Source organism: Listeria sp. MAN/IMW/UF555 (assembly GCF_058684075.1).
This window is the reverse complement of sequence record NZ_JBZWZS010000002.1, coordinates 288,358-403,700: the sequence shown is the minus strand read 5'-3', so window position 1 is coordinate 403,700 and position 115,343 is coordinate 288,358. Positions and strand designations below refer to the sequence as shown.

The following is a 115,343-nucleotide window of genomic DNA, read 5'->3' as shown; positions in this document are numbered from 1 at the left end:
CTGAATTTGTTGATACAAAAGGAAATGTATTAGCAGAACAAGAGATTCATACAGGTTTAGTCGGGGAGAAATATATAACTAAAGCGAAATCTATCGCGGGTTATAAACTAACGAAAGACCCTACGAATAAAGTTGGCCTATACAAAGAAACAGATCAAAAAGTAACCTTTGTATATGATAAAAATAAATCACCACTCGTTGTCGACCCTACCAAACCAATTAATCCTTCTAAACCAACAAAACCAGCAAAACCAGCAAAACCATCAGTAAGCCCTTCAAAACCAGCTACAGTGAAAAAAGCACAAAGTCTCCCTTCAACAGGAGATAATTCACTAGCTAATCTAATCATTACAGGATTATTCGCTAGTGCACTTGGACTTTTCTTACTAAGAAAATCAAAAAAAGTAAATGATTAATAATTGTAGTCGCTATTCTTAACAGGATAGCGACTTTTTTATCTATTATATATAGAAAAAAATTCCATCTTATAATGCAGAAAAAGAGGGTTTAGTATTGAAAAAGTATATTTTTAATAAAAAGTATACTATTTTTGTTCACCAAAAAGACATAATAAATTTACTTTTTCGTTCTTTAAGAACATTTTCGACTCCTCGTCTTTTGTTATAATTCAACGAGTCATAGGTCTTATACAACAGACGTAGCTTGCATAGGAGGAAAACAGCTTAATGAAATATATGGTAAAATGGAGAAATTTTTTTATCGCTGCAATTATTGGTTTACTCGTTTTTCAAAATGTTTCGCCAGTATTAGCAGCCATTGTTGATGAAAAAACAAAAGTGAAAACGCTTAAAATAATTAAAGAAGATAAAGATACAAAAGAAAAAATCAATGGTTCTTCTTTTGAAATTAAAAATAAAAAAACTGGAGAAACAAAAGAAGTTTCTATAACAGATTACGGGACAATTGTAGATAATTCACTTTCAGAAGGAGAATATATTGTTAAGGAAAAGAAGGCAGCCCCTGGGTATACTTTAGACGAACAAACTTATAACGTCACCTTAGCTGATAAAGAAGAGGTTATAACTTCTATTTCAAGCAAAAACGAAGCAGAAAAAATTCCATCTGTTACAGAACAGCCCTCTAAAAAAGGGAATCTGAAAGCAGTTATAACAGATAATATTTTTACTGCAGTAAAGGTAGAAAATGGAACTGGAAATGAACTTAGTGCGACTACCCGTATAAAAAATGGTGGAGCAGTAGTCCTGAAAATGAATTTTACTTTCTCAGGGAAAAACTACAAAGCTGGAGATACATTTAAAACGGTTTTACCAGATACATTCAACTTTGGAACGACTAATTTAACAGGAGATTTCTTGCCTTCAACTGAAGCGAAATGGGATTTGAATGCAAGCACTCGGGAATTAACTATTACTTTTTTGAAAGATGGTGTGCAAGAAGGTAATTATGATATTGAGCTTAGTACGGCGCTAAAAAGTTTCTCTGAGACAGATAAAACAAGTCAGGAAGCAGTGTTTAATACGGCGGGTGGTAATACAAATTATCAGTTAGAAATTATTCCTGAAGTAGACAAGGCTACACAGGTAATACTCGAAGCAACGCCGAGTAAACTTAATCCGGATAAAGCTACTGTGGACGCAAGATTTAATTTAACAAAAGAAACTAATGAGTTAGGGGAACTTAGACTATCGGACACTGCTTATGGGGGTTCAACTATTATTAATAGAAGTAGTATTAAGGTTTACTCAACAGATATTAGTGCTAAAGGAACTTTCATTGGCTCAAAGCAATTACTTACCGAGGGTACAGATTATGAATTGATTTATGCACCTTCAGGATTAACAATTAAATTAAAAGAAGGTCTAAAAGCAAAAGGATATCAAGTTACCTATGAGCGTTCCATTGATAAGACAAATACGTCTTTGACTACTTTAGGGACTTCAGCAACAACAGTTGGAAGCTCTGGCATGTTATCAAATGGAAGTATGACCATTTCAGTAACAATAAAAGCATATGATCATTTAACTAAAAAAGCAGTTTATAACCCTGTAACTCAATGTATTGATTGGACAATTAATGTTAATTATGATTTAGCAAATTTGACACCTGATACGGTTTTAAAAGATGTATTAACAGACGATAATGTTAGTTATGTCGCAGATTCTTTGAAAATCAAGCAAGTCACTTTTAATGAAGAATCAGGAGAAGTAGTAATAGGCGAGGATGCGTCTAATGATTGGACTGTTTCGACTATATCAGATAACGGTAGTTTTAATATGAACTACAAGAAAACAGATAAAAAAGCGTATCAAGTAACGTATTCTACAAAACTAACCGATTTTAGTCCACGAAAAATTAAAAATGAAGTAACGGATGAAAAAGGTGTTAAAGCAACAGAAAACTTTGATTTCAAGCCAGACTTACTAAAAAAAGAAGCTGGAGAGATTGATTATTATAATAATACAATGGATTGGACTATTACAGTTAATTCGGAAGGTATTAATATGCAAAATATTAATATCGTTGACGAGTTTTCTACAGGTGTAAAAAGTTTAATCAGCTACAGTGTGTACGCTTATCCTTCTGATTCAGGCTATAACATATTAACTGAAGGTAGAGACTTCACCATCCAAAAAGACGTCACGCCAGATGGTTTTAAAATTAAACTTATCGGTAACTATGCGACAACAGATAATAAAATTGTTGTGAAAATGAAAACAAAAATTGATTTAACTGATGGAGCAAACACGCTAAATAATAAAGCCTCGTTTTCATATTTTGACGGTAGTTTAACCCAGTATTCAGAAACAATAAAGGCAGAAGCAACACCGGAAACTAGTATTTTAGCTAACGGTGGGAAGGTCGGCAAATGGAACCCGGCAACTGGTGAAATAAATTGGATTGTATCTGTCAATGCAATGGGGAAAAAATATAATAAATTAGTTTTAGATGATGAATTTCTGGATGGTACAACCTTTGTAGAGGGATCTTTACAGTATCGTAATGTAGTTAATTCATCCGAGCTGACCGACTTGAGTATTCCTCTAGAGATAAAAGGGACTTTAGCACAAGTTGGGGATGCTAATTATCCAACCAAAATAGACACATCAGCCAATAAAATACATTTAGAATTTGGTAATTTAGATACTAATCGTGTATTTGTTAAATATAAAACAAAACCAAAAGATAATTGGTTTTTCTCACAGTGGGTAAACAATAAAGCTATCGTTTCAGATAATGGAGCAGATGAACAAATATACGAAACGAAAGAGTTTGCTTTTTTGCAAAATGAAGTTATTAAGGTAGCTGGAAACATAGATAGTACATTTGGAAATAAAGTGAATTGGAATATGGAACTTTTGAATATTACTCCAGAAAGAACACTGTCTAATCCAGTTATTACCAATCGATTGGAACAAGGAAATACGGGTGCTCAGTTTATTAAAAATAGTTTTCAAGTAATTAATACAAAAACGAACGAACCGATAAACGAAGAAAATTATGATATTACTTTTGAAGGAAATACCTTTACCATTCAATTTAAAAACTATACTGCAATGGCGCCAATCAAAGTAAACTACAGCACAATAAGTTTACTTTCAGGACCAATTTCTAACGAAACTACGGTAGAAGCAGAAGATTTTAGTAATGTCCCAATGTTTTTTAAAAAGAGAAATGTGGCAGTATCACCAGTCTTTACTGTGGGAACTGGATCAGGTATTGCAACGATTGGTACGATTAAAATCACAAAAGTGGATGAAGACGATACTACGAAGAAATTAGAAGGCGCAAAATTTCAGCTTTACACACTAGATGGTGAAAAATCTGGACAAGAAATAACAACTAATTCAGAAGGTGAAATTTTACTAGATGGTATTCAATCTGGAAAGTATAAATTAGTTGAAACCAAAGCACCAGAAGGTTACAACATTAGCGATGAATACAAAGAAGGAAAAGAAATTACTGTAAGTTCATCTGGTGAGGAACTTCTTTTAACCATCAAGAATGCAATGAAAAAAGGCAATGTTATTTTAACGAAAAAGGACAGTGCATCACATGAAGTATTAGCAGATGCCGAGTTTGAATTACAAAACGCCACTGGGTCAAAACTAAAAGAAAAACTAACAACAGATGCGAGCGGTAATATAGAAATAACCGATTTAGCACCCGGTGACTATAAGCTAATTGAAACTAAAGCACCAACCGGTTACCAATTAGACGCGACACCCGTTAATTTCACAATTGATTTTAACCAGTCAGAAGCAGCGAAAGTAAGCAAAACAAATACACCAAAAACAGGCACGGTAGTGCTAATGAAAAAAGATAGCGCAACAAATACCGAGCTAGCAGACGCAACATTTGAGTTGCGAAACGAGGACGAAACGCTAGTCCGTGAGAATCTCGTAACAGACGACAACGGAGAAATTAGTGTAGCTGATTTAGCACCCGGTGACTATAAGTTAATTGAAACCAAAGCGCCAACTGGTTACCAATTAGACGCGACACCAGTTAATTTCACGATTGATTTTAACCAGTCAGAAGCAGCGAAAGTAAGCAAAACAAATACACCAAAAACAGGCACGGTAGTGCTAACGAAAAAAGATAGTGCAACAAATGCCAAGCTAGCTGACGCCACATTTGAGTTGCGAAACGAGGACGAAACGCTAGTCCGTGAGAATCTCGTAACAGACGATAATGGAGAAATTAGTGTAGCTGATTTAGCACCCGGTGACTATAAGCTAATTGAAACTAAAGCACCAACCGGTTACCAATTAGACGCGACACCCGTTAATTTCACAATTGATTTTAACCAATCAGAAGTAGAGAAAGTAAGCAAAACCAACAAGAAAAAAATTGGTACAATTATAGTTAACTTTATAGATGTAGACGGCAATCAATTAAATGACAAGGAAGTGCATACTGGAAATGTTGGTGAAGAATACAGTGTGAAAGCTAAAGAAATCGTTGGCCATACATTGGTTAAAGATCCCGCTAACAAAAAAGGTATGTATAAAGAAACTTCACAAGAAATAACCTTTGTCTATGAGAAAAAGGCAATGCCGATTACTGTGGAACCTACTGAACCATCAAAACCAACAGAACAGCTAACAGAATCAGCTACAGTAGCAGAGCCAAAACCTATAAAACAAAACATTAAAACAACCAACAAATCACCAAATAATAAGAGAAAACTTCCTTCTACAGGAGATGAGTTCCCTTATACAATGCTATTCACTGGATTGTTTGTTAGTGTTGCTGGAGTATTCTTCTTAAGAAAACCTAAACAAATAAAATAGCAAAAAAAGCTATCCTAAGAAATTTAGGATAGCTTTTTCATTTAAATCCAAGCATCTTCTTCATTTTTTGTTAAAAGCATTTGAATACCTCGAACAATATTAAAGATAAACAGTCCAACAATAGCTATTAGTGTAAATATAAATAAGCTACCAGTAACGAAAAATGATACATTTGCGAGTAAGCCGCCATTTGTCAAAGCTGTAACGAAAACACTGGAGAAACATAGAACACCAGCGATAGTCGGAATAATGTGAGTTAGTAATGCAACTTTAGCATGATGAGTAACATCCTCTGATTTAGCAAAAATCCAAATCAATACGGGCACAATAACTGGTGCAAAGAGGATACTAAAATAACTTAAAGCATTTAAAATACGATGATCATTCATAATCAACACACCTTTCTAAGATGTCTTTATTATAGCAAGGCTAGGATTATGAAGCCCTCGTTTCAAGTTACAAAGAAGGAAAATAATATAACAAATATGTAAGAATTATACGACTTTGTTTTTAGCCTGAATAATATGAAGAAGTTGCTCTGACATAAACGCCGGCGAATGAGCAAAATTTTCTTCGGCCCAAAAAACAATCATGCCGAAAATCGCATGTGCTTGATAAGACGCAAGTAACATGGGCTCTATACTCGAACTGTCAACTGAGTAGTCAAAGTCATTTAAAATCAGTTCCCGAATAACGTCACAAACTTGATTTTGAAAACTGGGACGGATTGTCGATTTTATAACTTGTGTATAAAAAGCTTGATGACCATAAACATGATCAAAAATTTTTATCATGGAAGGCGTAAGTGTTTGAATGGAAAAAGGCGTCTTATGTGTATAAGGGTCTTGATACGCCTTTTGTAAATCAGCCAGCACTTCATCAATGATGCTATCTAAAAGTTCTTCTTTGTCACGGTAATGTTTATAGAACGTGCCTCGGTTAACATCTGCTACTGTAACAATATCCGTAATCGTAATCTGTTGAAAAGGTTTTTCATCAAGAAGAGTAAATAAAGCTTGGTTTAAGGCTTGCTTTGTTTTTTTAATCCTTCTATCCATCATTTGAAACTCCCATCCGAGAAAAATTTCCTATTACTATACATATAACGCAAAAGTGTTGCTTAATCAACAAAACAGGCTTTCTTTACATATTGAAAGCGCTTTATATCGGAGCTATAATTGAAATAAGAAGGAGTGAAATTTTATCCTTTTTAGCGTATCAAAAGTGAAGGAGGAAGTAATAATGGGGAAATTAGCTGGAAAAGTAGCAGTTGTAACAGGGGCAGCTTCTGGAATGGGGCAACAAATTGCGGTTCTTTTTGCGAAAGAAGGGGCGAAGGTTGTTGTTGCGGATTTAAATTTAGAAGCGGCACAAAAAACAGTCGCATTAATTGAAGACGAACAAGGGACAGCACTTGCGGTTGTTGCGAATGTCACGAAACAAGATGATATTGAAAGCATGATTAACAAAGCTACTGAGACATACGGAACGTTAGATATTTTAGTAAACAATGCGGGCATCATGGATAATTTTGTCCCAGCCGGTGAATTAACAGATGAGCTTTGGGATAAAGTGTTTGCGATAAATACAACTGGAGTAATGCGAGCAACTAGAAAAGCACTTCATATCTTTGAAGAAAAAGGACAGGGAGTTATCGTTAATATCGCATCTGCTGGAGGATTGTTTGGTTCAAGAGCAGGGGCAGCTTATACAGCTTCTAAGCATGCTGTCGTTGGTTTTACAAAAAATGTTGGATTCCAGTATGCTAATAAAAATATTCGCTGTAATGCTATAGCACCTGGAGCTGTAAATACAAATATTGGTACTACTATTTATGCTCCAGATCAATTTGGGCAAGAACGAGCTATGATTGGAATGGGAACAAATCCACGAGCTGGTGATGCTTCTGAAATCGCCAAAGTAGCTTTATTTTTAGCTTCGGATGATGCTAGTTTTGTAAACGGAACGGTAATTACAGCAGACGCTGGTTGGACAGCTTACTAAAAAATAACAAATCCGCATGAGAGAATTATTTTCTTTTGCGGATTTTTTATGAGAAAATAGAAAGATGGATATTTTTTAACAACTTCGCGTTTAGAGGTTGTTTCTTTGTGTAGAGAGCATGAATGAATAGTTGTGAGCATAATGGGGTATTAAATAACAAAGTGAAAGGCGGGGATGCTTTTTGGTTGAACAGTTGGTAAGTAATGCAGCGATATTACTCGCAGGATTTTATATTATTTCTTTAGTCTATAAAGAGCCAATTACGAAAGAATTATCGATAAATAGAAAAATGGTGATAGGTGTATGGGCAGGGCTGCTAGGATTTGCGCTAATGATTTTTGGGATACCGATTTCAAATAATGTAATTGTTGATTTGCGTCATATTCCTATTATTATGGTGGGCTTTTACGGCGGGCCCATTCCGGCAATTGTTTCGGCGGTCATTATTACAGCTTCACGCTTTTTAATTTCAGTGAATTCTGCAGCAGTGATGGCTGGTGTAATCATGATGTTGATTGGCATTATAACAGCTCTTTTTAGCAAACGCTTAGAAAAATATAATATTTGGGGCGTTTTTATTTTGAATATTATTGCGTGCGGTTTTGTAGTCATTAACTTACATTTGATTTTAGCAAAAGAGCCCGACTTCTGGGTTAATATGTTTACATTTGTATCGATTGCGCTTGTAATTGGCGCTGTTTCCGCAGGTTTAATGAAGAATATGATTAAATCAAAGCAATTGTTTCAAAAATACGAACAAGACTCTACACTCGATTATCTGACGAGGTTATCGAATGTAAGGCAATTTGATGAAAAAATCAACCATGTGATGGACGCCGGAAGTAGACAAGTGACATTAATGTTAATTGATATAGATTACTTTAAAAATATTAACGATACATACGGCCATGACGCTGGTGATGCCATTTTGAAACAATTAGCTATTATTTTAAAACGAAACACATCAGATGGTTCTGAGGCATTTAGAAATGGCGGGGAAGAATTTTCCATTGTCTTATTAGATTGTCCGATTGAAAAAGGTAATTTTTTTGCTGAACAAGTGCGAAAAGAAACGGAAGAGCACGATTTTATGATACCGAGTGGAAAACTAGTGAAAATTACGATTTCAGTTGGGGTTAGCAGTAGTAAAGATGGTGCTAATACAAGTGAAGGTTTGTTTAAATCTGCCGATGAAGCCCTGTATAAAGCAAAATTAACCGGACGAAATCGTGTTTGTATTGCAGATGGAAATTAGCTTGTCGCAAAAAAACGAGTACTTCTAGCAGACGTCTTATGTTATAATAGATTGTGTAATGATGAGCAAATAACTAGGAAACTAGTCCAAAAGGATGAGCTTTTAATGTTTGACTTAATGGATAACTTGCTGGGAGTACAGTCATTTGGTGAATTAAATAAGGACATGCCGACGACGCTTTTTGTCACAGATGCAGACGGTAATATTTTAATTTCTAATAAATTCACTGCGCTTACGGTCGGAATGTCGCTTGAAGAATTACTTCGTTGTAATGTAAGGGACTTAGTGGAAGACGGTGTGTACAATGATTCTGTCACGCTAGAAGCAATCCGAACCAAACAAAAGAAAACAAAAGTTATCAATACGAAGAAAGGTTTTAGTATTCGTTCGACTTCTACGCCAATTCTCTATCCAGATGGCACCGTGCATTTAGTTGTTACGATGTCAGATGAAACGCAACCAGATAGTTTTAAAACATGGCGTGGTGAGGCAATTTCGGGCAATAAAGAGTCACTTCTTCTTGAAGATTATAAAGAAAATGATGGCACCGTGATAGTAGCGGAGAGCGTCGCGATGAAACAGATAGTTCGAGTATGCAATCAAATAGCCCCGTTTGACAGTAAAGTCTTATTATACGGGGAGTCTGGTACTGGTAAAGAAGTCTTATCGCGCTATATTCATGAAAAAAGTGAACAAGCTGCTGGACCATTTATCTCGATTAACTGTGCGGCAATCCCAAAAGCATTATTTGAATCTGAGCTTTTCGGACATGAAAAAGGTTCATTTACCGGTGCGGATATTGAAAAACCTGGAATGCTTGAACTAGCTGATGGCGGCACATTATTTTTAGATGAAATTTCTGAAATGCCACTAGAGCTTCAAGCAAAAATGCTCCGAGTGCTTGAAACTGGTGAAGTAAGAAGACTGGGCTCAACAACTGAGACGAAACGGCGCTTTAGACTTATTTCAGCGACAAATCGAAACCTTGGTGAAATGGTTGAAAAAGGAACGTTTAGGCGTGATTTATATTATCGTATTAATGTAGTGCCTGTTCACATTCCAGCACTCAGAGAGCGACCGCAAGATATTATTGGCCTTGCACGTCAGTTCATTCAAAAATTTAATCAAAAGTATCAAAAAGATTTTCAGTTAAGCGGCGATAAAACGAAAGAATTACTTTCTCATAACTGGCCAGGAAATGTACGTGAACTTAGAAATCAGATTGAACGCTTAGTTGTTATGTCTGGTAATAAAGCAGTGACAGTTTCTGAAACAGATGATTTTGCGCTAGACTTACATTTTAAAGAGCAAACGAAAAAAGAATCACTTCATTTAAAAGATTATTTACAAGACGTAGAAAAACACTTTATATTGCGAGTGCTCGAAGAAAGTGATGGAAACGTGACAAAAGCGGCTAGTGTGCTTGGGATTCATCGCTCTGTTTTATATCGAAAACTAAAAACACTTCATTAATTTAGAAAACCTAATCAGATATGTCGATTAGGTTTTTTTGTTGCGTTTTCGCGACTGTTATTTGTAACAGTGCTAATTTTTATGTCGCTTTTTTGCGACGATTAATAATGCTTAAATTTATAAAGGTTGATATAAAGCCATTTTAAATGTTGGCATGAAAGTTGCTTTATAAGTAAGTGCGTATCATTACAAATATATGTGAATAATTGAACAATAAGGAGTGAGGAATTTGTCAAAAGTAATAAAAGCAAGTGAAGCAGCAAAATTAATAAAAGATGGCGATACTGTAGCTTTTAGTGGTTTCGGTTTAGCTTGTGTTAATGAAGAAATGGCTATCGCGGTTGAAAAGCGTTTTTTAGAAGAAGGGGCTCCGCGTAATCTAACCGTTATGCATGCTAGTGCGCTTGGTGATCGCAGGGAAAAAGGAATGAGTCATTGGGGACATGAAGGATTAATTAAACGCTGGATTGGCGGAATTGCGATTGCTTCTCCTAAAATGGCGAAACTAATTGAAGAAGACAAATGTGAAGCATACAATTTACCACAAGGTGTAATTACGCAACTTTACCGGGAAATCGCAGCTAAGCGACCAGGCGTTATTACAAAAATTGGTATGGGAACATTTGTAGACCCGCGTATTGAAGGGGCAAAAATGTCCGCGAGTTCTAAAGATAACTTAGTAGAGCTATTGACGATTCACGACGAAGAATGGCTATTTTATCCAAGTTTCCCAATTCAAGTTGCACTCATTCGCGGAACTGTGGCAGATGAATTTGGGAACTTAACTTTAGAAAAAGAAGGCTTACATATGGAAGTCTTGCCAATTGCGCAGGCAGTTCGAAATTCAGGTGGAATTGTTATCGCTCAAGTAGAATCTGTTGCGAAAAAAGGATCGCTTAACCCTAAAGATGTAAGAGTTCCAGGAATTTTAGTTGATCATATTGTTATTTCAGAACCAGAAAATCATTTCCAAACTGAAAATACACAGTATAATCCAGCTTTCTCTGGACACATTCAAGTTCCTCTTGGCGATATTGAGCCACTTGCGTTAGATGACCGTAAAGTGATTGCGCGTCGTTCTGCAGCAGAACTAGAACCACAAACCATTCTAAATTTAGGTGTAGGAATTCCAGTAAATGTTTCTACTGTTGCAGCGGAAGAAGGCGTGAGTGACCAATTAATACTAACAACCGAAGCAGGATCTGTTGGCGGTGTTCCAGCTGGTTTAGCAGATTTCGGTCATGCGTATAACAGTGAAGCTATTGTTGATCATCATTCGCAGTTCGATTTTTACGATGGTGGTGGACTTGATTTATCCGTACTTGGTTTGGCGCAAACCGACGAATCTGGTAATGTGAATGTCAGCAAATTTGGCTCAAGAGTTGCTGGCTGTGGTGGATTTATTAACATCTCCCAATCAGCGAAAAAATTAATTTTTGCTGGAACTTTTACTGCAGGTGGATTAAAGACGCGTGTAGCTGACGGCAAACTAGAGATTTTACAAGAAGGAAAAGCTAAAAAGTTTATCAAACAAGTTCAACAAATCACATTTAGTGGTGAATATGCTTCAACGACCGACCAAATAATTCTCTATGTGACAGAGCGAGCTGTATTCCGTTTAGAAAATGGCAAAATGGTTCTAACAGAAATCGCACCAGGTGTTGATTTAGAAAAAGATATTCTTGGACAAATGGAATTCGAACCCGTTATTGCAAGTGATTTAAAAGTAATGGATAGCGGTATGTTTAGCGAACAATGGGGTGGCTTAAAAGCTATTATTGAAAAACAAACAAGAGAGGGAGTATCTATATGACAAAAGAAATAAACCGTTGGGGAGTCTTGATTGGCTCTGTTGGTGTTCTGCTTTGTACCGGTGCGGTATATGCATTTAGTGTTTTTGCTGGACCGCTTAGTGCTGCTCATGGTTGGACAATTCCACAGGTTATGATGGCATTTACAATTAATGCGGCGATTGGGCCGATTCCAACTATTTTAGGTGGAATTTTAACGGATAAAGGGAAAGCAAAATGGGCCATTTTAATTGGGGGAATCCTCTTTGGACTTGGTTTTGCACTGACAGGTTTTGCTACTTCAACGACGATGCTTTACTTGTCTTATGGTGTTCTTGCTGGGCTTGGACAAGGTTTTGCGTATTCAGGATGTCTTAGTAACACGATTCGTCTTTTCCCAGATAAACGTGGTCTTGCTTCTGGACTTATTACTGCAGGAATGGGTGGAGCGACAATTATTGCTGCACCGATTGCGAACCACTTAATTGAAACATATAACGTAATGACAGCATTTAAAATTATGGGAGCTGTTTATATCGCAGTTGTCATTGGATGTAGTTTCCTTATTCGCGTCGCACCAGCTGGTTATGCACCAAAAGGTTGGACACCACCTGCTGGAAATGCAGCTGGTATGGTAAATGTACCTTGGACTGGAATGGTTCGAACAGTTACTTTTTATCTGATTCTTTTAATGCTAGGTATTGGCGCATTCTCAGGTTTGATGATTGCTTCTAATGCATCTTTAATTGGTCAAAATATGTTTGGCTTAACGGCTGCATCGGCTGCTGCTTACGTTAGTATTTATTCACTAAGCAACTGTTTAGGCCGAGTAGTTTGGGGCGCTGTATCTGACCGTCTAGGTAGATCTAATACATTAATGATTATCTATACAGTTATTGCTTTATCTTTACTAGCACTTGCAACGCTTCAATCGGTTGTTGGGTTTGTTATCGGGATTATTGGACTTGGACTTTGCTTTGGTGGAACAATGGGCGTTTTCCCATCCATCGTTATGGAAAATTATGGTCCGAAAAATCAAGGTGTCAACTACGGAATCGTCTTCATTGGTTATTCCACAGCAGCCTTCTTTGCACCAAAAATGGCAGCTCAAATCGCCGGTCAAAACGGTGGCGACTTCACACAAGCTTTCTATATAGCTATCGCACTTGCTGCTGTAGGACTTTGTATTAATATTGTTTATAAATTACGTGAGAAAAAACAACCAACGAAAGAATTAGCGTAAAAATAGAGAGGAGAAAAGAAAATGAGTTTAACTGAAATGCTACAAATCAAATATCCAATTTTACAAGGGGCAATGGCACAAATTGCCACATATGAATTAGCTTCCGCGGTATCAAATGCAGGTGGGCTAGGAATTATCGCATCTGGTGGAATGTCAGCAGATACATTACGAGAACAAATTCGCCTTTGTAAAGAAAAAACAACGAAACCGTTCGCTGTAAATATCATGCTGATGATGCCAAATTGTCCAGAACTTGTCGATGTCATTATTGAAGAAGATGTGCGAGTTGTTACAACTGGGGCAGGAACACCTAAACCATTTATGGAAAAATTTAAAGCAGCTGGAATTAAAGTTATCGCCGTTATCCCATCTGTAAAAATTGCACAAAAAATGGAAGAAATCGGTGTCGATGCAGTTGTTGCAGAGGGTACAGAAGCAGGAGGACATGTTGGAGAAACAACAACGATGGCGCTAGTTCGTCAAGTCGTTTCAGCAGTAAATATCCCCGTCATTGCGGCAGGCGGTATTGCAGATGGCCACGGGATGGCAGCTGTTTATGCGTTAGGCGCAAGCGGTGTCCAAATCGGCACACTTTTCCTTGTTGCTGAGGAATGTCCTGTTCCTGCTAGCTTCAAACAAGCTGTACTTGATGCCACTGATACGAGCACAACTGTAACAGGCCGCCGAAATGGTGCGCCAGTTAGAAGTATTAAAAACCCAATGATTAAGAAATATGTAGAACTAGAAAACGAAAATGCTTCTAGAGATAAATTAGAAGAATTAACACTTGGCTCTCTTAGAAAAGCAGTCCATGAAGGTGACGTTGAAAATGGTTCCGTTATGGCTGGACAAATTTGTGGAATGTTAACTGAAATTCGTTCCACAAGTGATATTATCGAAAACCTGATGAAAGAGTCAAAACAAGTCGCAAGTAACCTAGTCATTCAATAATAAAAAAGAGCCAGCAAAATCTATTAGATTTTGCTGGCTCTTTTTCATTTGCGTCGATACATTTTGGTTAAATCTACCATTAAATAAACGAGCAATACTGCTGTAATGATAACAGCGATAAGATTAGCTACATCATTATGGAATAGAAAACTAATCCCATTTATGGCTAATGCAATTAAAATAATTATGAAATATTTTATCATTAGAAGTCTCCAGTTCTCTTCCTAATTATAAAGCGCCATCTTGAATGATTTCTGTTTTATAACCATCTGGATCTGTTAAGAAGTAATAGAATGGATCTTCACCTGGAAGTCCTTTTAAGTCTGTGACAGTGTAGCCAGCTTCTCTATGTTCCTCAAGTAAAGCACGTACATCAGGAACACCAACAGCTAAATGACCATAGCCGTTTCCTAAATCGTAAGCTTCTTTTTGATCATAGTTGTAAGTTAATTCTAGTTCAAAACCGCCTTCTTCAAACGCCATATAAACTAAAGTAAATTCGAAATCAGGGAAATCTTTACGACGAACTTCTTTTAACCCTAATGCTTTTTCATAAAAAGCAATGGATTCAGTCAGATTTTTTACGCGGATACACGTATGTAACATTTTTGCAGTCATTTTTTCTTCCTCCTTTTAAACTTCTTTCTTCATTGTAGTATATCTCGGAAGTGAATACAAACAAGGAATATTGATGGAAGTAAAGCCAGTTTTTCGGTATAATGATGAATGTGAAGAAAGGCGGAAGTGAAATGACAAAAATCAAACGAATTATGACAGGAATAATCCAAGAAAATTGTTATATCATTTATCAAGATAATTTAGCTTTAATTGTTGATCCGGGCGATGAAGCTAATAAAATTGAAGCGGAAATTGCTAGTTTAGGAGTGAAACCAATTGCTGTTTTACTGACGCATTGTCATTATGATCATATTGGCGCTTTAGAAGAAATTCGCTCGACTTATCAAATTCCGGTATATGTTAGCCCATTAGAACAAGAATGGCTTTCAAATCCAGATTTAAACCTATCTGCGCATATCGCGGGAAAAGCAATTGTTGCACAACCTGCTGAATACGAATTTACATTAGGTGACTATAATATAGAAGGTTTTCGTTTTAAAGTGGTGCCAACACCGGGACATTCTATCGGTAGCGTAAGTTTTATTTTCGATGATTTTGCAGTGGTTGGGGACGCGCTCTTCAAAGGAAGCATTGGCCGAACTGACTTATATACAGGTGACTTTGACACGTTAATCAATAGTATTAAAACAGAGTTATTTGTACTGCCAGACGATTTGCCAGCGTATTCAGGACACGGAGATGCAACTACAATCGGTCATGAAAAGAAAACAAACCCATATTTCAACTAAAAAGAACTTGCAGAAGCACCTAGTCTGCAGTTTTTTTGTAATTTAATAGAGAGGATGTTAGAACATGCATTCAGATGAAGAAATTTTCAAAGATACAACAACTAAAGCCCTACTCCAATTACTAAAAAAAGATATAGACTTTCATGAATATTGCTACCAAGAAATTTTCCCAAGAGGCAAAGAAATCAAAATGAACGACAACAAAAACTTCAAGATTTACTTAGTTGAAAGTGGATATTTTGCCTATTGTCTCAAAAATGAATATGGCGACTTTGGCATTATTAGTTTTGTTGGTGGTGAGATTGCCATCAATTTAATTCCGCTAATCAAAGAGGAACCGGAAGACGCTTTTTTACGGTGTTTAACGCAAGTTCGTTGCTGGGTGCTTGATCCTGATTTTGTAGGACGAGTGTTAGACGAAAATAATCAAAAAGCTAAATTTTTATTATCGAATTTACTTTATACAAGAAAAGTTTATTTTAAAGCGAGCAAACGTACTTTTATGAAAAAAGAACTTCGCATTAGAGCTTGTCTGAAAGAAATTGGTTTGTACATGGGACGAGTAACAAAAGATAAAGATTTTATTTTGCCAGATGAAATTAATAATTCTATTTTGGCTCAATACGCAAATACGACAAGAGAGTACACGAATATTATCGTACTCAAACTAAGAAAAGAAGGAATTTTAGACGATAGCCATAAACCGTGGGTAATAAAAAAAATCGATGAACTATAATTTATAAAACTTAATATTTATTGATTTTCTGTGCATAAAAGGTGGAAAATTTAAAAAAACATCTAAAAAAACGTGAGAAAAACTGTCACAAAAAGTACTTATTTGGCTGTTTTTCGCCTAAAAAATGTTTATTTTTAATGCGTAATAGTAAAAAAAATCTTGTTTTTTGATAATAACGTTATTTTATTTGGTTTAAGCCTTCTCTAGGGTGTTTTCATTCTGTGATATTATACTTTAGAGGAGGAATTTGCAATGAACACATTAGAAAAAAGACAACATGAAATCTTGACCAATCCGCTTCATTTTTGTAAGAAGTCTGGAGATTTTGCTAAACATAGTATGAGTATTAAGCTTTCTAAAAACGAGCTGTTTGATGTTGATTTTGTAACAGGGATCTATTTTGTTGAAAAAGGGATTGTTATGAAAGGAACACAAATAGATGATTATATAGGATACGATCAATTACTGAAACATGGTGATGTATGCAATTTTTCATCTTTTATGTCCTCAGATTTAAAACGTAATATTAGCGCAAAATTATTATCGCCTAGTTCTAGTGTGATTACTGCAGTTGATAGAGATTTTTTTATTTTTATGGTGGAAAAACATGTGAGCATTGAAGAATTTATGCTTTTTCAATCTAAAAAAGAAATTATGATCCTGCAACGTCGCTGTTTACTTAACACACTCAAAGTAAAAGATCGCGTCAAGCACGTGATTGCTGCGATTGGCTATGAATATGGCATTTCAAACGGTGACAATATTCAAATACCACAAGAATTATCAACTACATTTTTATCTAAATTTATGGGAATCACAAGAGAATATCTTAGTCTAACTCTTAGCGAACTCAAAAAAGAAGGATATTTATTAAATACTAAAATTCCTGTAATTATCAATGTAGAAAAACTATTCAATGAAATTCCATATGAATCTTTAATTTTATAAATAAAAGAAGATAGTCTACCGGCTGTCTTCTTTTTTATGCTAAAATGAAAGAAAAAAGGAGTTCCGCAATGAGTGAATACTTGGAAATTCCAGAATTAAATAAAGCATTTCCGTTTCGATCTTTTGTTAATGAAGGAGAAGTTCTTGTTTATCCTCATTGGCATAAAGAAATTGAGATTATTTATGCACTAAAAGGCAGCCTAAACCTTGGAGTAAATGATATGCCCATCCAACTTAATGAGGGTGAAATACAAATCATTAACGGCGGAGATGTACATTATTTTTTAGCTTCACCAAATAGTGAGCGTATTGTTATTCAATTTGATTTAAGCCTATTTCAAGAAGAAATGCAAATGGACGGACAAAATGGCACCCTTCGAGAAATGCTCACGGAGATGGCTCATTTAAGCCGAGAATGGCCAGAAGAAACGACGGCGAAGGTCCAATCGCTTATTAGAAATATCCATTTAGAATCGAGTAATGATTCCCCGGGCAAACATTATATACTTAAAGCCGATCTGCTAGCGATTATTGGTTTAATTTACCGCGAAATACCACAGAAAAAAACGCAACCTGATAGCGTCATTTCCGAACAAGCTGTACTTAAATCAAAAGAAACACTGCAAAAGCTAGATCAGATTTTTTCATATGTAGAAAAACATTATCAAGAACCAGTTAGCTTACAAGAAGTTGCGGATTATACTGGATTTAGTACGTATTATTTCACGAAATTTTTCAAGCGAAATACTGGTATGACGTTTGTGACTTTTTTAAATGATTACCGTTTAAATAAAGCGAAATGGATGTTGTTAAATGAAGCGTTCCCTGTAACCGAAGTAGCTGAACTTGCTGGGTTTAGTAGCGTTAAAACATTCCACCATGCTTTCAAAAGAGCGATGGGGGTAGCGCCTCTTAAATACAGGAAGACAATATACGGGAATAATTAAGCAATAAAATAGGAAGAATTACCTTCAGTAGTTTTGTATGATGTAACTATCAAAACTATTGGAGGTTTTTTATTATGACATTAAAAGTTGGAATTATTGGTTGTGGAGGCATTGCAAACGGGAAGCATATGCCAAGTTTATTAAAAGCTGAGAAAGCAGAAATGGTTGCTTTTTGTGATATTGTTCTAGAAAAAGCGGAAGCGGCAGCAAAAGAATTTGGTAGCGAAAATGCAAGCGTATACACAAACTATGTAGAATTACTCCAAGATAAATCCATTGATGTCATCCATGTTTGTACACCAAATATTTCTCATGCAGAAATTTCTATTGCGGCTATGGAAGCTGGAAAACATGTTATGTGTGAGAAACCAATGGCAAAAACAACAGCAGAAGCGAAAAGCATGATTGAAGCTGCTAATCGAACAGGAAAAAAACTAACAATTGGTTACCAAAATAGATTCCGTAAAGACTCTGATTACTTGCACCAAGTTTGCGAAAATGGTGAATTAGGCGATATTTATTATGCAAAAGCTAAAGCGATTCGTCGCCGGGCAGTACCAACTTGGGGCGTGTTCTTGGACGAAGAAGCTCAAGGTGGCGGACCACTTATTGATATTGGCACACACGCACTTGATTTAACACTTTGGATGATGGACAACTATAAACCAAAATATGTCGTAGGAAATAGCTACCATAAACTTGCGAAAAAAGAAAATGCAGCAAATGCGTGGGGTTCATGGGATCCAAGTAAATTTACAGTAGAAGATTCTGCATTTGGTTTTATCACTATGGAAAATGGCGCAACGATTGTTTTAGAAGCTAGCTGGGCGCTAAACACATTAGATGTTGGTGAAGCGAGAACATCGCTTTCGGGAACAGAAGGTGGCGCTGATATGGAAGATGGATTACGAATTAACGGTGAGGCACACAGCCAAATGTATGAAAAGAAAATCCAATTAGAAGCAGGCGGCGTTGATTTTTACGATGGAACAGGTGATGATCCAGCATTAATCGAAGCAGAACAATGGTTAGAGGCAATTTTAAATGATACTGATCCAGTTGTAAAACCTGAGCAAGCTCTTGTCGTAACACAAATTTTAGAAGCTATCTATGAATCCTCAAAAACAGGACAACCAGTTTATTTTAATTAAGGAGGAAGTGCTTTTATGAAAGCAAAAATAGCTTTGCAGTTATGGAGTGTTAAGGAAGCTTGTGAAGACGATTTCTTTCGGACTTTAGAAAAAGTGGCGGAAATGGGTTATGACGGCGTGGAATTTGCTGGCTATTATGGTAAATCCGCGAGTGAAATCAAAGCGAAATTAGCCGAACTTGGACTAGAAGTAGCGGGATCACATATTAGTAAAGAAGAGCTTCAAGCCAATTTAGAAAACGTCATTCTTTTCGAACGGGATTTAGGTAATAAATACATTATTTGTCCATATGCCGATTTTGACTCGAAAGAAGGATGGCTTGAATTCAGCGTAGAGCTAAGTAACATCGGAAAAGCAATCCGACAATCCGGAATGGCGTTTGGCTATCATAATCACGCTCACGAATTAGAAAAATTAGATGGCAAAATCATTTTGGACAATTTGCTTGAGAATGTTCCTGAAATGGTTGCAGAATTAGATACTTACTGGATAGAGTACGCTGGTGTAGGAGTCATTCCTTTTATCGAAAAATATCGTAATCGAGTACCGTTAATCCATATTAAAGATAAAGCGAAAACGAATAAAGAAAGCACCATTATCGGCGAAGGAATTCTCGATGTTCCAGGATACGTGAAAACAGCGCTTAATGCAGGAACAGAATGGCTAGTTATTGAGCAAGAAGCATTTGTTGAAGATCCGTTAACAAGTGTTGCAAAAGGTTATACGTATTTAGCGAATGTATTGGAGGAGAAATAATATGACGCGTGTGACAGTGTGGAACGAATTTTTACACGAAAAAGAAGATGATGCTGTGCTTGCAATTTATCCAGATGGAATTCATGGACAAATTGCTAGTTTCCTAGAAAAAGCAGGAATTGATACGAAAACAGCTACGTTGGAAGAACCGGAACATGGGCTTACAGAAGAAGTTTTAGCGAATACAGATGTCCTAATCTGGTGGGGACATATGGGGCACGACCGCGTAGAAGATAAAATTGTCGATCGTGTACAAAAACGTGTTTTAGAAGGTATGGGGCTTATCGTACTTCATTCTGGGCATATGTCAAAAATCTTTATGCATTTAATGGGTACGAGTTGTGATTTAAAATGGCGTGAAGCAAATGAAAGGGAGCTTCTTTGGGTAGTTGATCCGACGCATCCAATCGCAAAAGGTATTGGTGAATTTATTGAATTAGATGAAGAAGAAATGTACGGCGAGCATTTTGATATACCAGCACCTGATGAACTCATTTTCTTAGGCTGGTTTGAAGGCGGAGAAGTTTTCCGAAGCGGTATCACATACAAAAGAGGCAATGGGCGGATTTTCTACTTCCAACCAGGTCATGAATCTTATCCAACGTATCATCACCCGGATATTCAACAAGTAATTATTAACGGCGTTCACTGGTGTGCAGAAGGTCGAAAAACATATCCAAAATATGGAAATCATCAACCACTTGAAAAAATAGGGAGGAAATAAACATGAAATTAGGCGTATTTACACCATTATTTGCAAATTTATCATTAGATGAAATGTTAGATAAAGTAAAAGCGGCAGGACTTGATGCTGTCGAAATCGGGACTGGCGGGAACCCTGGAAATCATCACTGTCCAACCGATGAACTTTTAGCGAGTGAAGCAGCTCGTAAGGAATATTTAGAAAAATTTACTAGTCGAGGATTAACAATTAGTGCTTTTAGCTGCCACGATAACCCGATTTCTCCCAATAAAGAAGAAGCGGCTGCATCTGATGAAATTTTGCGCAAATCAATCAAACTAGCTTCTTTAATGAATGTTCCGGTTGTTAATACATTTTCTGGAACAGCGGGAGATAGTGACGATGCCAAAGCGCCGAACTGGCCGGTAATTCCTTGGCCGACTGTTTATAGCGATATTAAAACATGGCAATGGGAAACTAAGCTAATTCCTTATTGGAAAGAAATTGGCGAACTTGCAGCGGCTTCTGGTGTTAAAATTGGTATCGAATTGCACGGTGGTTTCTTATGTCATACTCCATATACCATTTTAAAACTGCGTGAAGAAACAAATGATGCAATCGGTGTTAATTTAGATCCAAGTCATTTATGGTGGCAAGGAATTGACCCAGTTGGCGCTATCAAAATCTTAGGGAAAGCTGGAGCAATCCATCATTTCCATGCCAAAGATACGTATTTAGATCAAGATAATATCAATATGTACGGTTTGACTGATATGCAACCATATGGCGACGTTCAAACAAGAAGTTGGACATTCCGTTCGGTTGGTTGTGGTCATAGTTTGACAGAATGGTCGGATATTATGAGCGCGCTTCGAACATATGGTTATGATTATGTAGTCAGTATCGAACACGAAGACCCATTAATGTCGATTGACGAAGGCTTCGACCGTGCTGTTACAAACTTACAATCGATCTTAATTAAAGACAAACCACTGGATATGTGGTGGGCGTAACAATAAGAAAGGATGTCTTGGAATGAAAAAATATCAATTAGTAATTGTTGGTTACGGCGGAATGGGAAGCTATCATGTAACGCTTGCATCGGCTGCTGATAATTTAGAAGTTCATGGCGTATTCGACATTCTAGCAGAAAAACGCGAAGCCGCCGCTCAAAAAGGCTTGAAAATCTATGAAAGTTATGAAGCTGTTTTAGCAGACGAAAAAGTAGATGCTGTTCTCATTGCAACGCCAAACGATAGCCATAAAGAGCTTGCAATTAGCGCACTTGAAGCAGGGAAACACGTTGTTTGTGAAAAGCCAGTAACAATGACAAGTGAAGATTTACTAGCAATTATGGACGTGGCTAAAAGAGTAAATAAACATTTTATGGTTCATCAAAATAGACGTTGGGACGAAGATTTCCTTATTATTAAAGAAATGTTCGAACAAAAAACGATTGGTGAAATGTTCCACCTAGAATCACGTGTCCACGGAGCAAATGGTATTCCTGGAGATTGGCGTCATTTGAAAGCACACGGTGGCGGGATGGTACTTGATTGGGGTGTACATTTACTTGACCAATTGTTATTCCTAGTGGATAGCAATGTGAAGTCCGTATCTGCTAATCTAAGTTTTGCGCTTGGGGATGAAGTCGATGATGGCTTCGTAACGTTCATTACTTTTGAAAATGGTATTACTGCTCAAATCGAAGTAGGCACAACGAACTTCATTAAACTACCTCGCTGGTATGTCAAAGGCACAGAAGGAACCGGAATTATCCACGATTGGGATCTAAGCGGAGAAATCGTCAAACCAACCGCACTCGCTAAAACTTCAGAGCCAACGCCAATTAAGGCAGGGCAAGGACTGACAAAAACAATGGCACCACCAAGCGAAGAAGCAACCAATACATTATCACTTCCGGCACCTGCCAAATTAGCTCCATCTTTCTATAATAACTTTGTCGATGTTTTAAATAATACGAGTGAACCAATCGTTCAAAACGAAGAAGTTTATCAAGTTTTAAAATTGATTGAAGCCATATTTGAAGCGGCTGAGACCAATCGAACCGTTCATTCTATTTAAAAAAGATGTTTTAGCTTTCTATAATGTGGAAAACACTACTATGGAGATAAAGATTCTTCATTAGAAAATAAATTCTAATTAGGAGGCAATATCAATGAGCGAAGATAAAGGTATGAAAGACAAAGCAAAAGGACTTAAAGACAAAGTAGTAGGTGACGCAAAAGACAAGTTCGGTAAAGCAACAGATGATAAAGGCAAACAAGTAGAAGGTAAAGCTCAAAAAGCTAAAGGTGAAGTAGAAGATAAAACGGGCGACGCTAAAAAGAAATTATCCGAATAAGTTAAAAAACAGGCTTGAAATTTTCAAGCCTGTTTTTTTGTCAATTAATGGCAAAAGGTTTTGTTCCAAACGAGATAGGTTTACGCGGAGTCGGATTCAGCCTTCAATAAAAAAACACTTTGTTTAGCCTGTTAATTAGGCTAGAACAAAGTGTTTTTATTTTTCAGCTAGGTATTTAATTTTATCAGGGACGTTTTTGATTTTTTTATAGTTAACAACCATTTTGTTTTCGCCGATTAATACTTTAAACTGGTCATCTTTAGCTAATTTCTTTTCAGAATAGAATGTAATGTTTTTTTGTTTTCCTTTATCATCATAGACTTTGGAAACATATTTATAACCTTTAAATTGATTTTTTGTTACAGCTTTACCAGTTTCTTCTACTTTAAGGTAATAGGATTTGACTGCGGCATCGGTTGGCATCGCATACTCCCAAATAGCACAGACAGCTAGAAGAACTGCCGCTAACACCATCAAAACTCTTTTTTTAGTAAACATTTCTCCCTCATCCTTCCTTTGCTTTATTACATTAAGTTTACAATGAATACAGAATAATATCCTGTTTGTTAACTAACAATATCCTCATGTAACCTTACAATTTTGTCAGAATGGTGACGAAATCGAATCATAAGTTTGTGAAGTTATAAAAAACAGTTTTTTTACCTACTAAATGTAGAAATGAAGAAAAAAATAGACACTATAAGTAGTGGCTTTTTAAGAGAATAAATGTGCAAGAAAACACATGAATTCACTCGAAAAATTTTTTTATTTGCTAAAAACCTTGTTGTAATCGTCGTTTTGGAGATTTCACAGATAAAATCAAAGCACTATATCTTGCATTCACAATGAAAAAGTTATACTATATATAGTATCGAAAGCGAAATATTGCTTCATCGCCTTTTAACTTTTATTGAGGGGAATTTGCTCCTTTAAAAGTTAATTTTTTTGCTCCATGGAACGACCATAAATAGTTCAGCGGACGAATGAAAAAGCGCAAAATGAATCAGATATTTTTACAACGAGGAAAAAAGGATGAAATGGGGATTGCAAATGACAACTTACATAGTAAAAGACGGGGGAAACAGAAAGCTACCTTTTGACAAAAGCCGATTGGATGGATATTTAGAGAAAATCCATGAAGAATTTCCAAAACTTGATTTAGAAGATTACAAACGTAAGGTTTTTAATTTTGTTGAGAAGAAGGAAGATTATGCGGCTGACGAATTAGTTGATTATCTAATTAGGGAAGCAGAAGCTCGTACAGATATTCATATTCCTGAATGGGAACATTTCGCGGCACGTCTTTATTTAAATAAATTATATAAAAAAGCGAGTAAAAATCGTTTTTATAATGACGATGATAAATATGGTTCATACGTTGGACTTCAAGAAAGTTTAGGCGAGCGTGGTATTTATTCTGGTAATATCCTAAAAAATTATTCTAAAGAAGATTTAATTGCTGCAGGGAAATTAATTGACCCTGAAAAAGATAAATTATTTACTTATAATGGTTTGTATTTACTTGCGACACGTTATTTGGCAACTGACTCCGAACGTAATGTGTATGAGTTGCCACAAGAACGCTGGTTAACTATCGCACTTTATTTAATGCAAAACGAACCAAAAGAAAAGCGTATGAAGTTAGTTGAAGAAGCTTACTGGGCGCTAAGTAATCTATATATGACAGTTGCGACTCCGACACTTGCAAACGCTGGAAAAGTTGGCGGACAATTGTCTAGTTGCTTCATTGATACAGTAGATGATAGCTTACAAGGGATTTACGATAGTAATACAGACGTTGCTCGCGTTTCTAAGCACGGCGGTGGTGTTGGAGCATATCTTGGTTATGTTCGTTCAACAGGAGCTGCTATCCGCGGCGTAAAAGGCGCAAGTGGTGGCGTTATTCCTTGGATTAAACAATTAAACAATACCGCAGTTAGCGTAGATCAATTAGGTCAACGTAAAGGCGCGATTGCAGTTTATTTAGATGTTTTCCATAAAGACATTGAATCTTTCCTTGATTTGCGATTAAACAATGGTGACCAACGTTTGCGCGCACATGATGTGTTCACTGCGGTTTGTATTCCTGATATTTTCATGGAAGCTGTAGAACGTCGCGGCGAATGGTATTTATTCGATCCACATGAAGTAAAAGCGAAAAAAGGCTGGTACCTACAAGATTTCTACGATGAATCAAAAGGCGAAGGTACTTTCCGTGAAAAATACGACGAATTAGTAGCTGATGAAACAATCAGTAAAAAAATCGTTAAAGCAATTGATATCATGAAACGTGTCATGATGAGTCAATTAGAAACAGGGAATCCATTCATGTTTTACCGTGATGAAGTAAATAGAATGAATCCTAACAAACATGAAGGCATGGTATATTCTAGTAACTTGTGTACTGAAATCATGCAAAATATGAGCCCAACAAAAATGATTCAAGAAATTATTTCTGGAGATCAAATCGTCATTACAAAACAAGCGGGAGATTTTGTTGTATGTAACTTATCTTCTGTTAACCTAGGTCGTGCGGTTGTTGCTGAAGAAGGTACTTTAGAACGTTTAATCGAAGTAGAAGTACGCATGCTAGATAACGTTATCGATTTAAACGAACTACCAGTACCGCAAGCTACTATTACAAACCAAAAATACCGTTCTATCGGACTTGGAACATTTGGTTGGCATCACTTACTTGCTCTTAAAAATATCGCTTGGGACTCCGAAGAAGCTGAGAAATATGCCGATGAATTATATGAACAAATTAACTATTTAGCTATTCGCGCTAGTAACAAATTAGCTCAAGAAAAAGGTGCTTATAAAGTCTTCAAAGGCAGCGACTGGAACACTGGAGAATATTTCGCACGTCGTAACTATAACTCACCTGAATGGCAAGAATTAGCGAAAGAAGTAGCAGAAAAAGGCTTGCGTAATGCTTACCTTGTAGCTGTTGCGCCAAATATGAGTACTGCGCAAATTGCTGGTTCAACTGCTTCGATTGATCCAATTTACAGCGCATTCTATTATGAAGAGAAAAAAGACTACCGTCGTCCAGTAATTGCACCGGACTTAAACCTAAGCACATACCCATACTACGAAAAAGGTGCTTACAAAGTTGACCAATTCGCAAGTGTACGTCAAAATGGTCGTCGTCAACGTCACGTAGACCAATCACTAAGCTTTAACTTCTATGTACCAAGTGGTATTAAAGCAAGTAAACTACTTGAACTACACATGACTGCTTGGAATGAAGGACTGAAAACAACTTACTATGTTCGCTCTAACGATATTGATGTTGAAGAGTGTGAATGGTGCTCAAGCTGATACATCTCTAAAATACTTTACACTTAGTACAAAATGAAAGGGAGGGCTTGCCTAGATGGCTAACCAAAAAGAACAACTGACACGTATTAAAATTTTAGAACCTTTATTTCCTAATCGTTCTACTTCAATCATAAACGGAGAAACTAGCGGGATTTTGAATTGGAATGACATCCCGTATCCATCTTTCTACCGTGCTTATAAAGAACTTTCTACTAACTACTGGATTCCAGATGAAGTAGATATGAAAAGCGATGCAAAACAATATCCCGCTCTTTCAGAACAAGAAAAATATGCTTTTGATGCAATCATTGGTTTGCTAGCAACACTTGATTCGCCGCAAACACGTTTTATTTATAATATTGCGGAATACATTACAGATCCAGCAGTTCATGCGAATGCAGCGATTATCGCGCAACAAGAAGTTATCCATAATGAAAGTTATTCTTATGTACTTGCTTCTATTACAAATTTACAAGAACAAAATCGTGTTTTTGAACTTGCGAGAACACATCCAACCATTATTAAACGTAACGAGCCAATCATGGACGCATATGATGATTTCATGAATAATAAAACCGGCGAAACACTTGTAAAAGCTTTAATTCAATCGTCTATTTTAGAAGGAATTAATTTCTACAGTGGTTTTGCTTACTTCTACAATCTTGTTCGTCAAAATAAAATGACAGGAACAGGGAAAATCATTAGCTTTATTAATCGTGATGAACTAGCTCACTCGAAGTTCATTTCAGAAGTAATCCGGGCAATCCTTGGTGAAAACCCAGAATTACAAACAGAAGAGCTAGTAGAATATACGCATGATGCTTTCCGCCACGCTGTTGAACTTGAAACAGAATGGTCTGAAGAAGTGTTACAAGGTATTGAAGGTATTGATGTGGAAGAAATGGTTGACTACGTGAAATATCGTGCCAACAAAATGCTAGGAATGCTTGGTATTCCAGAACTTTATCCAGGACATAGTGATAATACAATGACATGGATTAAAGCTTACGCAGATAACTTTACAGAAACAAAAACCGACTTTTTCGAAATGCGCAATTCAAGCTATAAAAAAACGAATATGGATAACGGATTCGACGATTTATGAGAATTTTGTTAGCCTATGATTCTCTAAGCGGCAATACGAAAATGGTGGCTGACGAAATTGAAGAGATTTTACAAAGCGAAGGACATGAAGTTGTGTCCTTTCGCGTATCTCCTCTAGCCGAGTATCCGCTTGATGAGGATTTTGACTTGTACGTGTTGGGGGCATGGACAGTCGACTACGGAAGAACGCCGCCGGATATGAAAGATTTTATCGCGGAACTAGCCGTTAAGCCCAAGAATGTAGCCATTTTTGGCACTGGGGAAACACAATGGGGTATGGAGTTTTATTGCGGAGCTGTTGACCGAATGGCAAAATACTTCGGCACAAGCTACCCAACTTTAAAAATAGAACAAATGCCGCACACAGAACAAGATGTGGCTGATATAGACAATTGGGTCAAGAAAATTTTAGCGTTAAGGAGTGGAATCAAATGACAAGTATTGAAATTAAATCACCTGAAGAGTTCCAAGCTCATATTAATGGGGAAGAATTAGTATATGTAGATTATTGGAAAGATAATTGTCCTAATTGTAAAATGCTTGATCTTTCGTTTGCTGAATTCAAAAACTCTGAAATCGCAAGCAAAGTGAAAGTATTAAAAGTAAAATTAGAAGAAATGGGCGAAAACTTCTTTTTTGATCGTGATGTACAACAAACGCCAACACTTGTACTATACAAAGGCGGCGAAGAAATCCACCGTTTAAACGGATTTATCCCACCAAACAAAATTGAAGAAGCAGTTTCATTAAACGCATAATTTAATGAGTAGCAAGTCTCCTTATAAATAGGCGGCTTGGTGCTCATTTTTTTTATAAGAGTTTGCAATATTTTTCACAAATAAATTCTTCTAAAGGAGCTAAACTAGTGAGACAACTACAAGATGAAATTACTGCTTTTCTAAAAGAACGTGATTGGCTAGATCAATACAATCATCCAAAAGATTTAGCAATTTCGTTGTCACTTGAAGCAGCAGAATTACTTGAATGCTTTCAGTGGAAAACAGATGAAATAGCGCTAAAAGAAAATCGTGAAGAACTTTTAAAAGAAGTAGCTGATGTGCTTATCTATGCTCTTCAAATTGCAGAGAGTATGGGAGCGGACGGCGAGGAACTTGTTCGAATGAAGTTAGCAGAAAATCGTATGAGAACTTGGCCGAAAAAATAGAAAAAAAGCTGCTTTACCAAATAATGATAAAGCAGCTTTTTATTTTAATAGGAATAAGAACGTTTACGGCGTTTTTTGGAACGAATCATTGTAAAAATTCCTGCTATAACTAAGATAATAGAAATGATACATACACCAAAACCGATAAGTCCGGTAATGCTAAACGAAAAGCCAAAACCAATCAAACCAATCAGAAGTAATACTAAGCCAGCTAGTTTCATTTGAAAACTCCTTTCAGAAATCTTATCTCTATTATATAGGAATTATCTGAAAAAAATAAGACTTTAAAGATAAAAAATTTTTAAAGATGAAATGCATTGATAGAGCACCAGTTCGCATAAGTTGGAAATAGTCAAGACTGCAAAGGAAAAAATTTATCTGTTATAGTAAGAAAGTGAGAGAAGCAAGGAGGAAAACATATGGATTTTAAAGAGTATCAAATTTTAGCAAATAGAACTGCTGCAACACACGAACAGGCACTAACAAATTACGGACTTGGTATTACTGGAGAGGCCGGTGAAGTTGCCGATTTGATTAAGAAATATGCTTTTCATGGACATGATTTAGATAAGGAGTCTCTAACAAAAGAGCTAGGAGATGTACTTTGGTACGTATCGCAAATTGCTAAATGGGCAGATATAAGCATGGAAACAGTAGCAGAATTAAATATCGAGAAACTAAAGCGTCGTTATCCTCAAGGTTTTTCAAAAGAGCGAAGTAAGCTCCATATCGATTAAAAAAACGTTTGTATTTAAGAAAATTAATTTTCCTAAAATACAAACGTTTTTAGTTTTTTAGTGAGCTAGAAAACCTGCTAAATAGCGTATAAATTACATATTGGATAATCGAAAAGTAAAAGACAAAATTCCAAAATGGCCAGTGAAAAACACTTAACATAATTTGCAATGAATCAATTGGCTGCGTAAGTAAATGGATGGAATGTAAACGAGAGAACCGTCCAATGTATATCGCATAACTAGATAATAAAATTAACCCAATCAAAAGTAATTGATAACTTAGTAAACTAGTCCAATTAAATCGTCTTCTTATTTCAGCAAGCATTTTTGCGAAAGACCAGAATCCAATAAATAATCCAAAGAACACACCGACGATAATATAAGTGAAATGTCGCCATAACCAAGGTGCTGTTGAAAGTATTCCTTCTGCCCCGTAAATTTCTAAACGTTGTAAATGAAGTAAATCAGTTAAAAGATACGGTGCATTTGGGAAAAATACTAGCCAAACAACTCCTAGTGGCCAAAAAATCCACCAGACGCGAGGTTTTTTTGTGAGAAATACAGCTATTTCGAAAGGTATATAAGCAAGCCCGACATTTAAAATTAGAAAAGTGTAAGTATCTGCAGTGAAATGCAGCACAAGAAAGTATCCGAGTAAGAACGCTCGGCAAGTCCAAATTGCTTTCGTCATGAAATAGTCACCTCGTGTTTGCTATTGTATCACAAATCGAGGTGACGAGGACATCTTAACCTGCTAAATGAAACAAAAGTACTAAAGCTAGACCAAATGCTGAAAGGAAAACAGAACCGATTAACGCCGCAGCAAAAGGTTTTCCACCCATTTTTCCGAACGATGGCAAGTGGACATTTAAACCAAGTCCGCCCATTGACATAGCAATGAGGAAATATGCACAGATGACAAGAAAATCGGTTACAGATGTTGGAATAATTCCAAAGCTATTAATTGCACTAGTTGCTAAAAAGCCGAAAATAAACCATGGTACAGGAAGTTCAGCCCATGAAAAGCGATTTTTAGTCCCAGCATTAACCATTTTTGCGACAACAAAGCAGACTGGAACAAGTAAGGCTACACGTGTTAATTTAACGATAACCGCCATATCGACAGCAGATGAGCCGCCTGGATCTGCAGCTGCAATAACGTGGGCAATTTCATGAAGTGTAGCACCTGCAAAAATCCCATAACCATCTGGTCCAAGTGGCAGAATTGGATAAATCAACGTATAGATAACGGTGAAAATAGTTCCAAGTAATGCAATAATCGTAGCAGCGACAGCCGTTTGGTTGTTATCAGCTTTTACTTGTGGAGAAATCGCAACTACTGCAGCCGCACCACAAATCCCCGTACCACAAGCGACCAAAATAGCTAGTTTTTTATCCACTCCAAAAAGTTTAGCTAAGAAATAAACAATAGTAATACCAAAGCTTAGGCATAAGGCAGCAATTAGAAACACGCGCCAGCCAGCATGATAAATATCAACTAAGTTCAAGCGAAAACCAAGTAAAATAATCCCGGCACGAAGAATGACCTTGTTGGAAAACTGAATACCAGTAAACCATTTTTCCGGAACTGGGAAAAGTGCACGAATGATAATACCAATTAAAATAGCAGTTACAAGTTGTCCGAGAATCATTAAAAATGGCAACTTCGCTAAAAAATAAGATAAGGTAGCAATACAGAAAGTAAGCGCAATACCATACCAAAAAGTCTTCGTTTTAAATAAAATTTGACTCATATTCATCCCCCTTTCGTTTATACTTTTACTTTACCATTCTTGATTTTATTAGTAAAATTTATATTAATTATATTATTGATAAGTTATTTTTATGGAGGTGTTACGATGGATGAGGCATTAAGAACATATATCCGAGTAGTAGAATTGCAAAGTTTTACAAAAGCAGCTGAAGAATTACACATTTCGCAACCTGCAGTATCGTTGCAATTAAAGAAATTGGAAGAGCTTTACGAAACAGAACTTATTTACAGACAGGCTAAAAAGTTTATTTTAACAGCAACAGGAGAAATTTTATACCACCGTGCCAAGCAATTAGAAGGACTATATAAACAAGTGGAAGATGAAATAAGTTTATATCACCATCATTTAAAAGGTCGACTTCGAATTGGTGCTAGTTTTACGATAGGAGAGTATTATCTGCCAGAAGTGATTGCGAAATTTCATGCCCTTTATCCGGATATTACCATAGAACTTATCATTGAAAATACGGCGAAAATTGCTGACAAAGTGGAACTTCTTCAAGTGGACACAGGGCTGATTGAAGGCCAGGTTAGTAAGAAAGATTTAGAGATAAGTGCTTTTTCGGATGATGAGATGTGTATTGTTGGTCGAGCAGACGGTTCGCTTACAGAAATCGAGCAAGGGGCGACTTGGATTGCACGAGAAGAAGGTTCAGGAACGCGTGAATATTTGGATCATGTATTAAGTACCAATGGCTGGAATGTTGCTGAAAAGGTTGTTGCCTGGAGTAATATGGCGGTCAAACAAATGGTTCTTGAAGGGATGGGCTACACCGTTATTTCTAAGTGTGTTGTTCAAGCAGAAATTACAGCAGGAAAACTGCAAACGTTTAATGAGGCTGGGAGCTTAATGCGGAAGTTTTCGGTACTAAAAAACAGACAAAGACTTGAAAATCGAATTGCTGAAACTTTTTTAACATTTTTAAAGGAAAATCGGTAAATAAAACTAGCTTTTTAATTAACTTGTGATTACAATGAGAAAGAATACATTTTAGAAAGGGAGAAGCAATGAAAGAATATTTTATAGATCGTTCCTATAAGGCTTCTATGGGAATTGCGAATGCGGTTCTTGTAACGCTTGGAATTGGACTTCTTTTGCAGACAATTGGGCAGATGACAGGAATTTCGTTTCTTGTAACGGTTGGCGCAATTGGTAAAACGATGTTAATTCCAGGAATTGGTGTTGGTATTGCGATGTGCTTGCACGCAAATACGCTTGTGACGATAAGTGCGGCAGCCTCTGCTGTTATTGGCGGCGGGGCAGTGGCGACGTTAGCTGGTGGCGGAGTTGCTATTACTAGCGGAGAACCAGTCGGAGCTATTTTAGCTGTTATTGTTGCAGTTTGGACTGGGAAAAGAGTAACTGGGAAAACAAAATTTGATATGATTTTAATTCCTGGTGTTTCACTTCTCGCGGGCGGACTAAGCGGTATTTTATTTGCAAAGATTATGGCGCCGATTTTGGCTTCTGTAAGTCTTGGAATTAGCTCATTAATTGGTGGCTCACCGCTGATTTCATCAATGGCTATCGCTTTTGTGTTTGGATTACTTATTCTTAGTCCGGCTTCCTCTGCTGCGCTCGCGATTGCGCTTCAACTGGATCCAACAGCAAGTGCTGCGGCGTTAATTGGTTGTTCGGTTCAATTCGTGTCATTTGCGGTATTAAGTTACCGAGATAATAACTGGGGTGCATTTTTTGCCCAACTTATCTGTACACCAAAATTACAAACACCCAATATCATTAGAAAACCTAGCCTCATGTTAGTACCACTCTTAACAACTCTGATTGCTGGACCTCTTGGCGTGATGGTGTTCCATATCCAAGCCGCAAGTGAAGTCGCTGGTCTCGGATTATGTGCCTTTGTTGCACCACTTTATTTAATAGCAAATTACGGATTCAGCACACTGGCTGCTTTTATTTTGGTAGCAGTTGTCTTGCCAGGTGTTATTGCACTTATTGTCAGACCGTTTCTTATTAAAAAGGAACGCTTGAAAACAGGTGATTTAACGATTGAATTGCAGTAAATTCAGGTAAAAAGTAGGGCTGTATAGTCCTACTTTTTATGTTGCAAAGATAACTATACATATTGTCGTTATTTTTTCAACATGTCAGCTAATTTCTTCTGTTACAACTATCTTTCTTGTAACAGAATGTACACATTTTTTTCGGAAAAATCATATCTAAATGGAATTTTTTCGTGTAAAATATAACATTGTAAGCAATCAAAATTAAAGAGGTTCAAATTATGGAAAAAAGTGGATTTGTTGCAGATCCTATATACGCAGAAATCAAGAATGAGATTATGACTAACACTTTGGAAAATGGCGATAAAGTGGACATAGAAGACATCATGAAACGATTTCAAGTCAGCAAACGAGTAGCTTTTGGTGCACTCCAATGTTTACATAAAAGTGGTATTATTTGCAAAAACTCTGGAGAAAAAGGTTTTTCAGTGGCAATTCATAGTGAAGCTGAGCATCGCGAAAAATCTCGTTTAAAGTTAGCTTTTTTTCATCTCAATTATGCGGTACAAAAACTTCAAGAAAAAAACGCAGAAGTATGCGCAACGTGTCTTCGTAACGAGTTAGTTTATATTAAGTTAGCTGCTAGGGAGCAAGATATAAGTGTATTTAGTAATCACGTGAAAAACTTTTATGGTTGTATGATTCACTATACTGGAATGCCAGCACTTGAAAAAAATATCGATATTCTTAACCAGACAATTTTAAATATGAAGGATAACAATGAAAAATTGTGTTTTGAAGCTTTTATGATAGATTTAGCAGACTCACTAGAACAGTTAGTGCTCTCTTTAGAAGCGAAAGATTTTGAAAAATGCCACTTAGTCATTCAAAAATTCTACGATAAAAATATCTCAATCTTATTTTCCTAATCGAAAAACCCCGTATGGCAAATTCGCCACACGGGGTTTTTCTTTTCGGATGAGCTTGTCTTGCCACTCATCTGATGGGCCGGACCATGTCTGGATGTTTCTGAATAAACATACAACATTCGGAAAACGGTGAGGCATTTTCAAACAAGTAGGCGAATTCTTTGTCTTGCTACTTACTTCTCAAGATATTCTAACTTACGAATAAATGAGCGCCCGTAACTTGCTTAAATAGTGGCCATGAATGATACGATACTTTATTCGCTTATTTACCAATGTAGTGAGGATAAAAAATATTGATAAACGAGCGACGTAACGAAATTCCGTCTTCCTACAACTAAGTTAGCGTAAAGTCCTTGACGCGGCGTATACTCCTCGCCTTCCTCCTGTAAACTAACCGTAGTTGCTTGACACTAAAATCCTTCACCAGACGTTTTGCCGGCATATGACAAAGCTGAGAAAAAAATCAGCTTGTACACCAAGTTTTTGTCATTCGCATCACCTTTTTTTGTTCGTTGTACTCTATATATAACCGTTCTAAAAAAATGTAAACGCTTTAATCTAAAAATGATTATAAAGTCATAGTTGTAGTCTTAAATAGGGTCTTTTGTCAGAGGAAATAAGCCATTAAAATATCGTCTACATATTTATCTTGAATAATAAACTCTTTTTCGAGTCGACCTTCTTGTTTAAAACCATTTTTTTCATAAAAACGAATCGCCTTTTGGTTAATTGACAGCACCCGTAGCGAGATTTTTATAAAACCTTTTTCGCGTGCGACTTCTTTCATTTTGTCCATTAAAAGTTGACCGATGCCTTCGCGTTGATAATCTGGGTGAACGGCAATATCTATCTCTACTACATGTTTATTGGAGGGCAGTGGGATAGGCGATTTATAGCCGAGAATGCCAATTATTTTCTCATCTTTTTCAACGACTATTTTGGAGCCAGGTGGATTCTTTAATAAAAATTCAGCTTCACTATCGAAATGGACATCACCAGGCGTCGTCCCGGGCGTCCAAACTAAATGTTCTAATTCAATCATTGAAGCCGAGTCTTTTCTTTTAGATAGTCTGATTTGCATAATTTACCAACTCTCTTTATTTTCTTTTCGCGTAGGAAAGGGAGGTTTTCCAAGTTTTCCATAGGCCGTCATTACTGTAAAGCAGCACATTTCCTTGATAAAGACGAACAGTTAAGAAAAATGCCCCAACGACACTTGCGACTAAAATTGCTAATGAACTAAAAATACCTATCGTTGAAACAGATAATAAGTCCATCCGCGCTAACATCATCATCGGTGAAAAAGTTGGAATATACGAGCCGATAATAACAAGTAAATTATCCGGCGCATTAGCAGCTGCAATGGAACCCCAGTAACCAATAATAGCGAGAATTGTCATTGGATAAATAAATTGAGCTACTGTTTCTACATTTGGCACCATCGATCCGATCATTGCTGCGAGTAAAATGTATAACAGTAAACCTAAAATAACAAATACTAAGTTTAAAACAAGATAGTAAGCTGGAAAAACAGCAATTTGATCTAAAACATTTTGGACCATATCCGTATTTCGTCCAGCAATAAGAACGACAGCTCCGCAAACGACATAAAAGCCAATTTGGGTAAGAAGCATAAAGATAATGGCTGTTAGTTTAGCAAATAAGTGCGTTCTAGCAGATACACTTGATAAAATAACTTCCATTATTCGTGTGCCTTTCTCTGTCGCGATTTCAGAAGCAACAATATTTGCATAACTCATAACGAAAATAAAAATAACAAGTGTTAAAATCAATACTGCTGCGCTCATAACGTCTTTTTCATGGTTAGTCAATTGATTATTTGATTCTAAATCATTTGTCACAGAAACAGGAGAAGTAATTGATTGTAATTGCTCATTGGTGATTTTATAGGCGGCCGCTTTTTCAGCAATCTTTGTTGCGGTGAGGTCTTCTGTTAAACGGGTTAAAACATCTTGGCCTGCTGTTTCTTGCGTGGTATAAACTGCGCTAACCGTGTCATTTTTTTGTGTAATAGAGACGAATCCGTCAATTTTACCGTTTTTTAGAGCGGACTGGGCGGATTTTTTGTCTTTAATGTCAGTATTTACTTTAAAATGGCTCTTGTCTTTAGCGAGCGACTGGGCGAAAACCGGATCATCAGAGAGTACAGCAATTTTTGTAATAGTTTTAGTAGAGTCGAAATAGTCTACCATTTTTGGAATACCAGCAATTAATGCGGCGATTAAAACAGGAAACAAAAGTGAAATTAAAAATGATTTGGTTTTGACACGTCTTTTGTAAACTTGCTTTGTTATCACCCAAAATTTACTCATTAGATTCCCCCGCTTTCCATTTGAAAATTTCTTCAAGCGTTGGAGCTTGGAGGCTGAAAGTTTGGATGAAGCCATCCTTTGTCACATATTCAAAAATCTTTTCTGCATCTGTTTCGTTAGCAATTTCAAGTTGGAGAACGCCGTCACGATGCTGTTGGACATTTAGCACACCAGGCAAAATAGCTAGTTCTTCTGCCGTATGAGTAGATTCAATTAAAATACGTTTGCGACCAAAAACAGATTTCACGGATTCAGTCGTACCTTGAAGCACCGTACTTCCTTTTTTCAGCATTAAAAGAGAATCACAAAGTTCTTCCACATTTTCCATCCGATGACTCGAGAATATAATGGCTGCTCCGGATGCGCGCAGGTCGAATACAAACTTTTTCAAAATCTCTGCATTAACAGGATCCAGCCCGCTGAATGGTTCATCTAAAATAACTAGTTTAGGTTGATGAATGATCGTGCTTAGAAGTTGTATTTTTTGTTGATTTCCTTTGGACAATGTTTTAATTAAATCCGTTTTTTTACCAACAATTTCTGCACGTTCCAACCAGTTATCGATTTCTGCTTTTATTTTTTGCTTCGGATAACCTTTTAGTTCAGCAAAAAAGATTAGTTGTTCTTCAATCGTAACGTTAGGATATAAACCACGTTCTTCTGGTAAGTAGCCGATGATATTTGGATCAATTCTGCTTACTTCCTTACCATCCCAAGTGATTTTTCCTGAAGTTGCTTCTAAAAAATGTAAAATTAGCCGGAAAGTAGTTGTTTTTCCAGCACCATTTTGACCAATTATTCCGAGTATTTTCCCTGGTTCTACCCGAAACGATAAATCATTAACTGCGATTTTTTCCCCAAACTTCTTCGTAACATTATGTAGTTCAAGTGTCACAAAAGCACCCCTTTCTGAGTCTTCTCAAATTTCATTATACGGTTTTACTAGAAGATTGTCTTCTTAAAAGGGAAGTTTATTTCTAAAGCTACATTCACAATCTTTGTCAAAAAATTGTCTAGTGTAGTGGACATAACTTGTTGTAACCGTTTTCTTTTATTTGTGTATAATAGACCGTAGAGGGAGGTGATGAAATGCTTCTAACCAAAACGGAGCGTGCATTAATTAACTTATTTTTAACGAAAAATGATTTTTTAACAGCGAATCAACTTGCTCTAATGCTCGAAGTTTCCTCTAAAACTATTTACCGTAAAATTAAAAATATCAATAGTGCCACTGATGAAAAAGAGATTATTATTTCGGAAAAAGGCCGTGGTTACAAACTGAATTATAAAGCATATATTCAGGCGAAATTAGAAACAACCAGTGATATTTTCGGTTATACACCATCCGAGCGTCGTGAAAAGATTTTACTTCAAGTATTGTTTAAATCACCTAAGTACTTAAATATTGCCAAACTATATGAAGGTTATTACGTTGGTTATAATTCGATAAAAAATGATTTTGCGCTATTAAATCAATCTATCGAGAAATACCATTTAGCTCTTGAAAAAAAGCAAAAAGAGATCCGCGTTGTTGGTACAGAAGAAAACATTCGTATCGCAATCAATGAAGTCATCAACAACTTAGACTTATCTAGTTACGACGATTTAAAGACAGAATACAGTAATCTCAATAATGCCGATGTACAGTTTATCGTTAGGCAAATGGAAATTATTGAAAATAAGTTAATGATTAGCATTCCGTATCCGTATGATATTAATATTTTTTCCCATTTGTACATTCTAATTAATCGTTTTCGCCAAGGAGAAGTGGAAGATTTTGACGAAACAAACGAGATTTACTTAGTGACAAATGAAAAACTGCATACTATTGCTGTAGAAGCCATTGAATCAATCGAACAATACTTAAAAATGAAATTACCGAAACGCGAAACATTCAACTTTTTACAATACTTAATTTCTTCTCGGTTTAATCATGAAATTGAATTAATCTCGAGTAATGTTTTACCAATCGTGGAGGAAATGACTGATTTTTATATTAATCAAGTTGCCGCGAAAATCGATATGCCTATTAATAAAAAGCAATTAAAAATCGAATTACTTAGTCATATGAAGCCAATGGTGAACCGAATGAATCATCAAATAAACATAAAAAACAACTTATTAAGCGATATTAAATTAGAGTACGGACAGCTGTTTGACATTATTAAAGAAACCGCTCGGGATGTGGCGGAGACCTTTAAGTTAAATACCATATCAGATGATGAAGTCGGTTATATAACGATCTATTTCGCCAAACACATAGAAGAGTCACCTCTTGTAAAACGAATTATTATTATGTGTTCAAGCGGTATCGGAACGTCAGAACTTTTAAAAGTAAAGGTCCAAAAAGCTTTTCCAGATGTCGAAATAGTAGACGTTTTATCATCTACTAGATTCAAAAATAGCTTGCAAGACTATCAGAATATTGACTTTATTCTAACAACAATCAACGCAGAAAGTACAAAAGAAATCCCTTCATTACTTGTAAGCGCGATGTTTACAGAAAAAGATAAAATGATGGTGAAAAAATTGATGGAAAGTTTATAGGAGGCGAATCGATGGATATTCAAGAATTAGATATAAGCAAAGTAATAAGTCCAGCACTTGTAAATTTAGAGTTACAAGCAACGACAAAATTAGAAGTAATTGAAGAATTAACAGATTTACTTGTCGAAACAGGTGCAGTAGTGGACAAAAAAGCTTTTATAGCGGATGTGTTGTACCGCGAAGAAGAAGGTAAAACGGGGCTCGGGGAAGGAGTAGCAATTCCACACGGGAAATCAGCAAGCGTCATAAATACGTCCATTGCTGTCGGTAGAACAAAAACCCCGGTAGAGTGGGAGTCGCTTGATGATAAACCAGTCAATATTATTATCCTTTTCGCTGTGAAAAATTCAGATGCTACGACAACACACATTAAGCTGCTTCAAAAAGTAGCGATTTTACTCGCAGATGATGAGGTGATAAGCCAGTTTCAAACTGTCCCAACAAAAGAAGCTTTTATTAAATTGTTAGCAAAAAACCAAGATTAGGAGGAGTCTGACATGAATATTATTGGAATTGCTGCTTGTACATCAGGAATTGCGCATACGTATATCGCAAAAGAAAAACTAACGAAAGCTGGTATTGCACTTGGACATACTATTCATATTGAAACACAAGGAACAATTGGGATTGAAGACGAACTTTCAGCAGAACAAGTGAAAAATGCGGATGTCGTTATTATCGCAGCTGACATTAAAATTAACGGCAAAGATCGTTTTAAAGGGAAGCGTATTGTTGAAATACCCACAGACTTAGCGATTAAAGCACCAAAACAAATTATTAACAAAATAGACAACGAAATAAATAACTAGGGAGTGAACTGGCATGATGAAAAAACTGCAAATCAAAAAACATGCACTTACAGCGATTTCGTATATGTTACCGTTAGTTGTTGCCTCGGGGTTACTTATTGCCATTGGAAATTTAACAAATGGGCAAGTGATTGAAAACTATAAAGCACCGTATTCTATTCCTGATGCACTCGTTTCTCTCGGGGTTCTAGGTATGGGTTTACTTGCGCCAGTTATTGCAGGGGCGATCGCCTATTCGATAGCAGATAGGCCAGGGATTGCTCCTGGATTGTTAATGGGACTTATCGCCAACTCAATTGGTGCAGGGTTCTTGGGTGGAATGCTCGGCGGGTACTTAGTAGGTTATTTTGTACTAATACTAGTGAAATATTTAAAAGTACCAAAGTGGGCACAAGGTTTAATGCCAATGATGATTATTCCGCTTATTAGTAGTTTAGTTATCGGGTTGCTAATGTATTTTGTTGTAGGTGTACCAATCGTTTGGGCCACGGAGGCGATGACAAGCTTCTTACAAGGAATGCAAGGAAGCATGCGATTTGTTTTCGGAGCAGTGCTCGGTGCTATGGCGGCATTTGATTTTGGTGGACCGGTAAATAAAGTAGCTTCTTTATTCGCGGATGGATTACTGCTGGAGGGAGTCAAAGAACCAGAAGCCGTAAAAATTCTAGCTTCGATGGTACCGCCATTTGGAGTAACTCTATCTTGGGTAATCTCGAAATTAATTAAAAAGAGAAAATATACAAAATCAGAAGAAGACAATATCAAAATCGCTTTTCCAATGGGAATTTGTATGATTACAGAAGGAGTTATCCCAATTGCTGCCGTTGATCCGATACGCGTTATTATTTCTTGTACGCTTGGGGCTGCAGTTGGTGGAGGTCTTAGTATGACATGGGGTATTGGCTCACCAGTACCATCAGGCGGAATGTTCATCGTCCCGGCAATGAACGAACCAATTTTATTCTGTTTGGCACTATTGATTGGAACTTGTGTGACCGCAGCAATGCTACTAATCTTAAAACGAGAACCAACAAAAGAAGAAGAGTTAATTGCAGATCAAGCTATAGAAGAGGAAGAAGTCGATTTGTCTGGAATTAAAATTTCATAAGGCGAGGAGATATAAAAATGTATGTTTCGATGAAAGGGATTTTAAAGCGTGCAAACGAAGGGCGTTACGCTGTCATGGCAATTAATTGTTTTAATTTAGAAACAGCGCGTGCGGTCATTGATGCCGCTCAAGAACTCCGTGCACCAATTATTATTGACTTGCTCCAAGATCATTTAACAAGCCACTTAGGAAGCCGTTTTTTAACGAGACCTATTATAAAAATGGCAGAAGAAGCAAGTGTAGAAGTAGCGATTAACTTAGATCACGGGCAGGATGTTGCCATCGTAAAGCAATGTTTAGAAGATGGTTTTTCAAGCGTGATGATGGATGCTTCCAGTTATCCTTATGAAGAAAACGTTGCAATTACGAAAAAAATGGTCGAATTTGCAGAAACTTATAACGCTAGTGTTGAAGCCGAAGTTGGAAATATTGGCGCGGTGACAGGAGAAAATTATACAAATCAAGCTATGTATACGGATCCTAAAATAGCTATCGATTTTGCTAACCAGACTGGAATTGATGCGCTCGCAATTTCTTATGGCTCTTCGCACGGTGATTATCCAGAAGGGTTTACGCCCGCTTTTCAGTTTGACATTGTTCGAGAAATTAAAGCCGCGACTAATATGCCACTTGTTTTACACGGAGGTTCTGGTTGTGGTGAGGAAAACATTTTGGAATCCATTCGGCTTGGTATTAATAAAATCAACGTTGGCTCAGACTTCATGAAGGCTCAAGTCGATAAAATAAAAACTAATTTAGAAGAAACGCCAACGATTAATTATGTCGACTTAATTAGCGATACGATTACAGCTGGCAAAGAAGTTGTGCAATATTATATTCAATTATCCGGTTCTACTGGAAAATCACTTTAAAAGGAGAAATGAAACCATGTTAGTAAATATGAAGCAATTATTAGAAGTAGCCAAAGAAAATAAATTCGCGGTAGGAGCATTTAATGTAGCCGATAGTAATTTTTTACGCGTAGTGGTAGAAGAAGCTGAAAAAAACAATGCTCCAGCGATTATCGCCGTGCACCCAACAGAACTTGATTTTACAAAAGATGATTTTTTCCAGTATGTTTTAGCACGAATTAAAAATAGCCCTGTACCATTTGTCCTTCATTTGGATCACGGTGATAATATGAGTGATGTGATGCGAGCTGTTCGCTGTGGTTTTAGTTCTGTCATGATTGATGGCTCACTATTACCATTTGAAGAAAATATTCGCGTAACAAAAGAAGTCGTGGATGTTTGCCACCGTTTAGGCGTTTCCGTAGAAGGAGAGCTTGGAACTATTGGGAAAACTGGTAATAGTATTGAAGGTGGCGTTAGTGAAATTATTTATACGAAACCGGAAGAAGCGGAAGAATATATTTCGCGAACAGGTGTCGATACGCTCGCTGTAGCTATTGGAACGGCTCATGGGATTTATCCAAAAGACAAAGAGCCTAAATTACGCCTCGATATTTTACAAGAAATCAAAGACCTAGTTAATATACCGCTCGTGCTCCATGGTGGCTCGGCAAATCCTGATGCTGAAATTGCTGCAGCAGTTAAAATTGGAATTCAAAAAGTCAACATTTCCAGTGACTATAAATATGCTTTCTATAAAAAATGTCGCGAAATTTTAAGTACAACGGAATTATGGGATGCTAACGCGATTTATCCAGACTGTATTGATGCTGCAAAAGCAGTGGTAAAATATAAAATGGAACTATTCCAGTCTGTTAATCAAGTGCAAAAGTACCAATTAGCAGGTACAGAAGCTTGGCGGAGTGACGAAATCTAAACAGAAAAAAACTAAGAGTAGCTACTACTCTTAGTTTTTTTCTATAATATTGCGAGTAAAGCTTCTGCATCAATCAATTCTTGTAGCTTTTGGACATCATTAATGCGCCAAGGCTTTTTTTGTGATTCTAAAATCCCTTTTTCACGTAGATTACTAAGCACTTTGGATGTGTAACTTTTTGAAGTGTTCGAGTTGTCAGCAAGGATTTGATAGGTTAAAAATTTAGGCAACTCGACTGCTTTTTCAGAAACACGTAAGCCGTAATCAATCATCGTATTTAAAGAAAAATAAATACTTTCGCGGGAACTTAATTTTTCTTGGACAGCAATGATATAAAGCCTTCTTCGCGTTTCAGCAAGTTGATGTAGCATTATGTAATTTCTAGGGTCTTCTAATTCCATCATTTCCTTGAAAAATTGAAATTCGATTTTCCACCAAACTACATCTGTTAGCGCTATTAGCATCATGTGTTTAGGAATATCCTCGGTATATACAGGGAGATGGGGAAAGGCTCCTTTTTGTAAGATATAAGAGAAGTTATGTTTATTCGTCCCTTCAAAAACAAGTTTCATAAAGCCATCTTCTATTATGTAGATATATTTTCTTCTTTTGTCAGATGTAATAACGGTTTCTTTCGGGAGGCGTTCTTGGATACAATATTTATTAAAGCCAGGACTTTTTTTTAGTAATTTAAGTATATTATTAATAGAAGTAAATTGATCCAACGTTTCTTTCAAATACATATGACTTCCCCCTTTTTACCTTAAATTCCCTTATTATTCTACAGTAAACGTAATCACAAATATTCTTGTAGGAGCATATTTTCCACAGAATAACCTTCATAAAAGAACAATTAGGCTAGCTACAAATATTCATAAAAGGTTCATAATTAGCTGGAAAAACAGGTGAAAACTACAATATTAGTCAAAAATAGTATTCAGTTAAATACTATTTTTGGCTTAAATATCAAAGTAATAATTTTGAACAAATTTAGGCGTTATCTAACAAGGAATATAATATAAATATCAAGAAAAACAGAGAAAATAATTTACTTAGTGAATAAGTTTTAAATGTGACGAAAAAGTCAAAAATAGTTGCTAAAAGGTGGAAGTTTGGTTTTGTTGTTGGGTTTCTTTTAAAAGTGTTTGGTAGTATCATCACTTGTAAGAAGCCACTCATCGCATTGTAAAACTATTTGCTTAAGACACAAAATAGAAATGAGATGACAAGACATGCAATCGCTATTTGAAGATTTATATAGTAAAAAAGTATTAGAAGAAGAATTTGGTTATAAACGATTTTTACAAACTTTAATTGATAACAGGATCCCGTATAAAAAAACAAAAATTTCAACCAATACAATTTTATTAACAGAAGATATTATAAATACAAAGGTTTACTTTATTGAAAAAGGGATTGTTTCATTAGAAAAGGAGAAAAATATAGTAAGCTTTCTAGGCTCCAACCAAATTGCTGGGTTAAATGACTATTTTATGGCGGAAGCTAATGTCTATACAGCAAAAGTCATCGAAACGGTTACAGCGTATGAATTCGATAAGGAGGATATCTTTTGTTCGATTATTGGGATGCAAGAGGGGTGGCTCTATTTATATCTTAATAATCGTAATCATGAAAATGTTTTAATCGCGAAATGCAACTTAATGCGTGGGAATGGAGAAAGTCGATTAAGGGAGTCTTTAGAACAATTAGGGAGTTTTTTTGGAACAGAAAAAGAAGGCGTGGTTCGTATTCCAAAGTGTTTTACAAGGAAGTTAATTGCTAATTACGCCAACCTTTCAGTACGCTCGGTTACACATTTGTGTGGAAAACTGATAGAAACTGGTTTTTTAGCAGAAAATTCGAAGTCTTTTATTTTGTTAAAAAATTACGAAGGCAGCTGCAGTAGAATTCGAACTAAAGCAACATCTACGTAGTGAAACGAAAAAGTCATTTAGCATTGTTTAAATGCTAAATGATTTTTTTGTATAAAAAAACAAGAAAAGAATTCTTTTCTTGTTCATTAAGGATGAGCCGTGCTGGGTTCGAACCAGCGACCCTCTGATTAAAAGTCAGATGCTCTACCAACTGAGCTAACGGCTCTAAATATGACTGGGCTAGCTGGATTCGAACCAGCGCATGACGGAATCAAAATCCGTTGCCTTACCGCTTGGCTATAGCCCAATAATAGAAAATGGTGGAGGGGAGTGGATTCGAACCACCGAACCCGAAGGAGCGGATTTACAGTCCGCCGCGTTTAGCCACTTCGCTACCCCTCCGCTATAAAATGCCGACTGCAGGAATTGAACCCGCAACCTACTGATTACGATTCAGTTGCTCTACCAGATTGAGCTAAGTCGGCGAAGAATCGCTCTCTACTGGCAAATCGAAATCTCTTGCATAATTAATTCTTTAAAACAGATACTAATACATGATATAACATTTTTAGTATTTTTACCAGCTTTTTTTTCAAAAAAATGAAATTTATTTTTCAAGCTGCTTTTTTTAATTAAAAGTGACCCGTACGGGATTCGAACCCGTGTTACCGCCGTGAAAGGGCGGTGTCTTAACCGCTTGACCAACGGGCCATTTAAATAAAAGTTTTTTACCGCTAGAAACTATTATATAAAAAAAGGTTATCATTTGTAAATACCCAAATTAAATTCTTTTTTTTCTGAAAATAAAAGTATGAATTACGGGTTATTTATCTTATTAATGGGTATGTATATTGAAAGGCATATGAAAAAAATATTTAGCTGGAATAAACGAAAAAGGAAGCTCTATGAACGACTATTCGAGTAGGGAATGATTAGGTGTATAAAATAATACAAATTAGTATTACAATCTAAAATCAGCTGTGCTATAATGTGTCTGGTCAACTTGGAGTTAGCTAAAAAATCACATAAAAAAGGTAGGGAATATAATGGCATCGCCGCTAAAAAGATTATTAATCGGCCGCCCTCTGAAAACATCAGAAGCTGGAGACCAAAAATTGGGGAAATTAAAAGCTTTAGCCGTTCTGTCGTCAGATGCACTTTCTTCTATTGCATATGGTACGGAACAGATTTTGTTGGTACTTGTGACTGTGAGTGCTGCAGCTATGTGGTATTCATTACCAATCGCACTTTGTGTCCTTGTTCTTTTGTTTGCACTGAATTTATCTTATAAACAAATTATTTACTCTTATCCGCATGGTGGTGGAGCCTATATTGTTTCAAGAGAAAATTTAGGAAATAACGCTGGATTAATTGCCGGAGGATCTTTACTAGTAGATTATATGCTTACAGTTGCTGTAAGTGTATCTTCAGGTACAGATGCAATTGTCTCAGCAGTGCCATCATTATATCCTTTTGCAGTACCGATAGCCGTATTACTTGTTGTTGGTGTAACAATCATTAATCTTAGAGGAATCACTGAATCAGCTAGTTTGCTTGCCATTCCAGTCTATTTATTCGTTTTTTCTATTATCGCTCTTATTTTTACAGGTTTATTTAAAGTATTAACTGGTATGGATGCAAGTCATGAAACAGCCGCAGTAGGAACTCACGTACAAGGTGTAACAATCTTTCTACTATTAAGAGCATTTGCTTCCGGATCGGCTTCTTTGACTGGTATTGAAGCTATTTCAAATGCTGTGCCTTTGTTTAAAGAACCGCGACCTAAAAATGCGGCTAAGACATTAACCTTAATGGCCGGACTACTAGGTTTCTTCTTTGTAGGGATTACGGTTTTAGCCTTTGTTTATGGAACTGTACCCGAATTGAAAGTAACGGTGCTATCACAAATTGCTGAAAATGTATTCGGCAGAAACTTTATGTTTTATTTCATTCAAGCTACAACGGCACTTATCTTAGTTTTAGCAGCTAATACAGGATTTTCAGCATTCCCAATGTTAGCTTTTAACTTAGCTAAAGATAAATTTATGCCGAGAATGTATTTAGCTAGAGGGGATCGGTTAGGCTATTCCAATGGAATTATTACTCTAGCAGTGGGATCTATCTTGCTAATTATATTATTTAAAGGGAAAACAGAGTTACTAATTCCGTTATATTCTGTAGGGGTTTTCATACCATTCACTCTGTCGCAAACAGGCATGATTGTAAAATGGTGGAAACAGCGCCCGAAAGGCTGGAAGAAGTCTTTATCAGCTAACTTACTTGGTGCGTCTATTTCATTTACCGTGCTTCTAGTATTATTCTTAACGAGAATTGAATCTGTATGGCCTGTATTTGTATTTATGCCGATTATGATTTATGTTTTCCATCGTACTAGACACCACTATCGTAAAGTAGGACCACAACTTAGAATTGACGAAACAATGGACTTGCCTGACTTCAAAGGAAATGCCGTTATCATTTGTGTGTCGGATACCACCAAAGTTGTAGAAGGAGCATTACAGTATGCTAAGTCTATTGGTGATACAGTCATTGCTGTTCATATTTCTATTGATAAAAAGCAGGAAAAAGAATTTGTTGAGAGATGGAATAGAGTTCATCCGGAAGTGCGTATGGCTAATCTTTATTCTCCGTATCGATCGATTTCAGATCCATTAATGAAATTTATTGATACAGCAAAACAAAAAGCAGATCAAGACAACTACTCACTTACGGTGTTAATTCCACAATTTATCCCTAGAAAAGGTTGGCAAAATGTCCTTCATAATCAAACAAGCCTACTGATTCGTACAAGGCTTCTAATGAAAAGAGATGTCGTTGTTTCGACATATCCATATCATTTAAAAGAATAACAAGAGAAAAACGGAAGAGACCTTCGGGGGAAGAGGGGGGATGCTCTTCCGTTTTTATAATGGAACAATATAAGCATAGCCGTATGAAATGGATTTGTAAAAAGTGGAAAATAAGATTTTAAGAGCACAAAAAGAAAGAAAATACTTTTTTTCCTAAACAAAAATCTTCTTTTGCCAGTAGAAAACGAAAATAAATTCCATTTTAAGCCATAAAAAGATTTTTTCATGAAAAACAAAAAAAGTTACTCGCTGTAAAAGAGGGGGACTTTTTTTGTATATATTATAAAAAATACGAAGCTATAAATGAATCTATCATTAAATAAAAAGTAATACTTATATATAAAAATGAATAAATATTAGCTGTATGCAAAATAAGTAAAAGGGCTTAATTAATGTTACAAAGTGGTAACAAATTTTTCTTTTTGATGAATTCAGATTGAGTGGATTTTTAGTGGGTAGTAAAAGCCCTACATAGAGCCATTCTCACTTTTTTGAGCTAACTTTGAAATTCCTTCCAAGCCTTGAAAAAAGCCGGTTTTCGCGTTATAATTTCAGTAGTTGATAGGAGTCATTAATTTAGTAAAGGAGCGCTTGGGATGCAGGAACAGGACATTAGGTATTATGTACTACCTACTATTATCGTTTTTATATTGGGAATCGCTGCTATGAATACATCTAGTTTTCCATTTATTAGTTTTCTGACAACTACGCTCGTGGCTATCGCTATTGGAGTTTTAATCGGCGGAGCACATCAATTATGTCGCGTTATTATTAAAGCTTATCAACAAACAAAGGAACGCAGAGTTTCTCAAAAAAAGTGGCAAACACTTTAAAATGAGTCATTACATAATTATAATAAACCAAGCATTTTCGCGTTTTTGGGGAGAATGCTTTTTTTGTGGGTTAATTCTTATTTTTTTTTGTGTAAAAGATGGTACAATAAGGAAGATTATGAATGGAGGAGGTTGGAGATGGCGACTTTAGCAGATGTTGCGAAACGGGCAAATGTCTCCAAAATGACAGTTTCACGAGTTATTAATCATCCAGATCAAGTCTCAGATGAACTGAAAATGCTTGTTTATAGTGCAATGGAAGCTCTAGAGTATGTACCAAACTATGCTGCTAGGGCGCTTGTTCAAAATAGGACACAAGTTATTAAATTTTTGATTTTAGAAGAAATTGATACAGTTGAACCTTATTATATGAATTTATTAACAGGAATTAGTCGAGAGTTAGATAAGTATTATTATTCGCTTCAACTCGTTACACAAAGATCCAGGAATATTGGAGCTTATGACGGGCTTATTGTCACGGGAATACGTGATAAAGATTATGAATTAGGACTTTTAGATATTGATAAACCAGTTATTTTTTATGGTGAGAATAAACGCGGCTATGATTCTATAGATGTAGATAATAAAAAAGGAACGGCGCTTGCAACGGAACACGTGGTAGAAATTGGCTTTTCGCGCATTGTTTTTTTAGGGATTGATTTACTTGATGAACAATTTATGAAATCACGTTTAGAAGGTTACGAAGAAGTGGTGCGAAAACATGGACTTGAGCCGGAAAGTTATTTTATTGCAAATAGCTCGAGTGTTGCCGAAGAAAAAGCATTTGAATTATTACGTTATAACTCAGAAAAAATTGCGATTGTGTGCGCATCGGATCGAATCGCGATAGGTGTTGTTCGTGCAGCAGCAGCTTTTGGTCGTCGCTTTGGTGAAAATATTGCTGTAACAGGCTTTGATGGTGTTTTCTTAGACCGAATTTCTTCGCCAAAAATCACTACCGTTCGATCACCCGTTGTTGAAATGGGGGAAGAGCTTGCAAAGATGTTACTTGCTAAAATTAATGATCACGGAAAACCTCAAGGAAACCTATTATTTACTCCAGAATTACTGATACGAGCTTCTACAACTGGAAAAGAAGAGTAATAAAAACGCTAGGAATCTTTATTCCTAGCGTCTTTTTTATTTGAGTAAAACTGGTAGAAATGCAATGAAATCAAAAATGAAATGCACGATGAAAGTAACCCAAATGGAGTTGGTTTTTTTGAATAGGTAGTTCAAAATGAGTCTAGCAGGTGCTAATGTAATGATGCATTGTAGGAAATTAAAATCATAAGAAGTTAAGTGCCAGGTTGCAAAAAGCAAGGCACATAATAAGGAAGCTTGCCAAAATTTCCAATTCCATTTTTTCCAAGCGGCGTAGAGTAAACTAATCGATAGCAATTCTTCGCCAAGCAACATGAACGGAATACTTGTAAAAACATAAGACCATGTAAGCACACTGTTGATACCATTTTCAGTAGTACTTCCTGCAAAGTAAGCCCAGGCAATGTTGAAAATAGAGCTGATAATAATTAATGCTGGAGCACCAATAATTATCCATTTGAAACTAAAATGTTTAAACCAATCGAGAAATTCTGCTTTAAGTATGATAAAAGCAATAATTCCCATGCATAGTGCATTGAAAAACGCGCCTATGAATTCTAACACTCCAATATTGGAAATGATGTGTGGCAAAAGAAGAAAAAGAACACCAATAATGATTGCGCTGGAAAATAACCAATACCCTTGTTTTTTAAAGCTTAGAGTATTTTCCATTTTATCCTCCTTTTAGACCTTAATAATGACTCTCATTAGTCCATGAGTTATTATAGCTCTTTACTTTAAATCAGTAAAGTTACTAATTTGTCACTTTAAAGGAGGAGAGAGAATTGGCTTTCTTCTATAATATGTTAGAGTACCGAAAAATCTTGTTACCGTTAACGAGCGAGAAAAGGTTGCAAACGCTTTAATGGAAATGCTAATTTGAAATAGAACGATAGGTGATATAGGAGGAGAAAAAATGGAAAAAGCAGGGATTTATCATCAACCAGCGAGTAGCTATGCTTATAGTTATGACGCTAAAACACTACATATTAGAATTAGAACGAAACGCTTAGATATTAGCAAAGTTACTTTAATTGCTGCCGACCCTTACTTATGGAAAAACGAAAAATGGCAAAGTGAATCCTATTCGATGCGCAAAATTGCAGAGACCGAAGAGCATGATTATTGGTTTTTCGCGATAACACCAGAACATAGACGCCTTCAATACGGCTTTTTACTAACAGATACAGAAGGAGAAACAACATTTTACGGCGGACGTGGTTTTTTTGAGCCGACTGAAGCGAATTTAGCTACGATGGATTATTACTTTAAATTTCCGTTTATCCATGCAGTAGATACTTTTGAAGCGCCTGAATGGGTTGGAAATACCATTTGGTACCAGATTTTCCCAGAACGTTTTGCAAATGGTAACCCGGCTATTTCCCCTGAAAATGCCTTGCCGTGGGGAAGTAAAGATCCGAATACAACAGACTTTTTCGGTGGAGATCTTGAAGGAATCATTCAGCACTTAGATTATTTAGCAGAGCTTGGCATCAATGGGGTATATTTAACGCCTGTTTTTGAAGCACCGACCAACCATAAATACGACACAATTGATTATAAAAAGATTGATCCGCATTTTGGTGATAAAGAAACCTTTAGAAAATTAGTTCAAGAAGCGCATAAACGCGGTATTCGTATTATGCTTGATGCGGTGTTCAATCATATTGGGGACACTTCTCTAGAGTGGCAAGATGTTGTCGAGAAAGAAGAAAAATCCGCATATCGCGACTGGTTCCATATTCATAGTTTCCCAGTTCGTCAAAATGAAAATGGGAATATCGAAGGACAACCAACGCTTTCCTACGATACATTTGCATTCACGACACATATGCCAAAATTAAATACTGCCAACCCGGAAGTTCAAAAGTATCTTCTTGATATTGCAACTTACTGGATTCGCGAATTTGATATTGATGGCTGGCGTTTAGATGTTGCTAATGAAGTAGATCATGCTTTCTGGAAAGAATTCAAAAAGGCTGTCCAAGCGGAAAAAGAAGATATTTACATTCTTGGTGAAATTTGGCATGATTCCTGGATTTGGTTGCTAGGAGATGAATTCCACGCGGTTATGAACTATCCATTTACACAAACGATTATCGAAAACTTTATTGAAGAAAAAATCACGCCGGAGCAAATGGTTTCTGGTATTAATGAACAATATATGCGCTATCCTAATCAAGTGAATGAAGTAATGTTCAATATGCTTGATAGCCATGATACAGCGCGCATTTTAACACGTGCTAATAATGATGAGGATAAGGTGAAACAAGCGCTTGCCTTCATGTTCGCGCACACTGGTTCGCCGTGTATTTATTACGGAACTGAAATCGGCATGGACGGCGGAAATGACCCAGGTTGTCGTAAATGTATGGAATGGGACGAAGCAAAACAAAACCAAGATATGTTAGCATTTACGAAAAAATTAATTGCGCTTAGAAAAGATAACCAAGCGATTATTACATCCGGCGAATTAACTTGGCTAGGTGCAAGTAGCGAAACGGGCATTACAGCATTTTCTAAAGAATTAAATGGTGAAAAACTGCATTTCCTTTTCAACCAAGCAAAAGAAGATAAGGATTTCACAATTTCATTTAAAAATACAGCGACAGATATTTGGAACAACCGAGCTGTAACAGAAAATCTTGTCGTCCCAGCAAAAGGATTTCTTGTTATTAAAGAAAACAGCTAAATCAATGGCGTAAAGGAATTTTTCACATGTTTACCGAAAAAATGTTGTTATCGGTAACATGTGAAATCTCCTTGTAAACGCTTTCGGAATCAGCATATAATAAATGCATAGGTTAACCTAATTCACAAACTTTAAAAAAGAATTGAAAAAAGATGGGGACTTAGAAATCAGACATTAAAGAGCGGCTTTTTTCATAAAGAGGAGGAAAAGTAAATGAAGCGTTTCAAAAAAGTGGGAATAGTTTCGGCGGTTTTAGTAATGGCTTTAAGCTTAGCAGCATGTGGTGGTGGAAAAGACACTAGTAAATCGGGCTCATCTGATGAAAAAACATTAACCGTTTCCGTTGACGCAGGCTACAAAGACTACGTGAACAAAATAAAAGGTGATTTTGAAAAAGACAATGACGTGAAAGTAAAAGTAGTCGAAAAAGACATGTTCGAAACATTAGAAGCTCTTCCACTTGATGGACCTGCTGGAACTGCTCCAGACGTAATGATGTCCGCATTTGATAGAATTGGAAGCTTAGGCCAACAAGGACATTTAGCTGAAGTAAAACTTGGTAATAAAGACGATTACGATGAAAAAGACCAAAAACAAGTAACAATTGACGATAAAATTTACGGCGCTCCAGCAATTATTGAAACACTAGTACTTTACTACAATAAAGATTTACTCGACAAAGCTCCAGCAACATTTAAAGATTTAGAAACACTTTCAAAAGATTCTCGTTTTGCCTTCACTTCTGAAAAAGGAAAAAATACTGGTTTCTTAGCAAAATGGACTGATTTCTACTTCTCTTACGGACTACTTGCAGGATACGGCGGTTATGTATTCGGCGATGAAGGTACAAATCCAAAAGACATCGGTTTAAACAATAAAGGTTCTGTTGAAGGAATTACTTACGCAACAAAATGGTTCCAAGATGTATGGCCAAAAGGTATGCAAGACAATAAGAGTGCAGATGACTTTATCCAAGATCAATTTGTTAAAGGTAAAGCAGCAGCAATTCTAGGCGGCCCTTGGTCAGCAGCAAACTACAAAGAAGCAAAAATTAATTACGGCGTAGCAAAAATCCCAACACTAAACAATGGTAAAGAGTATTCTCCATTTGCAGGTGGTAAAGGTTGGGTTGTAAGTAACTATTCTAAAAACAAAGATGTAGCTCAAAAATGGTTGGATTATGTGACTAACCAAAAAAATCAAGAAACTTTATATGATATGACAAATGAAGTACCAGCTAACTTAAAAGCACGTGATACAGCGAAATCGAAAAATGACGAATTAACTAATGCCGTTATTGAACAATACAAAAATGCGCAACCAATGCCAAATATTCCAGAAATGTCGGAAGTTTGGACTGGTGCTGAAAACTTAATGTTTGATGCAGCTTCTGGTTCGAAAACTCCGCAACAATCAGCTGACGATGCAGTAAAAGTAATTGAAGATAACGTAACGCAAAAATATACTAAATAATAATGATTTGGCGGGGCAAAGATAGCGCGCTCCGCCATTTTTTTCAACTTAGCTAGTGAATCTATATCTAGAATTGAGGGTAACAAAATGAAACTAGAACAAAAACAAATTAAAAATGTTCGTCAAGCGACTTTGTTATCAATCATTCCGGGACTTGGTCAATTTTATAATAAGCAAAATTTTAAAGGGATTGTCTTTTTCGCACTATTTGCTTTGTTTATCATAGAATTTTTTGCAGTTGGGCTGAATGCACTGATTGGCCTTGTAACACTTGGATCTGTACCAGGTGTAGACCATTCCTTATTTTTAATGATTGAAGGTACTTTACAATTAATTGTGACATTACTATTTATAGGCTTTTGGTTTATAAATATTTTCGATGCAAGACGCGTGGCTATGCAGTGGAACCTAGGTGAAACTGTTAACCGTTCCGCTCTTGCTATTATAAAAAATATGCTCGACAAAGGTTTCCCGTACTTACTTACATTACCTGCATACTTAGTCATGACTTTTGTTATTATTTTCCCAGTTCTTGTTACTCTTTTCATGGCATTTACCAACTACGATTTTTACCATATTCCGCCAGCGAACTTAATTGACTGGGTTGGATTTAAGAACTTCTTTAATATTTTCTTCCTAAGTTCGTATCGCGACACGTTCCTAAGTGTATTTTCTTGGACACTTGTTTGGACGATTTGTGCGACATCCTTGCAAATTGTTGTCGGGGTGTTCACAGCGATTGTTGCGAACCAAAGCTTTATTAAAGGGAAACGTCTTTTCGGAGTAGTTTTCTTACTTCCTTGGGCGGTTCCAGCTTTTATTACAATTATGAGTTTTTCCAATATGTTTAACGACAGTATTGGTGCAATCAACTCACAAGTCATTCCGTTACTGAATCATCTTCCATTTGTTGATATCAATGCGATTGCTTGGAAAACAGATCCTTTCTGGACAAAAGTGGCGCTAATTAGCATTCAAGGTTGGCTTGGTTTCCCGTATATTTATGTCATGGTAACAGGTGTTCTTCAAGCGATTCCAGGCGAACTTTACGAAGCAGCTAGAATCGACGGAGCGAGCGCAATACAACGTTTCCGTAAAATTACGTTACCGATGATTTTATTTGTAACAGCTCCGGTATTTATTACACAATATACGTTTAACTTTAATAACTTTTCGATTATTTACTTATTCAATGAAGGTGGTCCCGGAAGTGTCGGAGCAGGCGCTGGATCGACCGATATTTTAATTTCATGGATTTATAAACTAACAACTGGTACTTCGCCGCAATACGCTGTAGCCGCTGCTGTGACGTTACTTATCTCAATTATCGTTATCACGGTTTCGATGATTGCCTTTAAGAAAACGAATGCCTTTGGGAACGAGGAGATGATGTAAATGAGAGACTTTATGAAAGATCAGCGGACAACAAAGTTTTTAACACAGTTTTTCACGTATTTATTTTTAACCGTGCTAACGATTATTATTTTGTATCCGATTCTAATCACAGCATCTTCTGCCTTCAAACCAGGGAATATCGCAGCATTTACGCTTGAGTGGTCGGATAGCTGGACGCTGAATAACTTTACTAGACTATTTAATGAAACATTGTATCTTGATTGGTATAAAAATACACTGATTATCGCGGTTGTAACGATGATTATGCAAGTAACGATTGTGACGCTTGCTGGTTATACATATAGCCGTTACCGTTTTAAAGGACGTAAAAATAGTTTGGTGTTTTTCTTGATTATCCAAATGGTGCCAACAATGGCGGCTTTAACAGCTTTCTACGTGTTAGCAATGCTACTTGGCGCACTTGATCAATATTGGTTCTTAACATTGATTTACATCGGCGGTGGTATCCCGATGAACACGTGGCTGATGAAGGGATATTTCGATACAGTACCACGGGATTTAGATGAATCAGCAAAACTTGATGGTGCAGGGCATTTCCGGATTTTTGCTCAAATCATCTTGCCACTCGTAAGACCGATGATTGCGGTTCAAGCTCTTTGGGCATTTATGGGACCATTCGGAGATTTCTTACTTGCTAAATTCCTACTAAGAACTCCAGAAAACTTGACGATAGCTGTTGGACTTCAAACATTTATCGCTAACCCGCAACAACAAAAAGTAGCATTATTCGCAGCAGGAGCAATCTTAGCCGCGCTACCAATTTGTTTACTGTTCTTCTTCTTACAAAAGAATTTTGTTTCTGGCTTAACTGCTGGTGGAACAAAAGGATAATTGATTTTTAAAAAGGCTGTGATACCAATGAAAAAAGTTCCGTTTATCATTCAATATGTAAAAAGTACACTTGGACCAAATGCGATTTTTGAAGGTCGGAAAGTACTGAAGTTCTGGCAAATGGTTATCGTGTTTATTTTCTTAAATGCGCTCCTATTACTACCTGTATCAGCACATTTTGCTAATCAGTCGAGTTTTGATTTACCAAGTTTAATGCCGGAAATGGCGACTCTTGGTACAAATCAATTCGCGACGGAACTTAGTGGTCTTTCGCTCGAAAACGGAGAATTAACTGACAAAAATGCGCATATCGTCGAAAAATCGGCTAATGGCGTGGCTGGTGTAAATTTAACGAAGGCAGAACTTGCCGGAGCTAAAAATATCATTAATTTCAAAGACCGAGAAATGACGCTTACAGATGCAAGTGGCTACACATTTGAAGTGAGCTATCCAAAAGATGCCACATTAAGTGAGATCACTTCTGGTGAATCGCTAGTAGACTGGGTTTCGGCGCAGTGGTACTTAGAGAATCAAGCATTTGTTTTCTTATCAATGGTGCTGATGATTGGCTCAATTATTTTCGTTAGCTCGCTGATGTTAGCTATTTTCACGACACTTTTCATTTGGATGACAAAACGGAGCAGTTTTTCTCGTATTGCTTCCTTTAAAGAATCATTTAATTTAACGCTAAATGCACTTGGTATTCCAGTGATTGCGGCTTGTATTATCGGTTTTATCTACTTTGATATTACGATTATTATGGCTGTTCAGTCGCTCGGAATGGTGTTAATGATAGCATGGACATTTTTAAAGACAAGATTTTATAAGACTAGTGAAAAAAGTATGGCTGCTAGTCGCTAATTAGGAGGTTTTAGTATGGCACAGAAGCAATTATTTGAAATCGAACCATGGACATTACGGACAACCAAACTAGATAAAGAAAATAAACGTTTGCAAGAAAGCCTAACTTCACTCGGTAATGGATACATGGGGATGCGCGGGAATTTTGAAGAAGGATACTCCGGCGACGGCCATATTGGAACTTATTATGCAGGCGTGTGGTTTCCAGATAAAACAAGAGTTGGTTGGTGGAAAAATGGCTACCCAGATTATTTTGGAAAAGTCATAAATGGACTTAATTTTATCGGGATTGAAGTACGTCTTGACGGTGAAAAACTCGATTTATTTGTAGATGAAGTAAGCGATTTTGAACTTGTGCTAGATATGGAAAAAGGCGTGTTAAGACGCCAGTTCACAGTAGTTAAAAATAATAAGACGTTTCGAATTTCAGCGGAACGATTTCTAAGTGTAGCTACGAAAGAACTTGCAGTAATTCGCTATCATGTGGAAGCTTTAAATGCGGCAAAAGTAGAATTAACGTCCTTTTTAGATGGTAATGTGCAAAATGAAGATGCCAACTACGAAGAAATGTTTTGGCAAGAAGTTGCAGAATCTTCCTCAGAAAGTTGCGGCTCACTTGTAACCAAAACAATTCCAAATAACTTTGGGACACCGCGCTTCACCGTTTCTGCAGTAATGGAAAATAAGACTAATACGGCAAATGAAACAAACCAAACAAAAACACTTTATGCGGAAAATCGCTATCAATTTGATTTAAAAGAAAATGAAGTAGCGCAAATTGAAAAACGCGTAGTAATCACAACTTCTCGTGATTTTGAGGAAAGTGAACTCCTTCAAGCTGGAGAGGAAATCTTAAAAAATATAGCAACAAAAACATATGAAGAACTTTTAGAAGCGCATATCGCAGGATGGCGCGAACGCTGGGATAAAGCAGATGTGGAAATAGCAGGAGATGATTCCGCTCAACAAGGCATTCGCTTTAACATTTTCCAATTATTTGCGACTTACTACGGGGAAGATGCTAGATTAAATATTGGTCCTAAAGGTTTCACTGGAGAAAAATACGGCGGGGCGACTTACTGGGATACAGAAGCATTTGCTCTACCAATGTATTTATCACTAACAGATAAGTCGGTTAGCCATAACTTACTTAAATATCGCCATAATCAATTAGATGGTGCCAAAATCAATGCGGAGAAAATTGGTCTAGGTGGCGCACTTTATCCGATGGTTACTTTTACAGGAGTAGAGTGCCACAATGAATGGGAAATTACCTTTGAAGAGATTCACCGAAATGGCGCGATTGCCTACGCGATTTATAACTATACGAACTACACTGGTGATGACTCTTATTTAAAAACAGATGGTATCGAAGTGTTAACTGAAATTACTCGTTTTTGGGCTGATCGAGTGCATTTATCGGATCGCTTAGATAAATATATGATTCACGGTGTTACTGGACCAAATGAATACGATAATAATGTTAGCAATAACTGGTATACCAACTATATTGCAGCTTGGACTATTCGATATACGCTAGAGAATTTAGATGTAGAAGCGAAAAAACGTTTAGGTGTGACCGAGTACGAAATCGCCAAATGGGAAGACATCGAGCACCGCATGTACTATCCTTTTGATGAAAAATGGCAGATTTTTGTGCAACACGATACATTTTTAGACAAAGAGTTACGTTCCACTGATACGTTAAAACCAGAGGATATGCCAATTAATCAAAACTGGTCTTGGGATAAAATTTTACGTTCTTGCTTCATTAAACAAGCAGATGTACTTCAAGGTTTATATTTATTCTATGATGACTTTGATTTTGATACAAAACAACGCAACTTTGAATTTTATGAACCGTTAACTGTACATGAATCAAGTTTGTCACCAGCTGTTCATGCGGTTTTAGCTGCGGAACTTGGTAAATATGATAAAGCTGTAGAACTTTATAAGCGCACAGCAAGACTTGACCTAGATAATATTAACAATGATACAGAAGATGGCCTCCACATTACATCAATGGCAGGAAGCTGGTTATCCATTGTACAAGGTTTTGCCGGAATGCGAGTAACATCAGGTGAGTTAAGTTTTGCCCCATTTTTACCTAATGGATGGGACAACTACCGTTTCAAAATTAACTTCCGCGACCGCTTATTAGAAGTGAAAGTAGAAGTAGGACAAGTAACTGTTAAATTATGTCACGGAGAACCAATTCATTTAGAAATGTATAAGAAAAAATATTTGCTGGAAACGGCTGTAACAGTAGAAATATAACCAAAAATAAACTTGTCAAAAACAATGAAAACTGTTTTTGGCAAGTTTTTTCTTTAACAAATCTTTCCAATTTTTAGCGGGATGATTGCTTTTTCCGCCTGCACTCTTATGCTATAATAAAGAAAGTGAACCATGTGATCATAAATGGTTTTCAAGAGGCACGGAGGTGAAGTGATGGATTTTTCCAATATGTCGATATTGCATTATCTAGCAAATATTGTAGATATTCTTGTCGTATGGTTTGTAATTTATAAAGTGATCATGTTAATCCGAGGTACGAAAGCAGTACAATTATTAAAAGGTATTTTTATTATCATTGCAGTTAAATTATTAAGCGGATTTTTTGGTCTCCAAACAGTAGAATGGATTACGGATCAGATGCTTACTTGGGGATTCCTTGCAATTATAATTATCTTCCAACCGGAATTACGCCGTGCTTTAGAGACACTTGGTCGAGGCAATATTTTTACTCGTTACGGTTCTAGAATTGAGCGAGAGCAACACCATCTGATTGAATCTATTGAAAAATCTACCCAATATATGGCGAAACGTCGTATTGGTGCGCTAATTTCAGTAGCACGCGATACCGGAATGGATGATTATATCGAAACCGGAATTCCACTCAATGCAAAAATTTCCTCTCAATTATTAATTAATATTTTTATTCCAAATACGCCGCTTCATGATGGTGCGGTAATTATCAAAGGAAATGAGATTGCATCAGCAGCAAGTTATTTACCACTTTCTGACAGTCCATTTTTATCCAAAGAACTTGGGACGCGTCACCGGGCTGCTCTAGGGATTAGTGAAGTGACAGACAGTATTACAATTGTTGTCTCCGAAGAAACAGGCGGAATTTCCCTTACTAAAGGCGGAGAACTTTTCCGTGATGTTTCAGAAGAAGAGTTACATAAAATTCTTCTAAAAGAGCTTGTCACAGTAACGCAAAAGAAACCTTCTATCTTTTCTAAATTGAAAGGAGGCAAAAGCGAATGATGGATCGAATTTTAAATAATAAATGGTCGATTCGGATTATAGCCTTGTTACTCGCAGCCATCCTTTTTACGTCAGTTAATGCAAATAATAATAACGCCACCACTTTTTCAACGACTTCTTCAAGTGATTCTGAGGTCATTGAGAATGTTCCTGTCAAAGTATATTATGATAAAACGAATTTATACATTTCAGGCATTCCAGAAACAGTCACTGTTACGCTTTCAGGGCCAAGAAGTATCGTTCAATCTGCTAAAGCACAACAAGATTTCACCGTATACGCAGATTTGAAAAATGCATCGATTGGAACGCAGGAAGTTAAACTCCAAGTAAAAGACGTATCTGACCGACTTAAAGTTAAAGTCAATCCAGCTACTGTTAACGTAAATGTTCAAGAAAAAGTAACGAAGAAATTCTCTGTAGATGTAGAGTTAAGTAAATCTGTTATTGCAGATGGTTATCAAGCAGGAACGCCGATTATCGATCCTAAAAAAGTTTCCATTACAGGTGCAAAAGACACGATCGAACAAATCGCTTATGTTAAAGCGACCCTCGAAAGTGATGGAAAACATAAATCGGAATTTACCGACAAGGCGACAGTATCCGTTTTTGATAGTAACTTGAACAAGCTGGATGTAGAGGTCAGTCCGCAAGAGGTTGAAGTGACTGTGCCGGTTGAGAAAGTCGGGAAATCAGTACCGGTTAAAATCAAGCAAGAAGGAACACCAGAAAGCGATATAGAGATTTCAAGCATGACACCTGATAAATCAGAAGTGGTTGTCGTAGGTGACGATGCGGTCCTTGACAAGATTAAAGAGATTGAAATCCCGATTGATGTTACAAAAATAAAAGCAGATACGGTCAAAGAAATTACTGTACCAGTTCCAACAGGCGCTAAATCAGTACAACCTACGACCATTGAGGTTAAAATAAAAACCGTAAAAAAGTCTGAAGCAAATAATGGAGCGAACACATCAAATAATAATCAAAACACAGAAGCAAATAATAACGATGCGACGGATGATTCTGAAACGAATGATTCCAAAACATCAAAATCTTTTTCTAATATGCAAGTATATATGAGTGGTCTGAAAAATACTTTCGATGCCCAGATGTTAACGCCAGCAAATGGCAAAGTTTCTGTAACTATCACCGGGGAGAAAAAAGTATTAGATGACATAACCGCGAAAGATTTAAGCGTTATTGCTAACCTTAGTAAAAGTAAAGCTGGCAGTTACAGCATTCCACTAGAACTAAACGGTTTACCCGATAACGTGGCTTATGTCATCAATCCTAAAAAAGCTGATTTTATTATTACTGAAAAAGAAGCACAAAATACAGTGCCTTCCAAAAACACATAAACCTGAGGAGTGTGGGGCCAGCGTGTCTCATACTCCTGCTTTTTTACAAAAGCTTCATATACATAGAATAGTTTGAAAAGTTACTAATGCCAACGTTTTATTATAGAGAGATGAAATTTTTTCTTAAAAAAGGTATAATAACAAATGTATGGTTGAGACTTAACAAAAAATAGAACCAGCATTTGAAAAAAAGTAAAACTAAAACGACAAACAAAAATCATTTAGATAATGAATGACTTAGAAGGAGAGTAATAAAATGGGTAAATATTTTGGTACGGATGGAGTTAGAGGGGTTGCAAACTCAGAATTAACACCAGAACTTGCATTCAGATTAGGTCGAATGGGTGGGTATGTTTTAACTCGTCACGTTGGTGAACACCCGCGCGTTCTTGTTGCTCGTGATACACGTATATCTGGAGAAATGCTTGAATCCGCTTTAATTGCAGGACTTGTATCTGTAGGAATTGAAGTTATGCGTTTAGGCGTCATTTCAACTCCTGGTGTCGCTTATTTAACAAAAGCGCAAGGAGCTTCTGCCAGCGTCATGATTTCTGCAAGCCATAATCCAGTAGATGATAATGGAATTAAGTTCTTCGGTTCAGACGGCTTTAAACTGTCAGACGATCAAGAAGAAGAAATTGAACAATTACTTGATACAGCAGAGGATACACTACCTCGTCCAAGCGGTGAAGGTCTAGGAACAGTTAGCGATTACTTTGAAGGTAAACAAAAATATATTCAATACTTAAAACAAACAATCGAGAATGACTTCAATGGTTATCATATTGCATTAGACTGTGCAAATGGAGCAACTTCTGGCTTAGCAACACATTTATTTGCTGACTTAGATGCCGATATTAGCTCAATGGGTGCTTCTCCAAACGGCTTAAATATTAATGATGGTGTTGGTTCTACACATCCAGAAGCCTTAGCTGCATTTGTATTAGACAAAAAAGCAGATGTTGGTTTAGCCTTTGATGGTGACGGAGACCGCGTGATTGCAATTGATGAAATCGGTCAAATTGTCGATGGCGATAAAATTATGTTTATTTGCGCGAAATACTTACGTGAACAAGGTCTATTAAATAGTAATACAATCGTTTCCACTGTTATGAGTAACTTAGGCTTCTATAAAGGCTTAAGAGAACTTGAAATTGAAGATGTTCAAACAGCTGTTGGTGACCGTTATGTTGTAGAAGCAATGCGAGAAGGTAATTATAACCTTGGCGGAGAACAATCTGGTCATATTATTTTCCTAGATCATAATACAACTGGTGATGGCCTGCTTTCCGGAATTCAATTAATTAACGTTATGAAAGCAACTGGGAAAAAATTATCTGAACTTGCTTCAGAAATGAAAACATTCCCGCAAAAACTGGAAAATATCCGTGTAAGTGATAAAAATCATGTAACAGATAATCCAAAAGTAAGTAAAGTAATTAGTGAAGTTGAAGCTGAAATGGCTGGAAATGGTCGCGTGCTTGTTCGTCCATCTGGTACAGAACCATTAGTAAGAGTCATGGTGGAAGCTGCGACAAAAGAAGCAACAGACGAATATTGTGAACGTATTTCAGCGGTTGTTCGTTCAGAAATGGCACTTAACGATTAAAACTACAAACAAAAAATCCTGATGATATAAACTTCATCAGGATTTTATTTCTTTCGAAAGAATGATTTGGTCTACGCAAGCAATACCGTTTTCGACAATGGTTTGCCCTTTATAATGTTCTATAAAATAATTTGGAACAATTTGTTGCATCCGAAAGCCGTTTTTTTGATAAAAAGCAAGTTGGTCAATACTTGAATTACCTGTTTTAACAATGATTTCAGTGAAGTTGTTTTGTAAAGCAAAATCAAACGCTTTTTCAAGGAGTTTTTTACCAATTCCTTGATTTCTCTGGGTAGGTAGAACAGCAATATTCATAATTTCAAGTTGCTTATTATTTAATGGAAGCAAGCAAACGACGCCAATTGTTTTATCGGTATCATTTAGTTGGAAAACGCGTGATTTATCAAGGTATTTCGCAATTTGGTCTTCACTCGGATCAGCTTCTAGTAATAGTTCTAGTGGGGCAGGTTGTGTTTTATCCCAAATGGTCCAGTTCATTTTTATCACCTCGGTTTTAGAGTAACATGGGAAAACTTAAATAGGAAGGGAAGTGGGCAAATTGCCTGAAAAATTAAGAGGAATATGTGGTAGTTTGCTAATTGCGCTAGGTGTGACTCAACTTTACAGCTTTGTGAGCGCCATGGTTGGATATTTTAGTGCAGAGAAAGATAGCTTTACATTTGTTTGGAATTATTGGATGTTACTTATTTTTGGTTTAGCATTATTTATTATTGGTTTTGGTCTTATTAAAAGAGAAAAGCTTCGATTAGTAAGTATTATTTTAATCAGTTGTTTTGCTTTATTTCAAGCGTTTTCGGTGTATTATTACCAACTAAGAATTTTTGCGAAATTGGAATATGCGCAGCCGTTTGAGTGGTCAGGAACGTTACTAGTTATCAGTAGTATTTTAGTGTTAATCGCGTTATTAATTGGCCCGAAATTCTCTTTAAAAGAGATAAGCGAAGATCAGTCTTGGAAAAACAAATGGCGTTACGCAGCTGGCTTTTTCGCGATTATTGGTGCTGTTACGGCAATTTTTGCAGCTGTAACGATTTTTAAACAACTACATTCGGATAGTATTAAAGAAGGCTATTTATTTACAACTTCACTTGATGCTTACTTTGCTTGTTTTGTAGCCGTGATTTTCTTGACAGTAGCAGTACTGGCATGGCGCAAAGTCTCGCTTTTATTAATTGGAATTCTTATGGGAGCAGCTTTCATTTTGCTTACAAATTATTTATCTGTAACAAACTGGATTGATTTTGCAAAAGAAAATTTGTCAATTACGTTTGGTAGTAATGAAAGACAAGTATTTGGAATGCAATTTTTAATGGGAGCATCCGCTTTTCTCTCTAGTATCTTTGCTTATATCGCAAAAAAGTCCTCTAAATAATTAGAGGACTTTTTTTATTATTTTTTACCGAAAACAATGTTCGTATAGCTATTTAGAGTGACAAAGTAATACACAATGTACATTAATGTGTAGACACCGGTAGAAATCACAACTGGTAGTGTTAAATCTAGTGCCAGCATATGTGAAAGTCCAACAAGTGCAAAACTACTGTGCGCAATTCCGATAACTAATGGAATCAAGAATACAACGAGTAATTGTTTAGCAAGAATTTTGCGGATGTCTTTTTTAGTAAGACCAATTTTCTTCAAGATGTCAAATGTACCGATGTCGTTATATGCTTCTGTAAGCTGTTTGAAGTAGATAATACTTCCTGTCGCTGCTAGGAAAACAAAACCGATAAACATACCGATAAATAGAAGTACACCGGTTACTGTGATGATTTGTTGATAAGTAGCTGCGTAAGAAATGAGATTGCTATCTTTTGGAACTAGTGACTGCATTTTTTTATCTAAATCTTGCGCTTGTTTTGCATCTTTTACAGTAATAGATTCAACTGTTTGAGATGGGATATTCTTATCAGTCCCTATCATGGCAACTCTTTCATCAGGAAGAACGAGTAAGCCCATAACGGAAGCAATTGGTGAATTCTGAACAACTGATTTAATTTCAACATTTGGTTTGCTTGGTGAAGCTAATGTATATTTTTCGCCAATCATTTGTTTTTGCGCTTTTTCATCATAAGTGACTGAAAGTACCATTTGTGCTTCATTAGCTTTTAAATTAGCCGCATTTTCGGGATTGCCTTGTTTTTTAACAAGTGAATTATATTCAGATTGAGAAATAACTGGGAAACCTTCATTTATATTGTATTCTACAAAGTCTGGTCGAGTTCCTTCTGCCTTGACAGTGTAGTAAGTGCTCTTTTGTTCGTACTCAACTGGGTGATCAGAGTCACTTTCAGCTGTTTTCACGATTTTATCATTTAGTGCTTTGTCTGATGGAACTTGATACTCAAAACTTGATGGTGCAGAAGTGTTTGCTGATGTATTTGCTTGATAGTATATACTGCTTATCGTTCCAATAGCAGACAAGGTCGTTGCACTTAAAATAGAAATAATAATTAACGTTTTTGCATTGGATGAAATTCTAAAGTTCAACTGAGAGGTAGAAATGATATTACTACCTTTATAAAAAATCCGTTTGTTGTTTCTTAGCTTTGTAAGTAAATATGGTAAGAAAAAGGTAATAAACAAAGACGTACCAACAATTACTGAAGCTAAAATAACAAGTGCTCCGATAGAAAAACCTAATTGCGCCCATAATGAATTTTTAGAATCAAGCGGTTGCCCAGCGATGAAGTAACCAAGTGCGATTAATACGATGGAAAGTAGCGCCAAAATAAAAGAAGGTTTTGGGCTTTTTTCGCGTTTTGATTCGGAGTGGAATAGGTCTAACAATGTTGTGCGATAGATAATTCGGTAACCTGTGAAAGATGTAAACAAAGTAATGATAATAAAAACAATACTTGTTTGTAAAACAGCTCCCCATGAAAAGGCAAAACCGCCAATGCTATCGAGATTAATTAAGTTAAGTAAGATCGTTACGAAAATTTTCGAAAGCAGTGTACCAGCCAAAATACCAATTACTAATGCGCCAAGACCCATAATGAAATTTTCATAAAATAACATCCGACCAATTTCTTTTTTACGAAGGCCGAGTAAAGAATAAAGACCGATTTCTTTTTTCCGTTTTCTTGTGAAGAAGTTGTTGGAATAAAGAATGAAAATTGCTACGAATATAAGCAAAATGACAGAGGAGCTAGAAAACGCGGTTGATAACTTAGAAGATTGGTCAATTCTAGCTACGACTGATGGATCCTTCGAAAGAACAAGGAAGGTAAAATAAATCATAATACTGAAAATCATCGATGCGAAATATAAAAAGTAATGTACAAAATTATGTCTAATATTTTTCTTCGCTAAATCAAATAACGTCATCTGTGTCGCCCCCCAGTTTTGCAAGGACGTCTAGAATTTTTTGGAAGAACTCCTTACGCGTTTTTGTTCCACGATAGATTTCTGTATATAATTCTCCGTCTTTAATAAATAAAATTCGTTTGCAGAAACTTGCTGCAAATGCATCGTGTGTAACCATCATAATAGTAGCTTTATCTTGTTCATTTAAGTCACGTAAGCTTTCAAGTAAGTTGGTTGCAGATTTGGAATCAAGTGCTCCAGTTGGCTCATCGGCAAAAATCAAACTAGGTGAAGTAATAATTGCACGTGAGGCAGCTGTACGTTGTTTTTGACCACCAGAGATTTCACTTGGGTATTTATCAAGAATTTCTGTAATACCGAATTTTTCACTAATAATTGCTAATTTCTCTTCCATTTCTTTGACCGGGCGTTTTGCTAGTGCAAGTGGAAGGATAATATTTTCACGGATTGTGAGTGTATCTAGTAAGTTGTAATCTTGGAAAATAAAACCTAGTTTATCGCGGCGGAAAGTAGACATTTGTTGTTCATTCATATTTTCAAGTTCTTGTCCAGAAATCATAATCTCACCAGAAGTTGGCTTATCAATAGTAGATAAAACGTTAAGTAAAGTAGATTTACCGGCCCCAGAAGGTCCCATGATACCAGTGAATTCCCCTTCTTTAATATCAATACTGATATTTTCAAGTGCAGTATACACATTTCCTTTGCTTCCATAAATTTTTCTTACATTTTTTGCTTGTAGAACTGTCTCCATTATTTTCTCTCCTTAAAACTAGATTCATTTAGTATATGTATCATTCTATCGTTTAATAAGAAGTCGTTCCATCGTATCAAATGACAATTACGGAAGATATCCTTACAAAATTGTTAGTTTTGTGAAATAAAAAACTGGAATTCGTTTCAATAAATCTTTGAAAAAAGAGTTATTAAAGGGAATTCCAGCTTGTATTTCTTTAAATTGTGAATAATTTGGAGAGATTTTCGGATGGTAGAAGGTTTCCGATGAAGAAGGAACCAAACTCAGCATAACGCGCACTTGCTTCATCAAAACGCATTTCTGTCACGATTCGTTTGAATTCTAGTGCATCGTCTGAAAATAAGGTCACACCCCATTCGTAGTCATCAAAACCGATGGAGCCACCGATAATCTGTTGTACTTTTCCAGCATAGCTTCTGCCAATAAGACCGTGATCGCGGATAAGTTTTTGGCGTTCTTCCATTGGAAGCATATACCAATTATCGGCGCCGTCACGTTTTTTACTCATAGGATAGAAACAAATGTGTTTTTTAGGCGGAAGAGCTGGGTAAAGCCTCGCACGAACGCCTTTATTTTGGTAAGGATCTTCGCCGCCAGCCATATGAGATGCTAGATAGTTACTTAATTCCACAACAGATATGTAGGAATACGTTGGTAATAAGTAGTCGGCAATGGCTAATTTATTAAAACGGTTCTCGACTTCATTTAAAGCCTCTAAGGAATCACGTAAAGTGAAGAATACTAAATCCGCTTTTTGACCAAGAATGCTGTAAATGGTATGTTCACCTTCACCGATATTTTTTGTGATTTCCATATCGCTTAAAAAGTGGCTTAGCTCATTTAACATAAGTTCTTGATTTCCTGGATTTAATTCACGCCACGCTGCCCAGTCAATCGAACGAAAATCATGTAGACAAAACCATCCATCTAAAGTTTTTACTGCTTCATTCATTATGTATCACTCCTTGTTTAGAATATCACTAACTAGAGTGTAACATATCAGAAGTGGTTCGTCCGTTTCGCTGTTTGTGAAATTAGGTTTCAAAAGGGCGGTATTTTTTGCGTAAACTTTGCTGGCTTTCTAATCGAAGTTCAATATCTATTCGGTGAAAAAGAACCATATTTCCTTTTTTTGTAAACGGGAGTACATCGCGTTTTGCTAAGGAAAGGAGAGCTTGCTTAGATATGCCTAAGTAAGTCGCGGCTTCATTTGTAGTCAGGAAGTTTTCTTCTAGCCATTTAAAATCTATTTGTTGTTGGCGCACATCTTTTCACCTCTTTTTCTTTAAGTGTAGAAAATATCTGATAGAAATACAAGAGAAAACATTAACAATTGCTGAAAAACAAGCTATACTTTAACTAAATGATAAATCTAGGAGGTACAAATATGAATGACGTATTAACTTTACTCAGAAATCATCGTTCTTTTCGGAAATATAAACAGGGTATCGAAATTCCGGAAGAAAAACTCGATGCTATTATTCGAGCAGCTCAAGCAGCCCCGTCATGGATTAATGGACAGCATTATTCCATTATTGCGATTAAAGACCAAGATCGTAAAAACAAAATGGCAGAACTTTGCGGGAATCAACCATACATAGCTGAATGTTCGGTATTTCTTTGTTTTGTAGCAGATTTCCACCGTGTAAAAGTAGCAAGTGAGCTGCACGGCAAAAGTTTCCAAATTGCTAGTGAAGAAGATTTGTTGATGGTTGCAGCAACGGATATAGGTTTGTGTATGCAAAATGCTTTAACAGCCGCTGAGTCGCTTGATTATGGGACAATTTGTATTGGTGGTTTACGGAGAAATATTACAGCTACTTCTGAGTTTCTTGCTTTACCAAAATACGTCATGCCGGTCGTTGGGCTTTGTATCGGGGTTCCGGATGTAGAAGCTCCCGTAAAACCTCGCTTGCCGAAAGAAGCCGTTTATTTTGAAGAAACGTACCAAACTGATGTTATGCCTTTACTTGAAGCTTATGACCAAGAAATCATTCCTTTTTCTGAGCGGGAAGGTTTTGTGTCTTATACCGAACGTTTAGCAAAATTTTATGATAAGCCGTATTATCCGAATTTAACAGAACAAATAAAAGAAAGAGGCTTTTTAGGCGGAAAATAACTAGCATCTTAGCGGTTATTAGTATATACTTTTAAGTGACAAAACCCAGCAAAATCGCTGGAATGGAGGTAAGTGTATAATGAAAGAAGCATTATTTTTAAACCCTGTTTTTCAAGATCGAATTTGGGGTGGAACGAAATTACATGATTACTTTGGTTACGATATTCCGTCCAAAACGACTGGAGAAGACTGGGCGATTTCCGCTCATCCAAATGGTCCTTCTGTCATCAAAAACGGGGAATATAAAGGAAAAACTTTAGCTGAATTATGGCAAGAAAAACCAGAACTTTTTGGCAATCCGAAAGAAGCTGTTTTTCCATTACTTACAAAAATCTTGGATGCAAATACGGATCTTTCTGTACAAGTTCATCCAAATGATGAATATGCCAAAGTACATGAAAACGGGGAACTTGGTAAAACGGAATGCTGGTATATTATTGACTGCGCTCCGGGTGCGGAATTAATTTATGGACATAAAGCAGCAAGCAGAGAAGAATTCGCTAGCTGGGCAAAAAATGGCGAATGGGATAAATTGCTTCGTAAAGTAGCGATTAAACCGGGTGAATTTTATTACGTTCCAAGTGGCACGATTCATGCACTAGGTACTGGCACTTTAGTACTTGAAACGCAACAAAGCTCTGACACAACTTACCGTGTATATGACTACGACCGTAAAGACGCAGAAGGAAACTTGCGCGAACTTCATTTAGATAAAGCAATTGACGTTACAACTGCGCCACATGTGGATGCGAAGTTAGATATTAAAACAGAAACACGCGATGATTTAACCGAAACTACTTTTGTATCGAATGACTTCTTTAGCGTTTATAAGTGGGAAGTGGATGGCACGGCTGAATTTGTGGCCAAAGCGCCTTACACGTTAGTGAGTATTTTGGACGGAGAAGCGGTACTTACGATTGATGATAACGAACAGGCTATTAAAAAAGGAGATCATTTCGTTTTACCAAATGAAGTGAAATCTTGGGAAATAACTGGTAAAATCACAGCAATTGTTTCTACACCTCCTGTAAAATAACAAATAAGCAGAAATCTTTGTATAAAAACTATACAAGATTTCTGCTTTTTTTATTTCTATGGAATTGCGGGCTACTTTTTTGAGTTACTTAAGATGAATGTATTAATATAGGTATCTATTTCGAGTTTATGTTTTTCTGCATCAACAGTCTTAGGCGTGAGTTCATAATACTTTGCGTTTTCTATATTACGTGCATAAAGTAAACTGTATTCCAACGGGTGAATCACATCATAGTTATTTGCAAGTATCAGTGTGGGCATCGTCACATTAGTTAATTCATTTTTGCTTTTTATTGGCCTATCTCTAGGTATATCAATAAATTTTTTATAGTAATTAACAGAGGCGTCGTCTTCAAAATATCGCTTAAAAGTATCAATTGCTTTAGGGTAGGTATCTTTTATCGATGGAAATAGCGGGTCTTGCTCAAATAACTGTGAACCATTTTTTTTAGGTAAATATATACTTACGGTATTAAACCATTCTATCACTTGTTTTTTCATGGGCTCATCTGTCGCAGAGCTCCTAAGTAATATAAGCCCCATCACTTTATTTGCTGCATGGATTGCTAAATTCACCGCAACGCCAGCCCCCATAGATAATCCGCCGACATAAAAATGCTGTATGCCTAAATAATCCATTAACGCTAGTGCATCACTCGCCAAGCTATCGTAGCTAAGTTTTCTGGAATCATGTCCACTTTTCCCATGACCTCTTTGATCCAATGAAATTAATTGGATTTTTTCATCATTGTTAAATGTGTCAAAAGCAAATTTTAAATTATCACCTAGTCCATGAAGAAACAAAAAGGGGATACCTTCTCCTTGTATTTCATAGTTAAAGTAAGTTCCTTCGTGTTTAAATAATGGCATCGTTTATAAACCACTCCTTTGATGGTATTAATCCAGCGCGTTTAGTATTTTTCACCATTAATCCATGTAGTTAGAACCTCGAATTTCTCATCGAGTAAAACTAAGTCAGCGATATAGCCTTTTTCAATGCGACCGAATTTTTTCATACCGAGGATTTCTGCGGGTGTACTTGTGGCCATTTGTATCGAGTCTTGTAAGCTAATACCAAATTCATTACTTAACCTTAACGATTTATTCATTGTCACGGTGCTTGAAGCTAGCGTTCCGTCTTGTAAGCGTGCGATTCCTTCCTTAACAGTTACTTGGTGACCGCCAAAAATATACTCGCCGTCGCCAACTCCCATAGCTTGAAGGGCATCAGTCGTGAGAACAATCTTATCTGGCCCTTTAATTTTATGGATGAGACGCACAATTCCAGGATGAAGATGGACCCCGTCTACGATAGTTTGAACGCTTACCGCATCATTTTCCAAAGCCGCTGTAACAAGTCCTGGTGCGCGGTGATGGATTGCTGGCATAGCATTGAAGCAATGAGTTATATGTGTTGCTCCTTTTTCAAAAGCATCTTGCGCCTCTTCATAAGTTGCATTGGAATGCGCAATTGCAATAACAACTCCTCTTTTTTTCAAGAAGTCAATGAGTTCGATACCACCGGGCAATTCTGGCGCAATCGTTACCATTTTAATCAGACCATCTGCTTCATCAAAAATTTGTTTCATTTCTTTTAAGTCAGGGTGTCTTAAATAAGCTGGATTTTGCATGCCCTTTTTTTCTATATTGAGGTAGGGGCCTTCTAAGTGAATTCCTGCAATTTTAGCACCTTGCTCTTTTCCAACCACTTTTTTTGTTTGCTTAATCATTTGAATCAAATCTTCCAAAGAAGAACTAACAGATGTGACTAAAAAACTAGTACATCCTGTTTCCGCACAAGCCATAGATACAGCTTGGATGCTTTCTGTTGAACCATCCATCATATCGTAATTCTTTGCACCGTGGATATGAACGTCAATCATTCCGGGTATGAGCAACTGACCATTTCCATCAAAAATTTGCTCTGTTGAATATTTTTCGGGAATAATTTTACTGGTTGGAAAAACTTCTGCTATCAGATTGCCTTCTGTAATAACTGTTGCATTGATTAACTCGTTTTCTTTGTAAACTTTTACGTTTTTGATAATCGCCATTATTTTCACAATCCTTTCAAAGATATAACTTCTACTTCTTTAGAAATAAGGTGTTGCATCAAATCTTTTGGCAGGGGCTCATTTGTTATGACGGCATCAATTCCAGAAAAATCAAGCTTGAATGCAGTCTTTGTATTCACTTTCGTATGATCAATTAACAGGTATACTTTTTCGGAATTTCTGATAATCTCTTGTTTTAGGTAGACATCTGTAAGCTCTGAATAAAAGATACCTTCATCCGTTAACCCAGCACCACCAATAAAAGCAACATCAAAGTTAAATTGTTTGAGTTGGCCTAAAACAGGCTCGCCGGATAATACACGTGAATGGAAGTTGAAAAAACCGCCAAGCAAGTATACTTTATTAGCTTCATTCTGAGATGCTGCGATTGCATTATCCATAGAATTAGTCACAACCAATAAATCATTTTGCTCAAGGTCTGAAGCCAAAAAATGAACTGTGGTAGAAACATCTAAATAGATAGTCATATGGTCTTTTATTACTTCGCCAGCAGCTGAGGCAATTGCTTGTTTCTGTTCACTCTGCTTCACTAATCTACTTGTATAACTTTCTATTTGAGGTTTTAAAATTGGTAGTGAAACTCCACCTGGATAGCGTTCTGCGAGTCCGCTTTCGACTAATTTTAAAATATCACGCCTTGCCGTATCTTTTGAAATGGAAAAAATTCGCATGAGTTCTTCTTGAGAAATAGTTTTCTTGTTCTCTAGTAGCTTCAGTGCTTCCACTATTCTTTCTTTTTGATTCATGATTTCCGCCACCTTTTATAATTTATTTTAAGTTTATTTTTAATTTAAATAAGTTTTTATAAGTTAATTATATACCTAATTATGTTTATGTCAAATTATAATTTTTGACTTAAGGGAGAAACTAGTTCTAGCAGTTTTTTCTTCGTGTGTTTTGAAATCTAGGTTATAATGGTAGTAATTGTGTAAAAGCATCAAAAACAGCAACATAGAGGTGAAAAAATGGCTATAAAGATGAAATGGGTTACTTTAGTTAGTATTATTATCGTGCTTTTAGTGGTGGGCTGGTTTCTAGGAACTAGGCTGACGGTGAAAAAATATGAAGTGAGCTCTACTAAAATTGAAAAAGAGATTAAACTAGTGCAATTATCGGATTTGCATTTTAGTGAATTTGGCGATAAAAATGAAAAATTGTTAGATAAAGTGGCAAATTTAAATCCAGATGTGATTGCGATTACAGGGGATCTTTTTGATAAACAAGGGGATAGTGTTCCTAAAGAACTTATTAAAAAGCTTACGAAGATTGCGCCTGTGTATTATTCGCCCGGAAACCACGAATACGATGTTAAAAATGCCTATGAGGACGATTACAAGCCTTTTTTAGAAAAAATGGGTGTAGTTAACTTAGAAGACAAAACAGCTACTATCGATGTGGGCGGGCAGAAATTTCAGATGTCTGGTTTGCGGAGTAGTGCGAATTTAGATTATGATTATCCTTATTATAAAGAAGGTATAGCGGAGATAAAAACGCAGCAAGATTCGCAGTACTATCAAATTCTTTTGTCACATATGCCGGATTATTTTGAGCTTTATGTGGAAAATGGCTTTGATTTAACCTTAAGTGGTCATACGCATGGCGGGATTGTGCGGATTCCTTATACAAATATTGGCGCGATTGCTCCTGGACCACAGCGAACACTGTTGCCGGAGTATGTATACGGTGAGCATTCAAAAGATGGGAAGACGATGATAATTTCTGCTGGACTTGGCGCGGGTAGTTTTCATCAAAAAGCTTTTCCGAGGTTGGGGAATCCATATGAAATTGTTGCGGTTACGATAAAACCGGAGACGAAATAAAAAAAGAGCCTTGATGAAGGCTCTTTTTTGCTATTTAAATATATGATCCAAATTCGTATGTTCGTCTGACTCGCAATTACAAGCTTTTTCGAGTTCGCAGCCGCCGCATTTTCCTTCTTTGCTACGTTTTACAAATTTTATAATCGCGTAAATAGTATAACCAAAAATTGCTCCGCCAAGTAATAAATTAACGATAATACTCACGAAAAACACCCTCTCTTAAACGAATAGACTGCCGATTTGATAAACAAGAAATACTAACACGTAAGCTGTAACAAGTGGATAAGCTACAGAGAATGCGGTCCATTTCCACGAACTAGTTTCTTTTCGAATCGCCGCAACCGTTGCTAAACACGGAATATAAAGTAAGATGAACAACATAAAGCAATAAGCCGAAAGTGGCGTATAGAAGGTGCTAACGATGCTGCCAAGGGAACTTTCTCCAACTGCATAAATAATCGCCATTGTAGAAACGACTACTTCTTTTGCTAGAAAACCAGGAATCAGTGTCGCGCCAGCTTGCCAAGTACCAAATCCTAAAGGAACGAGCAGTGGTGCTAGCATTCCACCAATGATTGCTAAGAAACTTTCGCCCATTGGTACATCGAGTCCGGATGGTCCTGCGTAGTTTAACAACCAAATAATAACCGAACCTGCAAAAATAAATGTGCCTGCTTTACGCAAGAATCCTTTTCCTTTTTCCCAAGTGCTGCGCCATAATGTTTTGAGTGAAGGTAAACGATACGGAGGTAGCTCAACGACGAATACGGAATTATCTTTTTTAAGCAATGTTTTTGAAAGAATTTTAGTAACTATCAGCGCCATTAAAATACCAATAACGTAAAGAGAAAGGACAACAAGCGCTTGATGTTTCTCGAAAAACACGCCTACAAAAAGAGCATAAACAGGAAGACGGGCTGAACAAGACATAAATGGTGAAACAAGAATCGTGAGTGTACGCTCTTTGGATTCTTCAATTGACCGTGCAGCCATAATCCCGGGTACGTTACAACCAAAACCAATAATCATTGGTATAAAAGCTTTCCCATTTAAGCCGAAAATTTCCATTACTCGGTCCATAACAACTGCTATTCTGGCCATATATCCAGAATCCTCTAAGACGGAAATAAAGAAGAAAATAACCAAGATTTGAGGAACGAAGACAAGAACCCCGCCAACGCCAGCGATGATGCCATCCGCGACCAAATCAATGATAAACCCAGACGCACCAATAGTTGTTAAGAAAGATGTCACCCAGTCCGTGAGCGACCCGCCGATAAAACCATCAAGCATGTCTGAGAGCGGGGCGCCAACCCAAGTAAAGGTTATTTGGAAAATCAACCACATAATTCCTAAGAAAATCGGAATTCCTAATAATTTATGTGTAAAAATTTTATCGAGTTTGTCTGATAGTGGAATATCCGAATTGCGCGTGTATTCGACTGAGGTCAAACAAATATCATGAATATAACTCGCGCGCACTTGGTGGAAATGGTTTTCTAGTTTGCCGTTGAGTTCACTTTCTAACTCAGCACGGATTTGTTGCAACTGTTCAAACGCTGAATTAGATGCTAAAAATGCTTCCGTTACTTCATTTTTGGAAAGAAATTGAATTGCTAACCAGCGCGATTGTTTAGCAGGAATCAGTTCTTTTGTTAAAGCCTGAATTTCTTTGATTGCTTTCTCAGCTGGTTCGCCGTATTGTAAAACAAGCGGAATCGCTGGTGCCACGTGCTTTTCAGATAAAGTAGATAAAATATCCTCGGTTCCTTTTCCGGAGCGCGCAACTACTGGCAAAATCGGAATGCGTAGTTTTTTTGCTAAGTTTTGGATGTTTAAATGAATGCCGCGTCCAGCAGCTACATCTATCATGTTAAGTCCCATCACAACAGGCGCGCCGTACTCAAGCAGTTGAACAGTTAAATTTAAATTGCGTTCAATTTGTGAGGAATCGACAATGTTTAACATGCAATCGAATTTTTCTTCAAGTAAAAATCTAGTGACAACTGTTTCATCACGAGAGATAGGGTTTAAGTCATAAATACCGGGTAAATCAATTAATTTTCCTGTTTTAGAACGTAAAGTACCAACTTTCTTTTCAACGGTTACTCCGCTCCAGTTTCCTACATATTCATAAGAGCCAGTTAGTGCATTAAATAAAGAAGTTTTACCAGTGTTCGGGTTTCCGAGTATGCAATATGTATTTTGACTCATCTGCGTTCCACCATAATGGCACAAGCATCACATTGTCTAATACTAATATATTGTCCTTTTGTTTCAAAAGTGCATGGACCACCAAATAGTCCTTTTTGTTTGATACAAATATCACAACCTTCATCGCAACCAAGCGCAAGTAAGCGGCGTTTAAGCATCGCATTCTCGATTTTTAACTCTGAGATGCGAACTTTTTCGCCGACAGCAGTTTCATTTAATTGCATAAGCTCGTAGGCCTCCTTTTATGTTATGTAGTGAACATGATAATCATTATCAACTATGTTCATTTTATCACGAATGCAATTTAATATGAAGTATTTTCTTGAATTTGTTCGGAAAGTAGCAAAATAGTAGGGTATAACAGCAAAAAAGTTTCCTAATGGGACAGTGCTCTTCTAACTGAATAGCATGCCTTTTTACCTCTGTATTGATACACGGAAATAAGTGCTGGAGCTGTTTTTAATCGCTTTTTTTCTATCAAGTTAGTTGTTTTTATAGTAAAATGGTAACTATAACATTTATATTAATGGAGGAAAATAGTACATGAGTGAATTATTTACTACTATCAAAGGACAAGTTACTGGGAAAAACGTGCGCATTGTATTGCCAGAAGGAACTGACGAACGTATTGTCGGAGCAGCTGCACGTCTGCAAAAGGAAAATATCGTAACACCAATTTTACTTGGAAACAAAGCTGAAATTGAAGCAAAAGCAAAAGAAATTGGCGTTTCTGTTGAAGGGATTACTATTCATGACCCTGCGACTGATCCACTTTTTGATGAATTAGTGGCTGCATTTGTAGAGCGTCGTAAAGGGAAAGCAACGGAAGAAGCTGCTCGTAAAATGCTCGTTGATCCAAACTATTTTGGAACAATGCTTGTATACACTGGAAAAGCAGAAGGTCTTGTAAGTGGCGCGGCTCACTCTACTGGTGACACTGTTCGTCCAGCACTACAAATTATTAAAACAAAACCAGGCGTAAGTAAAGTTGCCGGTGCGATGATTATGGTTCGCGGTGAGGAACGTTACTTATTCAGTGATGTAGCTATCAATATTGCACCAGTTGCAGCGGACTTAGCGGAAAATGCGATTGTAAGTGCGGAAACAGCAGAAATCTTCGGCATTGACCCACGTGTTGCAATGTTAAGTTTCTCTACAAAAGGTTCTGCAAAATCCGATGAAACGGAAAAAGTGGTTGAAGCAACTGCTATTGCAAAAGAAAAAGCACCTGAATTAACGCTTGATGGTGAATTCCAATTTGACGCGGCATTTGTTCCAACTGTTGCTGAGAAAAAAGCGCCAGGTTCCGTTATTAAAGGGGATGCAAATGTATTTATCTTCCCAAGTCTAGAGGCAGGAAACATTGGTTACAAAATTGCGCAACGTTTAGGTAATTTTGAAGCAGTTGGACCAATTCTACAAGGCTTAAATGCGCCAGTAAACGATTTATCTCGTGGTTGTAATACTGATGACGTTTATAACTTAACATTAATTACAGCAGCGCAAGCAGTGAATAAATAAATTTTTTCGAATCATATGTAAGAGAAGACAAATATTGTCTTCTCTTTTTTTGTACCTAACATTGGCACTGTTTAACATCCTACATAATTTTGTCATAATCAAGCGAAAAAAAGTCTATTTTTAAAACTCCATTAAAATTTGCGCATGCTATACTGAAATAATGGACAAAATCTACAGTTGCAATCTGCCTAAAATAACACTTTATTTACTCGCATAGAAGAAAGGGTTGGATAAGATGGATCAGAATCTAATCAGGTGGTTGTCGCTTATCGGTGTAATTATCTTTGTTGGGTCGGTAGTATTATTTTCAGCAAAAGTAAGTGGGCAGCGAAAAAAGAAACTCCAACAAGAATTTGAGCGTAATTTTCCAATGTATAAAGTTTTTTTTAATCGTTCTAACGAAATTATCGAGGAATTGAACTACCCGATACTTACATTGAAAAGAAGTAATAGTGGACGTTTTATTCTACCTGTTTTTATATGTTTTATTACTTTTATTATTGGCTTTTTTTATAGAGGTGGCTCTTTTAATATAAAACTAATTATTTTGGCGATTTTAGGATTGTGGTTTGTTTGGTCCGTCCTGAATGCTACCAATTATGTGAAAATATATGAAAATGCTTTGGTACATGGGAACTTGCTTAAGAAGAAAATTATATGGTATCATGCTATCGATTCTATTGAAGCAAGGCTATATGATTACAATGGGGTTATGGATGCACGGCAAGCTGAGGTATATCGTGTGTATGAAGTAATGCGAAATGGCAAAGTTATTTGCGGGATTTGGGAAACGGAATTTTCCGGTTCCAGAAAAATCGAAAACTGCTTTAACTTGAGTAATCCACTTGTAACGGAGATTCGACACAGTTTTGATTCAGCAAGTTTCGTTTCTAAGGAGGAAGAACAATGATACAAAATACTGGTGAGTTAATGATGTATATCGGGGTTGCGCTATGCTTGGTGTATCCGATTGGTTTAATTGTAATTCATACTCTACGCCGGTCAACTAGAGGGAAATTTCGAATTACTAGCACAATGGGACTGGTGTTAGGTCTTATTTTTGTCGCAGGAATTGTACTTTTTTTTGTTGGAGATTCATACCGAAAAGATGTCAGTAAGGACGTTATGATTAGCTATTACGAAAAAAATATGGCTTATGATGATTTGACATCCGCACAAAAAAAGAATATAGAAGTATCAATTGTAGAAGTGAAAAAGATGCACGAATCTGGGGAGGATATATCTAAGTATCTCCCTGCTCTAAACAAATTCGTAATTGAAGAATATGCTTCAAAGGGACTCCCAAAAGAAAATGCAGAAATTTATATAAATTCTTTATCTAAGTAATTAATTCTGGCTAGACTAAAAACACCTCGGAAATCTTATTTCAGATTTCCGAGGTGTTTTCTTATAACATTTTTTCTAAGAAATACCGCATCCAACGATTGTCATTTGTAAGCTCAGGATGAAAAGCAGTTACGAGAATATTCGCTTGTTTAGCAGCAACGATTTTTTCGTCAATTGTTGCTAATACAGTTACTTCATCACTTGGTTCTATTAAGTAGGGTGCACGTATGAAAATGGCTTCAAAAGTAGGGGCATCAAAAACATCTACGCTTAACTCAGCTTCAAAACTTTCTTTCTGACGACCAAAACCGTTACGAATTGCTGTAGCCTCAAGTAATCCAAGGCTTTCTTCGCCACCTTCAATTTCTTTTGACAAAAGCACAAGCCCCGCACAAGTCCCAAAGATAGCTTTACCTTCCTTGGCAAATGCTTTAACAGGTTCCATTAAATCATAACGTTTCATAATCTTGCGCATCGTTGTACTTTCACCACCTGGTAAAACAAGCCCGTCAAGCCCAGCTAAATCATTTGAATGCTTTACTTTAAAAGGAAGAGCACCGGCTGATTCAATCATTTGGATATGTTCATCAACTGCACCTTGAAGCGCAAGGACACCAATTTTTTTCATATTAAAAACTCCGATCTTGCATTCTGTCTTCTGGATTAAGACGAGACATTTCGATTCCTTTCATCGGGGAACCTAGCTCTTTGGACAGTTTTCCGATTAATTCATAGTCTGTATAGTAGGTAGTAGCTTGAACAATCGCACTGGCAAATTTGGCAGGGTTATCGGATTTGAAAATACCTGATCCAACGAAAACACCGTCTGCTCCGAGTTCCATCATTAAAGCTGCATCAGCTGGAGTCGCAACACCACCAGCGGCAAAGTTAACGACCGGAAGTTTACCTAGCGTTTTAATTTCTTTTACAAGTTCATATGGAGCACCGAAATTTTTAGCGGCAACCATTAATTCATCATCTGTCATGCCTGCAATTTGGCGGATTTGGCCATTTACTTGGCGCATATGGCGGACTGCTTCGACGATATTTCCTGTTCCGGGTTCACCTTTCGTACGGAGCATGGCAGCACCTTCACCAATACGGCGGAGCGCTTCACCTATATCACGGCAACCACATACGAAAGGAACTGTGAAGTCTGATTTAAGTAAATGGAATTCATCGTCGGCCGGGGTTAATACTTCGCTTTCATCAATATAGTCGACACCCATTGCTTCGAGGACACGTGCTTCTGTAATATGACCAATTCGAGCTTTTGCCATAACAGGGATAGAAACAGCATTCATTACTTCTTCCACAATACGAGGATCAGCCATACGAGCGACGCCACCAGCTGCACGAATGTCAGAAGGAACACGTTCAAGTGCCATAACTGCTACTGCACCAGCTTCTTCGGCGATTTTTGCCTGTTCAGCATTTACAACATCCATAATGACGCCGCCTTTTTGCATTTGCGCCATTCCACGTTTTACACGGTCTGTACCAACTTTTTTCTCCATACTAATAACCTCCATCAAAGTTAATTGAAAATACCTGATTATTATGATAAGCTAAAAGCCATTTCGTAAAAACAGCCAATTGGATGTTTTTTTCTCCATCCAATTTTAAAAGAGGTGTAGTAGATGTGGAAACTTACTGGAAATTCTAATTTACCGATTTATTTACAAATTGTTGATTTAATAGAAACAAAAATTATGAACGGCGAACTTTTACCAGAAGAAAAATTACCTCCAGAAAGACAGTTGGCAGAACTTTTTGGTGTGAATCGCTCGACAGTCGTTCGGGCACTTGATGAGCTTACTGCCCGGGCTGTTATCGTCCGGAAGCAAGGTAGCGGAACAATAGTGAATGCGGAAAAGTGGGGGCTTTTTACGGGGCAGTCAACGAATTGGCGCCACTATTTAACGCAAGGTGGTTTTACACCAGCTGTTCCTTATATTAGGCAAACAGGTGTAATGGAACGCGCTGATTTGGAACAAGTGATTGATGCTTCGACAGGGGAGCTTCCACTTGAAATGACTCCTAAAATGGAAACGCCAAGTCTTTCGTGGCAGTCGTTTATTGCTGAAGAACAACTGGAAGACGAAGCTGGCTACAGACCGCTACGTGAAACGGTTCAAAAGCAAATGCATGATGCCTATGGTTTAAATGCACGCCCGGAACAAATTTTTATTACATCGGGAGCGCAGCAAGCGTTATTTTTAATTACACAATGTTTATTAAAACCGGGAGATGCCGTGGCGATTGAGTCGCCGTCTTACTTTTATTCGCTATCGTTATTTCAATCTGCGGGCTTGCGGATTTTTGCCTTGCCAATGGATGATGATGGTGTGATTATTTCTGAATTACGCGATTTATATCATAAGCATCGAGTTAAAATGGTTTTTGTTAATCCAACTTTTCAAAATCCAACTGGACTTGTAATGAGTTTAAAACGGCGCAAGGAACTCGTGAAAGTTTGCGCTCATTTGCAAATCCCGCTTGTAGAGGATGATCCATTTTCAGAACTGGCAGCACTTGATAGTGAAATTCCCGCTCCTTTAAAACAACTAGATTCAGATAATGTTTTATATATTGGCTCACTCTCTAAAATAATGGGATCAACTACACGGATTGGGTGGCTAATCGGACCGACAGCAGTGATTGAACGACTAGCTCTCGCAAGACAAGAGATGGATTTTGGACTAAGTATTTTCCCGCAAGTATTAGCAAATAGCGTTTTAAATACGGCTGGATATAGAGAACATTTAAAGCAATTACATCAAGTTTTAGAAGTGCGTAGAGATAATTTGATTGCGGCGCTAGAGGAAATTTTACCAAACGAACTAGAATTCATCAGGCCAAAAGGGGGCTTTCATTTATGGGTGAAATTACCGGTAGAATTTCGCTCCATTCGTGAGTTTGATATTTTTTTAGCGAACGATTTACTAGTGATGCCCGGGTTTTTATTCGGGATAAAAGGGGCGGTTATTCGCGTAACATATGCCCGACTTGAGAAGGACGATTCAAGACAAGTAGCAAACATAATAAAACAAATATTAATAGAAAAAAGTGCGATGAAGCTTGATTGAAGGCTAATTCGCACTTTTTCATATTCCCCTTGAAAACCTTCTAATCTATAATAGAAAGTAACCCTAAAATATCATTCATCACAATAAATCTTTCTGCCAAAAGAGAAGTTGTGATGAATCATCATTTTTATGTAAGGGTTATCATTTACTATTAATATAAGGGAGGGAAAGTAGATGGAACAGGATTGTAAGGAATTAATTACTTATCTGCTCTTGAATCGGCAAGTGAATCTTAGAAATGTTTCCAAGAATTTTAAAGTATCCAAAGAAGCAATTGGCGCACAGATTACACAAATAAACCATCTACTAAAGTCAGAACCAATTTTAATTGACCATGACATGATTTTTGTTACAGATGTATGTAGGGAAGCTTGTTACCGGCTTTTAACTGCGGAAGAACAACAGCTATTTTCGTTTTATGAGGTGAATATTCGTCGCAAACTCATCATGATTAAATTACTGCTTCATAATCATTACATGTCACTCGGCGCACTTGCAGATTATGTTTATGTAAGTAAAAACACGATGTTAACCGATGTAAAAAGCATTAAAGAAAGCTTGCATGAGTTTGAAATTCAACTTGATTATTCACGAAAAGATGGTTATGCGGTTTCGGGTTCGGAATTTCTGATTCGTAATTTACTGGCAGAACTTATTCGCGAAGTCGTTCAAACCCCATACGGAAAATTCGTGCTGGATGAAAAAAAACTCATTACCGTAAGCGAAGTCTTTTTACTAAAGAAACGGCTGGAAAAAGTCGAAAGTAAGCTCCAAATTACATTCACCGATGAGCAAATGGAAGAATTGCCCTATATTCTCCACGGCATCATCAAGCGGGCCAAAGTAACGAATAGGAAATGGACTTTTAAAATTGAAATGTACGACATCAAAAACACCCGTGAGTTCCCGATAATGAAAGAAATGTTTTGGGGTTATGACTTTTTAAGTGAAAATGATTTGCTTTACCTATCGCTACAAGTACTTGCTTCGAACTTAGTCGAGTCGGCACTTCATTTCTCAGACAGTGAAGAAATCGCCTATGCAGTTGATGAGTTCATCGGATTACTTGAAATGTATTTTGCAACTGAAATCATGAAGAAAAATGAGTTTAAAGAAAAAGTGATTTTACATGTTAGACCAGCAATTTACCGGACGATTTTAGGTTTTCAAATCAATAATCCACTTAAAAAACAATTTATTAAAGAATATACTCCAACATTTAACATCGTAGAAAAAGCCTCGAAACCATTTGAAAAGCTCGTTGGTCATAAGTGGTCAGAGGAGGAAATCGTGTATCTTTCTATGATTGTTCTTGGATGGATGTATCAAATTGAAGAAACAGAGCAGCCAATTTTCCGCGCCGTCGTTCTGTGCAAAAGCGGTACATCCATCTCCAAACTACTCTTAGAAAACTTGAAAATGATGTTCCCAAATATTGATTTTCAAGGAGCTTATGCGGTTCGGCAATTAAATTCAGTAGCACGTGATATTGATTTTGTTTTTACAACTGTGCCCGTTCAAAGCAGCGCGACCATTTTTGTTATTCCGTCGATTTTAAGTAAAGATAGTCGGCAAATCCTCAGAGAACAAGTTGATAAAGCCATTGAAATGGACAGCCATAAAAAAACCAAAGAACTGCTCGCTATGTTAAAAGATGATATTCCTGAAGAAAATATCCATTTGGTTCAAGAAAAAGTAGAATCATTTTTTAGTAAAAAAGAGCAACCTGCTGAGAAAAAAGAGCCAGAAAAGATGCAGATTACCCCAGAACAAATTCATTTTTTAGAAACGCCACTCAAGTGGGAAGAACTTGTTTTTGCAGCATTTTCACCAATGTTAGAACGAGGGACAGTGGCGGCTAGCTACATTAGCACTTGTGAAGAGATATTCTATCAAAACTATGAGCAGATGATGATCGGACCGAATATTTATTTGCCCCACGCCAAGCCAGTAAATGGTGTAATAAAGCAGGATATTCAGTTGATGATAATGAAAGCGGACACAAGAACACCAATGAATGAAGCAGTTAAAATTATGATCGCACTAGCACCGTCCGAACAAAACAAACACATACCATTATTACTAAAATTGAACGAAATTTTCTTACAACCAGAGAAATTAGCGGAACTTCTCGCTTCTACTAACAAAAAGAAAATCGTTGAAATCCTTGAAAGGGGGTGAGCGTCACGTGGATTACCATGATTTGTTTCAAAAAGAGTTAACCCTGATAAATTCAAGCTACGAGAGTCAGGCAGAACTTTTTGAATGTACTAGCAATATTTTAGAAAAAGAGCAGTATGTAGAGGCGACTTTTAGAGAAGCAGTAACAAACCGAGAAGTTATTTTCCCTACTGGACTTGAGATGAATGGTATCAAAATCGCAATTCCTCATACCGATACGATTTATGTAAAACGACCTTTTGTACTCGTAAACAAGCTTTCTACACCAATTCCTTTTATTCAAATGGGATCAAGTGAGAAATGGATTGATGTTGAAGTAATTTTCATGTTAGGTATTAAAAATCCAAAAGATCAAGTTCCACTGCTTTCAAGTATCATGGAAAAATTTATGGAAGCAGACTTTGTGGAACAAATAAAGGAAATAAATGATAGCAGCGCATTATGTGATTTTCTAAAAAAACAATTTGGAGAGTGATTACAGTGAAAAAAGTTATCGTAGCGTGTGGATCAGGAGTGGCAACAAGTCAAACAGTTGCCTCTAAAGTAGAACGTATTTTAAAAGAAAAAGGAGTTCGCGCAACAGTAGAAGCAGTAGACATTAAATCATTAGACCAACATATTAAAACGAGTGATGTATATGTGGCGATTACTAAAGCGAACAAGGAATTTGATATTCCAACATTAAATGGTATTGCGTTCTTAACTGGCATGGGCATGGACGAAGAAACAGAAAAATTACTTAACGCCTTAAAATAAACAAGACAAAACAGGGAGCGTGAAAAAATGGAGTCATTACAATCAGTTATACAGTTTATTTTGAATCTTGGAGCTGCCGTTTTTGTTCCAGCACTGATGATTATTATTGGGCTTATTGTACGAATGAAAGTAAGAGATGCGGTAAGTGCGGGGATTATCCTCGGGGTTGCTTTCCTTGGGATGAATATCGTTATTGGCTTTATGATTGAAGCTTTAACGCCTGCAGCACAAGGTCTTGCAGAACGAACAGGAATTAATTTAAGCATTTTAGATGGTGGATGGACTTCAATGGCGACACTAGCTTGGGCATGGCCATTTGCCTTCCTAATGTTCCCTCTACAACTGGGGATTAATGCTATTATGCTTGTCATTAATAAAACAAAAACCTTGAACGTCGATTTATGGAATGTTTGGGGTAAAATTTTGACAGCTGTACTTATTATTGGCGTAACGCAAAATGTTTATTTAGCATTTATCGTTGCTGGAATTCAAATTGTTACTGAACTTATTCTATGTGATGCCAACCAACGTCAAATTCAAGAATTAAACGGCATTCCGGGTGTAACAGTTTCCCACGGTATGATGATTTTCTGTATTTTCTTAATGCCAATTGACTGGTTACTGAAGAAAATCCCAGCACTACGTAAAGACATGGATGCCAACGCGTTAAAAGACAAAATTGGTATTTTTGCAGAAAACCATGTGATGGGCTTTATTATCGGTGGACTTTTAGGGATTGCTGCAGGATATGATGTAGCAAAAACGTTGATGTTAGCCATGCAAGCAGCAGCGGCATTAACACTTTTCCCAATGGTTGCGAAACTATTTATGCAAGCTTTATCACCATTATCTGATGGTATTTCTGAATTTATGAAACGTAAATTTAAAAATCGTGAACTTTTTATTGGGCTAGATTGGCCAATTTTGGCAGGGTGTAGTGAAGTATGGGTGGCAATCGTCCTTATGGTACCAGTTACACTTATCTTCGCGCTTATTCTACCAGGAAATGGCGTATTACCGTTCGCTGGGATTTTAAATATTTCCTTGTGCGCGCCGGCTCTGATTGTAACAGGTGGGAACTTGATTCGTATGATTATTCTTGGAACGATTACAACACCTATCTTCTTGTATGTATCTACATTTTTCGCAGGAACAATCACGGATTTAGCGCATTCTACAGGCGCGATTTCCCTAAAAGCTGGACAACAAATTACTTGGAGTACGCTTGAATATCCAGTATTCCGTTATATTTTTGCAGAAGCAAGTCAGTTCACTATTTTAGGATTTATTTTTGTCGCAATTTGGGTAGTATTACTAGTATTTTACGTGAAAATGATGAAAAAACGAACAATTGAACTAGAAAAAGCTAGCTCTTAAGAAATAGGAGTGATGAGATGATCTACACGATAACATTAAATCCAGCTATTGACCGGTTGCTTTTCATTCGTGGGGAGTTAGAAAAAAGGAAGACAAATCGAGTCATAAAAACAGAATTTGATTGCGGGGGAAAGGGGCTTCATGTTTCAGGAGTGTTATCCAAATTTGGAATTAAAAATGAAGCACTTGGAATTGCGGGATCAGACAATCTCGACAAACTATATGCCATTCTAAAAGAAAAACATATCAACCATGATTTCCTTGTAGAAGCTGGAACTTCGACAAGAGAATGCTTCGTCGTCTTAAGTGATGACACGAATGGCAGCACGATGATACCTGAAGCTGGTTTTACCGTAAGTCAGACCAACAAAGACAATCTTTTAAAACAAATCGCTAAAAAAGTTAAAAAAGAGGATATGGTGGTGATTGCTGGATCCCCGCCTCCTCATTATACATTATCTGATTTTAAAGAACTACTAAGAACTGTCAAAGCAACAGGGGCTTTTCTCGGATGTGATAACTCTGGTGAATATTTAAATTTAGCTGTCGAAATGGGCGTCGATTTCATTAAACCAAATGAAGATGAAGTAATCGCCATTTTAGATGAAAAAACGAATTCACTCGAAGAAAATATCCGCACTTTAGCCGAAAAGATCCCTTACCTGGTCGTTTCACTTGGAGCAAAAGGGTCCATTTGCGCACATAATGGCAAATTGTATCAAGTTATTCCACCGAAAGTGCAGGAACGAAATGATACTGGGGCTGGCGACGTGTTTGTCGGGGCATTTATTGCAGGACTTGCGATGAACATGCCAATTACTGAAACATTAAAAGTTGCGACAGGTTGTTCAGCCAGTAAAGTCATGCAACAAGACAGTTCGAGCTTTGATTTAGAAGCCGCTGGAAAACTCAAGAATCAAGTAAGTATTATACAATTGGAGGAGAGATAATATGTTATACCAAAAAGAACGTGAAGATTTAGCCAAAATAGTGAAGACGATGTTTGACCGGTTTGAAACAAATGCGGCTGGAGGAAATGTTAGTGTGCGCATGAATAATGAGCATATTATTATGACACCAACGCTGATGAGCCAAGCAAAACTTTGCGATCTTTCCCCATATGAAATCCTTGTAGTAGATAACAATAATGAAGTCGTAGAAGGAGACGGAAGAGTTACTCGAGAAATTAACTTACACCGCGCTTGTTACGTAGAAAATCCAAAAATCGGCTGTGTACTCCATGCTCATCCAAAAGAATCCATGCTATTTGCCACACTTGGGATGGAATTACCGAATTTAACAGAAGCAACGCAAAAAATTGGCCAAATTCCAACACTTGAATTTGCGCCAGCGACTAGTCCAGAACTTGCGGAAATCGTTCGTAAACACGTTATCGAACTAGGGGAAAAAGCTGTTCCTAGTGCAAGTTTATTAAATAAACACGGTATTGTCGTATTAGATACATCGCTTCATAAAGCATACGACATGCTAGAGCGTATTGAATACAATGCCTATATTGCAGAAAAAGCGTTAGTATTTGATGCTTTAGGTATTAAAAAATTAGCTCATGACCGCGAATTAAATTATAATTTGGAGGAGTAACTAATGGAAAAATTCCTTTTTAATGCAACCTTATTTGCCAGTGCTTTATTACTAATGGTCGGTATTTTTAGAAGTTCTATTCCAATTACTGCCATATCGCTTGTTTTAGCAGTAGTATCGCAACATTTCTTTCGGAAAAAATATCCTAAAAAAACACGTAGCTATCGTGAAATAATCGCGGCAAAGCAGAAAAAAGGATGAAAAAAGGGATGAAAATCTAGTTTTAGATTTTCATCCCTTTTTATTATAGTTTGGAACGTTGTGATTTTTTCGGTCGGACATACAGGCCGAGTTTTTCTTGTTCTTTTGTTAAAGAAACAAACAGTGAAACTATCATTAAGATAATCACTATCGAAAATGGAAAAGCGGCAATAATTGATGCGTTTTGTAGCGCTGTTAGACCACCTGCATAAAGAAGTACACTCGCTATTCCAGACTGTAAAAGCCCCCATGTTACTTTTACCGAGTTTGGTGGGTTTAAAGAGCCACCAGTCGTTTGCATACCTAAAACAAAGGTCGCAGAATCGGCAGAAGTAATGAAGAACACGGCAATTAAAATCATCGCAACAATAGATAATACGATGCCAAATGGAAATTGATCAAATACCCCAAAAAGGACTTGTTCGGTCGCTAAAGTGGAAAGGGCCGTATCTTTGTATTGATCGACAAAAATCGCTGAACCACCAAACACTGCAAACCAGAAAATGCTAACTAACGCAGGAAGCACGATAACACCTAATAAAAATTGACGAATCGTCCGACCGCGCGAAATTCTGGCAATAAAGATACCGACAAATGGAGACCACGATAGCCACCATGCCCAGTAAAAAATGGTCCATGAATCAATCCATTTTCTAGCATCAGGCGCATTTGGTGCAGTTTGGAAACTCATTTGGATAATGTTCTGTAAATAATCACCAAACGAATTAGTGAAGTTATTCATAATAAAAAGCGTAGGTCCTAGAATTAACGTTAGAATAAGTAATACGCCAGCGACATAAATATTCACATTACTTAATAACTGAATTCCTTTATCTAAGCCAGACATTGCTGATAATAAAAATAAAACAGTGACAATGACAATGATGATTAGTTGCACTGTAAAGTTGTTAGGGACATGAAATAAATATGTAAGACCGCCATTGATTTGCTGAGCTCCAAGTCCAAGCGTGGTTGCTACTCCGATAACCGTAGCGAAAACAGCGATAATATCGATTAATTGTCCAAGTGGTCCTTTCGCATGTTTACCTAATATCGGATAAAGTGTGGCGCTTATTAGACCAGGAGTATCCTTTCGAAACTTAAAGTAAGCTAGCGCTAAGGCAACTATTGCATAAATGGACCAAGCGGAAATTCCCCAATGAAAAAAAGAATAACGAAGCGCATCTTTCATCGCAGCTTGAGAGCCAACTTCACCACCAGGGGCTTGAACGGCAAAATGGGATAGCGGTTCAGCAGCTCCCCAGAATACAAGTCCAATTCCCATGCCGGCACTAAACAACATTGCGAACCATGACTTATTACTATATCCTGGTTTCTCGCCGGGTTTCCCGAGTCGAATAGAGCCAATCGGGCTTAATATTAAAAATATGCAAAAAATGATAATGATTGCGACTACAAAAAGGTAGTACCAACCGAAATTACTTGTTAAAAATCTTTGGACATTTGTTGTAAGAGTTTCAAATTGTTCTGGCAAAAAAGCACCAAACAAAACTGCTATGAGAACTAATAGACTAGCTCCCCAAAAGACGTTCGTTAATTTTTTCATTGCATCACTTCCCTTTATAGTCTAAGTATGTATTTCCCCATGTTAGCACAAAGGTAACATCTATTTTATAGTAACAAAAAAAGTACTGCTCTGACAAATCAAACCACAAAGTCTGCTGGAATTAAAAAGCTGGAACGCATCTATGCATTCCAGCCAACTTTATAATGTTTTTTTCGCATTGGCGAGTGCAACGTGGATTTGATCAAACCCCGTACCGCCATATGAATTTCTCTTTTGAACCGCTGTTTTTGAAGCAAGAACAGTATAAATGTCTTCCTCAATAAGCGGATGGATTTCTTGGTAGTGGCTAAGTGCGACGTCTTGCAAATAAATCCCATTTTGCGTACATTCAAGCACCAATTTCCCAACAATCTCATGCGCTTCTCTAAATGGAACGCCTTTTTTCGCGAGATAATCCGCTAGTTCGGTCGCATTGGAAAAATCTTTTTGCGTCGATTCTTCCATTATATCTGCATTGATCTTCATCGTTTCAATCATTCCCGCGAAAATATCTAAGCTTGTCTGAACCGTCTCCAATGTATCAAACATGCCTTCTTTATCTTCTTGTAAATCTTTATTATAAGCGAGCGGCAGCCCCTTTAAAACTGTTAACATGCCGAAAAGGTTTCCGTAAACACGACCAGTTTTCCCACGAATTAATTCGGCCATATCGGGGTTTTTCTTTTGCGGCATAATCGAACTTCCCGTTGAAAAAGCATCCGTTAATTCCACAAATTTAAACTCATGGCTCGTCCAAAGTATCAATTCTTCACAAAAACGCGATAAATGCATCATTAAAATAGAACTGTTACTAAGAAACTCGATAATAAAATCACGATCGCTCACGCCGTCCAAGCTATTTTCATAAACAGCGGAAAAACCAAGAAGTTCAGCGCTATAGGCCCGATCAATTGGAAAAGTCGTTCCAGCGAGCGCCGCAGACCCAAGTGGCGAAATATCAATCCGTTTGACGTTTTCTTCTAAACGCTCTAAATCACGTGTAAACATACCAAAATAAGCTAATAAATGATGCGCAAAAGAGATGGGTTGGGCGTGTTGCAAGTGTGTATAGCCAGGCATAATCGTTTCGACGTTCGCCTCCGCTTTTTGGACAAGCACCGCGCGCAAATGTTTTAACGATTGAATAATTTCTGCGACTGCTTCTTTTAAATACAAATGCATGTCTGTTGCAACTTGGTCATTCCGACTACGCGCCGTATGAAGTTTTCCCGCGACAGGCCCGATTTCCTCGTGTAACAGTTTTTCGATATTTAAATGAATATCTTCGTTTACAGTACTAAATTCCAGTTCCCCAAGCGCTAATTTTTCTTGGAGGATTTTTAGCCCAGCTGTAATTTCACTCGCCTCAGAATCAGAAATAATACCACATTTTGCTAGCATTGCGACATGTGCCAAGCTTCCCGCCAAGTCTTCTTTTGCCATTTTTTGATCAAAAGAAATCGAAGCACCAAAGTCATCAATCCATGCTTCACTTTTCCCTTGAAAACGTCCGCCCCATAGTTTTTCCATTTTTTACACCTCAGTTGTTATTGTAACTTTTGAATTGACTTCTGCGCTCACTTTCGTTGGTAGTCCAAATAGCTTGATGAAACCAACAGCTGCATCTTGATCGAATGTATCGGAAGAAGTATAGGTTGCTAAATTTTCATCATAAAGCGAATTCGGTGATTTTCTTCCTTCGACGATGGCATGACCTTTAAATAGTTTTACGCGAATCGTACCGTTCACGAATTTTTGCGTGGATTTTAAGAAGGCAATTAATGCTTCTGTTAAAGGCGAAAACCATAAGCCATTGTAAATTGTTTCGCTGATTTTTTGTTCAATAATAGGTTTGAAATGTGCCACTTCACGAACAAAAGTTAAATCTTCTAATTCTTTATGTGCAGTAATCAAAGTGACTGCGGCGGGACATTCGTATACTTCACGTGATTTAATACCAACTAAACGATTTTCGATATGGTCAATTCTACCAACGCCATGTTTTCCAGCAATTTCGTTTAAAGTAAGAATTAAATTTGCTAGGCTCATATTTTCGCCATTAAGAGAAATAGGAATACCGGCATCAAATGTAATTTCGACAATATCCGCCGTGTCAGGTGCATCTTCTAAGCTAACTGTTAAGTCGTAAGCCGCTTCTGGTGGCGTTGTCCATGGGTTTTCAAGCACACCACATTCGTTACTTCTGCCCCAAAGGTTTTGGTCAATCGAGAAAGGATTATCTAAATCAATTGGAACGGGGATGTTATGTTCTTTGGCGTAATTGATTTCTTCTTCTCTAGACCATTTCCAGTCCCGGACAGGGGAAACGACTTTTAAATCAGGAGCAAGAGCATGAATCGCAACTTCAAACCGAACTTGGTCATTTCCTTTACCAGTACAACCATGAGCGATAGCAGATGCGCCTTCTTGACGAGCTACTTCTACTAATTTTTTCGCGATTAAAGGACGACTTAAAGCAGAAATAAGTGGATATTTTCCTTCATAATAGGCATGAGCTTGAAGGGCGATTAAAGCAAAGTTTTCGGCAAATTCTTCCTTGGCATCAATTGTATAAGATGCACTTGCGCCGACAGTAATCGCTTTTTCTTTAATAAAATCCAAATTTTTCCCTTCACCAACGTCTAAACAACATGCGATAACTTCATAACCTGATTCCACTAGCCACTGAATTGCAACAGAAGTATCTAACCCACCAGAGTAAGCTAATACGATTTTTTCTTTCGTCATTGTAAACATCCCCTATTCATAAATATACAAACATTTGTATTTATATTAACACCTATACTTTCATATATCAACATTTTTATTTTAAAATATTCATCATTATGATTAAAAATACATTTTACAAGAAAAATAGCCATTTCAAATAGTAATAAATTGGTTCCTGTTCGTAAAACTGCTATACTTGATATTGAAGTTATATTGAAGGAGTTGAACGAATATGAAAAATGCAATAAAATGGATTGCCATTGGTTTTGCAGGAATTATTCTACTTCCGTTAGTAATCGTTTTCTTTATTTACAAAAAAGCGGTTGGGAAAAAAGAATATGATCCCGAGGTACTTGAGAATTTAGATGAGGCTTCCCAGGAATTTGTAAAAAATACTTCACCATTGTCAGATGTAGACTCGCGATATAAATATATGAGACTTGCGACAAAAGCATTGCCTTCTGCTAAAGATATTGAAATAGGCGATGTCGAAAATAAAAAAATTGACGGTCCAGCTGGTAAAATTCCGATTCGGATTTATACGCCAAAAGAGGACGGACCATTCGAGATTATCGTTTATTATCATGGTGGCGGATTTGTGTTAGGTGGTTTGCAAACACATGATGCGATTGCAAGAAAACTTGTACAAACAACAGGTGCTCGCGTTGTCACAGTTGACTACCGACTAGCACCAGAAAATCCTTTCCCGGCAGCAGTGGAAGATGCTTATGCTGCATTACTTTGGGTACAAAACCATCGTACTAGTTTACGCGCTAAATCCTCCGATATTATTGTCGCAGGGGATAGCGTAGGCGGAAACTTAGCAACAGTAGTGACCCAAATTGCCAAAGCCAAAGGAAAACCAAATGTTACGGCACAAATTTTACTTTATCCAGCAACGGATATTTTCAGTCGTGATGCTTCAGTGCTTTATCCGTCAATGGATGAATTTGCGGAAGGATATGTACTTACAAAAGAATCGCTAGACAAATTCTTTAAATTATATATTGCAAATTCAAGCGACCGTAAATATGATCCGCTAATTGCACCAATTCGTAGCAAAGACTTAGCTGGTCTTCCAAAAACCTTCATCGCAACTGCTGAATTTGATCCACTAAGAGATCAAGGAGAAGCATATGCGAAGAAATTAAAAGATGCTGGTGTAGAAGTATTTGCGAAACGTTTTGAAAAAGTTCCGCACGGCTTTATGACAACAACATCTGAAGCAACTGATGAGACTTACGAATTGATTAGCGAGTTTTTAGAAGAAAAATAAATCTTTGAATCCACTCTTTCACGAGAGTGGATTTTTTTATTGACAAAGAATTTTATTCATGAGAGAATGACTTACGAACGGTCGTCAGTTTTTTGAAAGGGGTGAAAAGATGAGAAAAGAAGAAATAAAGCAAGCAGCACTGACACTTTTTGCAAATAATGGTTTTGAAGGGACATCCCTTGCTGATATTGCAGGCGTTGTAGGGCTAAAGAAACAATCCATCTATTCTCATTTTAAAGATAAGGATGATTTGTTTTTATCTATTATGAAGGACGCGAAATCTACGGAAATTGATTACTACCGAGCGAAACTTCGAGATAGTGATTTATCTAGGCCCGACTTGGTGTTATCTAGTTTACTTTTTGGTGTGAAGGAATTATATGATACCGATGAAGCTTACCAATTTTGGTTGCGATACGGGTTTTATCCACCGAAACATTTGTATGATATTGTTCAGGCAGATATTACCGAGAATATTTTGCAAATGGAACAAGATTTCACTGATTTATTTAGCGATTGGATTGAACAAAAGTTGATTCCAATGCAAGATGTCGAAACGATGAAAGAAGCGTACATGGGAATTCTTGACGCGGTTATCGTGGACATTGTTTATGTGAACGACCCCGAACGAACTAAAAAGAAAATCACAGCTTTATGGCAAATTTTCTGGAGAGGAATTACGCTAAAAGCTTAATTTAGAGGTGTAACATGGCAAAGAATATAGAAATATTAGAAACAGATTCAGTTAAAAAGATTTATTTTAGATATTTAGTTCCTTCCTTGGTCGGAATGTTATTAATGTCTTTGAATATTGTAATTGATGGAATTTTTGTTGGGCATAAGCTCGGCGGAGTGGCGCTTGCAGGGATAAATATTGCTGTACCCGTATTTACGATTTTTACAGCCATTTCGATTTGGATTGGGATTGGAGCCGCGACCCAGTTTTCGTTTGCTATTGGAGAAAAAAATGTTCCTAAAGCGCAATCAATTTTTACGAATGCGATTTTAGCAGTTGTTTCGATTACGGTGGTTATTGCAATCCTCGCTTTTATTTTTAAAGTACCACTGGCATATTTTTTAGGCGCGAATGATGAAACGATTGGTTACGTACTGGAGTATATGAATATATTACTTATTTTCGGTTTTGCACTTACACTTGAAAATATTTTAAGTATTTTTGTTCGTAATGACGGTGATCCGAATTTATCAATGATTGCCCTTATTGTTACAGCAATCAGTAATGTTATTTTGAATTATTTATTCTTATTTGTATTTGAATGGGGCGTAACCGGATCTGCACTTGCTACGATGATTGCTATTATTATCGGTGTGCTTATCCTAACTACCCATTTCTTTAAAAAATCCAGTCGCTTGAAATTTGTAAAAGTGAATTGGAATAAAGCTTTTTTCAAAAAAACACTGGGCATCGGCTTGCCAAGTTTTTTAGCAGAAGTTGGCGTGTCGGTATTTACTTTCGGATATAATATTTCCATCGCAGCCATTGCTGGTACTGCAGGAGTTGCAGCATTCTCGGTTTTAAATTATACCCATAGTGTGATTTTAATGTTGTTCCTTGGCATGGGTTCAGCGATTCAGCCACTTATAAGTTATTACCGCGGGGCAAGGGCGAGAGAAAAAGAAATTGAAACATTGAAAATTGCGATTGTCGTAGCATTTGGTACCGGGGTTGCTTTCTTATTAGTTGGGTTATTTGGTTCTAATCTGCTCGTTTCGATGTTCGGAAACTTTAGTGCAGAAATTCGAGAACTTGCAAGCAACGGAATTAAGTTATTCTATTCAGCTTACTTATTTATGGGCTTTAACTTTGTTATGATGACTTACTTCCAAACTTCTGATAAAGTCAAAATGGCAACATGGATTACGATTTCACGAGAAATTATTTTCATGGTAATCTTCTTGCTTATTTTACCACCAATTATTGGCATTCCAGGTGTTTGGTTAGCAATTCCAATTTCAGAAATGATTGTAGCTATATCAATTGTATTTTACATGAAGAAGAAACATATCTTATTTAAATAAAACAAAGACGGAGATCTAGTATCTTCGTCTTTTTAGGATGATTTGGCAAAAAAATAAGATTAAAAAGAGTATATTTCCATTTGTTTCCTTTTTCCTCAGTATGGCGATTTAAATGGTAAAATATTGTTCTACGTTTCCGTTTACGTAGGAATGCTTTAAAAAGGGAATGAATAGTTACTATTTTATGGACTCCTGAGTGTTTTAGGAATCCTGTTTTACTTTGCTGTTTTATAGTTGCATGTGGGAGCAATGGAAACTCTGTAGGGAAATGTATGAGGGATAATTTTACAGATAATGCAAAATAAAATAATAGCGATTCAAGGAATTTTTTAATGTCTTTACTTTGCCATTGGTGTAAAAAGCTAATGGCGAACGTAAAGAAAAACATTAAATATGGCAAATTAGTGAAGCGTGTAAAGATGCTTGAAATCAAGTCTAGTACTGAATTTAAGCCTTGTGTAAGACTGGATAATTATAACCGAAAAAACATTCGTTATGAAAAGAAGCTAAAACTATTAAATAAGGTATTTGTTTTCTAAAAATAAATGTATATAATTAAAAGAAAAGTTTTCTAAGTAATGGCGGTGACATCATGGATTTAATCGGTTTACGAATTAGAAATATCCGTAAAATAAAACAACTTACTTTAAAAGAGGCGGCTAAAGGAATCATTTCCGTCCCTTATTTAGCTAATATAGAGAATGGTGTGAAAGTGGCTTCTTTTGAAACGTTAATGCATATAGCGAAACGTCTGGAAATACCGGAAGAAGCTCTTTTAATAGGCAATGAGGATTTAAATAAAGAATTATTACAAGAACTCAAGCAGATATTTGAGTTACTTGTTTTTTCGAATACAAAAGAAGTGGAAAATAGACTTGATAAAATAGCTGTGAATGTCGATTTACTGTGTGAATCTCCTGTTATAGAACTAAGTTTTTACTGGCTTCAAGCAGGTTTTTACTATAAAACATGGGAATTTTCTAAAGCTCGAGAAATAGAAAGAAAGTATTTAAATAGTAATGAAAAGCGTGTAGTAGACTCATTCCCACCGGATTTGCTTAGTTATTATTACTATGGTCAAGCTGTGAAACATTCTCATGCTACTTGCGACTATCAATTGGCAGTGAAGTACTGGAAAAAAAGTATTGATTTAACTGATAAAGCTGCGTTTCAAGTGGTTTTTCAAGTGGGGCTTTGTATTAATTACATTTGTCTAAATAACTATGAACCTGCCTTAAAACACATTGAATGTGCCTGGAACTTAATTAAGAGATTCCCAAGCAAAGACCAAGAAAGAATTACGGCCATTTTATATTTGTATGGTTATATAAACTTTCAAATTGGCTTTATGACTGAAGCAAAGCGGAAATTTGAAGAAGTGCTAGTATTTTTTAACATGTATCCAGAAGCTAAAACAATGTATTATTTTCTTGTTGGCTTTAAGCTGGCAGAAATAGAAAGAGTTGAAGGTAATCATGAGTTGTTTGATGAGAAGATAGTTTGTTTATACGAGGAATTAATGGCGCATGAGGCTTCCGAGATAGGTTTTAATAACAATGACTACCTTGTAATTACAGAACTGATGGTTATTTTTGCTGAACAAGGGTCAGTATTAGAAGCAAGTAATTTACTGGCTATTATTAACAAAGTAACTGAGCAAGTAATGGAAATCAATTTTTTTGTAACCTATACGGAAACATTACTGCTGTACCAACAAAACAAGCAATCTAGCTATGAAAAGAAAATGTTAGACTTGCTTAAAAAAATTGATGAATCCAATGATCCAGCATTAATTGAACGCGTAAAAAAACACGCAAGTAAGCACTTCGCTGACTCAACGAAATATAAAATGGCATATAATATTTTAGCTTAGTATAAAAAAGGAAGACCAGTTCAGTAGTTAACGTGGTTTTCCTTTTTTCATTGAGGTGTCATTTGTTCTATCAAAAAAGGTTTCGTAACTGTATGAACAATTACGAAACCTACTTGTAGTTCTCTATGCGGCCGAGAGGACTTGAACCTCCACGGGTTTTACCCCACTAGGCCCTCAACCTAGCGCGTCTGCCGATTCCGCCACGACCGCGTATGCGTAGCAAAACTAATTATAATATTGATTCTATTATTTTGTCAATAAATTCTGCATAGATAATTGGAAAAAAGTAAGCGTATTCTTGTATAATGGAGAATAGCGAATTTATTGGAGGGAGAGCTAATTATGGATGTGACCCAATTGAAAATGTTGCGTAATGCGAAAGTGGTTTCAGAAATAAAAAAGGGTTTTTCTATCGATAAGAAATATCAGGTGGATGAAACCTATCTTGTACGTGTTTTTCCAAAAGAGTTACTCCAAACACGAAAGCAAGAATTTGAAATAATCCAAGCGTTAGGTTCTCAAACTCCATTTGTTCCACGAGCATATGATTTTGGCTGTACCGGCGGAGAATGCTATATGATTATTGGTTATGTGCGCGGTGAAGATGCGGAAAATGGCATGTTTAGATTATCACATTCCGAACAGTTTAAGGCTGGTTTTTCAGCAGGGGAAATTTTACGAGAAGTTCATAAAATACCGCTAGATACACCAAAAATGAACTGGTTGGATTTTCAAACGGCTAAATTTAAACGAAAAGTGGAGGAATTAAAAGAATTAGAAATAACAGCTTCTTTTTTAACAGAAACCGAACAGTTTGTTTATGAGAATATAGCTAGATTAAAAAATAGACCGGTTTGTTTACAACATGGAGATTTTCATCCAGCGAATATTATTTTAAAGAACAAAAAGTTTGCGGGGCTAATTGATTTTAATCGGCTAGAGTTCGGGGATCCTTTATTTGATTTAGCTAAAATCGGCTTTTTTACAACAGAGGTCAGTATACCTTTTGCAAGAGGAAATATTTTAGGCTATCTTGATAAAGAAGAAGTTCCAGATTTTTGGAATCTTTATGCGCTTTACACGGCGATGCATATTACTTCGGCCGTTAATTGGGCGGCAAAAAATGAATCTCGTAATTTTAATAGGTTAATGAATTATGCAGCAAAGACGGCAGCTAGTCATGATAATTTTCAGAAGCTGATGCCAGACTGGATGAACGAGGAGGAATTCAAATGACTGAAAAGAAAATTGATTTTAAAAAAGAGGAAAAGAAATTCTATGCGCCTAAAAGAAAACCAGAGCGTATTTTTGTTCCGGAAATGAATTTTTTGATGGTCGATGGGAAAGGCGATCCGGACGGTGAGGAGTATCAAAAGGCAGTGCAGTCACTTTATGCGATTGCGTACACGATTAAAATGAGCAAGATGGGCGAGACACGTCTGGATGGTTACTCGGATTTTGTTGTACCGCCGCTGGAAGGTTTTTGGTGGTCTGAAGGGAAGTTTGATTTAAAGGACAGAGATGCGTGGCTTTGGACATCAATTCTTAGACAACCTGACTTTGTTACCGAAGAAGTGTTGGAGTGGGCGAAAGAGGTTGCAAGGAAGAAAAAGCCTGACGTTGATACGAGTCGCGTGAAATTGGTTCGTTTTGAGGAAGGGGAATGTGTGCAAATGATGCATGTGGGGCCATTCAGCGAGGAAGTGCATACTGTGGCGGAAATGCATCAATTTATGGAAATAGAAGGGCTTCGGAACGACACCGGAGCTATTCGGAAACATCATGAAATCTATTTGAGCGATCCGCGAAAAGCAAATCCAGAAAAAATGAAGACCATCCTTCGACTTCCAGTGAGTTGAATAATTGGAATGTTTTGCGTTATAGTATAGAAGAAATAGGACAAAGGCGACTGCCCGGAATGTAAATATTTCAGGGCAGTTTTTTTGTGAAGTGGGGTCTTTAAAGATGTATTTTTTATATGTGGGAATTTTTGGTGCGTTAGGCGGAATGTGCCGGTATGCGATGAATTTATGGCTTGGCGGCGGAGATTTTCCTTCTGCGACTTTAGCAGTTAATCTAATAGGTTGTTTTTTATTAGCTTTCATAATGCCTTTTTTGGCGGAAAAATCGCGTATTTCATTGGTGCTCTTAAACGGAATTGGGACTGGGTTTATTGGGGCTTTCACGACTTTTTCGGCATTTAGTGTGGATACGATTGAATTGTTTCAACAAGGTGAAGTGGTGTTAGCTATTAGTTATATTTTGGTGAGCTTAATTGGCGGCCTTGTGATGGTGAAGTTTGGTAGAAGATTTAGTAATAAGCTCTTGAGGCGAGGTGCGCATCATGTTGATTAATTTCTTGCTTGTCGGTTTTGGTGCAAGCCTTGGTGCGATGTTGCGTTATGGTATTTCTGTATTTGTCAAAAGTAAATGGAAAACGGATTTTCCTTATGCGACTTTTTTTATTAATATCACAGGTTCATTTTTGCTAGGATTTCTTGTTTCTTCTGCGCTTGGGCCAATATGGCAACTTTTTTTAGGCACGGGATTTATGGGCGGATACACGACATTTTCGACTTTTAAAGTAGAGAGTATGGAATTAAAGTGGAAGGCAAATTTTCAGGTGTTATTTTCATATGTTGGTTTGACTTATTTATGTGGTTTAATCGCAGCTTTTATCGGAATCATGCTTGGTGTATAAGAATTGTTTAAGAAAATAAGAAAACGATTGCCTGTATTTACGCAAGATGCTATGCTAGAAAGAACGAAAAGCTTCAGAGAGGACGAGAACAAGAGATGACAGGTTTTAAGAAGGTAATCTGGTCGGTTTTACTAGTCGTAATATTTTTGGCAGGCTGTAATCAGGAAGTAGTTCCTGCTTTAGTCCTTGATGGAACAGTGACAGATGCTAGTTTATTAGAAAATAATAAACAATTAACTGTAAATGGCACGTTAACATGGAGTGGCGAAAAAAATAATTATGCGAGCGAACTAATTGTAACGGTTAATAGCAATACGGCGGTAACAAACGCCACCACTGGTAAGACGATGAAACTTTCGGATATTAAAGATGGTGATACGATTAAAGCTACATTCCCACAAGGCACAAATGTAACTTCACCGGCACCAGGGAAAATTTCTGAAAATGCAACTTCATTAAAAGTAACACCAAAATAAAACGTTCCCTTTTTAGGGGCGTTTTTTTATTAACTAAGTGAAAAGTTAAGTTAATTGTGACTAACTAGTGAATAATCTATAAATCTCCTTGTTTTCTGTACTTAAATTGTGTTAGTTTAAATGTATTAACGATACAGGGGGAGAACTATGAAAAAAGGGATATTATTTTCAATTTTGTTAGCTTTAGCGTTAGTAGTCAGTGCTTGTGGTGGGAATTCAGCAGCGAAAACACCACAAGAAAAATTTGTTAAAACCATGAAAAATGCAACTAATGTACCGGATCAATCTACATATACAACTTCTTTTGCCGTAACCGATATAGATGTTGCGAGTGCTGATTCCAGCGCTCAAACGATGGGGATTTTAAAAGATATTAAGCTTTCAATGACAACTTCAACAGATAAGACAGCAAAAAAATCAGAAACTAAATTAAACTTAACTTCCACGAATAATTTACTTCCAGTTTCCATTAATTTGGACTTCTTATTAGACAGCAAAACAGGTAATGTCTTTATTCCACTTAAAACTATTGTTCAGCCAGATGCTTCATTACTAAGTTATTTAGACCAATCAACTGGTGGCATGTGGTCACAAATTAATACCGAATACCCAGATTTAAAAAACAAATATCTTAGCACGGAAGAATTAACCAGTTCATTAACAGGCAAATCAGAAGCTAAGACTGCTGCTAACACAAAAGAAATGGAAGCAGCTTCCAAAGATTTAAATAAAAAAACGACTAAATTAATTGATAGTTATTTCAGTGGTTTAGAAAAAGATCGTTTTAAAGAAGCGGATGATGGCACACTTACAATCACACTTACAAACGCTGATCTTGCTAATATGATGAATCAAGTAGCAAAAATGATGGACGATGAAAAAGTAAAAGCAGACTTTAAAGTTATTGTAGAAAGCCAAGGTTCAGAAGCGGTAACAGATTTTGATACGACTTATACAGAAATGCAATCAAGCATAAAAGACGCAGCTAAATCTTTAAAAGACAATAAAGATACGAGCATTCATATTAAAGTTTCTGTAAAACCTGGCAAAGACAATTCATTTGATGCAATCACCCTTAAAACCAAAATCGATGACAAATCCGATGCTAATGCAGAGCAATCAATTAGTTTTACTGTGAAAACAAAAGCGGAGAAATTTGTTCCAATAGCAGATTTCCCAACCAAAGACCAACTTATATCGAGCGAAGAATTAAATAAAATTATTACTGAAGTTACCATGAAAATGTACGGTGGAATGGATTTAACTGGAACAGGTTATTAATTCATCCGAAAGACGCAGCGACTTAGGTTGTTGCGTTTTTTTGATTTTTATTTTGGCGCGGCTTTGTGGTATGATATGTAGAGAAAATGATGGACGGGTGAGGTAATGGAATTCGAATTAATAATGACAAATGAAAGAGAGACAAGGCTTCTCGCAAAACAACTCGGTGAACAATTAGCAGCCGGAGATGTGATTTTACTTGAAGGCGATCTCGGCGCGGGGAAAACTACTTTTACAAAAGGTCTTGGGGAAGGCCTTTTAATTCCGCAAATGATTAAAAGCCCGACATTTACGATTATCCGCGAATATAAAAAAGGGCGCTTGCCACTTTATCATATGGATGTATACCGCTTGGAGGATGCTTCAACTGATGAGCTCGGTTTGGAAGAATATTTCTACGGAGCGGGTGTGAGTGTGGTTGAATGGGCGCAGTTTGTTCGGGAGGATTTACCGGAAGAATACTTGGAAATTAAGCTTTTTCATATAGATGAGAATACGCGCAAGATGATAGTGAAGCCAGTTGGAGAACGATATGAGCAACTGGCGATGGAGGTTTTTGGGAAATGATGCTTGGAATGGATACGTCTTCAGATACGATGACGATAGCACTTTTTAATGAAGGTGTTGTTCTTGGTGAATATACGACGAATTTGAAAAAAAATCATAGCGTGCGATTACTTCCGGCGATTGCTGCTTTAATGGAAGAATGTGCCGTAAAACCAACTGATATAGAAAAAATCGCTGTTGCTAAAGGTCCCGGTTCTTATACAGGGCTTCGGATTGGTGTAACCGTTGCGAAAACAATGGCGTGGGATGCTGGAATTCCAATTGTCGGGATTTCTTCCTTAGCACTTTTAGCAGAAAATGGTTTATACTTCCTTGGAAAAGTCGTTGCTTTGATGGATGCTCGTCGTATGAATGTGTATGCGGGTGTTTATCGTGCAAGTGACGGTGTAATGAAAAACGTTGTAGCCGATAGCCACATTGCGCTTACTGATTTACTTGAACAATTAACGGCGGAGAAGGAAGCGATTTTATTTGTTGGCACGTTAACGGAGCAAATTCGCCTTACTGTGACGGAAGTTTTAGGGGAACGAGCGGTATTTGGTCAAGCTGATTATACTTATGCGCGGGCCAGCTCGCTTGTAAAACTGGCGGAAAACTTGGACGGTGAACCAGCAGACAATTTTGTTCCAGATTATTTAAAACTGGCAGAAGCGGAAAGCAAATGGTTGGAATCGAGGGGTTCTGAGTGAGTTTGGACGCGGCCTTAGTATTTCGAGAGGCAACTGTTGCGGATTTAAAAAGTATTATGAATGTAGAAAATGCTGCATTTACAGTACCTTGGACAGAAGCGGCTTTTCGAAATGAATTTATTATTAATCAATATGCCTACTATTTACTTGCGACTTATAAGGATCAAGTTGTCGGGTACGCGGGTGTATGGCTGGTGCTAGATGAAGGGCACATTACGAATATTGCGATTCATCCCGATTTTCAAGGTAATCACTACGGCGAGGCACTTTTACGGGAAATGATTCGTGTTGCAAAAGAGCGCGGTGTTGTTCGGATGACATTAGAAGTTCGCGTTTCAAACGATGTAGCACAAGGGCTTTACAAGAAATTAGGATTTCAAGACGGCGCCATTCGGAAAAACTATTATCCGGATACGAAAGAAGATGCGCTAGTGATGTGGGTGGACTTATGAAAAAAAATACATTAATTCTTGGGATAGAATCGAGCTGTGATGAAACAGCTGCTTCTGTTGTGAAAAATGGTTGTGAAATAGTATCTAGCGTTGTGGCTTCGCAAATTGAAAGTCATAAGCGATTCGGTGGTGTGGTTCCAGAAATTGCATCTCGTCATCATGTGGAACAAATTACGCTTGTGATTGAAGAAGCTTTAAAACAAGCCAATGTAACGATGGATGATTTAGACGGGGTGGCGGTAACTGAAGGACCTGGTTTAGTCGGTGCACTTCTAATTGGCGTCAATGCTGCAAAAACACTTGCTTTTATGCATAATTTGCCTTTAGTTGGTGTGCATCATATTGCTGGACATATTTATGCGAATCGCTTTGAAACAGAATTTCAATTTCCGCTTTTATCGTTAGTTGTCAGTGGTGGGCATACAGAACTTGTTTTAATGAAAGCAGATAATGAATTTGAAATTATCGGGGAAACAAGAGATGATGCGGCCGGCGAAGCATACGATAAAGTGGCGCGTACACTTGGTTTAGCTTATCCAGGTGGTGTTCAAATTGATAAACTTGCAAAAGATGGTGAAGACACGTTCCATTTTCCGCGGGCGATGATGGATGATGGTTCGTTTGACTTTAGTTTTAGCGGGTTGAAATCTTCTTTTATTAATACGTTGCATAATTTAAGACAGCGCGGGGAAGAACCAAATCCTAATGATATGGCAGCTAGTTTTCAAGCTAGTGTAGTCGATGTTTTAGTAAGTAAGACGATTCGCGCAGCTAAACAACATGGCGTGAAACAATTGCTTCTTGCTGGAGGAGTGGCGGCAAATCAAGGTTTGAGAGAGCGACTTATTCAAGAAGTAAAATTAGAACTTCCGGATACCGAGCTGATTATTCCGCCGTTATCGTTATGTGGTGATAATGCGGCTATGATTGCCGCTGCAGGGACAGTGAGTTTCTTACAAGGAAAACGAAGCAATTATGATATGAATGCAAATCCAGGTTTATTGCTGGAAGACATTTAAAAAAGCATGCGGAGTTAAATTCCGCATGCCCGGGACTGCAAGCAAAGTAATTTCTCACTTTGCTTGCAGTCTTTTTTTACATTGTTTTACTTAAAAATTGTCGTACTTTTTCTTCGTAAGTTTCTGGCTCAACAGTGAATGCTTGACCATGTTCAGCGCCTTTTACAACCCATTTTTCCTTGTAGCTTTTGGTGGCGTCATATAGTTCTTCTACCATAGAAGTAGGGACAAATGCATCTGAATCACCGTGAATATAGAAAATAGGTAAATCAGTTTCAGCTACGGCATTAATCGCACTTGCTTCACTGAAAAAGAAACCTTCTTTTACTTTATTGATAAGGCTAGCTGTTGGAATAATTGGGAATTTTGGTAAATGAAACATGGTTTTTAATTGATAAGATAGTTCGGCGTCCATGGAAGTATAGCCGCAATCCGCGATAATACTTTTTACTTGTTTCGGCAGCTTTTCGGCACTGGTCATGAGGACGGTGGAACTCCCCATGGAAACACCGTGAAGGACAATTTCTGTATCATCGCCATTTTTATCAAGTACTTGGTTTGTCCACTGAACATAATCTTTACGTTCTGGCCAACCAAAGCCTATATTTTTCCCTTCACTTTCGCCGTGTGCTCTTGCGTCAGGCATTAATACATTGTAGCCGAATTTTTGATTATACATCCTCGCTAGACCAGCCATTTCGACTTTGCCGCTTTTCCCTCGATAACCATGTGCCAAAATAATGGTTGTATTGGAAGGTGAGGGTGCTTCTAAATAATTAGCGACTAGTTTCAAGCCATCTGCTGAGGTTTCTGTCCATTTTGTTAGACGTTGTTGCTCCATCCAAGCGGTATTTTCTTGGCGATTTTTCTTCGCAAGTTTGGCTGTTTCTGTAGTTTGATCTGCAGTCGGTTTATCATTCATACTTGAATTATCACGAGATAGCGCATAGCTATATAAGTAAAAACTTGCGCAAATACTAATAATTACAAGTAACCCAACGATAATTGAACCAGAAATAATTAAAATCTTTTTCATTGTTAGCTCCTTTTTTTATGTAGATTACATAGATTCTAGTTCTTCGCTTACTTTTTCCCATTCCTCCATCAATTTTTCACCACGTGCTTTTACCACATCAAGTTCCTGCGTAATTTCAAAAGCTTTCTCATGGTCTTGAAAAATTTCCGGTTTGGTTAATTGAAGTTCTAGTTCGGCGATTTTTTCATCTGTTTCTTCCATAGACTTTTCTACTTCTTCTAGTTTGCGTTTTCTTTGACGAAGTAGTTTTTGCTGTTCTTTTTCTTCTTGATAATTTAGTTTTCTAACCGAGGCAGTTGCTTCGACAGGTTCCCCTTTTTTACGACGATCTTCTGCATCAAGGCGCGCTAGTTCTTTTGCTTCGGCGATTTTTTCCTGATAATAATCATAATCGCCAAGAAAAACGGTCGCTTTTTCTGGGGCTAGTTCTACTACTTTTGAAGCGATGCGATTAATAAAGTAACGGTCATGAGAAACAAATAGAATCGTTCCTTCAAAATCGATCAAAGCAGCTTCTAAAACTTCTTTACTTTCAATGTCTAAATGGTTGGTAGGTTCATCGAGAATTAGCACGTTGGCTTCAAGTAAAGTAAGTTTTGCAAGAGCGAGTCTGGCTTTTTCACCGCCACTAAGGGATTGAACGTTTTTTAGGACGTCATCATCTGAAAATAAGAAATTACCCAGTGTTGTTCGAACGTTCACTTCATTTAATTCTGGATAATCATCCCAAAGTTCCATCAAAACAGTTTTGTTGGATGTTAGTTTTGCTTGTTCTTGGTCATAGTAACCGATTTTGACACCTGCTCCAAAATGAAATTCACCGCTAAGAGCTGGAATATCACGAATAAGCGTTTTAAGAAGGGTAGATTTACCGATTCCGTTTGGACCAACGAGCGCTAGACTATCTTGACGTTTCATTTCGAACGTTAGATTGGAAGCAATGCGCTTGTCTTTGGCGTAACCAATACTTAATTCATCTACCATTAAAACATCTTTACCAGTTTGCTTTTCAAATTGGAAGCCGAAATGAGCAGATTTTTCGTCGCCTTGAGGTCGAGCGAGTACATCCATTTTTTCTAATTGTTTTCTTCTGCTCTGAGCTCGCTTAGTTGTAGAAGCGCGAACGATATTTCTAGCGACAAAATCTTCTAGCTTGGAAATTTGTTTTTGTTGTTTATCGAATTCTTTCCACATTTGTTCAAGTTTAGCTTGTTTTTGACTAACAAATGAACTGTAATTTCCTTTGTAGTGATCAATTCTTGTGCGGCTAATTTCGTATACTTGGTTAACGACTTTATCTAGGAAATAGCGGTCATGAGAAACGATAAGTAAAGAACCATGATAGTTTTGCAAATAGGTTTCTAACCATGCTAGTGTTTCAATGTCTAAATGGTTTGTCGGTTCATCGAGAACAAGAATATCCTGTTTCGCGAGTAATAACTTAGCCAGTGCAAGTCTTGTTTTTTGCCCACCGCTGAGTGAGGCGATTTCTACTTCATAATCTTCTGGATAAAAGCGTAAACCGTTTAAAACGGAACGGATTTCTGCTTCATACGTATACCCACCAACTTCTTTAAAAGTATGTTGCAAGGTATCGTAATCGGTCATCAATGCTTGATATTTTTCCGGATTATTATAAAGCTCAGGTTCCCCAAGACGAAGCTCCATTTTGCGTAAATCTGCTTCCATTTTTCTAAGTGAATCAAAAACACTTAACATTTCATCCCAAATTGTTTTCGTGGATTCAAGGCCAGTATTTTGAGCCAAATAGCCAATTTCGACACTTTTAGGTTTAGAAATTGTTCCGCCGTCATAACTCATTTTTCCAGCGATAATTTTAAGTAAAGTAGATTTACCAGCGCCATTTCGACCAACTAGGGCAATTCGGTCGCCTGTTTTTACTTCTAATTTAATATTATCTAAAATAACTTCTGCACCGAAGAATTTAGAAATTTGCTGAACTTGTAATAATATCATAATCTCTCTCCTCGAACGTTCTCCTTACTAGTTTATCTTAAAAGCCAAGTAATCGCAATGAGAGAAGAAGGGCTTCACGTATAAGGTAGATTGTGAAAACACTCGCATTATTTGTGATTTTAGCGTAGAATGGAAAAGAAGGAAAACACTAGATATTTTGCGGGACAAACTATTGCTTGAAAATCATGAGCAAAAAGTTTGTGCATTCCTTGTGAAATGTTTATAGTATATAAGCAAGCATGTGAAAGGAAGTACAGTTCACAAAAGCTTCAACTTCAGAAAAAATTTAAAAGAAGAAGGGACAGAAGGCATGATGGAGGAAACAACAAAAATTCCACAAGCGACAGCAAAACGCTTACCATTATATCATCGTTACTTGAAATACCTAGATGAATCAGGTAAGGAACGAGTATCATCTGCGGAATTAAGTGAAGCGGTGAAAGTTGATTCAGCGACTATTCGACGTGATTTTTCGTACTTTGGCGCATTAGGTAAGAAAGGATACGGGTATAACGTTTCTTACATACTCGACTTTTTCAGTAAAACACTTAGTCAGGACAAACAGACAAATGTTGCACTAATCGGTGTAGGTAACCTAGGTACAGCATTATTACATTATAATTTCATGAAAAACAATAATATCAAAATCGTTGCTGCATTTGATGTAGACCCAGCGAAAGTTGGTAGTGTTCAACAAGACATTCCAATTTATCACTTAAATGATATGGAAGAAATTGTTCGTGAAAATGGTGTGGAAGTAGTTATTCTGACAGTTCCAGCTGATGAAGCGCAAGTAACTGTAGATCGTTTAATTGAAGCAGATGTTAAAGGTATTCTAAACTTTACGCCAGCTCGTATTAGCGTTCCAAAACAAGTTCGTGTGCACCATATCGATCTTACAACGGAATTACAAACGTTAATCTATTTCCTGGAAAACTATCCAGCGAAAACAGAATAAAAAAACCTGTAGAAGGTAAGCAACACTTACTTTCTACAGGTTTTTTTTACGTCTTTTAAGCCCAGTGATAATAAGGCCAATACCAATACCAAAATCAATTAACATCATGAGTATAAGTATATAGGCAACAAGATCATAACCATATTCAGCCACTCGAACAATAACAAAATAGACAAATACAAGACCAAGCGCAAAATAAAGAAAACTTTGCTTTATTAATGAATTTTTCATATTATCCTCCAATGATTCCAAGACTCACGAGCAAAACAATGGTATTCATTAAAATATGTGCGCCCATCGAAACAGCAATTCGTTTCGTTTTCGTATAAAGAAAACAAAGAATTAATCCGATGACAAAATAAGTAAGTAAAAAGGAAATATCCCCGTGAAGTAGCCCAAAGAAGAGCGAACTAATAACTGCCGCCACATGAATGTTCATCACATTACTCAGCCCACCAAAAACCACTTTTCTAAAAACAAGCTCTTCTAAAATTGGCCCGAGAACTGAAATGAAAATCAAGAAAATCGGCGCAGATCTAGTTAAATCAACAAGTAATTCTGTGTTTGCCGATTCACCAATATTCCCAGAAATTAGCGTTAGAATAATGCTACAAATAAATTGTGCTACGTATAACCCAATCACTCCACCAATAATCCACACAATACTCAGAAATGGCGTAGTTTTTTCACCGAGTTCGATTTTATTTTCTTTTGGTTTTCTATAAAGCATTGGAATAATAATGGCGAGTGATAATAAATTAGAAAAAATCGACCATGTAATTACCCCATAAGTTTGAGCATCCGCTGTAGAAATCGAAGTCATACTAAGTAAAATATGTTGAACAACGGGAATCCCAATAGATGCAGAAAATAGTAATAATAAATAAACTAATACAATCGTAATATAACGTTTAGCCAAAAAATACGCATCCCTTCTAAAAACAAGCTCCAGCTAAATGCTTAAAAATAGCGGAAATAGCTCTTCTTATTGTACTAGTTATCACGCTTTACCGCAAATAAGAATTCTTTAATTTTTAAACGTTTTTGCTTGCAATTTTTATTTAGTTTGGTATCATAATAACTGTATTAGCACTCTAATGTGTCGAGTGCTAAAATGAAAAATGTAATTATATCAGAGGAGGTCATTTACATTGTTAAAACCATTAGGAGATCGTGTTGTAATTGAAGTACTTGAAGCAGAGGAAAAAACAGCGAGTGGGATTGTATTACCAGACTCTGCCAAAGAAAAACCGCAATCAGGGAAAATTGTTGCAGTCGGTTCAGGTCGTGTGCTAGATAACGGCACAAAAGAACCACTTGAAGTTGCAGAAGGTGACACGGTTATCTTCGCAAAATACTCTGGAACAGAAGTGACGTATGAAGGAACTGACTATCTGATTTTACGTGAAAGTGATATTTTAGCAATTACTAAATAATAAAAAAAGAAATAATCGGAGGGAAATATAAAATGGCAAAAGATATTAAATTTAGTGAAGATGCTCGTCGTGCCATGTTACGTGGTGTCGACCAACTAGCAAACGCAGTAAAAGTAACGCTTGGCCCAAAAGGTCGTAATGTTGTTTTAGAAAAAAAATTCGGTTCTCCGTTAATTACAAATGATGGTGTAACGATTGCAAAAGAAATCGAATTAGAAGACCCATTTGAAAACATGGGCGCAAAACTTGTATCTGAAGTTGCTTCTAAAACCAATGATGTTGCTGGGGACGGAACTACAACTGCTACCGTTTTAGCGCAAGCAATGATTCAAGAAGGCTTGAAAAACGTAACAGCTGGAGCAAATCCAGTAGGCGTACGTCGTGGTATCGAAAAAGCCGTAGCAACTGCTATTGAAGAATTAAAAGCTATCTCTAAACCAATTGAAAGCAAAGAGTCTATCGCTCAAGTTGCTGCTATTTCTTCTGGTGATGAAGAAGTTGGTAAATTAATCGCAGAAGCAATGGAACGTGTTGGTAACGATGGCGTTATTACTATTGAAGAATCCAAAGGCTTTGCAACAGAATTAGACGTAGTAGAAGGTATGCAATTTGACCGTGGCTACACTAGCCCTTACATGGTAACTGATTCCGACAAAATGGAAGCAGTCCTTGAAAAACCATACATTTTAATTACAGATAAAAAAATCAACAACATCCAAGAAATCTTACCAGTTTTAGAACAAGTTGTTCAACAAGGTCGTCCAATGCTAATTATCGCGGAAGATGTTGAAGGAGAAGCTCAAGCAACTCTAGTACTAAACAAACTTCGCGGAACATTTAACGTAGTTGCAGTGAAAGCTCCTGGTTTCGGTGACCGCCGTAAAGCAATGCTAGAAGATATTGCTGTTTTAACTGGTGGACAAGTCATCACAGAAGACCTAGGTTTAGAGCTGAAAACAGCAACAGTTGATCAACTTGGAACAGCTAACAAAGTAGTTGTAACAAAAGATGATACAACAATCGTAGAAGGAGCAGGCGATTCCACACAAATCAGCGCTCGCGTAAACCAAATCCGTGCGCAAATGGAAGAAACTACTTCTGAATTTGATAGAGAAAAATTACAAGAACGCTTAGCAAAACTTGCAGGTGGAGTAGCTGTTGTTAAAGTCGGAGCTGCAACTGAAACAGAGCTAAAAGAACGTAAATTACGTATTGAAGATGCCCTTAACTCTACTCGTGCAGCAGTAGAAGAAGGTATCGTAGCTGGTGGTGGTACTGCCCTTGTAAGTATTTACAATAAAGTAGCAGCACTAGAAGCAGAAGGCGATGTAGAAACAGGTATCAACATCGTGCTTCGTTCCCTAGAAGAACCAGTTCGTCAAATCGCGCATAACGCTGGACTTGAAGGTTCCGTTATCGTAGAACGCTTGAAACACGAAGCAGTTGGCGTTGGTTTCAACGCAGCTAATGGCGAATGGGTAAACATGATTGACGCTGGTATTGTCGATCCAACAAAAGTTACTCGTTCCGCATTACAAAACGCTTCATCTGTTGCTGCTCTTCTATTAACTACAGAAGCTGTTGTAGCAGATCAACCAGATGAAAACGGTCCAGCAGCAGGCCCAGATATGGGAATGGGCGGCATGGGCGGTATGATGTAATTCATATCAACCGAACAATAAAAAGATCTCTGAATTTTTTCAGGGGTCTTTTTTTGTATTAAATAGAAGTCAGCTGCCACATTTTTATAACAACAAACCAAAACTTGTCACGGGGCATACAATTTTGGGACCTAAAAAGTAATCAGTTCTCTCCTAACCATTGTTATAATAAAAGAAAAGGAGATGCACTTGCTATGAGAGAAAATTCCATTATTGGTCGAATTATTGCATTTTGTGCGATTTGCTTTGCATTTTTTAATCCGAAAACGGTGACTTATTGGCTTGGAGTACGCGCGGAATCTGGGCCGGCTTGGTATCTTACAACAGTTGTCGCATGCGGAATTGCTGTTTTCGTACTGATCGATTTAATCAAAAAAATAAAACGAAGAAAAGCGGCAGAATGATAATTTTCGTGGTATACTACTAGAAAAACGACTAGGAGAACGCCATGAACTGGACACGTATAAGTAGTATTTTAATAGTTGGTTTTACAGCATTTGGAGCAATTTATGGGGGATTATCGATGGTTTTTAAGCCTAGTGGTAGTCTTTTATCACTTTCAACCGGATTGCTTGATGGTTCACCGTTTGTCGATTATTTAATCCCAGGCATATTTTTATTCATATTTGTTGGGTTATTCCATTTAGCAGCACTAATTTATTTACTAAAAAAATTACCACGAACAAAAGAAGTCATGTTTGCAGCCGCCGCCGTACTCGCAGTCTGGATGGTTGTTCAAATACTCATTATCGGTTATGTATTTATTTTACAAATTATCTTTTTAGTAGTCGCTGTGGTGGAAATGTTCTTAGCGGTACAATTAAAGAAACAACAACAATAAAAAAACAGGAACCTTTAGTCAGAAATAATGACTTAGGTTCCTGTTTTTTTATGTGCTTATTTTTGTTGTTCTTTTAATAAATCGCGAATTTCTTTTAAGTATTCTTCTGTTGGAGGTACTGGTGTCTCTTCGGTTGGTTGTTCTTTTTTCTTGATAAAGCTAGTAAGTATTTTGACAAAAATAAAAATGGCAAAAGCGATGATGACAAAGTCCACGATGGATTGAATAAAAGCACCGTACTGAATGACTGATTTTCCAACTTTGAAGCTTAAATCTGTGAAATCAAGGCCACCGAGGAGTACACCAACGAATGGCATGATGATGTTATCTACTAAAGATGAAACGATTTTTCCGAAAGCAGCCCCAATAACAACGGCCACCGCAAGATCTAGTACATTCCCTTTTAACGCGAAGTCTCTAAATTCAACTAACATTTTTTTCATAAAATTCACCTCCCACATCTCAGTATAAAACATCTAACTGCGATGTGAAAGCAACTGAACTTATTTTAGTAATAAACTGCCGATGTATAGTGTCGGGGCCATTAAAGCATAACCAATAATAATAAAAGTAAGTGTTCGAAGCCAGAAAGAGCCCAGAATATTTGGTTTCCATTTAGCTAAGAGTGCTTGAAGCCACATCGTGATGAGTGTAACAAATGCAAACATAAAAAATAATTCAATATAACGAAGCATAGAAAAATCCCCCTTTTCCTTTTCTTTCACTATGCCATAATCGCTATATCTTTTGCAATAGCGAGTGAGCCAATTATTTCCATTCAATTCTTGCACGTGATAAGTTAAAAAGAGTAAAACCGTTCGTTCGAAAAAGGAGCAGCAAATGAAATTATTTAAAAGGATCAGTTTTATTTTAATCGTGTTATACATATTAATTGTGCCAGTTCAGCATGTTTCTGCGCATGCTTATTTGGAAAATTCAAACCCAGCCGATCAATCGCATATAAAAACAGCGCCAGAAAAAGTAACGCTCGTGTTTAATGAAGAAATTGAAGCGGATTTTCCTTTAATAGAAGTAAAAGATTCAAGTGGAAAGCGGGTTGAGACAGGGAAGACAGCTGTTTCTAAGAAGAATGATCATATGGTGGAAGCTTCCTTGCCAGCTGAATTAAAAGCAGACGTCTATTCCGTATCGTGGCGAGTTGTTTCTGCTGACGGCCACACGGTAAGTGGCGTCATATCATTTAAATTAGGTGATACAAAAGCGACATTCCAAAGCACCGAAGTACCATCAAATGCTTTCGATCTGCAAATTAGTTCCGTTCAAAAAGCAATACTTTATATAGGATTTTCATTGTTTATCGGGATGCTAGTTTTTGGACTAGGACTTTATCCGCGAAAAGAGCAATTAACAGCAAAAATTACGACGCGTTTAAAGAAAATTATCTGGTTTGCGCTCGCCTTTCTTGGCACGGCGCTACTAATGCAACTTTTTGTACAAACGAGCATTACAACAGGTGTTTCTATTAGCGAAAGTTTCCAGCCGGATAAATTAGCGGCTTTCTTAACGACGAAAACAGGCTATATTTGGCTTAGTGAGCTTATCTCATGGCTCGTGCTTGTTATTTTTACTGTTATTATGGTTCGTAAAAATAAACAATGGAGCTGGTTCGCGCTTCTGACAGAGAGTGCATTAATTGGTTATTTGATTTTTGCGAAGGCTCAGAATGGACATGCTGCAGCGAGTGCCGATAAAATAGTAAGTATCACAGCAGATATGCTTCATATGATTGCAGCAAGTGTTTGGGTTGGTGGCATTTTAGTACTATTATTCGTATTACCGAAAACCGGAAAAGCGCGTGAAGTTTGGAGCAGATTTGCCATTGTTGCAATCATCGCGGTAGCTTCAATACTAGTTAGTGGCTTACTTATGGCAGTGATGAACATTGGTCAAATGGCAAACTTATTTACAACCAACTACGGTAAAATTCTTCTTTTCAAAATCGGTTTATTTTTACTAATGGCATTATTAGGTTTAGGACATTACATCTATCTTAAACTCAAAAACAAAAAGTTGCCATTTAAAACGATTTTAATTGAGCTTATCATTGGGACGATCATTCTTATCGTCGCAAGTGTTTTAACAAACGTACAAACCCCGCCACCACCTGCCCCAAAAGCATTTGATGAAACAATTGCAGCAGAAGGCGAAAATGCAAAAATCAATTTACGAGTAGAGCCAGCGACAGTCGGACAAAACCAATTTATCATCACTTTCACTTCCGCAGATGGAGCCACCAAAACAGATTTCGAACAAGTGACTATCACAACAAAATCTACTAAAACTGATGAAAAAGCCACTTTCCAAGCAAAACTTGCAAATGAGAACCAATATTTTGCAGAAGGACTTTATATTAACCAAACTGGAAAATGGGAAATTACGGTCCATGGCCTAACGAAAGATTTTACCGATATTAATCAAACATTTACAACCAATATTACACAGTAAAGGGGAAAAACAATGAAAAAAATTATTAGTTCGCTCGTCGTTTTATTAGCAGTTTTTATTATTCCATTTGAGGCAAGTGCGCATGTGTCAGTTTTACCAAGTGAGTCCACTGTTGACTCTTGGGAAACTTA

General features: G+C 37.0%; 115 protein-coding genes, 6 tRNA genes and 2 pseudogenes (2 of these 123 only partly in view). 82 read left to right on the top strand and 41 right to left on the bottom strand.

Going from position 1 to position 115,343, the window contains the following annotated elements; translation table 11 throughout:
* Both AC4PG8_RS09145 and AC4PG8_RS09140 read left to right on the top strand, forming a co-directional pair.
* A protein-coding gene (locus AC4PG8_RS09145; RefSeq protein WP_492170274.1) for a SpaA isopeptide-forming pilin-related protein crosses the window boundary here: on the top strand, positions 1-416 show its end. The gene continues 4,735 nt to the left of window position 1, outside the view; the window shows 416 of its 5,151 coding nt (coding positions 4,736-5,151); the start codon falls outside the window, past its left edge; it ends in the stop codon at positions 414-416.
* Positions 417-686: 270 nt separating this feature from the next.
* A complete protein-coding gene (locus AC4PG8_RS09140; RefSeq protein ID WP_492170273.1) occupies positions 687-5,276 on the top strand; it encodes a SpaA isopeptide-forming pilin-related protein in 4,590 nt (1,529 codons plus the stop codon).
* A 41-nt stretch (positions 5,277-5,317) separates the two neighbouring features.
* Here the strand turns inward: AC4PG8_RS09140 and AC4PG8_RS09135 are convergent, their stop codons facing one another.
* Complete coding sequence (locus tag AC4PG8_RS09135) at positions 5,318-5,665, bottom strand: magnetosome magnetite crystal formation protein family (protein ID WP_003724594.1); 348 nt, start codon at positions 5,663-5,665, stop codon at positions 5,318-5,320.
* Between the two features lie 105 nt (positions 5,666-5,770).
* Positions 5,771-6,334 (bottom strand): TetR/AcrR family transcriptional regulator, encoded by a 564-nt coding sequence (locus tag AC4PG8_RS09130; RefSeq protein WP_185512994.1) that lies wholly within the window; start codon positions 6,332-6,334, stop codon positions 5,771-5,773.
* Positions 6,335-6,518: 184 nt separating this feature from the next.
* On the opposite strand from AC4PG8_RS09130, the gene AC4PG8_RS09125 reads away from it, so the two are divergent.
* From AC4PG8_RS09125 to AC4PG8_RS09100, 6 genes are all read left to right on the top strand, one after another.
* Complete coding sequence (locus tag AC4PG8_RS09125; RefSeq protein ID WP_010991103.1) at positions 6,519-7,280, top strand: SDR family oxidoreductase; 762 nt, start codon at positions 6,519-6,521, stop codon at positions 7,278-7,280.
* 181 nt (positions 7,281-7,461) lie between these two features.
* Positions 7,462-8,535, top strand: a complete 1,074-nt coding sequence (locus tag AC4PG8_RS09120; RefSeq protein ID WP_070753797.1) for a GGDEF domain-containing protein — start codon at positions 7,462-7,464, stop codon at positions 8,533-8,535.
* Positions 8,536-8,640: 105 nt separating this feature from the next.
* Positions 8,641-10,008: a sigma-54 interaction domain-containing protein gene (locus AC4PG8_RS09115; RefSeq protein ID WP_070753796.1), complete on the top strand. Its 1,368-nt coding sequence runs from the start codon at positions 8,641-8,643 to the stop codon at positions 10,006-10,008.
* A 229-nt stretch (positions 10,009-10,237) separates the two neighbouring features.
* Positions 10,238-11,821 carry an acyl CoA:acetate/3-ketoacid CoA transferase gene (locus tag AC4PG8_RS09110; RefSeq protein ID WP_070005856.1) on the top strand — a complete coding sequence of 528 codons (1,584 nt, stop codon included), beginning with the start codon at positions 10,238-10,240 and terminating at the stop codon, positions 11,819-11,821.
* Entirely contained in the window at positions 11,818-13,041 is a 1,224-nt protein-coding gene (locus AC4PG8_RS09105) for an L-lactate MFS transporter (RefSeq protein WP_003739530.1), read from the top strand. Before AC4PG8_RS09110 ends, AC4PG8_RS09105 begins: the two co-directional genes overlap by 4 nt.
* 21 nt (positions 13,042-13,062) lie before the next feature.
* On the top strand, positions 13,063-13,992 hold the full coding sequence (locus AC4PG8_RS09100) for a DUF561 domain-containing protein (protein ID WP_010991099.1): 930 nt from the start codon (positions 13,063-13,065) through the stop codon (positions 13,990-13,992).
* Between the two features lie 44 nt (positions 13,993-14,036).
* Here the strand turns inward: AC4PG8_RS09100 and AC4PG8_RS09095 are convergent, their stop codons facing one another.
* Both AC4PG8_RS09095 and gloA read right to left on the bottom strand, forming a co-directional pair.
* On the bottom strand, positions 14,037-14,195 hold the full coding sequence (locus AC4PG8_RS09095; RefSeq protein ID WP_003763485.1) for a hypothetical protein: 159 nt from the start codon (positions 14,193-14,195) through the stop codon (positions 14,037-14,039).
* A gap of 25 nt (positions 14,196-14,220) precedes the next feature.
* The gene (gene gloA, locus AC4PG8_RS09090) at positions 14,221-14,610 is read right to left on the bottom strand and encodes a lactoylglutathione lyase (RefSeq protein ID WP_185505232.1); all 390 of its coding nucleotides are present in this window, start codon (positions 14,608-14,610) and stop codon (positions 14,221-14,223) included.
* A gap of 131 nt (positions 14,611-14,741) precedes the next feature.
* Between gloA and AC4PG8_RS09085 the strand changes: the two genes are divergently transcribed.
* The 10 genes from AC4PG8_RS09085 to AC4PG8_RS09040 all read left to right on the top strand — a co-directional run bounded on the left by AC4PG8_RS09085 (position 14,742) and on the right by AC4PG8_RS09040 (position 22,944).
* The gene (locus AC4PG8_RS09085; RefSeq protein ID WP_033532823.1) at positions 14,742-15,359 is read left to right on the top strand and encodes an MBL fold metallo-hydrolase; all 618 of its coding nucleotides are present in this window, start codon (positions 14,742-14,744) and stop codon (positions 15,357-15,359) included.
* Between the two features lie 64 nt (positions 15,360-15,423).
* A complete protein-coding gene (locus tag AC4PG8_RS09080) occupies positions 15,424-16,095 on the top strand; it encodes a cyclic nucleotide-binding domain-containing protein (RefSeq protein ID WP_003763477.1) in 672 nt (223 codons plus the stop codon).
* 252 nt (positions 16,096-16,347) lie between these two features.
* Complete coding sequence (locus AC4PG8_RS09075) at positions 16,348-17,043, top strand: Crp/Fnr family transcriptional regulator (protein ID WP_003769759.1); 696 nt, start codon at positions 16,348-16,350, stop codon at positions 17,041-17,043.
* Positions 17,044-17,111: 68 nt separating this feature from the next.
* On the top strand, positions 17,112-17,990 hold the full coding sequence (gene gadR, locus AC4PG8_RS09070; protein WP_033532825.1) for an acid resistance transcriptional regulator GadR: 879 nt from the start codon (positions 17,112-17,114) through the stop codon (positions 17,988-17,990).
* A gap of 74 nt (positions 17,991-18,064) precedes the next feature.
* Positions 18,065-19,141: a Gfo/Idh/MocA family protein gene (locus AC4PG8_RS09065; RefSeq protein WP_003769755.1), complete on the top strand. Its 1,077-nt coding sequence runs from the start codon at positions 18,065-18,067 to the stop codon at positions 19,139-19,141.
* 15 nt (positions 19,142-19,156) lie between these two features.
* Positions 19,157-19,897, top strand: a complete 741-nt coding sequence (locus AC4PG8_RS09060; protein ID WP_492170272.1) for a sugar phosphate isomerase/epimerase family protein — start codon at positions 19,157-19,159, stop codon at positions 19,895-19,897.
* Position 19,898: 1 nt separating this feature from the next.
* Positions 19,899-20,621: a ThuA domain-containing protein gene (locus tag AC4PG8_RS09055; RefSeq protein ID WP_492170271.1), complete on the top strand. Its 723-nt coding sequence runs from the start codon at positions 19,899-19,901 to the stop codon at positions 20,619-20,621.
* 2 nt (positions 20,622-20,623) lie between these two features.
* Positions 20,624-21,592, top strand: coding sequence for a sugar phosphate isomerase/epimerase family protein (locus AC4PG8_RS09050; RefSeq protein ID WP_003724577.1), 969 nt, complete (start codon positions 20,624-20,626; stop codon positions 21,590-21,592).
* Positions 21,593-21,614: 22 nt separating this feature from the next.
* Entirely contained in the window at positions 21,615-22,664 is a 1,050-nt protein-coding gene (locus AC4PG8_RS09045) for a Gfo/Idh/MocA family protein (protein ID WP_010991093.1), read from the top strand.
* A 94-nt stretch (positions 22,665-22,758) separates the two neighbouring features.
* Complete coding sequence (locus AC4PG8_RS09040; RefSeq protein ID WP_003722282.1) at positions 22,759-22,944, top strand: CsbD family protein; 186 nt, start codon at positions 22,759-22,761, stop codon at positions 22,942-22,944.
* A 156-nt stretch (positions 22,945-23,100) separates the two neighbouring features.
* Here AC4PG8_RS09040 and AC4PG8_RS09035 read toward each other — a convergent pair whose 3' ends face one another.
* Positions 23,101-23,442 (bottom strand): YxeA family protein, encoded by a 342-nt coding sequence (locus tag AC4PG8_RS09035; RefSeq protein WP_003769747.1) that lies wholly within the window; start codon positions 23,440-23,442, stop codon positions 23,101-23,103.
* A 534-nt stretch (positions 23,443-23,976) separates the two neighbouring features.
* Here AC4PG8_RS09035 and AC4PG8_RS09030 point away from each other — a divergent pair.
* From AC4PG8_RS09030 to AC4PG8_RS09010, 5 genes are all read left to right on the top strand, one after another.
* Positions 23,977-26,268, top strand: a complete 2,292-nt coding sequence (locus AC4PG8_RS09030) for a ribonucleoside-diphosphate reductase subunit alpha (RefSeq protein WP_010991092.1) — start codon at positions 23,977-23,979, stop codon at positions 26,266-26,268.
* A gap of 55 nt (positions 26,269-26,323) precedes the next feature.
* Positions 26,324-27,373, top strand: coding sequence for a ribonucleotide-diphosphate reductase subunit beta (locus AC4PG8_RS09025; protein ID WP_003724573.1), 1,050 nt, complete (start codon positions 26,324-26,326; stop codon positions 27,371-27,373).
* The gene (locus tag AC4PG8_RS09020; RefSeq protein WP_003769743.1) at positions 27,370-27,807 is read left to right on the top strand and encodes a flavodoxin; all 438 of its coding nucleotides are present in this window, start codon (positions 27,370-27,372) and stop codon (positions 27,805-27,807) included. The genes AC4PG8_RS09025 and AC4PG8_RS09020 overlap by 4 nt, the downstream gene beginning before the upstream one ends.
* Positions 27,804-28,130: a thioredoxin family protein gene (locus AC4PG8_RS09015; RefSeq protein ID WP_003722276.1), complete on the top strand. Its 327-nt coding sequence runs from the start codon at positions 27,804-27,806 to the stop codon at positions 28,128-28,130. Before AC4PG8_RS09020 ends, AC4PG8_RS09015 begins: the two co-directional genes overlap by 4 nt.
* 107 nt (positions 28,131-28,237) lie before the next feature.
* On the top strand, positions 28,238-28,537 hold the full coding sequence (locus AC4PG8_RS09010) for a nucleotide pyrophosphohydrolase (RefSeq protein ID WP_160466195.1): 300 nt from the start codon (positions 28,238-28,240) through the stop codon (positions 28,535-28,537).
* A gap of 44 nt (positions 28,538-28,581) precedes the next feature.
* On the opposite strand, the gene AC4PG8_RS09005 is transcribed toward AC4PG8_RS09010, so the two are convergent.
* Positions 28,582-28,758 carry a hypothetical protein gene (locus AC4PG8_RS09005; RefSeq protein ID WP_003722274.1) on the bottom strand — a complete coding sequence of 59 codons (177 nt, stop codon included), beginning with the start codon at positions 28,756-28,758 and terminating at the stop codon, positions 28,582-28,584.
* A gap of 198 nt (positions 28,759-28,956) precedes the next feature.
* Here AC4PG8_RS09005 and AC4PG8_RS09000 point away from each other — a divergent pair, with 198 nt between their 5' ends.
* Positions 28,957-29,274, top strand: a complete 318-nt coding sequence (locus AC4PG8_RS09000) for a nucleoside triphosphate pyrophosphohydrolase family protein (RefSeq protein WP_003763449.1) — start codon at positions 28,957-28,959, stop codon at positions 29,272-29,274.
* 49 nt (positions 29,275-29,323) lie between these two features.
* Here the strand turns inward: AC4PG8_RS09000 and AC4PG8_RS08995 are convergent, their stop codons facing one another.
* Positions 29,324-29,965, bottom strand: coding sequence for a DUF1361 domain-containing protein (locus tag AC4PG8_RS08995; protein ID WP_003769741.1), 642 nt, complete (start codon positions 29,963-29,965; stop codon positions 29,324-29,326).
* 55 nt (positions 29,966-30,020) lie between these two features.
* A complete protein-coding gene (locus AC4PG8_RS08990; RefSeq protein WP_003724569.1) occupies positions 30,021-31,028 on the bottom strand; it encodes a YeiH family protein in 1,008 nt (335 codons plus the stop codon).
* Between the two features lie 105 nt (positions 31,029-31,133).
* Between AC4PG8_RS08990 and AC4PG8_RS08985 the strand changes: the two genes are divergently transcribed.
* From AC4PG8_RS08985 to AC4PG8_RS08975, 3 genes are all read left to right on the top strand, one after another.
* Positions 31,134-31,988 carry a LysR substrate-binding domain-containing protein gene (locus AC4PG8_RS08985; protein ID WP_003767899.1) on the top strand — a complete coding sequence of 285 codons (855 nt, stop codon included), beginning with the start codon at positions 31,134-31,136 and terminating at the stop codon, positions 31,986-31,988.
* A 68-nt stretch (positions 31,989-32,056) separates the two neighbouring features.
* A complete protein-coding gene (locus tag AC4PG8_RS08980) occupies positions 32,057-33,073 on the top strand; it encodes a PTS sugar transporter subunit IIC (RefSeq protein ID WP_003763446.1) in 1,017 nt (338 codons plus the stop codon).
* Between the two features lie 221 nt (positions 33,074-33,294).
* Positions 33,295-33,942, top strand: a complete 648-nt coding sequence (locus AC4PG8_RS08975) for a GntR family transcriptional regulator (protein ID WP_003763445.1) — start codon at positions 33,295-33,297, stop codon at positions 33,940-33,942.
* A 607-nt stretch (positions 33,943-34,549) separates the two neighbouring features.
* Here the strand turns inward: AC4PG8_RS08975 and AC4PG8_RS08970 are convergent.
* Genes AC4PG8_RS08970 through AC4PG8_RS08960 form a run of 3 tightly spaced genes read right to left on the bottom strand, consistent with a single transcriptional unit; the run spans position 34,550 to position 37,170 of the window.
* Positions 34,550-35,023 carry a GNAT family N-acetyltransferase gene (locus AC4PG8_RS08970; protein ID WP_033532828.1) on the bottom strand — a complete coding sequence of 158 codons (474 nt, stop codon included), beginning with the start codon at positions 35,021-35,023 and terminating at the stop codon, positions 34,550-34,552.
* A gap of 16 nt (positions 35,024-35,039) precedes the next feature.
* Positions 35,040-36,275: an ABC transporter permease gene (locus AC4PG8_RS08965; RefSeq protein ID WP_003763443.1), complete on the bottom strand. Its 1,236-nt coding sequence runs from the start codon at positions 36,273-36,275 to the stop codon at positions 35,040-35,042.
* Positions 36,268-37,170: an ABC transporter ATP-binding protein gene (locus tag AC4PG8_RS08960; protein ID WP_070753787.1), complete on the bottom strand. Its 903-nt coding sequence runs from the start codon at positions 37,168-37,170 to the stop codon at positions 36,268-36,270. Before AC4PG8_RS08960 ends, AC4PG8_RS08965 begins: the two co-directional genes overlap by 8 nt.
* Before the next feature lie 194 nt (positions 37,171-37,364).
* Between AC4PG8_RS08960 and AC4PG8_RS08955 the strand changes: the two genes are divergently transcribed.
* The 6 genes from AC4PG8_RS08955 to AC4PG8_RS08930 are packed head-to-tail and all read left to right on the top strand — an operon-like array spanning position 37,365 to position 42,527.
* Complete coding sequence (locus tag AC4PG8_RS08955; protein WP_070753786.1) at positions 37,365-38,822, top strand: BglG family transcription antiterminator; 1,458 nt, start codon at positions 37,365-37,367, stop codon at positions 38,820-38,822.
* 11 nt (positions 38,823-38,833) lie between these two features.
* On the top strand, positions 38,834-39,307 hold the full coding sequence (locus AC4PG8_RS08950; RefSeq protein WP_003763439.1) for a PTS sugar transporter subunit IIA: 474 nt from the start codon (positions 38,834-38,836) through the stop codon (positions 39,305-39,307).
* 12 nt (positions 39,308-39,319) lie between these two features.
* Positions 39,320-39,631, top strand: a complete 312-nt coding sequence (locus tag AC4PG8_RS08945; RefSeq protein WP_003763437.1) for a PTS fructose transporter subunit IIB — start codon at positions 39,320-39,322, stop codon at positions 39,629-39,631.
* A 16-nt stretch (positions 39,632-39,647) separates the two neighbouring features.
* Positions 39,648-40,739, top strand: coding sequence for a PTS fructose transporter subunit IIC (locus AC4PG8_RS08940; RefSeq protein WP_010991084.1), 1,092 nt, complete (start codon positions 39,648-39,650; stop codon positions 40,737-40,739).
* 17 nt (positions 40,740-40,756) lie between these two features.
* Complete coding sequence (locus AC4PG8_RS08935; protein WP_492170270.1) at positions 40,757-41,611, top strand: class II fructose-bisphosphate aldolase; 855 nt, start codon at positions 40,757-40,759, stop codon at positions 41,609-41,611.
* Between the two features lie 16 nt (positions 41,612-41,627).
* The gene (locus AC4PG8_RS08930; RefSeq protein WP_185505225.1) at positions 41,628-42,527 is read left to right on the top strand and encodes a ketose-bisphosphate aldolase; all 900 of its coding nucleotides are present in this window, start codon (positions 41,628-41,630) and stop codon (positions 42,525-42,527) included.
* A gap of 41 nt (positions 42,528-42,568) precedes the next feature.
* On the opposite strand, the gene AC4PG8_RS08925 is transcribed toward AC4PG8_RS08930, so the two are convergent.
* Positions 42,569-43,270, bottom strand: coding sequence for a Crp/Fnr family transcriptional regulator (locus AC4PG8_RS08925; RefSeq protein WP_010991081.1), 702 nt, complete (start codon positions 43,268-43,270; stop codon positions 42,569-42,571).
* A 489-nt stretch (positions 43,271-43,759) separates the two neighbouring features.
* On the opposite strand from AC4PG8_RS08925, the gene AC4PG8_RS08920 reads away from it, so the two are divergent.
* On the top strand, positions 43,760-44,461 hold the full coding sequence (locus tag AC4PG8_RS08920) for a Crp/Fnr family transcriptional regulator (RefSeq protein ID WP_010991080.1): 702 nt from the start codon (positions 43,760-43,762) through the stop codon (positions 44,459-44,461).
* Positions 44,462-44,554: 93 nt separating this feature from the next.
* Here the strand turns inward: AC4PG8_RS08920 and AC4PG8_RS08915 are convergent.
* The 5 genes from AC4PG8_RS08915 to AC4PG8_RS08895 all read right to left on the bottom strand — a co-directional run bounded on the left by AC4PG8_RS08915 (position 44,555) and on the right by AC4PG8_RS08895 (position 45,112).
* Positions 44,555-44,627: transfer RNA gene (locus AC4PG8_RS08915), tRNA-Lys, on the bottom strand.
* A gap of 9 nt (positions 44,628-44,636) precedes the next feature.
* Positions 44,637-44,708 (bottom strand) — tRNA-Gln (locus tag AC4PG8_RS08910).
* An 11-nt stretch (positions 44,709-44,719) separates the two neighbouring features.
* A tRNA-Tyr gene (locus tag AC4PG8_RS08905) sits at positions 44,720-44,803 on the bottom strand.
* A 9-nt stretch (positions 44,804-44,812) separates the two neighbouring features.
* Positions 44,813-44,886, bottom strand: a tRNA-Thr gene (locus tag AC4PG8_RS08900).
* A 154-nt stretch (positions 44,887-45,040) separates the two neighbouring features.
* Positions 45,041-45,112, bottom strand: a tRNA-Glu gene (locus tag AC4PG8_RS08895).
* Between the two features lie 335 nt (positions 45,113-45,447).
* Here AC4PG8_RS08895 and AC4PG8_RS08890 point away from each other — a divergent pair.
* The 3 genes from AC4PG8_RS08890 to AC4PG8_RS08880 all read left to right on the top strand — a co-directional run bounded on the left by AC4PG8_RS08890 (position 45,448) and on the right by AC4PG8_RS08880 (position 49,208).
* Entirely contained in the window at positions 45,448-47,271 is a 1,824-nt protein-coding gene (locus AC4PG8_RS08890) for an APC family permease (RefSeq protein ID WP_003767874.1), read from the top strand.
* Between the two features lie 596 nt (positions 47,272-47,867).
* Positions 47,868-48,104, top strand: coding sequence for a hypothetical protein (locus tag AC4PG8_RS08885; protein WP_003769712.1), 237 nt, complete (start codon positions 47,868-47,870; stop codon positions 48,102-48,104).
* Between the two features lie 138 nt (positions 48,105-48,242).
* Positions 48,243-49,208 (top strand): LacI family DNA-binding transcriptional regulator, encoded by a 966-nt coding sequence (locus AC4PG8_RS08880; protein ID WP_003763422.1) that lies wholly within the window; start codon positions 48,243-48,245, stop codon positions 49,206-49,208.
* A gap of 36 nt (positions 49,209-49,244) precedes the next feature.
* Here AC4PG8_RS08880 and AC4PG8_RS08875 read toward each other — a convergent pair whose 3' ends face one another.
* Positions 49,245-49,880 (bottom strand): CPBP family intramembrane glutamic endopeptidase, encoded by a 636-nt coding sequence (locus tag AC4PG8_RS08875; RefSeq protein WP_185543480.1) that lies wholly within the window; start codon positions 49,878-49,880, stop codon positions 49,245-49,247.
* Between the two features lie 244 nt (positions 49,881-50,124).
* Between AC4PG8_RS08875 and AC4PG8_RS08870 the strand changes: the two genes are divergently transcribed.
* The 9 genes from AC4PG8_RS08870 (at position 50,125) to glmM (ending at position 62,721) form a co-directional block, all read left to right on the top strand.
* The gene (locus AC4PG8_RS08870; RefSeq protein WP_492170269.1) at positions 50,125-51,900 is read left to right on the top strand and encodes a glycoside hydrolase family 13 protein; all 1,776 of its coding nucleotides are present in this window, start codon (positions 50,125-50,127) and stop codon (positions 51,898-51,900) included.
* Positions 51,901-52,113: 213 nt separating this feature from the next.
* Positions 52,114-53,373 carry an extracellular solute-binding protein gene (locus AC4PG8_RS08865; RefSeq protein ID WP_003724548.1) on the top strand — a complete coding sequence of 420 codons (1,260 nt, stop codon included), beginning with the start codon at positions 52,114-52,116 and terminating at the stop codon, positions 53,371-53,373.
* An 87-nt stretch (positions 53,374-53,460) separates the two neighbouring features.
* Positions 53,461-54,768, top strand: a complete 1,308-nt coding sequence (locus AC4PG8_RS08860) for a sugar ABC transporter permease (protein WP_003767867.1) — start codon at positions 53,461-53,463, stop codon at positions 54,766-54,768.
* A complete protein-coding gene (locus AC4PG8_RS08855) occupies positions 54,769-55,620 on the top strand; it encodes a sugar ABC transporter permease (protein ID WP_003763416.1) in 852 nt (283 codons plus the stop codon).
* 27 nt (positions 55,621-55,647) lie between these two features.
* Positions 55,648-56,481 (top strand): DUF1189 domain-containing protein, encoded by an 834-nt coding sequence (locus AC4PG8_RS08850; protein WP_185500980.1) that lies wholly within the window; start codon positions 55,648-55,650, stop codon positions 56,479-56,481.
* A gap of 15 nt (positions 56,482-56,496) precedes the next feature.
* Positions 56,497-58,758: a glycoside hydrolase family 65 protein gene (locus AC4PG8_RS08845; RefSeq protein ID WP_185505221.1), complete on the top strand. Its 2,262-nt coding sequence runs from the start codon at positions 56,497-56,499 to the stop codon at positions 58,756-58,758.
* 174 nt (positions 58,759-58,932) lie between these two features.
* A complete protein-coding gene (dacA, locus tag AC4PG8_RS08840; RefSeq protein ID WP_185505220.1) occupies positions 58,933-59,754 on the top strand; it encodes a diadenylate cyclase in 822 nt (273 codons plus the stop codon).
* Positions 59,754-61,112 carry a CdaR family protein gene (locus tag AC4PG8_RS08835; RefSeq protein WP_492170304.1) on the top strand — a complete coding sequence of 453 codons (1,359 nt, stop codon included), beginning with the start codon at positions 59,754-59,756 and terminating at the stop codon, positions 61,110-61,112. The genes dacA and AC4PG8_RS08835 overlap by 1 nt, the downstream gene beginning before the upstream one ends.
* A gap of 256 nt (positions 61,113-61,368) precedes the next feature.
* Positions 61,369-62,721, top strand: coding sequence for a phosphoglucosamine mutase (gene glmM / locus AC4PG8_RS08830; RefSeq protein ID WP_003763407.1), 1,353 nt, complete (start codon positions 61,369-61,371; stop codon positions 62,719-62,721).
* A gap of 36 nt (positions 62,722-62,757) precedes the next feature.
* Here glmM and AC4PG8_RS08825 read toward each other — a convergent pair whose 3' ends face one another.
* The gene (locus AC4PG8_RS08825) at positions 62,758-63,219 is read right to left on the bottom strand and encodes a GNAT family N-acetyltransferase (protein WP_492170268.1); all 462 of its coding nucleotides are present in this window, start codon (positions 63,217-63,219) and stop codon (positions 62,758-62,760) included.
* Between the two features lie 61 nt (positions 63,220-63,280).
* Here AC4PG8_RS08825 and AC4PG8_RS08820 point away from each other — a divergent pair, with 61 nt between their 5' ends.
* Entirely contained in the window at positions 63,281-64,114 is an 834-nt protein-coding gene (locus tag AC4PG8_RS08820) for a hypothetical protein (RefSeq protein WP_492170267.1), read from the top strand.
* A 17-nt stretch (positions 64,115-64,131) separates the two neighbouring features.
* Here AC4PG8_RS08820 and AC4PG8_RS08815 read toward each other — a convergent pair whose 3' ends face one another.
* The 4 genes from AC4PG8_RS08815 to AC4PG8_RS08800 form a co-directional block, all read right to left on the bottom strand.
* Positions 64,132-66,072: an ABC transporter permease gene (locus AC4PG8_RS08815; protein ID WP_492170266.1), complete on the bottom strand. Its 1,941-nt coding sequence runs from the start codon at positions 66,070-66,072 to the stop codon at positions 64,132-64,134.
* Entirely contained in the window at positions 66,059-66,826 is a 768-nt protein-coding gene (locus AC4PG8_RS08810) for an ABC transporter ATP-binding protein (protein ID WP_070024723.1), read from the bottom strand. The genes AC4PG8_RS08815 and AC4PG8_RS08810 overlap by 14 nt, the downstream gene beginning before the upstream one ends.
* Positions 66,827-67,025: 199 nt before the next feature.
* Entirely contained in the window at positions 67,026-67,781 is a 756-nt protein-coding gene (gene hemQ, locus AC4PG8_RS08805) for a hydrogen peroxide-dependent heme synthase (RefSeq protein WP_003763401.1), read from the bottom strand.
* A gap of 82 nt (positions 67,782-67,863) precedes the next feature.
* Positions 67,864-68,094 carry a helix-turn-helix domain-containing protein gene (locus AC4PG8_RS08800; RefSeq protein WP_003769692.1) on the bottom strand — a complete coding sequence of 77 codons (231 nt, stop codon included), beginning with the start codon at positions 68,092-68,094 and terminating at the stop codon, positions 67,864-67,866.
* 122 nt (positions 68,095-68,216) lie between these two features.
* On the opposite strand from AC4PG8_RS08800, the gene AC4PG8_RS08795 reads away from it, so the two are divergent.
* Together AC4PG8_RS08795 and manA are read left to right on the top strand one after the other, a co-directional pair.
* The gene (locus AC4PG8_RS08795; RefSeq protein WP_003763397.1) at positions 68,217-68,948 is read left to right on the top strand and encodes an NADPH-dependent oxidoreductase; all 732 of its coding nucleotides are present in this window, start codon (positions 68,217-68,219) and stop codon (positions 68,946-68,948) included.
* A gap of 79 nt (positions 68,949-69,027) precedes the next feature.
* Complete coding sequence (gene manA, locus AC4PG8_RS08790; protein WP_492170265.1) at positions 69,028-69,984, top strand: mannose-6-phosphate isomerase, class I; 957 nt, start codon at positions 69,028-69,030, stop codon at positions 69,982-69,984.
* A gap of 71 nt (positions 69,985-70,055) precedes the next feature.
* On the opposite strand, the gene AC4PG8_RS08785 is transcribed toward manA, so the two are convergent.
* The 3 genes from AC4PG8_RS08785 to AC4PG8_RS08775 are packed head-to-tail and all read right to left on the bottom strand — an operon-like array spanning position 70,056 to position 72,804.
* Positions 70,056-70,853: an alpha/beta fold hydrolase gene (locus AC4PG8_RS08785; RefSeq protein ID WP_185625431.1), complete on the bottom strand. Its 798-nt coding sequence runs from the start codon at positions 70,851-70,853 to the stop codon at positions 70,056-70,058.
* Positions 70,854-70,894: 41 nt separating this feature from the next.
* Complete coding sequence (nagA, locus tag AC4PG8_RS08780) at positions 70,895-72,037, bottom strand: N-acetylglucosamine-6-phosphate deacetylase (protein WP_185625430.1); 1,143 nt, start codon at positions 72,035-72,037, stop codon at positions 70,895-70,897.
* A gap of 5 nt (positions 72,038-72,042) precedes the next feature.
* Positions 72,043-72,804 carry a DeoR/GlpR family DNA-binding transcription regulator gene (locus AC4PG8_RS08775; protein WP_070753771.1) on the bottom strand — a complete coding sequence of 254 codons (762 nt, stop codon included), beginning with the start codon at positions 72,802-72,804 and terminating at the stop codon, positions 72,043-72,045.
* 219 nt (positions 72,805-73,023) lie between these two features.
* Here AC4PG8_RS08775 and AC4PG8_RS08770 point away from each other — a divergent pair, with 219 nt between their 5' ends.
* The gene (locus AC4PG8_RS08770; RefSeq protein WP_070753770.1) at positions 73,024-73,878 is read left to right on the top strand and encodes a metallophosphoesterase; all 855 of its coding nucleotides are present in this window, start codon (positions 73,024-73,026) and stop codon (positions 73,876-73,878) included.
* A 30-nt stretch (positions 73,879-73,908) separates the two neighbouring features.
* Here the strand turns inward: AC4PG8_RS08770 and AC4PG8_RS08765 are convergent, their stop codons facing one another.
* From AC4PG8_RS08765 to AC4PG8_RS08755, 3 genes are read right to left on the bottom strand one after another with little or no spacing between them, the layout of a single operon-like run.
* Complete coding sequence (locus AC4PG8_RS08765) at positions 73,909-74,091, bottom strand: FeoB-associated Cys-rich membrane protein (RefSeq protein WP_003769684.1); 183 nt, start codon at positions 74,089-74,091, stop codon at positions 73,909-73,911.
* Positions 74,092-74,097: 6 nt separating this feature from the next.
* Positions 74,098-76,092: a ferrous iron transport protein B gene (gene feoB, locus AC4PG8_RS08760; protein WP_160464461.1), complete on the bottom strand. Its 1,995-nt coding sequence runs from the start codon at positions 76,090-76,092 to the stop codon at positions 74,098-74,100.
* Entirely contained in the window at positions 76,089-76,316 is a 228-nt protein-coding gene (locus tag AC4PG8_RS08755; protein ID WP_003722363.1) for a FeoA family protein, read from the bottom strand. Before AC4PG8_RS08755 ends, feoB begins: the two co-directional genes overlap by 4 nt.
* Positions 76,317-76,635: 319 nt before the next feature.
* On the opposite strand from AC4PG8_RS08755, the gene pta reads away from it, so the two are divergent.
* From pta to AC4PG8_RS08740, 3 genes are all read left to right on the top strand, one after another.
* Positions 76,636-77,613, top strand: coding sequence for a phosphate acetyltransferase (gene pta / locus AC4PG8_RS08750; protein WP_003769680.1), 978 nt, complete (start codon positions 76,636-76,638; stop codon positions 77,611-77,613).
* A 235-nt stretch (positions 77,614-77,848) separates the two neighbouring features.
* Positions 77,849-78,523 (top strand): hypothetical protein, encoded by a 675-nt coding sequence (locus AC4PG8_RS08745; protein ID WP_492170264.1) that lies wholly within the window; start codon positions 77,849-77,851, stop codon positions 78,521-78,523.
* Complete coding sequence (locus AC4PG8_RS08740) at positions 78,520-78,960, top strand: hypothetical protein (RefSeq protein WP_160464463.1); 441 nt, start codon at positions 78,520-78,522, stop codon at positions 78,958-78,960. Before AC4PG8_RS08745 ends, AC4PG8_RS08740 begins: the two co-directional genes overlap by 4 nt.
* A 61-nt stretch (positions 78,961-79,021) precedes the next feature.
* Here the strand turns inward: AC4PG8_RS08740 and pdxT are convergent, their stop codons facing one another.
* Both pdxT and pdxS read right to left on the bottom strand, forming a co-directional pair.
* Positions 79,022-79,588 (bottom strand): pyridoxal 5'-phosphate synthase glutaminase subunit PdxT, encoded by a 567-nt coding sequence (gene pdxT / locus AC4PG8_RS08735; RefSeq protein WP_185540797.1) that lies wholly within the window; start codon positions 79,586-79,588, stop codon positions 79,022-79,024.
* A gap of 1 nt (position 79,589) precedes the next feature.
* The gene (gene pdxS, locus AC4PG8_RS08730) at positions 79,590-80,477 is read right to left on the bottom strand and encodes a pyridoxal 5'-phosphate synthase lyase subunit PdxS (protein WP_031674752.1); all 888 of its coding nucleotides are present in this window, start codon (positions 80,475-80,477) and stop codon (positions 79,590-79,592) included.
* A gap of 123 nt (positions 80,478-80,600) precedes the next feature.
* Between pdxS and AC4PG8_RS08725 the strand changes: the two are divergent.
* The 8 genes and pseudogenes from AC4PG8_RS08725 to AC4PG8_RS08690 all read left to right on the top strand — a co-directional run bounded on the left by AC4PG8_RS08725 (position 80,601) and on the right by AC4PG8_RS08690 (position 88,166).
* Positions 80,601-82,045 (top strand): annotated as a pseudogene (locus AC4PG8_RS08725) (aminotransferase-like domain-containing protein).
* Positions 82,046-82,223: 178 nt separating this feature from the next.
* Entirely contained in the window at positions 82,224-84,230 is a 2,007-nt protein-coding gene (locus AC4PG8_RS08720) for a BglG family transcription antiterminator (RefSeq protein WP_070753766.1), read from the top strand.
* 7 nt (positions 84,231-84,237) lie between these two features.
* Positions 84,238-84,705, top strand: coding sequence for a PTS sugar transporter subunit IIA (locus AC4PG8_RS08715; protein WP_033837769.1), 468 nt, complete (start codon positions 84,238-84,240; stop codon positions 84,703-84,705).
* A gap of 5 nt (positions 84,706-84,710) precedes the next feature.
* Positions 84,711-84,986, top strand: a complete 276-nt coding sequence (locus AC4PG8_RS08710; protein ID WP_003763365.1) for a PTS sugar transporter subunit IIB — start codon at positions 84,711-84,713, stop codon at positions 84,984-84,986.
* Positions 84,987-85,013: 27 nt separating this feature from the next.
* Entirely contained in the window at positions 85,014-86,363 is a 1,350-nt protein-coding gene (locus tag AC4PG8_RS08705) for a PTS galactitol transporter subunit IIC (protein WP_070753765.1), read from the top strand.
* A 17-nt stretch (positions 86,364-86,380) separates the two neighbouring features.
* A complete protein-coding gene (locus tag AC4PG8_RS08700; RefSeq protein WP_003763361.1) occupies positions 86,381-87,313 on the top strand; it encodes a 1-phosphofructokinase in 933 nt (310 codons plus the stop codon).
* Between the two features lies 1 nt (position 87,314).
* On the top strand, positions 87,315-87,965 hold the full coding sequence (locus AC4PG8_RS08695) for a class II aldolase/adducin family protein (RefSeq protein WP_003728882.1): 651 nt from the start codon (positions 87,315-87,317) through the stop codon (positions 87,963-87,965).
* A gap of 3 nt (positions 87,966-87,968) precedes the next feature.
* On the top strand, positions 87,969-88,166 hold the full coding sequence (locus AC4PG8_RS08690; protein WP_003767814.1) for a hypothetical protein: 198 nt from the start codon (positions 87,969-87,971) through the stop codon (positions 88,164-88,166).
* Positions 88,167-88,209: 43 nt separating this feature from the next.
* On the opposite strand, the gene AC4PG8_RS08685 is transcribed toward AC4PG8_RS08690, so the two are convergent.
* The 3 genes from AC4PG8_RS08685 to AC4PG8_RS08675 form a co-directional block, all read right to left on the bottom strand.
* Positions 88,210-89,733, bottom strand: a complete 1,524-nt coding sequence (locus AC4PG8_RS08685) for a glycine betaine uptake BCCT transporter (RefSeq protein WP_003769664.1) — start codon at positions 89,731-89,733, stop codon at positions 88,210-88,212.
* Positions 89,734-89,892: 159 nt separating this feature from the next.
* Entirely contained in the window at positions 89,893-91,263 is a 1,371-nt protein-coding gene (argH, locus tag AC4PG8_RS08680) for an argininosuccinate lyase (RefSeq protein ID WP_185538967.1), read from the bottom strand.
* 3 nt (positions 91,264-91,266) lie between these two features.
* Positions 91,267-92,481: an argininosuccinate synthase gene (locus AC4PG8_RS08675; RefSeq protein ID WP_003769660.1), complete on the bottom strand. Its 1,215-nt coding sequence runs from the start codon at positions 92,479-92,481 to the stop codon at positions 91,267-91,269.
* A 214-nt stretch (positions 92,482-92,695) separates the two neighbouring features.
* Between AC4PG8_RS08675 and AC4PG8_RS08670 the strand changes: the two genes are divergently transcribed.
* From AC4PG8_RS08670 to AC4PG8_RS08655, 4 genes are all read left to right on the top strand, one after another.
* Positions 92,696-93,739, top strand: coding sequence for an alpha/beta hydrolase (locus AC4PG8_RS08670; RefSeq protein WP_003763352.1), 1,044 nt, complete (start codon positions 92,696-92,698; stop codon positions 93,737-93,739).
* A 109-nt stretch (positions 93,740-93,848) separates the two neighbouring features.
* Positions 93,849-94,433, top strand: coding sequence for an efflux pump transcriptional regulator FepR (gene fepR, locus AC4PG8_RS08665; RefSeq protein WP_010991061.1), 585 nt, complete (start codon positions 93,849-93,851; stop codon positions 94,431-94,433).
* 14 nt (positions 94,434-94,447) lie between these two features.
* Positions 94,448-95,779 (top strand): multidrug efflux MATE transporter FepA, encoded by a 1,332-nt coding sequence (gene fepA / locus AC4PG8_RS08660; RefSeq protein WP_003769656.1) that lies wholly within the window; start codon positions 94,448-94,450, stop codon positions 95,777-95,779.
* 592 nt (positions 95,780-96,371) lie between these two features.
* The gene (locus AC4PG8_RS08655; protein WP_492170263.1) at positions 96,372-97,652 is read left to right on the top strand and encodes a helix-turn-helix domain-containing protein; all 1,281 of its coding nucleotides are present in this window, start codon (positions 96,372-96,374) and stop codon (positions 97,650-97,652) included.
* 126 nt (positions 97,653-97,778) lie between these two features.
* On the opposite strand, the gene AC4PG8_RS08650 is transcribed toward AC4PG8_RS08655, so the two are convergent.
* A tRNA-Leu gene (locus AC4PG8_RS08650) sits at positions 97,779-97,862 on the bottom strand.
* Positions 97,863-97,994: 132 nt separating this feature from the next.
* Between AC4PG8_RS08650 and AC4PG8_RS08645 the strand changes: the two genes are divergently transcribed.
* The 10 genes from AC4PG8_RS08645 (at position 97,995) to tsaD (ending at position 104,837) form a co-directional block, all read left to right on the top strand.
* Positions 97,995-98,888 carry a phosphotransferase gene (locus tag AC4PG8_RS08645; protein ID WP_492170262.1) on the top strand — a complete coding sequence of 298 codons (894 nt, stop codon included), beginning with the start codon at positions 97,995-97,997 and terminating at the stop codon, positions 98,886-98,888.
* Complete coding sequence (locus tag AC4PG8_RS08640; protein WP_112120299.1) at positions 98,885-99,511, top strand: GyrI-like domain-containing protein; 627 nt, start codon at positions 98,885-98,887, stop codon at positions 99,509-99,511. Before AC4PG8_RS08645 ends, AC4PG8_RS08640 begins: the two co-directional genes overlap by 4 nt.
* A 106-nt stretch (positions 99,512-99,617) precedes the next feature.
* Complete coding sequence (gene crcB / locus AC4PG8_RS08635) at positions 99,618-100,007, top strand: fluoride efflux transporter CrcB (protein ID WP_160464475.1); 390 nt, start codon at positions 99,618-99,620, stop codon at positions 100,005-100,007.
* Positions 99,997-100,353 (top strand): fluoride efflux transporter CrcB, encoded by a 357-nt coding sequence (gene crcB, locus AC4PG8_RS08630; RefSeq protein ID WP_185538957.1) that lies wholly within the window; start codon positions 99,997-99,999, stop codon positions 100,351-100,353. The genes crcB (AC4PG8_RS08635) and crcB (AC4PG8_RS08630) overlap by 11 nt, the downstream gene beginning before the upstream one ends.
* A 95-nt stretch (positions 100,354-100,448) precedes the next feature.
* Positions 100,449-100,829, top strand: coding sequence for a hypothetical protein (locus tag AC4PG8_RS08625; RefSeq protein ID WP_003763337.1), 381 nt, complete (start codon positions 100,449-100,451; stop codon positions 100,827-100,829).
* A gap of 147 nt (positions 100,830-100,976) precedes the next feature.
* A complete protein-coding gene (locus AC4PG8_RS08620; RefSeq protein WP_185561443.1) occupies positions 100,977-102,110 on the top strand; it encodes an Lmo2079 family surface lipoprotein in 1,134 nt (377 codons plus the stop codon).
* Between the two features lie 105 nt (positions 102,111-102,215).
* Positions 102,216-102,677 (top strand): tRNA (adenosine(37)-N6)-threonylcarbamoyltransferase complex ATPase subunit type 1 TsaE, encoded by a 462-nt coding sequence (gene tsaE, locus AC4PG8_RS08615; RefSeq protein ID WP_003763333.1) that lies wholly within the window; start codon positions 102,216-102,218, stop codon positions 102,675-102,677.
* Complete coding sequence (gene tsaB / locus AC4PG8_RS08610) at positions 102,674-103,366, top strand: tRNA (adenosine(37)-N6)-threonylcarbamoyltransferase complex dimerization subunit type 1 TsaB (RefSeq protein ID WP_492170261.1); 693 nt, start codon at positions 102,674-102,676, stop codon at positions 103,364-103,366. The genes tsaE and tsaB overlap by 4 nt, the downstream gene beginning before the upstream one ends.
* The gene (gene rimI, locus AC4PG8_RS08605; protein WP_003763328.1) at positions 103,363-103,818 is read left to right on the top strand and encodes a ribosomal protein S18-alanine N-acetyltransferase; all 456 of its coding nucleotides are present in this window, start codon (positions 103,363-103,365) and stop codon (positions 103,816-103,818) included. The genes tsaB and rimI overlap by 4 nt, the downstream gene beginning before the upstream one ends.
* Entirely contained in the window at positions 103,815-104,837 is a 1,023-nt protein-coding gene (tsaD, locus tag AC4PG8_RS08600; RefSeq protein ID WP_003769636.1) for a tRNA (adenosine(37)-N6)-threonylcarbamoyltransferase complex transferase subunit TsaD, read from the top strand. Before rimI ends, tsaD begins: the two co-directional genes overlap by 4 nt.
* A gap of 76 nt (positions 104,838-104,913) precedes the next feature.
* On the opposite strand, the gene AC4PG8_RS08595 is transcribed toward tsaD, so the two are convergent.
* Positions 104,914-105,873 carry an alpha/beta hydrolase gene (locus AC4PG8_RS08595; RefSeq protein WP_185505199.1) on the bottom strand — a complete coding sequence of 320 codons (960 nt, stop codon included), beginning with the start codon at positions 105,871-105,873 and terminating at the stop codon, positions 104,914-104,916.
* 24 nt (positions 105,874-105,897) lie between these two features.
* The gene (locus tag AC4PG8_RS08590) at positions 105,898-107,850 is read right to left on the bottom strand and encodes an ABC-F family ATP-binding cassette domain-containing protein (RefSeq protein ID WP_070753753.1); all 1,953 of its coding nucleotides are present in this window, start codon (positions 107,848-107,850) and stop codon (positions 105,898-105,900) included.
* A 310-nt stretch (positions 107,851-108,160) separates the two neighbouring features.
* Between AC4PG8_RS08590 and AC4PG8_RS08585 the strand changes: the two genes are divergently transcribed.
* Positions 108,161-108,808, top strand: a complete 648-nt coding sequence (locus tag AC4PG8_RS08585; protein WP_003722329.1) for a redox-sensing transcriptional repressor Rex — start codon at positions 108,161-108,163, stop codon at positions 108,806-108,808.
* A gap of 26 nt (positions 108,809-108,834) precedes the next feature.
* On the opposite strand, the pseudogene AC4PG8_RS08580 reads toward AC4PG8_RS08585, so the two are convergent.
* A pseudogene (locus AC4PG8_RS08580) lies at positions 108,835-109,039 on the bottom strand (DUF4305 domain-containing protein).
* Between the two features lies 1 nt (position 109,040).
* Positions 109,041-109,727: a CPBP family intramembrane glutamic endopeptidase gene (locus AC4PG8_RS08575; protein ID WP_185505196.1), complete on the bottom strand. Its 687-nt coding sequence runs from the start codon at positions 109,725-109,727 to the stop codon at positions 109,041-109,043.
* Positions 109,728-109,959: 232 nt separating this feature from the next.
* On the opposite strand from AC4PG8_RS08575, the gene groES reads away from it, so the two are divergent.
* From groES to AC4PG8_RS08555, 4 genes are all read left to right on the top strand, one after another.
* Positions 109,960-110,244, top strand: a complete 285-nt coding sequence (gene groES / locus AC4PG8_RS08570; RefSeq protein ID WP_003726504.1) for a co-chaperone GroES — start codon at positions 109,960-109,962, stop codon at positions 110,242-110,244.
* A gap of 32 nt (positions 110,245-110,276) precedes the next feature.
* Positions 110,277-111,905 (top strand): chaperonin GroEL, encoded by a 1,629-nt coding sequence (gene groL, locus AC4PG8_RS08565; RefSeq protein ID WP_003767780.1) that lies wholly within the window; start codon positions 110,277-110,279, stop codon positions 111,903-111,905.
* A 194-nt stretch (positions 111,906-112,099) separates the two neighbouring features.
* Entirely contained in the window at positions 112,100-112,309 is a 210-nt protein-coding gene (locus tag AC4PG8_RS08560) for a hypothetical protein (protein ID WP_003763314.1), read from the top strand.
* 44 nt (positions 112,310-112,353) lie between these two features.
* The gene (locus AC4PG8_RS08555) at positions 112,354-112,746 is read left to right on the top strand and encodes a hypothetical protein (protein WP_003769625.1); all 393 of its coding nucleotides are present in this window, start codon (positions 112,354-112,356) and stop codon (positions 112,744-112,746) included.
* Between the two features lie 56 nt (positions 112,747-112,802).
* Here AC4PG8_RS08555 and mscL read toward each other — a convergent pair whose 3' ends face one another.
* Positions 112,803-113,189 carry a large conductance mechanosensitive channel protein MscL gene (gene mscL / locus AC4PG8_RS08550; RefSeq protein ID WP_185322579.1) on the bottom strand — a complete coding sequence of 129 codons (387 nt, stop codon included), beginning with the start codon at positions 113,187-113,189 and terminating at the stop codon, positions 112,803-112,805.
* A 60-nt stretch (positions 113,190-113,249) separates the two neighbouring features.
* The gene (locus AC4PG8_RS08545) at positions 113,250-113,441 is read right to left on the bottom strand and encodes a hypothetical protein (protein WP_003763311.1); all 192 of its coding nucleotides are present in this window, start codon (positions 113,439-113,441) and stop codon (positions 113,250-113,252) included.
* Between the two features lie 145 nt (positions 113,442-113,586).
* Between AC4PG8_RS08545 and AC4PG8_RS08540 the strand changes: the two genes are divergently transcribed.
* Positions 113,587-115,212 (top strand): copper resistance CopC/CopD family protein, encoded by a 1,626-nt coding sequence (locus AC4PG8_RS08540; RefSeq protein ID WP_492170260.1) that lies wholly within the window; start codon positions 113,587-113,589, stop codon positions 115,210-115,212.
* Positions 115,213-115,224: 12 nt separating this feature from the next.
* Positions 115,225-115,343 carry the start of a YcnI family copper-binding membrane protein gene (locus AC4PG8_RS08535; RefSeq protein WP_010991044.1) on the top strand. It continues 499 nt past the right edge of the window, so only the first 119 of its 618 coding nucleotides appear in the window; the start codon lies at positions 115,225-115,227; its stop codon lies beyond the right edge, outside the window.

Excerpts from the sequence above, each read along its gene's own strand:
- AC4PG8_RS09140 (WP_492170273.1), top strand. The coding sequence starts at position 687 with ATGAAATATATGGTAAAATGGAGAAATTTTTTTATCGCTGCAATTATT.
- AC4PG8_RS09135 (WP_003724594.1), bottom strand. The coding sequence starts at position 5,665 with ATGAATGATCATCGTATTTTAAATGCTTTAAGTTATTTTAGTATCCTC.
- AC4PG8_RS09130 (WP_185512994.1), bottom strand. The coding sequence starts at position 6,334 with ATGGATAGAAGGATTAAAAAAACAAAGCAAGCCTTAAACCAAGCTTTA.
- AC4PG8_RS09125 (WP_010991103.1), top strand. The coding sequence starts at position 6,519 with ATGGGGAAATTAGCTGGAAAAGTAGCAGTTGTAACAGGGGCAGCTTCT.
- AC4PG8_RS09115 (WP_070753796.1), top strand. The coding sequence starts at position 8,641 with ATGTTTGACTTAATGGATAACTTGCTGGGAGTACAGTCATTTGGTGAA.
- AC4PG8_RS09105 (WP_003739530.1), top strand. The coding sequence starts at position 11,818 with ATGACAAAAGAAATAAACCGTTGGGGAGTCTTGATTGGCTCTGTTGGT.
- AC4PG8_RS09100 (WP_010991099.1), top strand. The coding sequence starts at position 13,063 with ATGAGTTTAACTGAAATGCTACAAATCAAATATCCAATTTTACAAGGG.
- AC4PG8_RS09095 (WP_003763485.1), bottom strand. The coding sequence starts at position 14,195 with ATGATAAAATATTTCATAATTATTTTAATTGCATTAGCCATAAATGGG.
- gloA (WP_185505232.1), bottom strand. The coding sequence starts at position 14,610 with ATGACTGCAAAAATGTTACATACGTGTATCCGCGTAAAAAATCTGACT.
- AC4PG8_RS09085 (WP_033532823.1), top strand. The coding sequence starts at position 14,742 with ATGACAAAAATCAAACGAATTATGACAGGAATAATCCAAGAAAATTGT.
- AC4PG8_RS09080 (WP_003763477.1), top strand. The coding sequence starts at position 15,424 with ATGCATTCAGATGAAGAAATTTTCAAAGATACAACAACTAAAGCCCTA.
- AC4PG8_RS09075 (WP_003769759.1), top strand. The coding sequence starts at position 16,348 with ATGAACACATTAGAAAAAAGACAACATGAAATCTTGACCAATCCGCTT.
- gadR (WP_033532825.1), top strand. The coding sequence starts at position 17,112 with ATGAGTGAATACTTGGAAATTCCAGAATTAAATAAAGCATTTCCGTTT.
- AC4PG8_RS09065 (WP_003769755.1), top strand. The coding sequence starts at position 18,065 with ATGACATTAAAAGTTGGAATTATTGGTTGTGGAGGCATTGCAAACGGG.
- AC4PG8_RS09060 (WP_492170272.1), top strand. The coding sequence starts at position 19,157 with ATGAAAGCAAAAATAGCTTTGCAGTTATGGAGTGTTAAGGAAGCTTGT.
- AC4PG8_RS09055 (WP_492170271.1), top strand. The coding sequence starts at position 19,899 with ATGACGCGTGTGACAGTGTGGAACGAATTTTTACACGAAAAAGAAGAT.
- AC4PG8_RS09050 (WP_003724577.1), top strand. The coding sequence starts at position 20,624 with ATGAAATTAGGCGTATTTACACCATTATTTGCAAATTTATCATTAGAT.
- AC4PG8_RS09045 (WP_010991093.1), top strand. The coding sequence starts at position 21,615 with ATGAAAAAATATCAATTAGTAATTGTTGGTTACGGCGGAATGGGAAGC.
- AC4PG8_RS09040 (WP_003722282.1), top strand. The coding sequence starts at position 22,759 with ATGAGCGAAGATAAAGGTATGAAAGACAAAGCAAAAGGACTTAAAGAC.
- AC4PG8_RS09035 (WP_003769747.1), bottom strand. The coding sequence starts at position 23,442 with ATGTTTACTAAAAAAAGAGTTTTGATGGTGTTAGCGGCAGTTCTTCTA.
- AC4PG8_RS09030 (WP_010991092.1), top strand. The coding sequence starts at position 23,977 with ATGAAATGGGGATTGCAAATGACAACTTACATAGTAAAAGACGGGGGA.
- AC4PG8_RS09025 (WP_003724573.1), top strand. The coding sequence starts at position 26,324 with ATGGCTAACCAAAAAGAACAACTGACACGTATTAAAATTTTAGAACCT.
- AC4PG8_RS09020 (WP_003769743.1), top strand. The coding sequence starts at position 27,370 with ATGAGAATTTTGTTAGCCTATGATTCTCTAAGCGGCAATACGAAAATG.
- AC4PG8_RS09015 (WP_003722276.1), top strand. The coding sequence starts at position 27,804 with ATGACAAGTATTGAAATTAAATCACCTGAAGAGTTCCAAGCTCATATT.
- AC4PG8_RS09005 (WP_003722274.1), bottom strand. The coding sequence starts at position 28,758 with ATGAAACTAGCTGGCTTAGTATTACTTCTGATTGGTTTGATTGGTTTT.
- AC4PG8_RS09000 (WP_003763449.1), top strand. The coding sequence starts at position 28,957 with ATGGATTTTAAAGAGTATCAAATTTTAGCAAATAGAACTGCTGCAACA.
- AC4PG8_RS08995 (WP_003769741.1), bottom strand. The coding sequence starts at position 29,965 with ATGACGAAAGCAATTTGGACTTGCCGAGCGTTCTTACTCGGATACTTT.
- AC4PG8_RS08990 (WP_003724569.1), bottom strand. The coding sequence starts at position 31,028 with ATGAGTCAAATTTTATTTAAAACGAAGACTTTTTGGTATGGTATTGCG.
- AC4PG8_RS08985 (WP_003767899.1), top strand. The coding sequence starts at position 31,134 with ATGGATGAGGCATTAAGAACATATATCCGAGTAGTAGAATTGCAAAGT.
- AC4PG8_RS08980 (WP_003763446.1), top strand. The coding sequence starts at position 32,057 with ATGAAAGAATATTTTATAGATCGTTCCTATAAGGCTTCTATGGGAATT.
- AC4PG8_RS08975 (WP_003763445.1), top strand. The coding sequence starts at position 33,295 with ATGGAAAAAAGTGGATTTGTTGCAGATCCTATATACGCAGAAATCAAG.
- AC4PG8_RS08970 (WP_033532828.1), bottom strand. The coding sequence starts at position 35,023 with ATGCAAATCAGACTATCTAAAAGAAAAGACTCGGCTTCAATGATTGAA.
- AC4PG8_RS08965 (WP_003763443.1), bottom strand. The coding sequence starts at position 36,275 with ATGAGTAAATTTTGGGTGATAACAAAGCAAGTTTACAAAAGACGTGTC.
- AC4PG8_RS08955 (WP_070753786.1), top strand. The coding sequence starts at position 37,365 with ATGCTTCTAACCAAAACGGAGCGTGCATTAATTAACTTATTTTTAACG.
- AC4PG8_RS08950 (WP_003763439.1), top strand. The coding sequence starts at position 38,834 with ATGGATATTCAAGAATTAGATATAAGCAAAGTAATAAGTCCAGCACTT.
- AC4PG8_RS08945 (WP_003763437.1), top strand. The coding sequence starts at position 39,320 with ATGAATATTATTGGAATTGCTGCTTGTACATCAGGAATTGCGCATACG.
- AC4PG8_RS08940 (WP_010991084.1), top strand. The coding sequence starts at position 39,648 with ATGAAAAAACTGCAAATCAAAAAACATGCACTTACAGCGATTTCGTAT.
- AC4PG8_RS08935 (WP_492170270.1), top strand. The coding sequence starts at position 40,757 with ATGTATGTTTCGATGAAAGGGATTTTAAAGCGTGCAAACGAAGGGCGT.
- AC4PG8_RS08930 (WP_185505225.1), top strand. The coding sequence starts at position 41,628 with ATGTTAGTAAATATGAAGCAATTATTAGAAGTAGCCAAAGAAAATAAA.
- AC4PG8_RS08925 (WP_010991081.1), bottom strand. The coding sequence starts at position 43,270 with ATGTATTTGAAAGAAACGTTGGATCAATTTACTTCTATTAATAATATA.
- AC4PG8_RS08920 (WP_010991080.1), top strand. The coding sequence starts at position 43,760 with ATGCAATCGCTATTTGAAGATTTATATAGTAAAAAAGTATTAGAAGAA.
- AC4PG8_RS08890 (WP_003767874.1), top strand. The coding sequence starts at position 45,448 with ATGGCATCGCCGCTAAAAAGATTATTAATCGGCCGCCCTCTGAAAACA.
- AC4PG8_RS08885 (WP_003769712.1), top strand. The coding sequence starts at position 47,868 with ATGCAGGAACAGGACATTAGGTATTATGTACTACCTACTATTATCGTT.
- AC4PG8_RS08880 (WP_003763422.1), top strand. The coding sequence starts at position 48,243 with ATGGCGACTTTAGCAGATGTTGCGAAACGGGCAAATGTCTCCAAAATG.
- AC4PG8_RS08875 (WP_185543480.1), bottom strand. The coding sequence starts at position 49,880 with ATGGAAAATACTCTAAGCTTTAAAAAACAAGGGTATTGGTTATTTTCC.
- AC4PG8_RS08870 (WP_492170269.1), top strand. The coding sequence starts at position 50,125 with ATGGAAAAAGCAGGGATTTATCATCAACCAGCGAGTAGCTATGCTTAT.
- AC4PG8_RS08865 (WP_003724548.1), top strand. The coding sequence starts at position 52,114 with ATGAAGCGTTTCAAAAAAGTGGGAATAGTTTCGGCGGTTTTAGTAATG.
- AC4PG8_RS08860 (WP_003767867.1), top strand. The coding sequence starts at position 53,461 with ATGAAACTAGAACAAAAACAAATTAAAAATGTTCGTCAAGCGACTTTG.
- AC4PG8_RS08855 (WP_003763416.1), top strand. The coding sequence starts at position 54,769 with ATGAGAGACTTTATGAAAGATCAGCGGACAACAAAGTTTTTAACACAG.
- AC4PG8_RS08850 (WP_185500980.1), top strand. The coding sequence starts at position 55,648 with ATGAAAAAAGTTCCGTTTATCATTCAATATGTAAAAAGTACACTTGGA.
- AC4PG8_RS08845 (WP_185505221.1), top strand. The coding sequence starts at position 56,497 with ATGGCACAGAAGCAATTATTTGAAATCGAACCATGGACATTACGGACA.
- dacA (WP_185505220.1), top strand. The coding sequence starts at position 58,933 with ATGGATTTTTCCAATATGTCGATATTGCATTATCTAGCAAATATTGTA.
- AC4PG8_RS08835 (WP_492170304.1), top strand. The coding sequence starts at position 59,754 with ATGGATCGAATTTTAAATAATAAATGGTCGATTCGGATTATAGCCTTG.
- glmM (WP_003763407.1), top strand. The coding sequence starts at position 61,369 with ATGGGTAAATATTTTGGTACGGATGGAGTTAGAGGGGTTGCAAACTCA.
- AC4PG8_RS08825 (WP_492170268.1), bottom strand. The coding sequence starts at position 63,219 with ATGAACTGGACCATTTGGGATAAAACACAACCTGCCCCACTAGAACTA.
- AC4PG8_RS08815 (WP_492170266.1), bottom strand. The coding sequence starts at position 66,072 with ATGACGTTATTTGATTTAGCGAAGAAAAATATTAGACATAATTTTGTA.
- AC4PG8_RS08810 (WP_070024723.1), bottom strand. The coding sequence starts at position 66,826 with ATGGAGACAGTTCTACAAGCAAAAAATGTAAGAAAAATTTATGGAAGC.
- hemQ (WP_003763401.1), bottom strand. The coding sequence starts at position 67,781 with ATGAATGAAGCAGTAAAAACTTTAGATGGATGGTTTTGTCTACATGAT.
- AC4PG8_RS08795 (WP_003763397.1), top strand. The coding sequence starts at position 68,217 with ATGAATGACGTATTAACTTTACTCAGAAATCATCGTTCTTTTCGGAAA.
- manA (WP_492170265.1), top strand. The coding sequence starts at position 69,028 with ATGAAAGAAGCATTATTTTTAAACCCTGTTTTTCAAGATCGAATTTGG.
- AC4PG8_RS08785 (WP_185625431.1), bottom strand. The coding sequence starts at position 70,853 with ATGCCATTATTTAAACACGAAGGAACTTACTTTAACTATGAAATACAA.
- nagA (WP_185625430.1), bottom strand. The coding sequence starts at position 72,037 with ATGGCGATTATCAAAAACGTAAAAGTTTACAAAGAAAACGAGTTAATC.
- AC4PG8_RS08775 (WP_070753771.1), bottom strand. The coding sequence starts at position 72,804 with ATGAATCAAAAAGAAAGAATAGTGGAAGCACTGAAGCTACTAGAGAAC.
- AC4PG8_RS08770 (WP_070753770.1), top strand. The coding sequence starts at position 73,024 with ATGGCTATAAAGATGAAATGGGTTACTTTAGTTAGTATTATTATCGTG.
- feoB (WP_160464461.1), bottom strand. The coding sequence starts at position 76,092 with ATGAGTCAAAATACATATTGCATACTCGGAAACCCGAACACTGGTAAA.
- AC4PG8_RS08755 (WP_003722363.1), bottom strand. The coding sequence starts at position 76,316 with ATGCAATTAAATGAAACTGCTGTCGGCGAAAAAGTTCGCATCTCAGAG.
- pta (WP_003769680.1), top strand. The coding sequence starts at position 76,636 with ATGAGTGAATTATTTACTACTATCAAAGGACAAGTTACTGGGAAAAAC.
- AC4PG8_RS08745 (WP_492170264.1), top strand. The coding sequence starts at position 77,849 with ATGGATCAGAATCTAATCAGGTGGTTGTCGCTTATCGGTGTAATTATC.
- AC4PG8_RS08740 (WP_160464463.1), top strand. The coding sequence starts at position 78,520 with ATGATACAAAATACTGGTGAGTTAATGATGTATATCGGGGTTGCGCTA.
- pdxT (WP_185540797.1), bottom strand. The coding sequence starts at position 79,588 with ATGAAAAAAATTGGTGTCCTTGCGCTTCAAGGTGCAGTTGATGAACAT.
- pdxS (WP_031674752.1), bottom strand. The coding sequence starts at position 80,477 with ATGGAGAAAAAAGTTGGTACAGACCGTGTAAAACGTGGAATGGCGCAA.
- AC4PG8_RS08720 (WP_070753766.1), top strand. The coding sequence starts at position 82,224 with ATGGAACAGGATTGTAAGGAATTAATTACTTATCTGCTCTTGAATCGG.
- AC4PG8_RS08705 (WP_070753765.1), top strand. The coding sequence starts at position 85,014 with ATGGAGTCATTACAATCAGTTATACAGTTTATTTTGAATCTTGGAGCT.
- AC4PG8_RS08700 (WP_003763361.1), top strand. The coding sequence starts at position 86,381 with ATGATCTACACGATAACATTAAATCCAGCTATTGACCGGTTGCTTTTC.
- AC4PG8_RS08695 (WP_003728882.1), top strand. The coding sequence starts at position 87,315 with ATGTTATACCAAAAAGAACGTGAAGATTTAGCCAAAATAGTGAAGACG.
- AC4PG8_RS08690 (WP_003767814.1), top strand. The coding sequence starts at position 87,969 with ATGGAAAAATTCCTTTTTAATGCAACCTTATTTGCCAGTGCTTTATTA.
- AC4PG8_RS08685 (WP_003769664.1), bottom strand. The coding sequence starts at position 89,733 with ATGAAAAAATTAACGAACGTCTTTTGGGGAGCTAGTCTATTAGTTCTC.
- argH (WP_185538967.1), bottom strand. The coding sequence starts at position 91,263 with ATGGAAAAACTATGGGGCGGACGTTTTCAAGGGAAAAGTGAAGCATGG.
- AC4PG8_RS08675 (WP_003769660.1), bottom strand. The coding sequence starts at position 92,481 with ATGACGAAAGAAAAAATCGTATTAGCTTACTCTGGTGGGTTAGATACT.
- AC4PG8_RS08670 (WP_003763352.1), top strand. The coding sequence starts at position 92,696 with ATGAAAAATGCAATAAAATGGATTGCCATTGGTTTTGCAGGAATTATT.
- fepR (WP_010991061.1), top strand. The coding sequence starts at position 93,849 with ATGAGAAAAGAAGAAATAAAGCAAGCAGCACTGACACTTTTTGCAAAT.
- fepA (WP_003769656.1), top strand. The coding sequence starts at position 94,448 with ATGGCAAAGAATATAGAAATATTAGAAACAGATTCAGTTAAAAAGATT.
- AC4PG8_RS08655 (WP_492170263.1), top strand. The coding sequence starts at position 96,372 with ATGGATTTAATCGGTTTACGAATTAGAAATATCCGTAAAATAAAACAA.
- AC4PG8_RS08645 (WP_492170262.1), top strand. The coding sequence starts at position 97,995 with ATGGATGTGACCCAATTGAAAATGTTGCGTAATGCGAAAGTGGTTTCA.
- AC4PG8_RS08640 (WP_112120299.1), top strand. The coding sequence starts at position 98,885 with ATGACTGAAAAGAAAATTGATTTTAAAAAAGAGGAAAAGAAATTCTAT.
- crcB (WP_160464475.1), top strand. The coding sequence starts at position 99,618 with ATGTATTTTTTATATGTGGGAATTTTTGGTGCGTTAGGCGGAATGTGC.
- crcB (WP_185538957.1), top strand. The coding sequence starts at position 99,997 with ATGTTGATTAATTTCTTGCTTGTCGGTTTTGGTGCAAGCCTTGGTGCG.
- AC4PG8_RS08625 (WP_003763337.1), top strand. The coding sequence starts at position 100,449 with ATGACAGGTTTTAAGAAGGTAATCTGGTCGGTTTTACTAGTCGTAATA.
- AC4PG8_RS08620 (WP_185561443.1), top strand. The coding sequence starts at position 100,977 with ATGAAAAAAGGGATATTATTTTCAATTTTGTTAGCTTTAGCGTTAGTA.
- tsaE (WP_003763333.1), top strand. The coding sequence starts at position 102,216 with ATGGAATTCGAATTAATAATGACAAATGAAAGAGAGACAAGGCTTCTC.
- tsaB (WP_492170261.1), top strand. The coding sequence starts at position 102,674 with ATGATGCTTGGAATGGATACGTCTTCAGATACGATGACGATAGCACTT.
- tsaD (WP_003769636.1), top strand. The coding sequence starts at position 103,815 with ATGAAAAAAAATACATTAATTCTTGGGATAGAATCGAGCTGTGATGAA.
- AC4PG8_RS08595 (WP_185505199.1), bottom strand. The coding sequence starts at position 105,873 with ATGAAAAAGATTTTAATTATTTCTGGTTCAATTATCGTTGGGTTACTT.
- AC4PG8_RS08590 (WP_070753753.1), bottom strand. The coding sequence starts at position 107,850 with ATGATATTATTACAAGTTCAGCAAATTTCTAAATTCTTCGGTGCAGAA.
- AC4PG8_RS08585 (WP_003722329.1), top strand. The coding sequence starts at position 108,161 with ATGATGGAGGAAACAACAAAAATTCCACAAGCGACAGCAAAACGCTTA.
- groL (WP_003767780.1), top strand. The coding sequence starts at position 110,277 with ATGGCAAAAGATATTAAATTTAGTGAAGATGCTCGTCGTGCCATGTTA.
- AC4PG8_RS08560 (WP_003763314.1), top strand. The coding sequence starts at position 112,100 with ATGAGAGAAAATTCCATTATTGGTCGAATTATTGCATTTTGTGCGATT.
- AC4PG8_RS08555 (WP_003769625.1), top strand. The coding sequence starts at position 112,354 with ATGAACTGGACACGTATAAGTAGTATTTTAATAGTTGGTTTTACAGCA.
- mscL (WP_185322579.1), bottom strand. The coding sequence starts at position 113,189 with ATGAAAAAAATGTTAGTTGAATTTAGAGACTTCGCGTTAAAAGGGAAT.
- AC4PG8_RS08545 (WP_003763311.1), bottom strand. The coding sequence starts at position 113,441 with ATGCTTCGTTATATTGAATTATTTTTTATGTTTGCATTTGTTACACTC.
- AC4PG8_RS08540 (WP_492170260.1), top strand. The coding sequence starts at position 113,587 with ATGAAATTATTTAAAAGGATCAGTTTTATTTTAATCGTGTTATACATA.